The sequence below is a fragment of the Chitinophaga sp. genome, assembly GCF_039596455.1.
Taxonomy (GTDB): domain Bacteria; phylum Bacteroidota; class Bacteroidia; order Chitinophagales; family Chitinophagaceae; genus Chitinophaga.
Map to the genome: position 1 here is coordinate 2306684 of NZ_JBCNJR010000001.1, position 88617 is coordinate 2395300.

At 51.9% G+C, this 88617-nt stretch carries 81 protein-coding genes, 1 tRNA gene and 2 riboswitches (1 of these 84 running past the window's edge); of the genes, 53 read left to right on the forward strand and 29 right to left on the reverse strand.

From position 1 onward, the window contains the following. Both ABDW36_RS09300 and ABDW36_RS09305 read right to left on the reverse strand, forming a co-directional pair. Positions 1 to 311, reverse strand: the beginning of a protein-coding gene (locus ABDW36_RS09300; protein WP_343701613.1) for an ROK family protein. 655 nt of this gene lie to the left of the window's left edge; only the first 311 of its 966 coding nucleotides appear in the window; its start codon is at positions 309 to 311; the stop codon falls past the left edge of the window. Beyond that, a complete protein-coding gene (locus ABDW36_RS09305; RefSeq protein WP_343701614.1) occupies positions 283 to 1914 on the reverse strand; it encodes an MFS transporter in 1632 nt (543 codons plus the stop codon). The genes ABDW36_RS09300 and ABDW36_RS09305 overlap by 29 nt, the downstream gene beginning before the upstream one ends. Before the next feature lie 189 nt (positions 1915 to 2103). On the opposite strand from ABDW36_RS09305, the gene ABDW36_RS09310 reads away from it, so the two are divergent. Together ABDW36_RS09310 and galK are read left to right on the forward strand one after the other, a co-directional pair. Continuing rightward, positions 2104 to 3396, forward strand: coding sequence for a sugar MFS transporter (locus tag ABDW36_RS09310; RefSeq protein ID WP_343701615.1), 1293 nt, complete (start codon positions 2104 to 2106; stop codon positions 3394 to 3396). Between the two features lie 210 nt (positions 3397 to 3606). Further along, positions 3607 to 4758, forward strand: coding sequence for a galactokinase (galK, locus tag ABDW36_RS09315; RefSeq protein WP_343701616.1), 1152 nt, complete (start codon positions 3607 to 3609; stop codon positions 4756 to 4758). 75 nt (positions 4759 to 4833) lie between these two features. Here galK and ABDW36_RS09320 read toward each other — a convergent pair whose 3' ends face one another. Beyond that, positions 4834 to 6225: a Gfo/Idh/MocA family oxidoreductase gene (locus ABDW36_RS09320; RefSeq protein WP_343701617.1), complete on the reverse strand. Its 1392-nt coding sequence runs from the start codon at positions 6223 to 6225 to the stop codon at positions 4834 to 4836. A 231-nt stretch (positions 6226 to 6456) separates the two neighbouring features. Between ABDW36_RS09320 and ABDW36_RS09325 the strand changes: the two genes are divergently transcribed. The 9 genes from ABDW36_RS09325 (at position 6457) to argH (ending at position 17221) form a co-directional block, all read left to right on the forward strand. Continuing rightward, positions 6457 to 8493 (forward strand): alpha-L-fucosidase, encoded by a 2037-nt coding sequence (locus ABDW36_RS09325; protein WP_343701618.1) that lies wholly within the window; start codon positions 6457 to 6459, stop codon positions 8491 to 8493. A gap of 397 nt (positions 8494 to 8890) precedes the next feature. Continuing rightward, positions 8891 to 9688 (forward strand): GNAT family N-acetyltransferase, encoded by a 798-nt coding sequence (locus ABDW36_RS09330; protein ID WP_343701619.1) that lies wholly within the window; start codon positions 8891 to 8893, stop codon positions 9686 to 9688. Between the two features lie 37 nt (positions 9689 to 9725). Further along, entirely contained in the window at positions 9726 to 10922 is a 1197-nt protein-coding gene (gene argG / locus ABDW36_RS09335) for an argininosuccinate synthase (RefSeq protein WP_343701620.1), read from the forward strand. Then, positions 10922 to 11905: an N-acetyl-gamma-glutamyl-phosphate reductase gene (gene argC, locus ABDW36_RS09340; RefSeq protein ID WP_343701621.1), complete on the forward strand. Its 984-nt coding sequence runs from the start codon at positions 10922 to 10924 to the stop codon at positions 11903 to 11905. The genes argG and argC overlap by 1 nt, the downstream gene beginning before the upstream one ends. Positions 11906 to 11932: 27 nt before the next feature. Continuing rightward, a complete protein-coding gene (locus tag ABDW36_RS09345) occupies positions 11933 to 13057 on the forward strand; it encodes an aminotransferase class III-fold pyridoxal phosphate-dependent enzyme (RefSeq protein ID WP_343701622.1) in 1125 nt (374 codons plus the stop codon). Between the two features lie 3 nt (positions 13058 to 13060). Next, positions 13061 to 14014 (forward strand): acetylornithine carbamoyltransferase, encoded by a 954-nt coding sequence (locus ABDW36_RS09350; RefSeq protein WP_343701623.1) that lies wholly within the window; start codon positions 13061 to 13063, stop codon positions 14012 to 14014. 9 nt (positions 14015 to 14023) lie between these two features. Further along, positions 14024 to 14806, forward strand: a complete 783-nt coding sequence (gene argB, locus ABDW36_RS09355) for an acetylglutamate kinase (RefSeq protein WP_343701624.1) — start codon at positions 14024 to 14026, stop codon at positions 14804 to 14806. Between the two features lie 4 nt (positions 14807 to 14810). Beyond that, a complete protein-coding gene (locus ABDW36_RS09360) occupies positions 14811 to 15887 on the forward strand; it encodes a M20 family metallo-hydrolase (RefSeq protein ID WP_343701625.1) in 1077 nt (358 codons plus the stop codon). 2 nt (positions 15888 to 15889) lie between these two features. Then, entirely contained in the window at positions 15890 to 17221 is a 1332-nt protein-coding gene (argH, locus tag ABDW36_RS09365) for an argininosuccinate lyase (protein WP_343701626.1), read from the forward strand. 66 nt (positions 17222 to 17287) lie between these two features. Here argH and ABDW36_RS09370 read toward each other — a convergent pair whose 3' ends face one another. The 3 genes from ABDW36_RS09370 to ABDW36_RS09380 form a co-directional block, all read right to left on the reverse strand. Beyond that, the gene (locus ABDW36_RS09370; RefSeq protein ID WP_343701627.1) at positions 17288 to 17473 is read right to left on the reverse strand and encodes a hypothetical protein; all 186 of its coding nucleotides are present in this window, start codon (positions 17471 to 17473) and stop codon (positions 17288 to 17290) included. A 107-nt stretch (positions 17474 to 17580) separates the two neighbouring features. Further along, positions 17581 to 17982: an SMI1/KNR4 family protein gene (locus tag ABDW36_RS09375; RefSeq protein WP_343701628.1), complete on the reverse strand. Its 402-nt coding sequence runs from the start codon at positions 17980 to 17982 to the stop codon at positions 17581 to 17583. Between the two features lie 79 nt (positions 17983 to 18061). Next, entirely contained in the window at positions 18062 to 18295 is a 234-nt protein-coding gene (locus ABDW36_RS09380; RefSeq protein WP_343701629.1) for a hypothetical protein, read from the reverse strand. A gap of 128 nt (positions 18296 to 18423) precedes the next feature. On the opposite strand from ABDW36_RS09380, the gene ABDW36_RS09385 reads away from it, so the two are divergent. Then, positions 18424 to 18654: a helix-turn-helix transcriptional regulator gene (locus tag ABDW36_RS09385; protein ID WP_343701630.1), complete on the forward strand. Its 231-nt coding sequence runs from the start codon at positions 18424 to 18426 to the stop codon at positions 18652 to 18654. On the opposite strand, the gene ABDW36_RS09390 is transcribed toward ABDW36_RS09385, so the two are convergent. Continuing rightward, entirely contained in the window at positions 18638 to 19903 is a 1266-nt protein-coding gene (locus ABDW36_RS09390) for a hypothetical protein (RefSeq protein WP_343701631.1), read from the reverse strand. The genes ABDW36_RS09385 and ABDW36_RS09390 overlap by 17 nt on opposite strands. 133 nt (positions 19904 to 20036) lie before the next feature. Between ABDW36_RS09390 and ABDW36_RS09395 the strand changes: the two genes are divergently transcribed. The 3 genes from ABDW36_RS09395 (at position 20037) to ABDW36_RS09405 (ending at position 24201) form a co-directional block, all read left to right on the forward strand. Then, on the forward strand, positions 20037 to 20894 hold the full coding sequence (locus ABDW36_RS09395) for a hypothetical protein (protein ID WP_343701632.1): 858 nt from the start codon (positions 20037 to 20039) through the stop codon (positions 20892 to 20894). A gap of 11 nt (positions 20895 to 20905) precedes the next feature. Further along, positions 20906 to 21601, forward strand: coding sequence for a DUF2461 domain-containing protein (locus tag ABDW36_RS09400; protein WP_343701633.1), 696 nt, complete (start codon positions 20906 to 20908; stop codon positions 21599 to 21601). 155 nt (positions 21602 to 21756) lie between these two features. Next, complete coding sequence (locus ABDW36_RS09405) at positions 21757 to 24201, forward strand: ABC transporter permease (protein WP_343701634.1); 2445 nt, start codon at positions 21757 to 21759, stop codon at positions 24199 to 24201. Between the two features lie 119 nt (positions 24202 to 24320). Here the strand turns inward: ABDW36_RS09405 and ABDW36_RS09410 are convergent, their stop codons facing one another. After that, a complete protein-coding gene (locus ABDW36_RS09410) occupies positions 24321 to 26687 on the reverse strand; it encodes a TonB-dependent receptor (RefSeq protein WP_343701635.1) in 2367 nt (788 codons plus the stop codon). A 95-nt stretch (positions 26688 to 26782) separates the two neighbouring features. After that, positions 26783 to 26876, reverse strand: a riboswitch (TPP riboswitch). Positions 26877 to 27035: 159 nt separating this feature from the next. On the opposite strand from ABDW36_RS09410, the gene ssb reads away from it, so the two are divergent. From ssb to ABDW36_RS09445, 7 genes are all read left to right on the forward strand, one after another. After that, complete coding sequence (gene ssb, locus ABDW36_RS09415; protein WP_343701636.1) at positions 27036 to 27422, forward strand: single-stranded DNA-binding protein; 387 nt, start codon at positions 27036 to 27038, stop codon at positions 27420 to 27422. Between the two features lie 168 nt (positions 27423 to 27590). After that, a tRNA-Met gene (locus tag ABDW36_RS09420) sits at positions 27591 to 27662 on the forward strand. A gap of 64 nt (positions 27663 to 27726) precedes the next feature. Then, a complete protein-coding gene (gene era / locus ABDW36_RS09425) occupies positions 27727 to 28599 on the forward strand; it encodes a GTPase Era (protein ID WP_343701637.1) in 873 nt (290 codons plus the stop codon). Positions 28600 to 28628: 29 nt separating this feature from the next. Further along, on the forward strand, positions 28629 to 29942 hold the full coding sequence (gene der / locus ABDW36_RS09430; RefSeq protein WP_343701638.1) for a ribosome biogenesis GTPase Der: 1314 nt from the start codon (positions 28629 to 28631) through the stop codon (positions 29940 to 29942). Between the two features lie 81 nt (positions 29943 to 30023). Further along, positions 30024 to 30239: a hypothetical protein gene (locus ABDW36_RS09435; protein ID WP_343701639.1), complete on the forward strand. Its 216-nt coding sequence runs from the start codon at positions 30024 to 30026 to the stop codon at positions 30237 to 30239. Positions 30240 to 30387: 148 nt separating this feature from the next. Continuing rightward, on the forward strand, positions 30388 to 30933 hold the full coding sequence (locus tag ABDW36_RS09440) for a hypothetical protein (RefSeq protein ID WP_343701640.1): 546 nt from the start codon (positions 30388 to 30390) through the stop codon (positions 30931 to 30933). A 99-nt stretch (positions 30934 to 31032) separates the two neighbouring features. Then, complete coding sequence (locus tag ABDW36_RS09445; RefSeq protein WP_343701641.1) at positions 31033 to 31461, forward strand: hypothetical protein; 429 nt, start codon at positions 31033 to 31035, stop codon at positions 31459 to 31461. An 85-nt stretch (positions 31462 to 31546) separates the two neighbouring features. Here the strand turns inward: ABDW36_RS09445 and ABDW36_RS09450 are convergent, their stop codons facing one another. Further along, entirely contained in the window at positions 31547 to 33121 is a 1575-nt protein-coding gene (locus tag ABDW36_RS09450; RefSeq protein ID WP_343701642.1) for a S41 family peptidase, read from the reverse strand. 144 nt (positions 33122 to 33265) lie between these two features. Between ABDW36_RS09450 and ABDW36_RS09455 the strand changes: the two genes are divergently transcribed. From ABDW36_RS09455 to ABDW36_RS09490, 8 genes are all read left to right on the forward strand, one after another. After that, positions 33266 to 34120, forward strand: coding sequence for an N-acetylglucosamine kinase (locus ABDW36_RS09455; RefSeq protein WP_343701643.1), 855 nt, complete (start codon positions 33266 to 33268; stop codon positions 34118 to 34120). Between the two features lie 3 nt (positions 34121 to 34123). Further along, on the forward strand, positions 34124 to 34936 hold the full coding sequence (gene murQ / locus ABDW36_RS09460) for an N-acetylmuramic acid 6-phosphate etherase (protein WP_343701644.1): 813 nt from the start codon (positions 34124 to 34126) through the stop codon (positions 34934 to 34936). Between the two features lie 22 nt (positions 34937 to 34958). Then, positions 34959 to 35522: a hypothetical protein gene (locus ABDW36_RS09465; protein WP_343701645.1), complete on the forward strand. Its 564-nt coding sequence runs from the start codon at positions 34959 to 34961 to the stop codon at positions 35520 to 35522. Positions 35523 to 35627: 105 nt separating this feature from the next. Continuing rightward, positions 35628 to 36314 carry a succinate dehydrogenase cytochrome b subunit gene (locus tag ABDW36_RS09470; protein WP_343701646.1) on the forward strand — a complete coding sequence of 229 codons (687 nt, stop codon included), beginning with the start codon at positions 35628 to 35630 and terminating at the stop codon, positions 36312 to 36314. Positions 36315 to 36328: 14 nt separating this feature from the next. Then, entirely contained in the window at positions 36329 to 38302 is a 1974-nt protein-coding gene (locus tag ABDW36_RS09475; RefSeq protein ID WP_343701647.1) for a fumarate reductase/succinate dehydrogenase flavoprotein subunit, read from the forward strand. A gap of 37 nt (positions 38303 to 38339) precedes the next feature. After that, the gene (locus tag ABDW36_RS09480; protein WP_343701648.1) at positions 38340 to 39089 is read left to right on the forward strand and encodes a succinate dehydrogenase/fumarate reductase iron-sulfur subunit; all 750 of its coding nucleotides are present in this window, start codon (positions 38340 to 38342) and stop codon (positions 39087 to 39089) included. A gap of 214 nt (positions 39090 to 39303) precedes the next feature. Beyond that, positions 39304 to 40692 carry a Gfo/Idh/MocA family oxidoreductase gene (locus tag ABDW36_RS09485; RefSeq protein ID WP_343701649.1) on the forward strand — a complete coding sequence of 463 codons (1389 nt, stop codon included), beginning with the start codon at positions 39304 to 39306 and terminating at the stop codon, positions 40690 to 40692. A 102-nt stretch (positions 40693 to 40794) separates the two neighbouring features. Continuing rightward, complete coding sequence (locus tag ABDW36_RS09490) at positions 40795 to 42924, forward strand: S9 family peptidase (protein WP_343701650.1); 2130 nt, start codon at positions 40795 to 40797, stop codon at positions 42922 to 42924. 59 nt (positions 42925 to 42983) lie between these two features. Here ABDW36_RS09490 and ABDW36_RS09495 read toward each other — a convergent pair whose 3' ends face one another. Then, positions 42984 to 43532, reverse strand: coding sequence for an HdeD family acid-resistance protein (locus ABDW36_RS09495; protein ID WP_343701651.1), 549 nt, complete (start codon positions 43530 to 43532; stop codon positions 42984 to 42986). 135 nt (positions 43533 to 43667) lie between these two features. On the opposite strand from ABDW36_RS09495, the gene ABDW36_RS09500 reads away from it, so the two are divergent. Beyond that, on the forward strand, positions 43668 to 45308 hold the full coding sequence (locus tag ABDW36_RS09500) for an ATP-binding cassette domain-containing protein (protein WP_343701652.1): 1641 nt from the start codon (positions 43668 to 43670) through the stop codon (positions 45306 to 45308). 148 nt (positions 45309 to 45456) lie between these two features. Here ABDW36_RS09500 and ABDW36_RS09505 read toward each other — a convergent pair whose 3' ends face one another. Continuing rightward, complete coding sequence (locus ABDW36_RS09505) at positions 45457 to 45852, reverse strand: response regulator (RefSeq protein WP_343701653.1); 396 nt, start codon at positions 45850 to 45852, stop codon at positions 45457 to 45459. Between the two features lie 267 nt (positions 45853 to 46119). Further along, on the reverse strand, positions 46120 to 47085 hold the full coding sequence (locus ABDW36_RS09510) for a hypothetical protein (RefSeq protein WP_343701654.1): 966 nt from the start codon (positions 47083 to 47085) through the stop codon (positions 46120 to 46122). A 103-nt stretch (positions 47086 to 47188) separates the two neighbouring features. On the opposite strand from ABDW36_RS09510, the gene ABDW36_RS09515 reads away from it, so the two are divergent. Continuing rightward, the gene (locus tag ABDW36_RS09515; RefSeq protein ID WP_343701655.1) at positions 47189 to 47911 is read left to right on the forward strand and encodes a 3'-5' exonuclease; all 723 of its coding nucleotides are present in this window, start codon (positions 47189 to 47191) and stop codon (positions 47909 to 47911) included. A 24-nt stretch (positions 47912 to 47935) separates the two neighbouring features. Further along, complete coding sequence (gene holA / locus ABDW36_RS09520; RefSeq protein WP_343701656.1) at positions 47936 to 48934, forward strand: DNA polymerase III subunit delta; 999 nt, start codon at positions 47936 to 47938, stop codon at positions 48932 to 48934. A gap of 2 nt (positions 48935 to 48936) precedes the next feature. On the opposite strand, the gene ABDW36_RS09525 is transcribed toward holA, so the two are convergent. Continuing rightward, entirely contained in the window at positions 48937 to 49863 is a 927-nt protein-coding gene (locus ABDW36_RS09525) for a bifunctional riboflavin kinase/FAD synthetase (protein ID WP_343701657.1), read from the reverse strand. Positions 49864 to 49984: 121 nt separating this feature from the next. Between ABDW36_RS09525 and ABDW36_RS09530 the strand changes: the two genes are divergently transcribed. Next, positions 49985 to 51163 (forward strand): AIR synthase related protein, encoded by a 1179-nt coding sequence (locus ABDW36_RS09530; protein WP_343701658.1) that lies wholly within the window; start codon positions 49985 to 49987, stop codon positions 51161 to 51163. Here the strand turns inward: ABDW36_RS09530 and ABDW36_RS09535 are convergent. The 3 genes from ABDW36_RS09535 to ABDW36_RS09545 all read right to left on the reverse strand — a co-directional run bounded on the left by ABDW36_RS09535 (position 51160) and on the right by ABDW36_RS09545 (position 54466). After that, positions 51160 to 51876 (reverse strand): energy transducer TonB, encoded by a 717-nt coding sequence (locus ABDW36_RS09535; RefSeq protein WP_343701659.1) that lies wholly within the window; start codon positions 51874 to 51876, stop codon positions 51160 to 51162. The genes ABDW36_RS09530 and ABDW36_RS09535 overlap by 4 nt on opposite strands. Positions 51877 to 52328: 452 nt before the next feature. After that, positions 52329 to 54107 carry a M56 family metallopeptidase gene (locus ABDW36_RS09540; protein ID WP_343701660.1) on the reverse strand — a complete coding sequence of 593 codons (1779 nt, stop codon included), beginning with the start codon at positions 54105 to 54107 and terminating at the stop codon, positions 52329 to 52331. Further along, positions 54104 to 54466, reverse strand: coding sequence for a BlaI/MecI/CopY family transcriptional regulator (locus tag ABDW36_RS09545; RefSeq protein ID WP_119075973.1), 363 nt, complete (start codon positions 54464 to 54466; stop codon positions 54104 to 54106). The genes ABDW36_RS09540 and ABDW36_RS09545 overlap by 4 nt, the downstream gene beginning before the upstream one ends. 157 nt (positions 54467 to 54623) lie before the next feature. On the opposite strand from ABDW36_RS09545, the gene ABDW36_RS09550 reads away from it, so the two are divergent. The 3 genes from ABDW36_RS09550 (at position 54624) to ABDW36_RS09560 (ending at position 58157) form a co-directional block, all read left to right on the forward strand. Further along, the gene (locus tag ABDW36_RS09550; protein WP_343701661.1) at positions 54624 to 55316 is read left to right on the forward strand and encodes an ATP-binding cassette domain-containing protein; all 693 of its coding nucleotides are present in this window, start codon (positions 54624 to 54626) and stop codon (positions 55314 to 55316) included. 125 nt (positions 55317 to 55441) lie between these two features. Beyond that, the gene (gene rpsO, locus ABDW36_RS09555; RefSeq protein ID WP_343701662.1) at positions 55442 to 55714 is read left to right on the forward strand and encodes a 30S ribosomal protein S15; all 273 of its coding nucleotides are present in this window, start codon (positions 55442 to 55444) and stop codon (positions 55712 to 55714) included. A gap of 85 nt (positions 55715 to 55799) precedes the next feature. Continuing rightward, a complete protein-coding gene (locus ABDW36_RS09560; RefSeq protein ID WP_343701663.1) occupies positions 55800 to 58157 on the forward strand; it encodes a polyribonucleotide nucleotidyltransferase in 2358 nt (785 codons plus the stop codon). Positions 58158 to 58232: 75 nt separating this feature from the next. Here ABDW36_RS09560 and ABDW36_RS09565 read toward each other — a convergent pair whose 3' ends face one another. After that, positions 58233 to 58808 (reverse strand): hypothetical protein, encoded by a 576-nt coding sequence (locus tag ABDW36_RS09565; RefSeq protein ID WP_343701664.1) that lies wholly within the window; start codon positions 58806 to 58808, stop codon positions 58233 to 58235. A gap of 119 nt (positions 58809 to 58927) precedes the next feature. Here ABDW36_RS09565 and prmA point away from each other — a divergent pair, with 119 nt between their 5' ends. The 4 genes from prmA to ABDW36_RS09585 all read left to right on the forward strand — a co-directional run bounded on the left by prmA (position 58928) and on the right by ABDW36_RS09585 (position 63421). Then, entirely contained in the window at positions 58928 to 59749 is an 822-nt protein-coding gene (prmA, locus tag ABDW36_RS09570) for a 50S ribosomal protein L11 methyltransferase (protein WP_343701665.1), read from the forward strand. Between the two features lie 117 nt (positions 59750 to 59866). Continuing rightward, the gene (plsY, locus tag ABDW36_RS09575; protein ID WP_343701666.1) at positions 59867 to 60505 is read left to right on the forward strand and encodes a glycerol-3-phosphate 1-O-acyltransferase PlsY; all 639 of its coding nucleotides are present in this window, start codon (positions 59867 to 59869) and stop codon (positions 60503 to 60505) included. A 345-nt stretch (positions 60506 to 60850) separates the two neighbouring features. After that, positions 60851 to 61540 (forward strand): M48 family metallopeptidase, encoded by a 690-nt coding sequence (locus tag ABDW36_RS09580; RefSeq protein WP_343701667.1) that lies wholly within the window; start codon positions 60851 to 60853, stop codon positions 61538 to 61540. Between the two features lie 735 nt (positions 61541 to 62275). Continuing rightward, a complete protein-coding gene (locus ABDW36_RS09585) occupies positions 62276 to 63421 on the forward strand; it encodes a hypothetical protein (RefSeq protein WP_343701668.1) in 1146 nt (381 codons plus the stop codon). Positions 63422 to 63508: 87 nt separating this feature from the next. On the opposite strand, the gene ABDW36_RS09590 is transcribed toward ABDW36_RS09585, so the two are convergent. Both ABDW36_RS09590 and topA read right to left on the reverse strand, forming a co-directional pair. Further along, complete coding sequence (locus ABDW36_RS09590; protein WP_343701669.1) at positions 63509 to 64378, reverse strand: transglutaminase-like domain-containing protein; 870 nt, start codon at positions 64376 to 64378, stop codon at positions 63509 to 63511. Between the two features lie 115 nt (positions 64379 to 64493). After that, a complete protein-coding gene (gene topA / locus ABDW36_RS09595; RefSeq protein ID WP_343701670.1) occupies positions 64494 to 66845 on the reverse strand; it encodes a type I DNA topoisomerase in 2352 nt (783 codons plus the stop codon). Between the two features lie 259 nt (positions 66846 to 67104). Here topA and ABDW36_RS09600 point away from each other — a divergent pair, with 259 nt between their 5' ends. The 5 genes from ABDW36_RS09600 to ABDW36_RS09620 all read left to right on the forward strand — a co-directional run bounded on the left by ABDW36_RS09600 (position 67105) and on the right by ABDW36_RS09620 (position 70889). After that, complete coding sequence (locus ABDW36_RS09600) at positions 67105 to 67875, forward strand: DUF2520 domain-containing protein (protein ID WP_343701671.1); 771 nt, start codon at positions 67105 to 67107, stop codon at positions 67873 to 67875. A 40-nt stretch (positions 67876 to 67915) separates the two neighbouring features. Continuing rightward, a complete protein-coding gene (locus ABDW36_RS09605; RefSeq protein WP_343701672.1) occupies positions 67916 to 68440 on the forward strand; it encodes a 3-deoxy-D-manno-octulosonate 8-phosphate phosphatase in 525 nt (174 codons plus the stop codon). Between the two features lie 44 nt (positions 68441 to 68484). Further along, entirely contained in the window at positions 68485 to 69429 is a 945-nt protein-coding gene (locus ABDW36_RS09610; RefSeq protein ID WP_343701673.1) for a geranylgeranylglycerol-phosphate geranylgeranyltransferase, read from the forward strand. A gap of 5 nt (positions 69430 to 69434) precedes the next feature. Beyond that, positions 69435 to 70004 carry a Maf family protein gene (locus ABDW36_RS09615; RefSeq protein WP_343701674.1) on the forward strand — a complete coding sequence of 190 codons (570 nt, stop codon included), beginning with the start codon at positions 69435 to 69437 and terminating at the stop codon, positions 70002 to 70004. A gap of 75 nt (positions 70005 to 70079) precedes the next feature. Beyond that, on the forward strand, positions 70080 to 70889 hold the full coding sequence (locus tag ABDW36_RS09620) for a hypothetical protein (RefSeq protein ID WP_343701675.1): 810 nt from the start codon (positions 70080 to 70082) through the stop codon (positions 70887 to 70889). Positions 70890 to 70948: 59 nt separating this feature from the next. Here the strand turns inward: ABDW36_RS09620 and ABDW36_RS09625 are convergent, their stop codons facing one another. From ABDW36_RS09625 to ABDW36_RS09650, 6 genes are all read right to left on the reverse strand, one after another. Next, positions 70949 to 72130 (reverse strand): homoserine dehydrogenase, encoded by a 1182-nt coding sequence (locus ABDW36_RS09625; protein WP_343701676.1) that lies wholly within the window; start codon positions 72128 to 72130, stop codon positions 70949 to 70951. Between the two features lie 3 nt (positions 72131 to 72133). Further along, a complete protein-coding gene (locus tag ABDW36_RS09630) occupies positions 72134 to 73312 on the reverse strand; it encodes a PLP-dependent aspartate aminotransferase family protein (RefSeq protein WP_343701677.1) in 1179 nt (392 codons plus the stop codon). 191 nt (positions 73313 to 73503) lie between these two features. Continuing rightward, positions 73504 to 73617: riboswitch (SAM riboswitch) on the reverse strand. A gap of 160 nt (positions 73618 to 73777) precedes the next feature. After that, entirely contained in the window at positions 73778 to 75244 is a 1467-nt protein-coding gene (locus ABDW36_RS09635) for an arylsulfatase (RefSeq protein WP_343701678.1), read from the reverse strand. Between the two features lie 10 nt (positions 75245 to 75254). After that, entirely contained in the window at positions 75255 to 77834 is a 2580-nt protein-coding gene (locus ABDW36_RS09640; protein ID WP_343701679.1) for an alkaline phosphatase D family protein, read from the reverse strand. A 5-nt stretch (positions 77835 to 77839) separates the two neighbouring features. Beyond that, positions 77840 to 79474: a RagB/SusD family nutrient uptake outer membrane protein gene (locus tag ABDW36_RS09645; protein WP_343701680.1), complete on the reverse strand. Its 1635-nt coding sequence runs from the start codon at positions 79472 to 79474 to the stop codon at positions 77840 to 77842. A gap of 10 nt (positions 79475 to 79484) precedes the next feature. Then, positions 79485 to 82598, reverse strand: coding sequence for a TonB-dependent receptor (locus tag ABDW36_RS09650; RefSeq protein ID WP_343701681.1), 3114 nt, complete (start codon positions 82596 to 82598; stop codon positions 79485 to 79487). A gap of 505 nt (positions 82599 to 83103) precedes the next feature. On the opposite strand from ABDW36_RS09650, the gene ABDW36_RS09655 reads away from it, so the two are divergent. Further along, a complete protein-coding gene (locus ABDW36_RS09655; protein ID WP_343701682.1) occupies positions 83104 to 84423 on the forward strand; it encodes a DUF2851 family protein in 1320 nt (439 codons plus the stop codon). 128 nt (positions 84424 to 84551) lie between these two features. Here ABDW36_RS09655 and ABDW36_RS09660 read toward each other — a convergent pair whose 3' ends face one another. From ABDW36_RS09660 to ABDW36_RS09675, 4 genes are all read right to left on the reverse strand, one after another. Next, positions 84552 to 84959 (reverse strand): OsmC family protein, encoded by a 408-nt coding sequence (locus tag ABDW36_RS09660; protein WP_343701683.1) that lies wholly within the window; start codon positions 84957 to 84959, stop codon positions 84552 to 84554. A 176-nt stretch (positions 84960 to 85135) separates the two neighbouring features. Then, on the reverse strand, positions 85136 to 85660 hold the full coding sequence (locus ABDW36_RS09665; protein ID WP_343701684.1) for a hypothetical protein: 525 nt from the start codon (positions 85658 to 85660) through the stop codon (positions 85136 to 85138). A 9-nt stretch (positions 85661 to 85669) separates the two neighbouring features. Then, positions 85670 to 86056 (reverse strand): hypothetical protein, encoded by a 387-nt coding sequence (locus tag ABDW36_RS09670; protein ID WP_343701685.1) that lies wholly within the window; start codon positions 86054 to 86056, stop codon positions 85670 to 85672. Between the two features lie 199 nt (positions 86057 to 86255). Then, on the reverse strand, positions 86256 to 86729 hold the full coding sequence (locus ABDW36_RS09675; RefSeq protein ID WP_343701686.1) for a helix-turn-helix transcriptional regulator: 474 nt from the start codon (positions 86727 to 86729) through the stop codon (positions 86256 to 86258). Between the two features lie 145 nt (positions 86730 to 86874). On the opposite strand from ABDW36_RS09675, the gene ABDW36_RS09680 reads away from it, so the two are divergent. The 6 genes from ABDW36_RS09680 to ABDW36_RS09705 all read left to right on the forward strand — a co-directional run. Further along, positions 86875 to 87081: a hypothetical protein gene (locus tag ABDW36_RS09680; RefSeq protein WP_343701687.1), complete on the forward strand. Its 207-nt coding sequence runs from the start codon at positions 86875 to 86877 to the stop codon at positions 87079 to 87081. 10 nt (positions 87082 to 87091) lie between these two features. Then, the gene (locus ABDW36_RS09685) at positions 87092 to 87295 is read left to right on the forward strand and encodes a hypothetical protein (protein WP_343701688.1); all 204 of its coding nucleotides are present in this window, start codon (positions 87092 to 87094) and stop codon (positions 87293 to 87295) included. Next, the gene (locus tag ABDW36_RS09690) at positions 87292 to 87468 is read left to right on the forward strand and encodes a hypothetical protein (protein ID WP_343701689.1); all 177 of its coding nucleotides are present in this window, start codon (positions 87292 to 87294) and stop codon (positions 87466 to 87468) included. The genes ABDW36_RS09685 and ABDW36_RS09690 overlap by 4 nt, the downstream gene beginning before the upstream one ends. Further along, on the forward strand, positions 87465 to 87767 hold the full coding sequence (locus ABDW36_RS09695) for a hypothetical protein (protein ID WP_343701690.1): 303 nt from the start codon (positions 87465 to 87467) through the stop codon (positions 87765 to 87767). Before ABDW36_RS09690 ends, ABDW36_RS09695 begins: the two co-directional genes overlap by 4 nt. Beyond that, positions 87760 to 87945: a hypothetical protein gene (locus ABDW36_RS09700; RefSeq protein ID WP_343701691.1), complete on the forward strand. Its 186-nt coding sequence runs from the start codon at positions 87760 to 87762 to the stop codon at positions 87943 to 87945. The genes ABDW36_RS09695 and ABDW36_RS09700 overlap by 8 nt, the downstream gene beginning before the upstream one ends. Positions 87946 to 87982: 37 nt before the next feature. Beyond that, positions 87983 to 88617 (forward strand): hypothetical protein (locus ABDW36_RS09705; RefSeq protein WP_343701692.1); only part of this gene is annotated, 635 nt, incomplete at its 3' end.

An 88617-nucleotide genomic window follows, 5' to 3' on the forward strand; every position in this document is an offset into this window, starting at 1 on the left:
AACAGGTCCTGCAGCATGTTGGCTAAAGGTACAATACCTTTCCAGCGCAGGTTAGGGGCATATTCAATATTACCGGTGTAATAGTTGCCATTAGGAGCGCCTACGCCTATTCCCTTAATGTTTTCGATTCCTCCAACCTGTTCTATCAGCTTAGACAAGCGCTGATGGAGTTCGGCCAGAAACATAGTAACTTCTTCGTGAGCTTTGGTTGACATCCTGTCCTGGCATAAAATATTACCACGACGATCTACAATTCCAAATTTTGTGTTGGTTCCCCCAATATCAATGCCCACCGCTAATTGCTGACTCATAGTCGATTCCCTGAGATTTTAAGATTGATTTAACGCGAATTGCAAAAAATGCTAAGTATGCAAAACAAATTACCGGTACAATATACGAATGATGAATGCCAATTGCAGGGATATCTGCAAAACCACCCTGCAGCGGCGGTATCAGCGAGCCGCCGAGGATCATCATTACGAGGAAAGAAGCGCCCTGGCCGGTGTATTTGCCCAGCCCGGCAATGGAGAGTGAAAAGATGCAGGGCCACATCACAGAGCAGAAAAGCCCGCCGCTGATGAAGGCGAAAGTAGCTACCTGCCCTTCTGTAAACAGGCCAATGATCATGGCGGCCACGCCCATAATGCCGAAGGTCATCAGCGTTTTGGCCGGTTTCTCCTGGCCGTAGAAGAAGCCCAGTATCTGTATCACAATGCAGATAGCAAAGGGATACAGTTCTTCAATATCATTTCCTTTCAGGTGGTTTACAACCAGTATCACGCCGTAGGCCACAAAGGGCACTACCACGGAAAGCAGCTGCCGCATGCCTTTGCTGAGGTTGAACACGCTGATGGCGCCCGTCCACCGGCCAATCATCAGGCCGCCCCAGAACACGGCAATGTAGGGGCTGAGCTGTGATTCGTTCAGCCCTTCCAGCGTGAGGAAGCCGGGTTTTTTCAGCAGCTCGCCAAGGTTGCTGCTCACACTTACTTCCACGCCCACGTATACAAAAATGGCTATCATGCCCATTACCAGCTGCGGGTACTTCATGGCGCCCCAGCCGTTGCCGTCATTACGCGAAGCGGCCTGCGCGTAAAAGAGAATGGAGAGGATGCCGATGATGCCTGCAATAAAAAAGGGCAGTGGATTTTCAAGAATGATGCCCAGCAATATGAGCACGAACATCACCGTGATGCCTACCAGCGTATAGGTGGCTTTGGTAGATGATTCGAAATGATCGTCTTCCGTGCCCTTCGGCATTTTGGTAGCGGCAAATATGCCGGCTGCCAGCAGGAAGAGGCCTACCAGTGTGATATATAATATGTTGATCTTGCTGATGTCTGTATCTCCGATGGGCCCTGCGTCTGCAGCGGTGCCAAAGAGCAGGATGCTCACCACCAGCGGGCCTATGGTGGTACCGAAAGAGTTGACGCCGCCGGCCAGGTTGAGGCGGTGAGAGCCGCCGGCCGGGTCACCCAGCAGTACGGCAAAGGGGTTGGCAGCTGTTTGCTGCAGGGAAAAACCGAGCGCTACAATGAAGTAGGCGCCCAATATCAGGTAAAAGGCGCTGGTCTTGTCTTCCATGCCCAGCCCCAGGTTCACCGCGCCAATGGTGGCGGCAGCGCCTACGCCTGAAATGAGCAGACCGTATATAATACCTTTCTTGAAGCCGATGCGGTTGAGGATGTCTACCCCCTTAAAAGCAGAGAGGAGATATAATATAAGAGAGCCTACAAAGTAAGCGCCATAAAAGGCAAAGTCTACCAGCTGCGACTGGATCTGTGTGAGGTCAAAATGGGCTTTGCAAAAGGGAATGAGGATACTGTTGGATGCGGCCACGAACCCCCAGAAGAAGAACACAAGAATCAATACAAAAAACGAGGGATGCGTACCTTGTTTACTTTGCGTGGACATATATACCTTTTATGGTTTTTGGTAAAATAGGCTTTAAATGTAGAATAATTTTTTTGAACAAACGGGCAAAAACACGGGGAAAAGCCCTAATTTTTTTAATTGCTCAAACGTTTTAGCTAATATATTTATGAAAATTGAGAATTGTTAATTAAGTTCGTGGCATTCTTGAACAATCAACCTAGGCAGCTCATGACTGACAAAACCGCTACAGTGGCCGCTCCTCGTGGTAACACCACGCAGGCAATGGCGATTATTGCCACGCTATTCTTTATTTTCGGCTTCGTAACCTGGCTGAATTCCGTATTGATTCCCTTTTTGAAACAGGCATGTGAATTGACCGACTTCGCGGCCTACCTGGTAGCTTTCGCTTTTTACATTTCCTATTTTGTGATGGCCATCCCGTCTTCATTGATATTGAAGAAAATTGGCTTCCCCAAGGGCATGTCCCTGGGCCTGCTCACCATTGCCGTTGGCTCGGTGATCTTCATTCCTGCTGCACAAATGCGCTCTTACCCTGTGTTCCTGTTCGGCCTGTTTGTACAGGGTACCGGCCTGGCATTGCTGCAAACGGCTTCCAACCCTTATGTAACCATTCTTGGCCCCATTGAAAGCGCGGCCAAGCGTATCAGCATCATGGGGATCTGTAACAAGGTGGCCGGTATGATCGGCATCTTTGTGCTGGTAAAACTGTTGTTCAGTGATACCCAGCATATATCAGACAAGATCAACTCCCTCACCGGCGCCGCCCGTGAAGCAGAGCTTGACCTGCTGGCTTCCCGTCTCATTGCGCCCTACGCTGTAATGGCGGTAGTGCTGTTGCTGCTGGCGTTCTTTGTACGTAAAGCCCACCTGCCTGAAATCAACCAGGAAGACGAAGTAGCAACGGAAGAGGGCGCTGCGGACCAGTACGGCAGAACATCCGTGTTCCAGATACCTTACCTGATGCTGGGCGTGCTCTGCATCTTCCTGTACGTAGGGGTGGAAGTGCTGGCCATTGACTCCCTGGCGCTGTATGGCGAATACACCGGCCTGGCAAAGGACGTGGCCAGCAACCTGAGCATCTGGTGCCTGATCGCATTTACCGTTGGTTATCTCATTGGCGTAGTAGCCATTCCGAAATACCTGCCGCAGAAAAACGCGCTCATCATCTGCGCCATATTGGGTGTTGTGTTTACCATTGGTGCATTGACCACCAGCGGCAACATCTCCATCCTCTTCATCATCCTCCTCAGCTTTGCCCACTCCCTGATGTGGCCCGGCATCTGGCCGCTGGCTATCAACAAGCTGGGCAAGTTCACCAAAACAGGCTCCGCGCTGCTTATCATGGGCATTGCCGGGGGCGCCATCCTGCCGCTTGTGTACGGCGCTATTGTTGACAGTGTAGGTGGTAACCGCCAGTTGCCCTACCTGCTGATGATACCCTGTTACCTGTATATCCTCTATTTTGCCGCTTCCGGGCATAAAAAAGGATTGCCTGCCTGATAAATTTAGACCGCATTATAAATAATGGTGCTTCTGCCTTTATGCAGAAGCACCATTATTTTGGGGCGTACCTGCCCGATTCTACGGGTAACAAAAGCCCCGGGAGACCAATTTGCCCGGTATTTATGGTGCCTTTTACAGAAATTCCCGCCATGGGTTTTTGAATAGTGATCTAATTTTATACTTTTAGGTGTAAAATGTACGCTTTAAATGATTGCAGCAGTAAAGGATAAATTCCACCAGCTTTTTGGAAAAGAACCGATAATGGTAAGCTCACCCGGCCGGATCAACCTCATTGGAGAGCACACGGACTATAACGAAGGTTTTGTGTTGCCGGCCGCCATCGATAAAAAGATCATCTACGCCATTGCCCTCAACGGCACAGACACTTGTAACGCCTACGCGCTGTTCAGCAATGAAATGGCCTCTTTTTCCCTGGAAAATATACAACCCGGCGGCGGCTGGGTCAATTACCTGAAAGGAGTAGTGTACCAGTTGCAGCAGCTGGGCCGGGAAGTGAAGGGTTTTGACTGTGTGGTACACGGAGATATTCCCATCGGCGCGGGCATGAGCAGCTCCGCCGCCGTGGAAGGGGGACTGTCTGTAGGGCTGGACCACCTGCTGGGCTTCGGCCTTGACCGTATGCAGATGGCGCGGGTAGGCCAATTGGCAGAGCACACCTTCCCGGGTGTGAAATGCGGCATTATGGACCAGTTTGCCAACCTTCATGGTAAAAAGGACCGGGTAATGCTGCTGGACTGCCGCAGCCTGGAGTACCAGTATTTCCCCTTCGAGTTCTCGAAAACTTACAAGATAGTGCTGGTGAACTCGATGGTTCACCACTCCCTGGCGTCTTCCGAATACAACGTGCGCCGGGCGCAGTGTGAGGAGGGCGTGGAAATACTCAGGCAATTTGTGCCCGGCATCAGCAGCCTGCGCGGCGTAACGGCGGCACAGGTAGAGCAATACAAAAGTTCGCTGCCGCCCAAGGTATATGACCGCTGCCGTTTTGTAACGCAGGAAAATGAACGGGTACAGCAGGCCTGCACGCGCCTGCAGAACAATGAACTGGCAGAGGCGGGCCGCCTCATGTACGCGTCTCATGACGGCCTTAGCCGCCTCTATGAAGTAAGCTGCCCTGAGCTTGATTTCCTGGCCGGCCTGGCCAAGAAACGCCCGGAAGTAGCGGGCGCCCGCATGATGGGCGGCGGGTTTGGCGGCTGCACTATCAATCTCGTGAAAATAGACCAGGTAGATGCTTTCGGTTCGTTTATGCAGGCCCGTTATAAAGACCAGTATGGTGTAGTGCCTGATGTGTACGTTACGTCTATTGAAGATGGCGCCAGGGTGGTAACGGCGTAGTGCATACGTAAAGATAAAATTAGAACGGCGGTACCATACCTGGTACCGCCGTTCTTTTATCATGATTTGCCGGGATCAATACTCGCCGTCTAGCGCAAAGTTGGGTTTGCGGCTCATCCAGCGGCCGCGCGTAAAATCAGGGATGTACTGTACGGAGCCGCCTTCCAGTATAGACTGTTCGCTGAGCGGCGTAATGGCGTACCAGGTAGCCAGGTCGTACACGTCCATCTGATAATCCGTACCGCGTTTGATGCTTTCAATAAAGGAATTGATCACGAACCAGTCCATGCCGCCATGGCCTGCGCCGGAAGCATCGTTCGCGTACTTTTTCCAGAGCGGGTGATCGTACTTGCCCATATAGCTGTCTGCATCGTTGGGCTCGCCGGCTTTTTCCCAGGTATGCGGTTTGCTTTTGCCTTCAATGTGAATGGAATCAAAATCGTCCATCCACAGCCCGTTGGTGCCCTGCACCCTGAAGTTGAGGGAATAGGGGCGGGGCAGGTTGGTATCATGAGAAAGCAGGATGGTTTCTCCGTTGTTGGTCTTGATGAGCGTGCTTACAATATCTCCCAGCTTGAATTCCACTTTGGCGTTGGGGTGGTTGGGGCCGCCCTGCGGCTGGTCAAGGATATACTTGTGCAGCCCGCGCGATTTGGTGGCCACACTGGTAAGAGACAGCAGCCGGTTGCCGCGGTTAACATTGATCATGTTGTTTACCGGGCCCAGGCCGTGTGTGGGGTAGAGGTCTCCGTTGCGGTGAACGGAGTGATTGGTGCGCCACTTCGCTTCAGACACACCTTTCTCGCCAAACTCCACGCCGCCGCCATAAAGCTGTTTGCCGTTGTTGAACTTCACGGCGCGGAGGTCGTGCTGGTAACCACCCTGCAGGTGTACCAGCTCTCCGAACAGGCCTTGCCTTACCATGTTGAGCACGGCCAGCACATCCCGGCGGTAGTTCACGTTTTCCATACCGAACAGGGGCACGCCGGTAGCTTCTGATGTGTTCACCAGCTCCCAGCATTCCTGGATGTCAGCCGCGCCGCATACTTCCACGGCCGGTGTTTTGCCGGCTTTCATGGCAGCCACGGCCTGCACGGTATGCCATTCCCAGGGAGTGGCAATGATCACCGCGTCTATATCTGTACGTTTAAGCAGGTTCTCGTAATCATGCGGGCCTTTGGTATATTCCGCTACCTTGCGCTTGGCGCCGTAGTGTTTTTGTATCATTTCGCGGGCCTGCGGCAGGGTGAAGGTTACATCAGGGTCTGCAATGGCTACCACGTCTACATCACTGCGGCGGAGGCAGAGGTCCAGGTGGTTGAGGCCACGTGCGCCCACACCAATGAGGCCCACTCTTACTTTGTCTTTTTTCTGCGCGGCAAACACCCGTGCCGGCGTGTTCATGAGAGAAAGGCCTACGCCTGCGGCCATGCTGTTCCTGATAAACTTCCTGCGATGCATGTTCATATAAATAAAGAGTATTGTGTGATTAAATGGCTTTAAATGTATGGCTTTCATGGCTTCTTCCGCAACGGGCTTACATAAATTGTGACATTTTTGTGATAGATGGCAGGCGCCTGTTCCTGCAACCGTTTGCGGGCCGTACTATTTTAGCTTTCTCTATTGTGATATTACCAATGTTCGGGAAATGAACGGCAGTATATTATTTTTAACAGCACACGTCTGCAATACAGCACTATGAAAAAAGTATTCTTATTATTCTTCGTTCTGTGCGCTACCCGCGCCTGGGCACAGCCGGAGATCAAACCTTACGGCGCCCTGCCCTCACCCGCGCAGGTGAAATGGCAGCAACTGGAGTATTACATGTTTATCCACTTCGGGCCCAACACCTTTACAGACAAGGAGTGGGGGCATGGGGACGAAGATCCGAAAGTGTTCAACCCGACGGAGCTTGACGCCCGCCAGTGGGCACGTACCGCCAAGCTGGCCGGTATGAAGGCCATCATCATTACCGCCAAGCACCACGATGGTTTTTGCCTCTGGCCCAGCGCCTACAGCAAACACACCGTGCGCGAAAGCGCGTGGAAGAACGGCAAGGGAGATGTGCTGGCCGAACTTTCCGCGGCCTGTAAAGAGTACGGGCTGCTGTTTGGCGTGTATCTCTCTCCCTGGGACCGCAACCACCCTGCTTACGGCACGCCTGAGTATAACCAGGTGTTTGCCAAACAGCTGGAAGAAGTGCATACCAAATACGGTTATGTATTCGAGCAGTGGTTTGACGGCGCCAACGGCGAAGGGCCCAACGGCAAAAAGCAGGAGTACGACTGGGACCTGTTTCACAACACGGTAAGAAAATACCATCCCAACGTGATCTTTTTCAGCGATAACGGCCCCGGCTGCCGCTGGATAGGCAATGAAAACGGCTTTGCCGGCACTACCAACTGGAGCACCCTCAACGCCAGCCAGTTCCGGCCCGGCATGCCCGGCATCAACAAGCCGCTGAACGAAGGCCAGGAAGACGGTACAGACTGGGTGCCCGGTGAGGCAGACGTGTCTATCCGCCCCGGATGGTTCTACAGCCCTTCTACGGACGACAAGGTGAAGACCCTTCCCTGGCTGCTGGACATCTACTACGGCTCCGTAGGCCGCAACGCCAACCTGCTGCTGAACGTACCGGTAGACCGCCGCGGCCGCATCCATAAAAACGACTCGCTGCGCCTGATGGAGCTGAAAAGAACGCTGGACGCCGATTTCAAGACCAACCTGGCCGTACGCGCCAGAACCTCTGCTGTCAACACCCGCAAAAACAGCACGCTCACCAGCGCCATCTACCTGACAGACAACAACTACAATACCTATTGGGCTACCGGCGAAGGGCAGCTCACCGGTACCATCAACCTCAGCTTTGAAAAGCCTGTTACTTTTAACCGCCTTGCCATACAGGAGTTCATTCCTCTGGGCCAGCGGGTGAAGGGCTTCACCGTAAGCGTGCTGGAAGGCAGGGTGTACAGGGAAATAGCCCGTGAAACCACCATCGGCTACAAGCGCATCCTGCGCCTGCCCAATACCACCACCAAAAGCGTGCGCATAGAGATACTGGATGCCAAAGCCAGCCCGGTGATCAGTGAAGTGAAGCTGTTCAAGGCCCCTGAGGTGCTGGCAGACCCGGTGATCAAACGCAGTAAAGACGGCATGGTAACCATCTCCGCCCTCTCCGCAGACCCGGCCATTCACTACACCATAGACGGCAGCGAGCCCACCACCGCCAGCCCCCGCTACACCGGCACCGCGTTCTCCTTCCCGAAAAGCGGTACCATCAAGGCCAAAAGCTTCATTGAGAACGGCAAAAAAAGCGGCGCCACCGTGGCTGTTACCTTTGACCTGGCGCCCGCCGGCTGGAAGGTGATGAACGCAGCAGATGCAGACCGGGCCATAGACGGAGACCCCGCCACTGCCTGGCAGGGCAGGGCCGGCAGCTTTCCCCAGGAGATACAGGTAGACATGGGGACGGCCGCCCCCATCAACGGCTTTACCTACACGCCGAGGCCCCGCGGAGGCATTATTTACAACTATGCCTTCTATGTGAGCCAGGATGGCCAGAACTGGGGCCAGCCTGTGGCCCAGGGCAGCTTTGCCAACATCCTCAATAACCCCGTGAAACAGACCGTAAAGCTCTCAAAATCAACACAGGCGCGCTACTTCAAGCTGGTAGCGCTGGCCCCCGCAGACGCCAAAGAAACGCGGGCGGGAGCCGCTGAAATAGGCGTGTTCTGATTTTCAGCCAATTCAGGCCCCGGAAAGGGAGGAAACGCAGGCCCGGCCGCGTTCCTCCCTTTCTTTTTGCGGCAAAAAAAATACCCACAGTATTTAAATATGTTATAACTTTGCGGATACTTTATTAACTAAAGACGTTTTTATAACAATTTAATGTCGAACTGAAGTTGAAATACATCGCAACCCATAACAACATTTTTGCTTATCACCCTTCTTTTGAAGAAGGTGTTTGCGCTATTGGGTTTCCTGTCTTTAGATATCTCTCCCGACGACCTCGTATTTGATAGCGCCGTCCTGCCCGGGGCACGCTGTCGCACCATGAACCCCTCATGGGTATTTCCGGAAACGGAACCTGTTTCATCATCATTATTGCATTACAATTTTCAATTTTAACAAGTTGGAAAATAAGGATATAATCGTAAGGGCAGCCACTGCCGACGATAAGCATTATGCAAAGACCATTACGGACGAAATGGAGGCTTCTGCAAAGGCCCGGGGAACCGGTATAGCCAAGCGCTCTCCTGAGTACGTACAGCTCAAAATGGAAGAAGGCAAGGCGGTGATCGCCCTTACCACCTCCGGCGAGTGGGTAGGTTTTTGTTATATCGAAGCCTGGGGGCACGAGAAGTTCGTGGCCAACTCCGGCCTCATTGTTAACCCGGCCTTTCGTGGCCACGGCGTTGCCAAAGCCATCAAGGAAAAAATATTCGAACTGTCCAGGAAAAAATATCCTGACGCTAAAATATTCGGTCTTACCACCGGCCTGGCCGTGATGAAGATCAACTCGGATTTGGGCTACGAACCCGTCACCTACTCCGAGCTGACAGACGATGAAGAATTCTGGAAAGGCTGCCGCAGCTGTGTGAACTTTGACGTGCTCACGGCCAAGAACCGGAAGAACTGCCTCTGCACCGCCATGCTGTATGACCCTGTGGAGAAAGAAAAAGAGGCCCGTGAAAAAGCCGCTGCCGCCGCTGCTACAGCCATAGCCGTTAACGGTACTGCCGCCGCTGTGGCAGTAAGTCCCGCTACGGACGAAGGGAAGAAGAAGCGGAAGTTCAAGGGCAATTTTTCCCTGTTCGAAAGGTGGATGCGGTATAAAAAATACGTGCTGCTCAAAGCCTCCCGCAAAATGGGCGGCGGCGGAGCACCCGGCGTCAGCAAAAAAAGGTTTTTCTTTTTCAGCTGGCTGTAAACTGTAACTTGAATTTTCAATCAGAATATAATTTACCATGAAGAAAGTAGTACTGGGATTCAGCGGAGGACTTGATACATCGTACTGTGTAAAATACCTGTCCGAAGAAAAAGGGTATGAAGTGCATTCCGTGATCGTAAATACGGGTGGTTTTACTGCGGAAGAGCTGCAGGAGATCGAGAAACGCGCCTACAGTCTGGGTGTGAAAAGTCACAAGACAGTAGATGCGGTTCGCTCCTATTACGACAAAGTGATCCGGTATCTTATTTTCGGGAACGTGCTGAAGAACAACACCTACCCCCTGAGCGTGAGCGCCGAGCGCATGAGCCAGGCGCTGGCCATTGCCGAATACGTGAAGGAAGTGGGCGCAGACGCCGTAGCACATGGCAGCACCGGCGCGGGAAATGACCAGGTGCGGTTTGACATGATCTTCCACATCATGATACCCGGCGTGGAGATCATCACCCCCATCCGTGACCTGAAGCTGAGCCGCGAAGAGGAGATCAGCTACCTCAAATCCAAAGGCGTGCAGATGAACTTCGACAAGGCCATGTACTCCATCAACAAAGGCATCTGGGGTACGTCAGTAGGCGGTAAGGAAACCCTTACCTCTCACGGCATGCTGCCGGAAGAAGCCTGGCCCACCCAGCTTACCAAACAACAGCCTGAGCAGGTAACCCTCACTTTTGAAAAGGGCGAGCTGCTGGGTGTGAACGATAAAAAATTCAGCCACCCCACAGAAGCCATCATCTACCTGCAGGGCATTGCCGGCGCCTTTGCCATAGGCCGTGATATTCACGTGGGAGATACCATCATCGGCATCAAGGGCCGGGTGGGCTTTGAAGCCGCCGCGCCCATGGTGATCCTGAAAGCGCACCACGCGCTGGAAAAACACGTGCTCACCAAATGGCAGCTGAGCTGGAAAGACCAGCTGGCGCAGTTCTACGGCAACTGGATGCACGAAGGCCAGATACTGGACCCCGTGATGCGCGATATTGAGGCCTTCCTCCAGCACAGCCAGCAGCAGGTAAGCGGCAAGGTATTTGTGACCCTGATGCCCTACCGCTTCCAGGTAACCGGCATTGAATCTGCCTATGACCTTATGAGCAGCAAATTCGGCAAGTACGGTGAAATGAACTCCGGCTGGAGCGGCGAAGATGTGAGAGGCTTCAGCAAAATATTCGGTAACCAGACCATGATCTGGCATCAGGTAAACGAAGACAACAACAAATAATGGGAACGACTACAAAAAAACGGGCAGGTATTATAGGCGGCGCAGGTTACACCGGTGGTGAAACCATCCGGCTGCTGCTGAACCATCCGGACGTGGAGCTGGCATTCGTGCACAGCCGCAGCAACGCCGGCAACCCGCTGTATGCCGTTCATGCAGACCTGCTGGGAGAAACAGACCTGACCTTTGCAGCAGATATAGCGGAAGATGTAGACGTACTGTTCCTTTGCCTGGGGCACGGGGAATCCCGCAAGTTCCTGGAAAGCACGCCCATTCCCGCCCATATACATGTGATAGACCTCAGCCAGGACTTTCGTTTAGGCGAAAGCGTGAACGGCCGGGAGTTTGTATACGGCCTGCCGGAATATGACCGGGAAGCCATCAAAAAAGCCGCCAACATTGCCAACCCCGGCTGCTTTGCTACCGGCATCCAGCTGGGCCTGCTGCCCCTGGCCAAAGCAGGGCTGCTGGGCGAAGTGCATACCACCGGCATCACCGGCTCTACCGGCGCCGGGCAGAAGCTGCAGGGCACTTCCCATTTCACCTGGAGAGCAAATAACATTTCTACTTATAAAGTACTGCAACACCAGCACCTGAAGGAGATACGACGAACGCTGCAGGCACTCCAGCCTGCTTATTCAGGAGCGCTCAACTTTGTGCCGGTGCGGGGAGACTATCCGCGCGGCATCTGGATCACTTCATACCTGGAAAGCAACCTGACCTTGGAAGAGGCCTATCAACTCTTTGAAGAGTTCTACAAAGGCCATCCCTTCACGCATGTCAGCAGAACGCAGATAGATCTCAAACAAGTGGTGAACACCAACAAATGCCTGGTGCAGATCGAAAAAGTGGAAGGCAAACTGGTGATCCATTCTATTGAAGACAACCTGCTGAAAGGTGCGTCAGGGCAAGCAGTACAGAACATGAACCTGTTACTGGGGCTGGATGAAACAGCCGGGTTGAAGCTCAAATCCATCGTATTCTAGTTCTATCACCAGCAACAACAGATTGTTATGAAATTATTTGACGTATACCCGGTTAACGATATTACCATTGTAAAAGCCAAGGGCTCCGCCGTTTGGGATGATAAAGGCCAGGAGTACCTGGACCTCTATGGCGGCCACGCCGTTATTTCTATTGGTCACACCCATCCGCACTACGTACAGCGGATCACAGACCAGCTGAACAAAGTAGGTTTTTACTCCAATTCCATACACATACCGCTGCAGCAGGAGCTGGCGCAGAAGCTGGGTAAAGTTTCCGGCAAGGAAGACTACCAGTTGTTTCTCGTCAACTCCGGTGCGGAAGCCAATGAGAATGCTCTCAAGCTGGCCTCTTTCCACAACGGTAAAAAGAAGATCATCGCTTTCAAAAAGGCCTTCCACGGCCGGACCTCACTGGCGGTAGCCGCTACGGACAACCCGAAGATAGTGGCCCCGGTGAATGAGACAGATAATGTGATCTTTCTGCCCTGGGAAGACCAGGAGGCGCTGGAAATAGCCTTCCAGCAAAACGCGGTTTCTTCCGTGATCATTGAAGGCATACAGGGCGTAGGCGGCATCAACGTAGCCTCCGCGGGTTTCCTGCAAAAGATCAGGAGCCTGTGTGACGAGCACAACGCCGTGTTCATTGCAGATTCCGTACAGTGCGGCTACGGCCGGAGCGGCCAGTTCTTCTCTCATGACCATGCCGGCGTGAACGCAGATATCTACACCATGGCCAAAGGCATGGGCAACGGTTTCCCCATTGGCGGCATTATTATCTCCCCCAAGTTCAAAGCCTCTTACGGCCTGCTGGGCACCACTTTTGGCGGTAACCACCTGGCCTGTGCCGCCGCGCTGGCAGTGCTGGAAGTGATTGAGCAGGAAAACCTGATTGCCAACGCCGAACAGGTGGGCAATTACCTGATGGAAGAGCTGAAGAACCTGCCGAAGATTAAAGAAGTAAGAGGGAAGGGGCTGATGATCGGTATAGACTTGCCGGAAGAACTGGGGCATGTTAAAAAAGAGCTGCTTTTTAAGCACAAGATATTCACCGGGGAAGCAAAGCCGAACGTAATACGGCTGCTGCCCTCCCTGGCGCTCACCAAAGCACAGGCAGACCAATTTTTAAACGCTATTAAACAAGAGCTAAATTAACCGATGAAGCAGTTTATTTCCGTAGAAGACGTCCCCAGCGTGCCACAATTGGTGGCAACAGCATTGGACTATAAAAAGAGCCCTTTTAAAGACAAAGGGCTGGGAGAGAACAAAACATTGGGAATGATTTTCCTGAACCCCAGTTTGCGTACGCGCCTGAGCACACAAGTGGCGGCCCGTAACCTGGGTATGGAAGTAGTGGTGTTTAATATCGATAAAGAAGGCTGGGCGCTGGAAATGAATGACGGGGTGGTGATGAGCGGCAATACCACGGAGCATGTGAAAGAAGCAGCGGCGGTAATGGGCCAGTATTTTGACATCATGGCCATCCGCACTTTCCCTGGTCTGAAAAACAAGGAGGAAGACTATACGGAGAAATACATCAACCAGTTCGTAAAATACGCCGGCCGGCCTATTGTAAGCCTGGAAAGCGCTACGCTACACCCGCTGCAGAGCCTCACGGACGTGATTACCATCAAGGAACGTTGGCAGCAGCCGCGCAAGCCCAAGGTGGTATTGACCTGGGCGCCGCACGTGAAAGCGCTGCCCCAGGCCGTGCCTAACTCTTTTGCGGAGTGGATGAACAACTGGGATGAGGTGGATTTTGTGATCACCCACCCCCAGGGCTATGAGCTGGACCCGAAGTTTGCCGGCCAGGCGCCGGTGATCTACAACCAGGAAGAAGCCCTGGAAGGCGCTGATTTTGTGTACGTGAAAAACTGGTCTTCTTACAAAGATTACGGCAAGATCACCTGCACGGACGAGCGCTGGATGATCACCAATGAACGCCTGAAAAACACCAACAACGCCTCCGTAATGCACTGCCTGCCCGTAAGGCGCAACGTGGTGATAGCAGACGAGGTGCTGGACGGGTCGCAGTCCATCGTAATCCCCCAGGCGGGCAACCGCGTGTGGGCGGCACAGGCTGTGTTAAGCGAAATTTTAAAGCATCAATAAGCAAGGTATATGGTATACGTGATCAAGGTAGGAGGGAACGTAATAGATAATGCGGCGCTGCTGGACCAGTTTTTGGCAGACTTTGCCGCCGTGCCCGGCAAGAAGGTGCTCATTCACGGCGGCGGCAAAATTGCTACCCGCGTGGGAGACAAGCTGGGCATTGAATCAAAGTACGTGAACGGCCGCCGCATCACGGATGCAGATACCATTGACGTGGTAACCATGGTGTACGGCGGGCTGGTGAACAAGCAGATAGTAGCAAAGCTGCAGGCCAAAGGCTGCAACGCCATCGGTCTCACCGGTGCAGACGCCAACATCATACCCGCGGTGAAACGCCCGGTGAAGGAGATAGACTACGGTTTTGTAGGAGACATACCCGCCGGTAATGTGCAGGCCGCACCCATCCAGTTATTGCTGGACGCGGGCCTCACACCCGTGTTCTCTCCCCTTACCCATAACGGGGAAGGGCAGATACTTAACACAAATGCAGATACCATTGCCTCATCGCTCGCCGTAGCGCTGGGCGCGCATTACCCCGTACGCCTGATCTATTGCTTCGAGAAGAAAGGCGTACTGCGGAATGTGGAAGACGATGATTCGGTGATCAACCTGATCAACCGTAACAATTATCAAACCCTGCTGGCCGAAGGCGCTCTTGCAGACGGCATTCTGCCGAAGCTGGAGAACGCCTTCGCCGCCATTGACAACGGTGTGAAGGAAGTGCTGATCGGCCATGCGGACGATGTGCGCCGGAACACCACAGACACGGTGGCGGGCACCCTAATATGCTAACTATATGTGGACAGAAGAACGCTATGAAGACGCCGTAAAGCTTTTAAAAGAACTCATTGCCACCCCTTCCTTCAGCAAAGAAGAGCAGGGCACGGCAGCCATACTGGCCAGGTTTCTTGAGCAGCGCGGCGTAGCGTACCATCAGCATCTGAACAACGTGTGGGCGGTCAACAAACACTTCGATCCCGCCAAACCCGGCATTCTGCTCAACTCCCATCACGATACCGTAAAACCTAACCCGCAATATACCCGCAACCCGTTTTCCCCTGATGTGGCAGACGGGAAACTGTACGGCCTTGGCAGCAACGATGCCGGTGGTTGCCTGGTGAGCCTGCTGGCCGCTTTTATGCATTTTTATGAACAGGAAGGCCTGCCGTATAATATCATCATAGCTGCTACGGCAGAAGAAGAGATCAGCGGGGTGAACGGCATCGAAAGTATTCTTGCCCAGCTGCCGCCATTTGAGTTCGCTATTGTTGGAGAGCCTACCAAAACAGATCTTGCCATTGCAGAGAAAGGCTTGATGGTGCTGGATTGTGTGGCGCACGGCAAAGCCGGCCACGCTGCCCGCGACGAAGGGGAGAACGCCCTCTACAAGGCTATGGACGCCATCAACTGGTTTCGCACTTACCGTTTCCCGAAAGAAAGTCCCACGCTGGGCCCTGTGAAAATGAGCGTAACGGTGGTGCAAACTTCCAACAAAGCGCATAACGTAGTGCCGGCCGAATGTTCATTTGTGGTAGACGTAAGGGCAACAGATCAATATACATTGGAACAAATGCTGGAAGTGATCCGCGCCAACGTGCAGTGTGACGTAACGCCCCGCTCCATGCGCATGCGCCCTTCCTTTATTCCGCAAGACCATGCGCTGGTGAAAGCAGGCATTAGCCTGGGCAAACAATTGTACGGCTCGCCCACTACTTCAGACCAGGCGCTGATACCCGCTATTTCCGTGAAAGTGGGGCCCGGAGATTCCGCCCGCTCCCACACGGCAGACGAATTTATTTACCTGGACGAAATACGCCAGGGTATAGACACGTATATAAAATTGCTTTCCATTGTGAATGGCATAAATTTGTAGATATGAAACTCTGGCAGAAAGATAAAGCAGCGCTGGCCGCGGTAGAACAGTTCACGGTAGGAAGAGACCGCGAAATGGACGCCTACCTGGCCGCGTTTGACGTGCAGGGCTCCCTGGCGCATATTGCCATGCTGGAATCTGTAGGCTTGCTGCCTAAAGAAGACCTGGCGGTACTACAAAAAGAACTGAAGCAGATCTACCTGGAAATACAGGAAGGGAAATTTGTGCTGGAAGATGGGGTGGAAGACATTCACTCCCAGGTAGAACTGCTGCTGACCCGCCGCCTTGGCGAAGCCGGCAAAAAGATACACAGCGGCCGGTCCCGTAACGACCAGGTACTGGTAGACCTCAAGCTCTTTCTGCGCAGCGAGCTGGAGAACATTGTACACGAAACCAAACAACTCTTTGACCTGCTGCAAACGCAGAGCGAAGCTTATAAAAATCACCTGCTGCCCGGCTATACCCATCTACAGATAGCTATGCCGTCTTCTTTCGGCCTCTGGTTTGGCGCATACGCGGAAAGCCTGGTAGATGACCTCATCATGCTGCAGGGCGCTTACAAGGTGGTGAACAAAAACCCGCTGGGTTCCGCCGCCGGCTATGGCTCCTCTTTCCCCCTCAACCGGGAAATGACCACGCGCCTGCTGGGTTTTGAAAGCCTGAACTACAATGTTGTGTATGCGCAAATGGGTCGCGGTAAAACGGAGAAACTGGTAGCCTTTGCCCTTTCCGGCATTGCCGCCACACTTTCCAAAATGGCTATGGACGCCTGTTTGTTCATGAACCAGAACTTCGGCTTCATCAGCTTCCCCGATGAACTGACCACCGGTTCTTCCATCATGCCGCATAAAAAGAACCCTGACGTTTGGGAGCTGATCCGTTCCCACTGCAACAAACTGCAGGCGCTGCCGAATGAAATAGCCATGATGACGGTGAACCTGCCTTCAGGCTACCACCGTGATCTGCAGCTGCTCAAGGAGAACCTGTTCCCGGCATTTGGTGTTCTTCGCAATTGCCTGCAAATGAGCCGGCTGATGCTGGAGAACATTCGCATCGGGGAAGATATTCTCAAAGACGATAAATATCAGTACCTCTTTAGCGTGGAAGTGGTGAACCGGCTGGTGCTGGAAGGAACGCCTTTCCGTGAAGCGTATAAGCAGGTGGGGCTGGATATTGAACAGGGGCGTTTCAAACCTGATACGTCGATTCATCATACGCATGAGGGGAGTATTGGCAATTTGCAGAATGATGCGGTGAAGGCGCAGATGGAAGCGGTGCTGGCGGGGTTTCCGTTTCAGCGGGTGAAGGAGGCGGTGGAGAAGCTGGTGAAATGAGTTGGAGAAAAATGATTAATAGCCCCGGTACGATGAGTGCCGGGGTTTTTTAATGCCTTGTATGATTTACTCAAACCAATCGAAGTTCTCGTAGTAAAACGAGATCTCATCGAGGATCCCGTAAAGCTGTGCGTCCAGCAGCATTGAGAATTTCTGTTGTTCAGTAAGCGTGATATTAGGCAACGGAGGACACGCTTGCCCGCCTGCTATACTGATCATTTCTGCGCTGGTCAATGCTTTGATGTTTTGCATCTGGGAAGTATTTATTGGTGATAAAGATTTGGTTTGTATAAAAATACGTTATTTATGAAGAAAAATGGCGTGACAGTAGAGCTTATTCGCTGAACAATGTTGCTCCATTATGAAGCCCCATCAGAAAGCCTGAAAAAGGAATTGCCCACTACTATGTAGTCTGCCTGGACGTCAGAAATGAAAGGAGTAGCTATGACTTTGTAGCGATTATTGTCTTCACACATTAGAGCTATAAGTTCACCTCCGCCGTTACTTCCTATTCCGATGGCATATTTCAGCCAGGACGAGAGTTCATACAATCTGTTTAGCTCAACGAGCTCGTATGCTCCCCACAGCTGTAGGTATTGTTTGCCGATATCGCCATCAAACGCAGAAAACCTATGAAGATAATTTAGATAGTCTCCCGGTAGTGGAAAACCAGCGAAGGCTTCCACTTCTTCAAACAAACTGGATGGCGGCGTTACCTGTGGAGAAAAGTATTTTAACTGTAGTTGCTCGTACGGGCTCATAATGACCTGTAATTACAATCAATATAAGAATATTCTTAGACGATTACCAGTTTATCTCTTTCCGCCAAACCGCGTGCGCTTACTTAATTGACTTATACACTTCTCCAATGAAATCTCCCAGTTGCTCATAAAAGAATAATTTTCGCGCCCGGTCGCTGCTATCCCACATATCAGCGTGATGACTTCCCATTGCAGCAATCAATAATTCCCATAGCTCTTTTTGTACGGCTTCTTTGGAGGGATATTCTTCCAGGAAATCTTGAATGATTTGCCGCTTGTCAAGTTCTGTTATTGAGTTTAAAGTAGTACTCATGGCTTAAGAAGTTTGTCTTGCGAATGTGTCTGCATCATTATCCCGAACCTACACGAAGATAGGACTTATTTTCTAAACTTATAGAATTCTATAATTTTTATACAGCGAATTTCTCCCATTTTTCCTCTGTGGAAGATTCCAAGGAAATATTAAAACAACTAGGGGCAAATATTAAAGCAATACGTGAAAAGAAAAACCTCACGCAGCTTGATATTGAAGTGAAGGCGGGCGTCTATGCTTCTGATTTGAGTAAAATTGAGAACGGAAATACAAATCCCTCCTTTACAAAGCTGGTCAGACTGGCCAAAGTGCTGGGTGTGCAGCTTAACGAATTATATACCCTTAAGACGACGGAATAATCAACCTCTGCGTTTCCAATACTTCCCCTTCACCATTCCTCACCACCACATCATATTCACCATTAGCAAGCATCAACCGCGCCTCATTCCCCTGCTCCAGCAGCAATTGGTCTGCAGGAAGCCTGCCCGGGTCTTTTTCGGTGGAAATATAGGCCTGCACTAATACGTGGCGGTATGCTTTTTTAAGCCGGAGAGTAATAGGTTTTCGAGCAGCATCCAGCCGGTAATAATCCGGCCTGCCCTGTACGGTGCCATACGGCGGGTGAAACACCAGCACATCACAACTCCTGTCCGCAGGCGCAAAGTTCCAAAGGCTATCAGCTTTCACAAATACAGAAGGCTCCAGCAACTTGAAAAGTTTCATGGCCGCGTTATAGGCCGGATGTTGAAGAGCCGGGTTGAAGGTTTCGCGCATGAACTCCTGGTTGATGGTAAGCGGGTCTATACCCGATAGTTTCCTAAACCGCGCTGCCATCCATTCAATCCCGTTCAGCGGCGCTTCCCGCAAATGAGAGTACCCCACATGCACCAGCATCTTTGCGGCGGGGTCTTTTTGCAGTACCTGGTGCAACTGCTCCGCCTGATGCTGTTCGCGTTTCATGATGCAGTCTTCCCGGCCGGTACATGTCCCGCTGAATTCATAATAAACCAGCCGGTACCCTATTTGTAACGCCGTTCTGACCATATCCGCATACAAGGGCTCAAGGGAGTAATAACCGTCTTGGGCCACAGGATATTTCCGGTTGTTGATTTCATCGTCAAAAGGGCCTAATGTTTCCAGCGCGAAGTAACGGTAGCCTGCATTGTACAACTCCTGCAGCAGCGATTTGGTGAATAGCCGGTAATAGGGCACGTGGTGGGCTTCGTTGATAATGGTTACCTGCCTTGAAGCTGCCATGCGGATGATGCTTTGCCGGGCGCTGGCAGGCCGGTATCCGGAAAAAGCGGCTGGGCCAGAAGGAGATGCCGGCACCTGTTCACGGAAACCGGCAGAATCGTAATAGCGCAGGGCATCGTGGTAGTTGCCAATGAATGAACTGTAGGTAGCCAATTCGTTGAAGAAGTGAGGGCGCATGCCGGCATCTTTAGCTATAGCGGCTTGGAGCGATAGCAGTGTATCCAGCGGTTTCAGGTAATTGGCAGGATGGCTGAGGAACCGCATGGTAACGGTGGAAAACAGATCGCCGTTTTGGGCGGTGGCAGAGCCGGCAAGGCAGGCCAGGAGGAGGAAGGGAATAAATCGTTTCATAGCGGTGATTCCTGAAAGTACAAAAAAAACGGAAGGGGGCAGGTATCTGATTCCGCCTGGTTAATCGTATATTCAGGCATCTTTTTTAGAAAGTGGCCGAAGGCCCTCAACGGATAACCATAAAACACCCTGAATGAGCTTCCTTAAAAAACTTTTCGGCAGTAAGTCTGACCCGCAAAGCTGGCGGGAGATTACCAAAAGCCTGGCCCACGCAATTTCAACAAGCCTGAATACCGCAACGGAAATAGAATGGGGATCGGAACCCGCGCAAACCCGTATTACCTGTAAAAGTCCCGGAGGCTCCACTATGACCACGTTTGCGGGTAACCTGGTTGTTCGCTGCCAGGCGCAGCCTGAAAACATGCAGGAGATATTTGAAGCGCATATTGAAACCCTTGCGGAAGATATGCGGATGATAGACAGCGGCCAGACCGTAACATTGACGGATGTGCTGCCAATGATCAAATCGCTGGAGTGGCTGGATGTGGCGCGCAAACAAATGCAGGCAACCGGGTTGACGGGGGAACAGCTGGAGAAACGGTTCATACACCGGCCTTTGCAAGGCGAGCTGATCGTGGTGTATGTTGCGGATTCGGAACATGGTATGGCCTATCTGAGCCATTCCCAGGTTGCTGAAATAGGCCTGGCCGATGGGGAGGAACTGCACCAAACAGCGCTCAACAACCTGCGTAGAAAACTTGGTGACATCACTTACGAAGGCGGCGGCGGGCGTTACGCCGTCCGGCTTGACAATAACTACGATGCTTCACTGGCGCTGCTGATAGAAGACATACTACCCAACATTGAGATCAACGGCAGGCCGGTAATGGCTATTCCGTCAAGGGACGAATTGCTGATATGCGGGGACCAGGATGCGGAAAGCGTACAAAGCCTCCGGGATGTGGCCGGGAAGATATTTGCCGTGAATCCTTACACCATCTCGAAGCAATTGTATGCCTGGCGGGATGGCGCTATTGTATTATTGAAGTAACAGATAACCATATGGCTAAACGACAGGCGCCAGGAGCAACTATTCAACCATCCTCTTTTGACTTCCTGCGCACGCTCAAACAGAACAATAACAGGGAGTGGTTTAACGAGCATAAACCAATATACCAGCAAGAGCTGCAGGCGGTGGCCGTTTTTGCGGAAGCGCTGCTGCAACTGCTTTCAGAAACTGATCTGATAGAAACGCCATCCGGCGAAAAGAGCCTTCACCGCATTTACCGGGATACCCGTTTCTCCAAAGACAAAACGCCCTACAAAGCCAACTGGAGCGGTCATTTCAGACGGGCCACGCGGCAGCGCAGGGGTGGGTATTATTTTCATCTTGAGCCAGGCAACAGTTTTGTAGCAGGCGGCTTTTGGGGGCCTGTTGCAGAGGACCTGAAGCTGATCAGGGACGATATTGCATTTGACCCCGCGCCGCTTCGCAAAATACTCAACGCAAGGTCTTTTAAAACTACCTTCGGTACGCTGCAGGGAGAGCAGTTAAAAACCACGCCAAAGGGATATGACGCAACGCATGAAGCAATAGACCTGTTGCGTTACAAACAGTTTCTGCTGATACGGAAGTTTACGGATGCGGAGGTTTTAAACGAATCTTTTCTGAACGAGGCGGCAGACACTTTCCGGAAAATGCGGCCTTTTTTTGATTACATGAGCGAAGTGCTGACGGCGGATGGCAACGGAGTATAATGCCAATCGTCCACTTCTGAACGCCGCTTGTTCGATAGCGAACAAGTTAGCAGTATGCATAATGAATAAACATTTGAGTAATAGCTGCCTGTAAATTGGAACAAGAATCTCTGTAGAACAGAAACCTCCTGTTTCCACATGATAATCTTTTCCCTATGAGTCTTCAGACCAGAACTGTATTCCGCCAGCTGTGGCGCCAGCGTTTATTTACGCTGCTAAATGTACTTGGCCTGGCTATCAGCATCAGCGCATGCTGGGTTATTTACCGTATTGTGAGCTATGAGTATAGTTTTGATGACCAGCTGCCGCAAAAAGCACACATCTACCGCATCGTAACCGGTCTTATTTTCGATGAAAAAGAAACTTATAACGGTGGTGTTTCAGCACCGCTTTACCAGGGCATCAGGGAGCAGGTGACGGGCGTTGACCGGGTGGTGCCGGTTTTCGGCCAATGGGTCAACTCCGTGGAAATTCCGGGGCCGAAGCCGGTAGTTATCGAAGAGTTCAAAGGCGTTGTTGCCACAGATGCCACGTACTTCGCCATGGTACCTTATACCTGGCTGGCGGGCAATGCAGCCACGGCGTTCAGCGCACCGGAAAACGTAGTGCTGACGGAGAGCCGCGCAAAAAGCTATTTCGGCTCCCTCAAGCCGGAGGCGCTCATTGGCAAGGTGCTGCTATATAACGGGAAAGATCAGAGAACAGTTGCCGGTGTGGTAAAAGACCTGGATTACCCTACGGAATTCACTGCCAGGGAATTTTTTGTGCTTTCGCCCAAAACCTACAAGCTGGCTGAGTGGACCAACACCAACGGTTCAGACAAGGTATATCTCCACATAGCCAACCCGGCGGATACGGCGCGCGTGCTGGCGCAGATCAGCAGCCTTGCCAAACAGAAATGGGATGAGAATACACGCCAAACTAACCTGCCTTCCATAGTAAAACGATGGTTCAAATTGCTGCCGCTGGAAGATTCCCACTTCTCCACCTATGTAGGGGAGCGGGAAGTGCGTAAGGCCAGTAAACCCGTTATGAAAGGCCTCATTGGTCTGGGCGCTTTACTGATCATACTGGCCTGTATCAACTACATCAACCTGAGCACCGCCCTCGTACCGCAACGGAGCAGGAGCATCGGCGTCCGGAAAATTCTTGGCAGCAACAGCGGCAGCCTTATCAGGCAAATACTGACAGAGACTTTCGTGATTGTGCTGCTGGCGGTTGGCTGTTCTTTCCTGCTTACCAAACTGGCTTATTCGTTCCTTGGCGATATTATCCCTGACGGCATGCATGAACATGCCGGCGGTTGGGGCATATTGTACTTCCTGGCGGCGTTGCTGGCGGGTATAACGCTACTGTCTGGCGGCTACCCGGCCTGGCTAATGTCTAAAATAAAACCCATTGGCCTCGTGCAGGGGCAGAGCGCTTTGCAGTTTAGCGGCGGCAGCCGGATAGGGCTTCGTAAGGTATTGATCGTATTCCAGTTTGTGATCGCTCAGGTGTTCATTGTGGGCGCGTTGATCATGGGCAGCCAGTTGAATTATACTTTAAAGAAGGACATGGGGTTTGATAAGGAGGCGGTGGTACTGGTGAACGTTCCCTGGAAATTGCAGCGGGATTCGCTGTACCGTAACAGGCATTTTGTACTGGCGGAGGAATTGAGAAAGGAAGCGGGAATACAAGGTGTTTCTGTAGGCTGGGAACCGATGTCTAGCCGCTATGCTTCCAGTATGTTCGAGTACAGGGGAGCAGAGGTAGAAGAACCCACCAGGCGGCAATTGTTTAAGAAATATGTAGATACGGCCTACATCCGCCTTTATAACATGCAATTAGTTGCGGGCAGGAACCTTCGCCCAGCGGATACTACCAATGAATATGTGATCAATGAAGCGGCCGTGCGCGCGCTGGGCTTTTCTTCACCACGGGAAGCGCTGGGCAAACTGATAGGGCAGCTGTCAGGCCAGCGGTTCCCGGTTGTAGGGGTGGTGAAAGATTTTCATCAGCAGGATTTTCATACGTCTATTGACCCGGTAGCTTTAATGGCGGAAAAGAGTGACGCTATAACCCTCAATATTAAATTGAATGGCACAGAGCCGGCTAAATGGCAGCAAATACTGAAAAAAGCAGAACAGAAGTGGTATGGCATTTATCCTCCCGGCAGTTTTACGTACAAGTTCTATGACGAAACGCTGAACACCATGTACAAACAGGAAAGGAACCAGTCCAAGCTGGTGAATCTTGCCATGATCATTGCTATTGTGATCAGCTGCCTTGGTTTGTTCGGGCTGGCGGTGCTGATCGCGTTTCAGCGTACCAGGGAGATCGGCATCCGGAAAGTATTGGGGGCAACAGTTGCGGGCATAGCGCAAATGCTGATGTCTGACTTCCTCAAACTGATCTTCATTGCGTTGATCATTGCATCACCCATTGCCTGGTGGGCTATGGACCACTGGCTGGAAGATTTTGTGTACAGGATCAGGATTGAGTGGTGGATGTTTGTATTGTCTGGCATGGTTGCCATGATAGTAGCCATGCTGACCGTAAGTTTCCAGGCAATCAGGGCGGCGCTGGCAAACCCGGTGAAATCGCTGAGGTCTGTGTGACAGACCTCTTTTACTTTGAGACATCGCAAAACAAAAGAGCTGATCCTGAAACAGGATCAGCTCTTTTGTTGGAAGAGGTATGGGCGGGATTTATTCCCAGCCGATGAAAAATATCAACATTAAAACCCGATTTTCACCCCTGCCATCACGTTAAACCCGGCCATGGGGAAATAGGCGTTGGATTGTCTTACTTCGCCGCCTTCCAGGTAGCCGTACGTATAACCGTTCGGCTCGTACATCTCGTTAAAAATATTGTTCAGCATCAGCTGCAGCCCCAGCTCGCGGAAGAACTGCTGCGGCACGGTGTAGTTGAACCGCAGGTCGTTTACCAGGAATGCGTCCAGTGAGCGCAGTTTGCTGCCTGTATTGTCGAGGTATTGGCGGCTTACGTACTTGCCCACCCAGTCTACCTGCAGGCCGGCCACGGGGCGGTAGGTAATAGTGTAACCGGCAATGAGGTTGGGGGAGAAAGAGATGTCTGTGTTTTTGTGCACTGCAGCTTTCTGCCCGCCGTTGTCCCAGTCGTCCAGATATTCTGTGAATTCCTGGATGCGGTTTTGGCTGAGGGCAACATTGCCCGCAAGGGTGAGCTGGGGAACTATGTGGTAGTGCCCTTCCAGCTCAAGGCCCATGCGGTAGCTTTTCGGGATATTTATTCTGGCATATGCGCCTACATCGTTGATGCGGCCCGTCAGTACCAGCTGGTTATGGTAGTTCATGTAGTACACGTTGGCGGAAACGCCGGCTTTGCTGCTGCGCCACACATAACCGGCCTCCAGGTTGCGGAGGGTTTCGTGTTTGGGCGCTTCGGCTATGCCGGCCTCAAAATCGTCCCGGTTGGGTTCCTTGTTGCCAATAGCGTAAGACGCGTATATATGCTGCTGGTCATTCAACTGGAAGGTGGCGCCGGCTTTCGGATTGAAGAAGTTGTACTGGTTGTCCTGCCGGATGTCCGGATTGTTGCGGAAGCCGTTCAGCTCATAGTCTACCCGGCGGTATTGCAGGTCTGCAAAGAGTTTCAGCCTTTCTGTAACGGCCAGTTCGCCTTTCCAGTAAATGTTCATGTCTGTTTTGAAAGCGGTAAGATCGTACCAGCGGTAGTCTTTGTCGAATCCGCCTTTTTCTGCCCAGATCACTTTGCCGTAGTGTTTGCCGTCATATTTATTCCAGGCGCCGCCTAGGCTCCAGTTAAGTTTGCCGGCCTGGTGGCTGAGGGAGAATATGCCGCCGTAGAAGTGATTGTCAAGCCATAACTGGCGGATGAGGTCTGTGGTCTCCACTCCGGGCGCCGGACCGCTGATGCCGTAGTCTGCATAGGCGTTGGCGTCACGGTAGTTCTCGTAGTAGCCGCGGCCGCGCGTGTAGTGCGCCGCTACATTGAACTGCAGGTTGGAGCGGAGGGCATGGTTGAAAAACAGCTGGTAATGATCTTGCTGGTAGTTGTCGGTTTCATTATCGTACGGTTCGCCGGGTTTGTTGGTGCCGCTGGGATTATAGGTACGGTCGGTCTTCAGCGTTTCTTCATCAATGCCATTCCAGGCCTGGTAGGTTTTTTCCTGGCCGGAGAACACATTCAGCCGCAGGGATGATTTTTTGCTGATGTAGGCGGCCGAAGTGTAGAAGGAGCGCAGGTTGGAAGAAGCACGGTCTACATACCCGTCAGACGTGATGCGGGAAAGGCGGGCATCTATGGTGAAGTGACCGTTGAGCAGGCCGGAGCCGGCTCTCACCGTGTTTTTCCAGGTGTTGAAAGAACCGAAGCTGTTATCTGTTTCGGCGTATGCTTTCTCATTGAACTGGTTGGTGGAGAGGTTGAGAGATGCGCCGAAGGCGCCGGCGCCGTTAGTGGAAGTGCCTACGCCGCGCTGCAGCTGAATGCTGCTGACAGATGACGCGAAGTCTGGCATGTTCACAAAAAAGGTGCCTTGAGATTCTGCATCGTTCACCGGGATGCCGTTCACGGTTACATTGATACGGGTAATATCGCTGCCGCGCACGCGCAGGCCAGTGTAGCCTACGCCCGCGCCCGCGTCCGAGCTGGTTACTACGGAGGGGAGCTGGTTCAGCAGCAGGGGCAGGTCTTGCCCCAGGTTCTGTCTGGCAATGTCTTCCCTGTTGAGCTCCGACTTGGTAAAGGGCGCATTCCTTCCTGCGCGGATGCTGGCAATTTCAACGGGTTTTACAAAGAGGGCCGTTTCCTGCAGGCGGAAGTTGAGCTCGGCAGCGCCGTTAACCTCAATAGTCTCACGCATGGCGGTATAGCCAATAAAACTGGCCTGCAGGGTGTAGCTGCCGGAGCGGTGCAACGGCAGGCGGTATCTGCCCTGGGTATTGGTAATGGTGCTGGGCCCGTTGGGAACAGATACGGTAGCGCCTTCCAGCGGGCGGCCGGTACCTTCGTCCGTTACTGTGCCGGTGACCACTGTTTGAGCCTGCAGCAATACAGGCAGGCATAGGAGCGCAAAAAGCATGAACTTTTTCATCATATTTCCTGTTTATTCAATTCGCTGTAAACGAACAGTTGGCAGCATGCGGCCATGCAGCAGCCTTGCTGTTCACTATCAAAAAATAACAGGTAAGGAGAATCGTCGCTTACCTTTCCTAACCAGCATTACCTGGTCCAGGTTCAACGGGTTTGATCTCAGCCTGATAGTAAGGCACCCCGAGGTGAAATTGGGAATAGTCCCGGTTTCTGCCGCAAAGGTAGACACATGGGAGGAATTTTGCGCAAATTATTTTTTTACCTACCTTCCATGCTGTTAACCAGGTAATACTACGCTTATATAGGCAAGGTCATTTTTAGAAATCTTATTGTTAACTCAAACAGCGTAAAAATGATCAAGCTGCAATTAGTTGGCCGTCTTGGCCAGAATGCCACAGAAGCATTTGCGAACGGGAAAAAAGTCATCAACTTCAGTGTGGCTCACAACGAGCGTTACAAGAACAAGCAGGGCGTGCCGCAGGAGCGTACCGTATGGGTCAACTGTGCCATGTGGGAACCGGGCGCCGTTATGTCTTACCTGGTGCAGGGCAAGGCGGTATACCTGGAAGGGGTACCCTGGGTAAACCAGTATCAAAGCCTTGCCGGAGAAACGAAGGCTGAATTGAGACTAAAGGTTACCTACCTGCAACTGCTGCCGGGGCCTAAACAGGAAGGAGGCGGCAGTGTGCATGAAATGCCGGAGGCAATAGTGCAGCCGGCAGATGATCTGCCGTTTTAACAGGAGCAGGAGAGGTTATTGCTGTTATCTGCAAAGCGGTATAAAAAAATATGTCTGACGAAATCCTTTGCTGGCAATGGTTTTCAGCATCATGCGATTTAATTTTTTTCTCAAGGAGCAAAAAAATATTTGGCCGGGTTGAAAATTCCCTTACCTTTGCACCCACATTGCGAGGTAGAGCAGAGGTAGCTCGTCGGGCTCATAACCCGAAGGTCAGAGGTTCGAATCCTCTCCTCGCTACAAAGAACTAAACTTAAAAAGCCGAAGCTAATTCGGCTTTTTTTATTTGTACTAAATTGCAACTATGCACCGTGCAGGATTTGTAAACATCTTTGGTAAACCGAATGCGGGAAAAAGCACCTTGCTCAACGCCCTGCTGGGTGAAAAGCTGGCTATTGTTTCCCCGAAGGTGCAAACCACCCGCCACCGCATTACCGGTATTCTGACGGAACCCGGCTACCAGGTGGTGTTTTCAGATACGCCCGGTATCATAGATCCCAAGTACAAATTGCATGAAAAAATGATGGGCGCCGTGAAGTCCGCGCTGGAAGACGCAGACGTGGCCCTGCTCATTATGGACGTGCGTGATAATACCGAAGAATGCCTTGCCCTGTTTGACTCCCTCAAACTGAAAGCGCAATGCGTACTGGTGCTGAATAAAATGGATAACCTGGAGAAGGCGGAGCTGGACGCGCTCATCGCCCGCTGCAAGGCCTGGGGCAAGGCAAAAGCCGTAGTGCCCATTTCCGCCCTGCAGAAAAAGAACCTGGACGGGCTGATGCAGGCCATTCTGCAGTTGCTGCCCGAAGGCGAGCCGTTTTATCCGGAAGATACGCTCACAGACCGTTCCACGCGTTTCTTTGTGGCAGAGCTGATCCGCGAAAAGATATTCATGCTCTTCGAAGAAGAGATACCGTACCATACCGCCGTGGTGGTTACACAATTCCAGGAGAAACACACGCTCACCAAAATATCCGCGGAGATCATTGTGACCCGTGAAACGCAGAAAGGCATCATCCTGGGAGAAAAAGGGAAGTCTATCCGCGAAATAGGCTCTCGCGCCAGGGTGGACATAGAAAAGTTCCTTGACAGGAAAGTGTTCCTGGAGCTGCATGTAAAGGTGCGTGACAAGTGGCGGGATAATGATAACTACCTGCGGGAGTACGGACTGATTTAAAAAACGAAAGACAACAAAAACAATATAACATGCCTGGTTTTACTGTAGCAATTGTAGGGCGCCCCAACGTAGGCAAATCCACCCTGTTCAACCGCCTGCTGGAGCAGCGGAAGGCCATTGTGGACGATGTGAGCGGCGTTACCCGCGACCGGCAGTATGGCATTGCCGACTGGAATGGCAAAACTTTCAACGTAATTGATACCGGCGGCTTTGTGGCCGGCAGTGATGACGTGTTTGAGCGCGAGATCCGCAAACAGGTGAAAATAGCCATGCAGGAAGCCAATGTGGTGATCTTCATGTGTGATGTAACCACCGGTATTACTGACCTGGACGCCGAGGTGGCAGACCTGCTGCGCCGCTCCAGCAAACCCGTGTACCTGGCCGTGAACAAGGTAGACAACCACGAGCGCCAGCTGGAAGCCACGGAGTTTTACAGCCTCGGATTCGATAACATTTTTTTCCTTTCCTCCATGTCTGGCAGCGGCACAGGTGAGCTGCTGGACGAAATTGCAGCCCTCATCCCGGAAGATGAACAGGCCACGCCCGGAGACGAAGGCATTCCCAAAATTGCCATCATCGGCCAGCCCAACGTAGGCAAATCATCCCTGCTGAACGCGCTGGTGGGGGAGGAAAGGAACATTGTGTCAGACATTGCCGGCACCACGAGAGACACTATTCATACCCGTTATAACCTCTTTCAGAAAGACTTTATACTGATAGACACCGCCGGTATCCGCCGCAAGAACAAGGTGCATGAAGACCTGGAATTCTACTCCGTGATCCGCGCCATCAAGGCGCTGGACGAAGCAGACATCTGCCTGCTGCTGCTGGATGCGGAGAAAGGGATTGCTGCGCAAGACCTCAGCATTTTCAGCCTCGCCGCCCGCAAAGGCAAGGGCGTGGTGATTATGGTGAACAAGTGGGACCTGATCGAAAAACAGACCAACACCGCCCGGGACTATGAAAAGCAGCTGAAAGAACGCCTGGCGCCGTTTACGGACGTGCCGATCATTTTCGGCTCCGTTACCGAAAAGCAACGCATTTTCAAAACCGTGGAAACAGCCCTGGAGGTGTATGAGAACCGCCAGCGAAAAATACCCACCTCACGACTTAACGAAGTGATGCTGAAGGCCATAGAGGCATTCCGTCCTCCTGTAGTAAGAGGTACGGCCATCAAGATCAAGTATGTAACGCAGCTGCCCACGCAAACACCCGCTTTTGCGTTCTTTGCCAACCTGCCTGATGATATTAAAACGCCCTACAGGAACTACCTGGAGAACAAACTCCGGGAAAACTTCAACTTCAAGGGGGTGCCGGTGCGGATCTTCTTTAGAAAGAAGTAAAAGACGGCTTTTTATATAAAAATATTTTTTGTATAAAATGATTTTTGCATACCTTTGCGGCGATTTAAAACACAAATCAACATGAAAAAATTATTTGTATTAGCTATCGCTACCGGTCTGTTCGTAGCTTGCAACAACAGTTCTTCTACTACTTCAGACTCTACTACCGTTTCTGCTGATTCTACTTCCCTGAACGCTGCTCCTGCAGTTGATTCTGCCGCTGCTGTAGTTGACTCTGCTGCTGTTGCAGTTGATTCTGCTGCTGCTGCCGTTGCTGACAGCGCTCACAAACACTAAGATAGTTTGTAATAGCAAAAAGTATATGGGACCTCCCGGCGCGCCGGGAGGCTCTTTTTTACCCCAAATCCCGTCAATTTAGCGGTTCGGCCGTTTCTGGCACAGCAATTGTAACCCCCTTAGGCGAACCGTGAATTTTTCAGCTGCCATGAGAAGATTATTCCTGACATTCCTGCTCCTGGGCGGTTTAGCAAGTGTTAGTAACGCCCAAACCATTCAAAGCAATGCCCTCCGTCTCCCCGGTGCAGATGTGCGCGCCGTGGCCCAGTTACCCCAGGCTCAGCGAGACAGCATTTTATTGAGCATCAATTATTTAGATCAGAATAACATAGAAGTACCTGCCAATGGGATGTCTGCAGAACACCAGCAGCAATTGAAAGAGATCATTGGAGATATGCTGCAGCTGGTGAAACAGGTGCTGAAAGAGCCTGCCACGGTAGATGAGGTGGAAAGGAAAATGACGGTACAGAACAAACGGCTGAGCTCTCTCCGGGAAGATATAGCCTATGAAGAGAACCTCCGCATCCTGAAGGCTGGTTATGAGGAAGATATGCGCCGCCGTACTAAAGAATATGAGGCCAAGAACTATAATACCGAAAAAGAGAAGCGTATTGCCAAACGGGAGCTGGAGCAGGAGCTGAGAGACATCCGCCGGGATTTTGAGGAAGAAAGGGCGCGGTTGAAAAGAGGGTGATCACCCGTTGGTGTCATATTTAGAAAATATAAAATACATACTTTTACAGGGCTGCTGCGGCAGCCCTTTTGTATATCCCTATGTTCTAAACCGACGCCTATGTTTACTTCCGGTACCCCTGCTTTTGCCGTGCGGGTATGGGGCAACAGCCTGGCCCTTTCACCTCTCCTGAGCATCTTTTTCATGCTGCTGGCAGACCTGACCAATCTCACCTTTTGCTGGTTCCTTTTCCTGGTAATGTTTTGCTGGGGCACAGTAGTGTCTATTCCGGGCTTTATATTATTTAACCTGGCGGTGCGGTGGGTTAACCGGCGCACAGTGGGGGAACGGGAAAGAAAATACTGGTACCTGGCCGCGGGTAACCTGCTGTGGGTCAGCACCTATGCGGTGGTGATTGCTTGGGGCGGGCTGGAGTATGCAGACCGGCTGGTAACCATTACGCTGGGAAGCTACCTGCTCACCCTGTCTGGCAGCATTCTGTATTGCAAGCTGGGGCCGGAAGAGGAGAAGCGGGCCGGTGTACAATGAAGTGGGGATACCGGAAAAAGAAAAGCCGGCCCTGAAGACCGGCTCTTATATAATTCATTTCCGCAGTTGCCAACGGCGGTGATCTTTATTTCATTTTCTTCAATTCCTCAATAGCCCGCAGCAGCACCGGGTCATTGGTATTCGTCACCATATAGAACCCTTCGCTCCGCCAGAGCTGCCGGGCCAGGAGGGCTTTCAACCGCAGCTTCACTTCCGCCTCGTCCTTGGCGCTCATGGCGTTCATATTGATCCTTTCGCCGCTGGCGTGGTTTTTAAAGGCGTTCATCAGGTCACTGCCAACGGTAAACTCCTGGTTAAAGGCAACGGCATCTTTATATTTTTTAAAGGCATCCGCATTGGCCGTGTAGTAGGCGTAAATGAAATCACCGAATATGTTGCGGGTGTACAACTGGGTGAGCAGCTGGGAGTAGCGGGTGGTGTCAAACGGTACAAACACGTCTGGCATAATGCCGCCGCCGCCGTACACGGTTTTGCCGCCGGCCGTTTCAAACTTCGCGGTGTCTATGGGGCGGATGCTGTCCCGGTTCAGGAACTCGCCGTGGCTGTAACGGTTGGCAATGTCTTCCTCATATGCTTCGCGGCCGTTCTGGTAGCTTTTCTGGATGCTTCTGCCGGAGGGCAGGTAGTAGCGGGCTACGGTGAGGCGCAGTGTGGCGCCGTTGCTGAGATCAAACGGTTCCTGCACCAGGCCTTTGCCAAAGCTGCGGCGGCCAATGATCTCGCCGCGGTCCCAGTCTTGCACGGCGCCGGCCAGCACTTCACTGGCGGAGGCGGAGCCTTCGTCAATCAGCACGGTGAGCGCACCTTTTTCGAATACGCCGGGGCGGGTACATTTATAATCTTGCCGGGGCGAGCTTTTGCCCTGTGTGTAAACGATCAGCTTGTTACCGTCCAGCAGCTCATCTGCCAGGCGGGTGGCGGCGTCCAGCAGCCCGCCGCCGTTCTGCCGGAGGTCTATCACCAGTTTTTCCATGCCCAGCTTCTGCAGCTTGCGGGCTGCTTCCATAAACTCGGTGTACGTGGTGGCGGCAAACTTGCTGATCTTGATATAGCCGGTGCCGGGGGCGGCCATGTAAGCGGCATCCACGCTGTACAGGGGAATAACACCGCGTTTAATGATCACGTCCAGTTTTTTGCTGCCCCGCAGCATGGTGGTTTTTACAGTAGAATTGCGGGGGCCGCGCAGCAGCTTCCTGATCTTTTCCGCCGTAATGCCTTTGCCCGCCACGTTCACGGAATCGTTCACTGTCAGTATCTTATCTCCTGTCAGTACGCCGGCCGCATCGGAAGGGCCGCCGGCAATGACGTTGAGGATATTTACCGTATCGCGGATGATGTTGAACTCCACGCCGATGCCTTCAAAATTGCCGTCCAGGTCTTCATTCACTTCCTGTACATTGGCCGGCGGGATATATACGGAATGCGGATCGAGATGGCTGAGAAGCCCTTCTATGGCCTCTTCCTGCGCCTCCCCAAGATCCAGCGTATCCACATATTTATATTTCAGCAGGTCCATCACTTCCTGTAAAGAGCCCCGTCTGTTGGTAAAAAAGATGGCGGAATCACTATTGCGCGCAGCCGGCATCTTATGCCCCAGAAACATGCCCAGCGCCAGCACCAGGGCAAATAGGAGGGGCAAGAATACTTTTAACTTCCTGTTGTCAGACATATAGATATTTAAAACGTTGACGGGTAAAACCCTTTTTGCTTAACTTGTGACAAAAATAACATATTCATAAGCAAAACATCTACATCCAATCTTTAATTTCATAAACGACCGGATATGCCTTCGAAAGTTAAGCTGGTAGCGGATAGCGGATCTACAAAAGCAGAATGGTGCCTGATGAACGGTAAGGAAAAGAGATCTTTTTTCACACAGGGCATCAGCCCTTATTTTCTTTCCGGCCCCCAGATAACGGAGCTGGTGAGGGCTGAGCTGTTACCCCAGCTGAACGGCACTATGCCGGAAGAGGTGTTTTACTACGGCACGGGTTGCGCCGCGCCGCAAAACGCGCAGCTGGTACAAGCCAGCCTGCAGGCAGTATGGCCCGGCGCCGGCGTAGCGGTAAACCATGACCTGATGGCCGCCGCCCGCAGCCTCTGCGGGCACGAAGCAGGCATTGCCAGCATACTGGGCACGGGCTCCAACTCCTGTTATTACGACGGCAAAAACATTGTCAAGAACAACCCCGGCCTGGGCTACGTGTTGGGAGACGAAGGCAGCGGCGCTTTCCTGGGGAAAAAAATATTGCAATATTATCTCTACCAGACCTTTGATGACGAAATGCGCTTCCGCTTCGAGCAGAAATACAACGTTACCAAAGAAGGCATACTGGAAAACGTATACCGTAAACCTTTGCCCAACCGCTACCTGGCCTCTTTCACGCCCTTCCTCTCCGAGAACCGGGGGCATTACATGATCGAGAACATCCTGGAAGACGGGCTGAACGAATTCTTTTTCAACCACATTTACAAGTATTCGGAAAGCTGGACGGTGCCGCTGCATTTCACCGGCAGCATTGCCTGGCATTTCCGCGACATACTGGAGGAGCTTTGCCATCTGTATGAACTGCAGCTGGGCAAGATCATCAAAAACCCGATGGAAGGGTTAGCTGTTTATCACGAAGACGAAAAATAGGATATGTCATTCATTAAAGTAACTGAGCAAACCAGCCACTACCGTCATCTTGAAACGATGACCATACAGGAAGTACTGACCAATATCAACAAGGAAGATAAAACCGTACCGGAGGCCGTAGAAAAGGCCATTCCCCAGATCACCCGGCTCACCGCCGCTATTGCAGACAAGATGCTGGCCGGTGGCCGCCTCTTTTACATGGGCGCCGGCACCAGCGGCCGCCTTGGCATATTGGACGCTTCAGAATGCCCGCCCACTTACGGCGTGCCCCAGGGCCTGGTGGTGGGCCTCATTGCCGGCGGAGATTCCGCCATACGCCGCGCGGTAGAAAACGCGGAAGATGACAGGGAACAGGGCTGGCGTGACCTGCAGCAGCACAACATCAGCGAGAAAGACGTGGTGGTGGGCATTGCCGCCAGCGGTACCACGCCTTATGTAATAGGCGCCCTCAAAGCCTGCAGGGAGCACGGTATCATTACCGGCAGCATTAGCTGTAACCCGGGGGCTCCCGTGTCTGAGCAGGCAGACTTCCCGGTAGAAGTGGTGGTAGGCCCGGAGTTTGTGACGGGCAGCACCCGCATGAAAAGCGGCACGGCGCAAAAGCTGGTGCTCAACATGATCTCTACCGCTGTGATGATACAGCTGGGCAGGGTGGAAGACAACAAGATGGTGAACATGCAGCTCAGCAATGAAAAGCTGGTAGACCGGGGCGTGAAAATGGTGATGGACCAGCTGCAGATCGCAGACTATGAAACAGCCAAAGAACTGCTGTTGGAGTTCGGCAGCGTGAAGCGCGCGGTAGAAAGCAGGCAATAGAAAAAAATCATAAATTGCCGCCATGCACACTATAGAACCATTTTACAACTGGCGGCACCTGTATACAGCTGAAGAAGACGAGCAGTCGCCGTTCTATGGGCGGGAGTATAGTGAATTTGAATTCATCAATACAATTTACAACTACTACATCCATCCGCAGTGGGACGAATTTGGCGCCCCCAATCTCTACATGAAGATCCTGTTTGCGGACTACCAGTTTAATTACGCCATTATTGAGCTGATAGGCGAGTGGAACGACGCCGTGGAAAACAACATCATGACCCTCAAGCGGGACGTGGTAGACCTCCTCATTTCCCGCGGCATACAGAAATTCATACTCATAGCCGAAAATGTGCTCAATTTCTACTCCTCAGACGATTGTTATTACGAAGAATGGTGGGACGATATCCGGGACGAAGGCGGCTGGGTGGTGGTGCTGAACATGCCGGAACAGACCCGGCAGGAGTTCGAAAAAGCCCGGCTGGACCACTATGTGCACCTGCTGGACGAGCCGAAATGGCGAACTTTTCTCCCCCAGCACTTGTTTAGCCTGGTAGATAACTGGATGATGCGCCGCCTGGAATAGGGCCTATTTCGTGATAATTATCATTTGATTTTAATTTTTCATGTTATACATTTGCCCGACATTTCACTTATTTATTCATACTAAAGGAAGCTTAGAACGTATCTTATGAAGTGGTCGCAATTCTTTAATACCTCTATTGGTAAAAAATTGCTGGTAGGCGCTACCGGATTCTTTTTGTGCTCGTTCGTGATCGTGCACCTGGCCGGTAACATCTCCCTGCTGAAGGAAGACAATGGAGAAGCCTTCAACACTTATGCGGCTTTCATGGGTCATAACGGTTTGATCCAGTTCATTGCCTGGGGCCTCAAAATTGTGATTTTGCTGCATGCCATTATTGCCATCCAGCTCACCATCAGGAACCGCGGCGCCCGCCCGGTGAAGTACGCCGTAAAGCCGGGGAACAAAACCTCCTCCTGGTTCAGCCGCCAGATGGCCATTATGGGCAGTATCCTCTTTATCTTCATCGTCATCCACCTCTCCCAGTTCTGGTGGGCCATGCACTATGGGGACATTGGCAAGGTAAGTTATGGTACCGTTACCGAAGTAGGCAACCTGTATGAAGTGGTATGGTTCGGGTTCAGCCAGTTGTGGATAGTGATATTCTACGTGATAGGTATGATAGCCCTCTCTTTCCACCTCATCCACGGCTTTAAAAGCGCCTGCCAGACCTTTGGCCTCAATCACAAAAAGTACAACGGCATTCTGCACTTCATCGGGGTATGGATATTCGGTATCCTCATTCCCGTTGGTTTTGCCGCGATCCCCGTTGTTATTTACTTAAAACAAATCTGATAAAGCAAGGATATATGTTGAACGCAAAAATTCCTGCAGGTCCGCTGGAAACCAAATGGAGCAAATATAAAAGCACCGTGAAGCTGGTGAACCCGGCCAATAAACGGAAGCTGGAAGTAATTGTAATTGGTACCGGTCTTGCCGGCGCCTCTGCAGCTGCTTCTCTGGCTGAATTGGGTTACAAGGTGAAAGCTTTCTGCTTCCAGGACAGCGCCCGCCGCGCGCACAGTATTGCTGCGCAGGGGGGGATCAATGCCGCCAAGAACTACCAGAACGACGGGGACTCTGTTTTCCGCCTGTTTTATGATACCGTAAAAGGGGGCGACTACCGCGCCCGTGAAGGCAACGTATACCGCCTGGCGGAAGTAAGCGCCGCCATTATTGACCAGTGCGTGGCCCAGGGTGTGCCCTTTGCCCGCGAGTACGGCGGCCTCCTCAGCAACCGCTCCTTTGGCGGTACCCAGGTACAGCGTACTTTCTACGCCGCCGGCCAAACCGGGCAGCAGCTGCTGCTGGGCGCCTATTCCGCCTTACAGCGCCAGGTAGCCCTCGGTAACGTGAAAATGTACAGCCGCCATGAAATGCTGGACGTAGTGAAAATAGACGGCAAGGCCCGCGGCATCATTGCGCGCGACCTGGTAACCGGCAAGCTGGAAAGGCACTTCGGCCATGCCGTGCTGATCTGCAGCGGCGGTTACGGTAACGTGTTCTTCCTGTCTACCAACGCCATGGGCTCTAACGTAACAGCCGCCTGGAAAGCCCACAAAGCCGGCGCTTTCTTCGGCAACCCCTGTTTCACCCAGATACACCCCACCTGCATCCCCGTTTCCGGAGACCACCAGAGCAAGCTCACGCTCATGTCTGAATCTCTCCGTAACGACGGCCGCATCTGGGTGCCCAAAAAACAGAACGACAACCGCAAACCCACAGATATACCTGAAGAAGAAAGGGACTATTACCTGGAAAGGAGATACCCCGCCTTCGGTAACCTGGTACCCAGGGACGTGGCTTCCCGCGCCGCCAAAGAAAGATGCGATGCAGGCTACGGCGTAGGTGCCTCCAAAATGGCCGTTTACCTGGACTATGCTGACGCTATTGTGCGCTACGGCACTATTGAGGCCAGCAAAAGAGGGCAGGAAAACGCTTCCAAAGACGAGATCATAGCCATGGGCAAAGGCGTGGTAGCGGAAAAATATGGCAACCTGTTTGACATGTATGCCAAGATCACCGGTGAGAACCCGTATGAAACCCCCATGCGCATTTACCCCGCGGTACACTATACCATGGGCGGCCTGTGGGTAGATTATGAGCTGATGACCACCGTGCCCGGCCTCTATGCCCTGGGTGAAGCCAACTTCTCAGACCACGGCGCCAACCGCCTGGGCGCCTCCGCACTGATGCAGGGGCTGGCAGACGGTTACTTCGTGATCCCCTACACCATTGGCAACTACCTCGCAGACGAGATCCATACCAAACCCATCCTGCTTGACCACCCTGCTTTTGTTGAAGCCGAAATAGCCGTGCAGAAACAGCTCGATACCCTCATGGGCATCCAGGGTAAACATTCCGTAGACCACTTCCACAAAGCCCTGGGCAAAATTATGTGGGACAAGTGCGGCATGGCCAGGAACGAGCAGGGCCTGAAAGAAGCCATCAACGAAATACGCGCGCTGAAAGAAGAATTCTGGAAAGACGTACGCATACCCGGCACCCAGTTCGAGCTCAACCCTGAGCTGGAAAAAGCAGGCCGCGTGGCAGACTTCCTGGAGCTGGGAGAACTGATGTGTATGGACGCGCTGATGAGGAGAGAATCCTGCGGCGGTCACTTCCGTGAAGAGTCTCAGACAGATGAAGGAGAGGCAAAACGTGACGATGAAAACTTTTCATTCGTAGCTGCCTGGGAATACAAAGGCCCCGGCAACTTCGACCTGCACAAGGAGGAGCTGAACTTTGAAATAGTTCACCCCACCCAACGCAGCTACAAATAAGGAACCGCTTTACCATTCACGATTAAGAATTATAATTATGAAGCTCACATTAAAAATTTGGCGCCAGCAGAACAACCAAGAAAAAGGCCGCTTTGAAACCTATCAGGTTTCAGATGTGTCTCAAGACATGTCTTTCCTGGAGATGTTCGACGTGCTGAATGAGCGTTTGATCAACGAAGGCAAAGAACCTATCGCATTTGACCATGACTGCCGCGAAGGCATCTGTGGCGCATGCTCCATGTATATCAACGGCCGCGCGCATGGCCCGTGGAACGAAACCACCACCTGCCAGCTCCACATGCGCGCCTATAACGATGGTGATACCATTGTGGTAGAACCCTGGCGTGCGGCGGCTTTCCCGGTGATCAAAGACCTGACGGTAGACCGCTCTGCGTTTGACCGCATCATTCAGGCCGGCGGCTATATTTCCGTAAACACGGGCAACGCGGTAGACGCCAACGCCATTCCCATAGACAAAACAGACGCAGACCATGCTTTCGCGGCGGCGGCCTGTATTGGTTGCGGCGCTTGCGTGGCGGCTTGTAAAAACTCTTCCGCCATGCTGTTCACCTCCGCAAAAGTATCCCAGCTGGCACTGCTGCCGCAGGGAGACCCTGAGCGGAAACAACGCGCCATGAACATGGTAGCGCAAATGGACAAAGAAGGCTTTGGCAGCTGCACCAACACCGGCGCCTGCGAGGCGGAATGCCCCAAAGGCATTTCCCTCACCAATATTGCCCGCCTCAACCGCGAGTTTATTGGAGCTGGGTTTTCTTCTGAAGCATAATACCAATCCCTCACGGGACGCAAATAACCGAAAGGCTGCCGGCAACGGCGGCCTTTTTTGTATGACGTCATATAAAGTGTACCGCATACACGCCACTGCATTGCTTTTGCGGGTATTTCCGCTGCTCCCGGTTTTGCGCCGCCCGCCCTGTTTTTCCCTTTTCCCCGGGCTCATTTTTTCTTATCTTGGTAAGCACATAAATTTTTGATACATCATGTCAGACAATTCCCGTCGTAAATTCCTCAAGCAGTTAAGCGGCACTGCTGCGTTCCTGGGCGCCGGCTCCCTGGGCGCATTTGCGGAAAACCCTGTTAAACAGCACTTGTTGCAACCCTCCAAACCCGTCAGCGCCAATGATAAAATTCGTATAGCCGGCATAGGCATGGGCATTATGGGCTTTGGCGATGTGAGCACCGCCCTGAAGGTGCCTGGTGTGGAACTGGTAGCCGTGGCAGACCTGTATGACGGCCACCTGGAGAAAGCGAAAACCGTGTACGGCAACCACCTCTTCACCACGCGTGATTACCGGGAAATACTGGAAAGAAAAGACATAGACGCCGTTATCATAGCCACGCCAGACCATTGGCATGACACACAGTCTATTGCCGCCATGGAAAAAGGCAAGGCCGTGTATTGTGAAAAGCCCATGGTACAGCAGATAGAAGAAGGGCATAAAGTAATTGCCACCCAGCAGCGCACTAAAGCCGTGCTGCAGGTAGGCAGCCAGCGCGTTAGCAGCGTGGCGCTGGCAGAAGCGCGGAAACGCTACCTGGCCGGAGACATTGGCCAGCTGAACCTGGTAGAAGCGAAAATAGACCGCCACAGTGCGCTGGGCGCCTGGCAATACTCCATACCACCGGATGCCAGCCCTAAAACCATAGACTGGGATACCTTCCTGAAAGATACCGCCAAAATGCCCTTTGACCCTGTGCGCTTCTTCCGCTGGAGAAACTACCGGGCCTATGGCACCGGCGTGCCCGGAGACCTGTTCGTTCACCTCATCACCGGCCTGCATTTCATTGTGGGTTCCAAAGGCCCGGCCAACATCTACGCCAGCGGCAACCTGGTGCAATGGAAAGACGGGCGGGACGTGCCGGATGTAATGGTGGCCATTTTTGACTATCCCGCTACCAAAGAGCATCCCGCTTTCCAGATGCAGCTGCGGGTAAACTTTGCAGACGGCGGCGGAGGTGGTGAATACACCCGCCTCATTGGCACTGAAGGCGTGATGGAAATGGGCTGGAACGATTTCAAGGTGAAGCAGCATAAACTGCCCGTAGCCCCCGGTTATGGCGGCTGGGATACCTACAACACCTTCACCAAGCAGCAACAGGAAGAATTCGTAAAAGAATACAAGGCCAAATACTCCGAAGCAGACCGCGCCACGGCCAAAATGGAAGAATCCGCCTACCGCGCGCCTGCCGGGTATGACGACCGTTTTGACCACTTCGTGAACTTCTTTGAGGCCATGCGCGGCAAAAAAGCCGTGGTGGAAGACGCCACCTTCGGGCTGCGCGCCGCAGGCCCCGCCCTGGCAGCCAACGAGAGCTATTTCTCCAAAAAGGTGATACACTGGGATAGTGAACGGATGAAAATAAAGTAGACATCAGGCCATATATCAGCGTCCCCTGCGGGTTCCCCTCACCGGTAACCGCAGGGGACGTTTTTTTTCCTTACATTTATTTATTGATCCTAAACCTGTATTATGAAAGCAACTATCATCCCCCTCATGGCCGCCATCACCCTGGCAGCCTGTAACACCGCAGCAAAAAAACAGGAGAAAATGAACGTGACACCACCCGTAGCCGAAAAGATCAGGCATGAATTTCCCGCCATCCATGGAGATGTGAGGGTAGACGAATATTACTGGCTCAAGGATAGAGACAATCCCAAAGTGATTGCCTACCTCCAGGCCGAGAACAAGTACACAGACACCATGCTTTCACCCGTGAAGGAATTCCGGGAAAAGCTGTACGAAGAGCTGAAAGGCCGCATCAAGGAAAAAGACGAATCCGTGCCCTACTTTCTCAACGGTTACGTGTATTACACCCGTTATGAAGAAGGGAAGGAGTACCCGCTGTACTGCCGCAAAAAAGGCAACGAGTCCGCGCCGGAAGAGGTGATGCTGAACGTGAACGATATGGCCAAAGGGTACGCCTATTACAACGTAGTGGGCCTGAACGTTAGTCCGGACAACAAAATGGTGGCCTACGGGGTAGATACCGTGAGCCGGCGTAAGTATACCATTCATATAAAGAACCTCGAAACAGGGGAGCTGCTCCCCGATGCCATTGCCAATACCACCGGCGGCAGCACCTGGGCCAATGACAACAAAACGCTGTTCTACACCCGCAAGAACGATTCTACGCTCCGCTCTGAAAGCATCTCCAAACACCTGCTGGGCGCAGACCCGAAGACAGATAAGATCGTTTTCTTTGAAAAGGACGATACCTACAGCACCTGGGTATACAAGTCCAAGTCACGCAAATACATCATCATAGGCAGCGGCAGCACGCTTTCTTCAGAATACCGCTACCTGGATGCAGACCAGCCTGACGGGGCGTTCAAAATATTCCATCCCCGCGAGAAAGACCTGCTGTATGATATTGACCACCGGGGAGACAAGTTTTATGTAGTGACCAACTACAACGCCAAGAATTTCCGCCTCATGGAAACCCCGCTTGACAAAACCGGCAAAGATAACTGGAAAGAAGTAGTGCCTCACCGTGCAGACGTGCTGCTGGAAGGTATTGAGCTCTTTGACAACTACATGGTGCTGAGCGAACGGAAAAACGGCCTTTCGCAGCTACGTATCATCAACAGCCTCAGCGGGCAGGAGCATTATCTCGATTTCGGGGAGCCGGCCTATGTAGCTTATGTATCCACCAACCCTGAAATGGACAGCAAGCAGCTCCGTTATGGTTATACCTCGCTCACCACGCCCAATTCCACCTTTGATTACAATATGGACACAAAGGAAAAGGAGCTGAAAAAACAGCAGGAGGTGCTGGGTGGGTATGACCCGAAGAACTACGTGACGGAGCGGTTGTTTGCTACCGCAAAGGACGGCACCAAGGTGCCCATCTCGCTCGTATACAAAAAAGGCTTTGAAAAGAACGGCAAACAACCCTTGCTGCTGTACGGCTACGGCTCTTACGGCAACTCCATAGAGCCCTTTTTCAGCTCCAACCGCGTGAGCCTGCTGGACAGGGGTTTTGCCTATGCTATTGCCCACATCCGCGGCGGGCAGGAGATGGGCCGGCAATGGTATGAAGACGGCAAGATGTTCAAAAAGAAAAACACCTTTACGGACTTTATTGATTGCGGGGAGTATCTTATTCAGCAAAAATATACCAGCAGGGAACACCTGTATGCCATGGGCGGCAGCGCCGGCGGCCTGCTGATGGGCGCCGTGATAAATATGCGGCCAGACCTCTGGAAAGGAGTGATTGCCGCTGTACCGTTCGTAGACGTGGTCACCACCATGCTGGACGAGTCCATTCCCCTCACCACCGGGGAGTACGACGAATGGGGCAACCCCAATAACAAAGACTCTTACGAGTACATGAAATCATACTCGCCCTATGACAATGTAGAGAAAAAGGCCTATCCCAACATGCTGGTCACCACCGGCCTGCATGACTCGCAGGTGCAGTACTTTGAACCGGCCAAGTGGGTGGCCAAACTGCGGGAGATGAAGACAGACAGCAACCTGCTGCTGCTGGAAACCAATATGGACGCCGGCCACGGCGGCGCTTCGGGCAGGTTCAAGGCCCTGAAAGACGTGGCGCTCCAGTATGCATTTCTTTTTTACCTGGAAGGGATCAGCAAATAACAGCCATAAAGAAGGGCGCCACATGCCGGGGCGCCCTTCGTTTTTATAATCCGCAACCTTCAGACGTGCTGGTGTTTGGCCAGTTTCTTCAGCCGTATGCCCACAGAAATGAGAAAAATGCCGAAAAACAGGGCATAAAACCCTATCCACCAGGAAATGACCACCACTCCGGTGATAGGCTGCATAAACAGCAGTATGCTGAAAAGGATAGACAGTACCCCGGCCAGTATCAGCATCCATTCATTGGTGATCTCTTTGCGCAGCCGGAAGGCCAGGATGATCTCCAAAATACCTGTTACCAAGCTCCAGACGGCTATCAGCACCACCAGGAACAGGGCTGTAACACCGGGGCTGAACAGCGCTATGAGGCCCGCCACAATGCTCACCAGCCCCTCCAGCAGCAGTACCCACCAGCGGGGCTCCGTTTTCATGACCCGGAAGCTGTGCACCAGCGTAAAAATGCCGTCCACAAAAAAGTAGGCGCCCAGGAAGATGACCAGTATGGACAGGGTGATGGCCGGCCACAGGAAAGCCAGCACCGCAAAAAGGATGGCCAGAACGCCCCTCAGCACGAACAGCCACCAGTATTTGGCAAATTCTTGGATCATAACATCGCTTTTAGTTGTAATTGTTAACACTATATATCGGAAAATTGTTCAATAGGGAAGGCCTGCGGGCTTTGGGGAGGAGGCGGAGATATCCCGTATATTTCGTAACTTTGCGGCTTCAAATTTCAGCCAGCAATGATTAGTGTAAAAAATGTAACGCTCTCTTTCGGTAAACGGGTATTGTTCGATGAAGTGAATATCAACTTTACGAAAGGCAACTGCTATGGAGTAATCGGCGCCAACGGCGCGGGCAAGTCTACCTTCCTCAAGATCCTGTCAGGGGAAATTGAGCCCAACAAGGGCACGGTAGAAATTACCCCCGGCGAGCGTATGTCCGTACTCAAACAGAACCACTACGAGTTTGACGAAGTGACCGTGCTCAACACGGTGCTGATGGGCAACAAAAAACTCTGGGAAATTGCCGCGGAAAGAGACGCCATTTACGCCAAGGAAGACTTTTCTGAAGAAGACGGCATGCGTGCCGGCGAGCTGGAGGCCGAATACGGCGAAATGGGCGGTTATACCGCCGAGAGCGACGCCGGGGTGCTGCTGGGAGACCTGGGCGTGAAAGAAGAGCTGCACAGTGTACTGATGAAAGACCTGAGCGGTGCGCTGAAAGTGCGTGTGCTGCTGGCGCAGGCCCTCTTCGGCAACCCTGACATCCTGCTGCTGGACGAGCCCACCAACCACCTTGACGTGGAAACCATCGGCTGGCTCGAAAACTTCCTGGCTGATTATGAGAATATTGTAATTGTAGTGAGCCACGACCGTCACTTCCTGGATGCCGTGTGCACCCACGTAGCAGACGTAGACCGTGCCAAGATCAAGATATTCACCGGTAACTATTCCTTCTGGTATGAATCCAGCCAGCTGATGGCCCGCCAGATCAATGACAAGAACAAGAAAATGGAGGAGAAGCGGAAAGACCTGCTGGACTTTATTGCCCGCTTTAGCGCCAACGCTTCCAAATCCAAACAGGCCACTTCCCGTAAAAAAGCCCTGGAAAAGCTGGTTATTGAGGATATTGAGCCTTCCAGCCGCAAATACCCCGGTATTATTTTCAAACAGCTCCGCGAAGTAGGCAACCAGATACTGAACGTAGAGAAGCTGGAGAAAAGCGTGGATGGCCGCAAACTGTTCAGCGACGTTACTTTTTCCGTAAACAAGGGAGACAAGATAGCTTTCCTGTCTAAAGACCACCTGGCCCTCAGCACCTTCTTCGACATTATCAACGGAGATCAGCAGGCAGACAGCGGCAAGCTGGAATGGGGCACCACTGTTACCAAGGCCTACCTGCCTGACGATAACGCCGAGTTCTTCAAGAGTGACCTGAACCTGATGGACTGGCTGCGCCAGTTTGTTCCGCCGCATGTAACTGATGTGGATGAGCCCTTCCTGCGCGGTTTCCTGGGCAGGATGCTTTTCAGCGGAGACGAGATCATGAAAAAAACGACCGTACTGAGCGGTGGGGAAAAAGTGCGCTGCATGGTGTCCCGCATGATGCTGCAAGACCCTAACGTGGTGATACTGGACGAGCCTACCAACCACCTTGACCTGGAGTCTATCCAGTCTTTCAACGAAAGCATGAAAGATTTCAAAGGCATTGTGCTCTTCACCACGCATGACCATACCTTCATGCAGTCTGTAGCCAACCGTATCATTGAAATTACGCCCTCCGGCATCATAGACCGCCTCAGCACGTTTGACGAGTACCTCGCAGACGAGCGGGTAAAAAACCTCCGTGCCGAAATGTATGGAGAGCCTGTTACAGCATAAAAAATGAAACCGGGCATGTGAATGCGAGGTTCCATTTGACCTATTTAGAAGACGTGTATTAACAGATGAATAATAAATAAAGTAAAAAGAGCGGAAACTGGTTCCGCTCTTTTTTTATGGGTTACTTTTTTGGGTATTAGCTCTCTTTTCAGAGATATTCTTCAATTACTTTCATTTTAGATTTGTCAAGCGGCTTGGTGATGTAAGCCATCAGCTCCGGCGTTTTTTTGACCTTTTCCATGTCTTGTATGTTCATGGAAGAAGAGCACATGATGATGGGCACATGCTGGCGCAACCTGTTTTTTAATCCCCGGAAGGCCTCAATAAAATCCCAACCGTTCATCCGCTGCATGTTCATGTCAAGAATGATCAGGCAAGGCAGGTTCTGCTCCGCAAAAGCGCTGAGGTCTTCAATGGCGTCTTCTGCAGACAGAAAGGAGTTTACAACCACGTTCCAACCCTGCAACCCGAACATCTTCTTTACAATAAAGTGGAAAATCTCGTCATCGTCAATTACATACACTACTTTATTTGTGTTTGCCATGTCATAAATATTATCGTATAGCTCCATAATTCAGTCTAACGAATCTTCGTCACAAGCACCGGGTTTGTGCAAAATACAGGTAAATACCGTTCCGGGAGGGCATTTTCCTGATTGCTCCGCAAAGAAAGTTAATTTTATTTTATTTTTATATATATTTTAAATTCAATAACCAATCTTTAACAATCCTGACAGGAATAAATAAAAGGTGCGGCCGTCAAGGCCGCACCTGTGCTTATGAATGTTGGATTGTCTATGTTATGGTCTTTTCTAGTTAAAAAGACCGCCTTTTTTAAGATTTACTTTACCGGAGCCTATCCTGAAGCCGTCCTGGTAGATTTCCACGGTGTAGTCACCGGGTTTGAAATCGGAGTTTTGTTTCCAGTCCATGCTTACCGGGGTGGTGCCGCCGGCCACGTAAGAAACGGTTTTCTTAACGGTGTACAGCTTTTCGGTACCGTCTTCCAGGGTGAACCGGCCGCTGCCCAGGGCTTCTACCGCCAGGGGAGAACCGTCAGGAGCGGTGATGGCCACGTACAATTCCTTGTCTCCGGTGGTGGCAATGCGGTTGTCTACGTCAAAGCTTACGCGCATCATGTCGGCCCTTTTGGCTTTGGAAGTCACTTCTTCCTTACCGTTACGGCGTACGTTGATGGGGCTCAGCTTGATGTTGGAGGCATGCAGTACGGACCCTACCTCTACGCGTTTGCCCAGGCTGTCTTTTACCACGGTCACGGAATCGCGCTCCTTGCGGGCCACGTCACGCTCGCCCGTGATCACGATCTTCTCGCCTTCCAGCCTTTCAATGGTCTGTACGTAAGACTCCGTGGTGGATTTCAGCTGCTCTATCAGCCTTCTGGCTTCAGCCAGTTCCGCAGCGGTAGCATTTTTGTTGCTCAGAATGCTGCTGATGCGGCCTTTCATGTCGGCAATTTCTTTATCCTTGCTTTTTACGAGGCTGTCCATGCGGCTGTTCTGGGAGATCAGGTCATCCAGGCGCGCCTGTGCAGCGTCATATTCAGATTGCAGTTCATTGCGGGAGTTGGTCAGTGTGTCCAGTTGGTTTTCCTTTACCACCAGCTCCTTGCTGGTTTGGCTCTTGTCATAAAACATGTACCCCCACGTACCCACCAGCGCGGCAATGAGAACCCCGTAAATAATCCCGTTTTTGTTGTTTCTTGGTTTTTCAGGTCCGGAAGTACCGGGCGTACCGGTATTAAAAGTGTTTTCCGCCATAGTGATGTTTGTTTTATTTTTTGATTGTTATATGGGTAAAATTTTTTCTGAAACCCTTAAACGCTAAATTTATTTTAATTTACACGTTTTAAACTTTTTGGCTGTGCTCAATACCGTTGCCCTCGATCAATTATTACTCCTTGACATAGAAACTGTTCCTCTTACAGCTACCTTTGATCATCTGCCTGACGAGCTGCAACGCCTCTGGCTGGAAAAAAATACAAAAACTGCGCCAGATTCTGTAAACGGGGAAGAGGCCTATGTGGAAAAGGCGGGGTTGCAGGCGGAGTTTGGCCGCATTGTATGTATTTCCGCAGGTTTCTTTTATACGGAAGCCGGTCATTATCAACTGCGTATAAAATCTTTTGCCAGCCAGAACGAAAAAGAAGTGCTGGAAGGTTTCCTTGACCTGGTGCAAAAATTTTTTTTAAAGTACCCGCGCTTCCAGTTTGCCGGGCACAATATCCGCGAATTTGATATTCCCTATATTTGCCGCCGTGCATTGATCAATGGCCTGGCTCTGCCGGCCCCTCTGCAGGCGCATAACTTCAAACCCTGGGAATCTCCCGTGCTGGACACGCTGCAGATATGGCGCTTCGGAGAGTTCAGGAACTACACCTCCCTCAAGCTGCTGGCCGCCGTGCTGGGTATACCCACCCCCAAGGACGATATAGACGGCAGCATGGTGGGCAAAGTGTTCTGGGAAGAAAGGAACCTGCCCCGCATCATGGAGTATTGCCAGAAAGATGTGCTCACCGTAGGCCAGTTGCTGCTGCGCTTCAAGGGAATGCCCCTGCTGGAAAAAGAACAGGTGCAGTTTGTGTAAAAAAGGCAAAACAGGAAACAGAACATGGAATACCAGGATATCATCAAAGATTGGAAAAGCAACAAGTTCAAGCCGTTGTACTGGCTGGAAGGGGAAGAAGACTTTTTTATAGACCAGGTGGTGGATTACGCGGAGCACAAGCTGCTCAGCGAGGCAGACCAGGGCTTTAACCTTACCGTGTTTTACGGCAAGGATACGGACTGGGCTACCGTGATCAACGCCTGCCGCCGCTACCCCATGTTCGCAGACCGCCAGGTGGTGATCCTGAAAGAGGCCCAGGCCATGAGAGACCTGCTCAAGCTGGAGGCTTATATTGCCCAGCCCCTGGAGTCTACCGTGTTTGTGGTGGCCCATAAGCAGGGCAAACTGGATGGGCGCAGCAAAATGTCCAAGCTCATCAAGGAAAAGGGCGTAGTGCTGTCCACCAAAAAACTGTATGACAACCAGCTGCCCTCCTGGGCGGAAGCCTATGTGCGCAGCCAGGGCCTGGCCATCTCCGAAAAGGCCTGCATACTGCTGGCAGACCATATCGGGAACGACCTCTCCCGCATTGCCAACGAAATAGACAAGCTGCTGGTAAACCTGCCCGAAGGCAAAAAGATAGACGAAAGCGACATTGAAAAATACGTAGGCATCAGCAAGGAATACAACGTGTTTGAGCTGCAGAACGCCCTGGGCCAGCAGGATATTGGCAAGGTGATGCGCATTGCCCGCTATTTTTCAGCCAACCCCAAAGCCGCCCCCATCCAGATGGTGATACCAGCCCTGTATAATTATTTTGCCAAGATCAACCTGCTGTTCGGCGTAAAAGGCGGGGAGAAGGAAATGGCTGCCGCCCTGGGCGTACATCCTTTTTTCCTGAAAGACTATACCGCCGCCGCCCGCAACTATGGCCCGGAAGGGGCGGAGCGCGCCATTCTGTTGCTGCACAAATACAACCTGCGCAGCATCGGCATCGGAGATAGCGGTAATGAAGATGGGGAACTGATGAAGGAACTGCTGTTCCGGCTGATGCGGCCCTGACCTTAACCGGCAATTACCCGCGCCCTGGCCACATCATCTTTCATCTGCAGCACCAGGGCCTCTACGGAATCAAACTTTTTATCTGAACGGATGTAGTCCAGGAAATTTACCCGGATGGGCCGGCCGTAAATCTCTTCGTCAAAATCGAGGATGAACACTTCAATTCTCAGCTCCCGGCCATTGAAGGTAGGCCGCGTGCCGATGTTGAGCGCGCCCTTGTGCGTATGCCCGCCTGTGGTGACGGTAACGGCATATACGCCTTCTGCGGGAATGAGCTTGCGGGCATCGTTCAGAGAAATGTTGGCGGTAGGGAAACCCAGCTGGCGGCCCATTTTATCTCCATGCACCACCGTGCCGTTAATGAAGTAAGGGTAACCCAGCAGCTCATTGGCCAGCTGAATGGCGCCTTCCTGGAGGCTTTTGCGGATCTTGGTGGAGCTGACGGTAAGGTTGTGCACTACCTGCTGCGGAATTTCCAGCAGCCGGAACCCGAATTTTTGCTGCTCCGCCTCCAGCAGCTCCAGCCCGCCTTCCCGGTTGTGGCCAAAACGGTGATCGTAGCCAATGATGATGGTATGCGGCTGAAAAGTGCTGATCAGGAAATCTTCCAGGTAAGCCTTGGCAGACAGTTCGGAAAAAGCTTTGGTGAACGGCACCACCACCAGGTGGTGGATGCCCTGCTTTTCCAGCAGCATGATCTTTTCTTCCAGCGTGGTGAGCAGGTGCACAGGCTGGTTGTGGGGCGCCAGCACTTCCCGCGGGTGCGGGTCAAACGTGATGATCACCGTTTCGCCGTTGCAGGCGGCGGCAGCCTCCTGCAGTTGCTGCAGGATGTACTGGTGGCCGGTATGTACGCCGTCAAAAGTGCCGATGGTGATCACAGCATTTCTGAAAACGGGCAATTGTTGTAAGTCTCTGTGAACCTGCATGGTGAAAAGGTCATATTTTCAAAAACGCCGTGCAAATCTAAATGTTTTGACCGGATTCCCATGCAGCCGTTGCCGGGTATGGGCAGAATCTTTTACTTTTGCACTTTCTAAACTTAACACTGTGGACCAAAACCTCTACGCCCAGCGGGGTGTTTCAGCCGGAAAGGAAGATGTGCACAACGCCATCCGCAATATTGATAAAGGACTTTTTCCCCGTGCCTTTTGCAAGATCATTCCAGACATCCTGGGCGGTGATGCAGAATGGTGCAACATCATGCATGCAGACGGCGCCGGCACCAAATCTTCACTGGCGTATGCCTACTGGAAAGAAACCGGAGACCTGGGCGTATGGCGCGGCATTGCGCAGGATGCCATCATCATGAATACGGACGATCTGCTGTGCGTAGGCGCCACAGACAACATACTGCTTTCCTCCACCATTGGCCGCAACAAGAACCGGGTACCGGGAGAAGTGATAGCCGCCATCATCAACGGCACGGAAGAAATACTGGAAGAGCTGCGCAGCTACGGCATGGGCATTTATTCTACCGGCGGCGAGACCGCGGATGTGGGGGACCTGGTGCGCACCATCATTGTAGATTCTACCGTTACCTGCCGCATGAAACGTGCAGACGTGATCTCCAATGACCGTATTACCGCCGGAGACGTAGTGGTAGGCCTGGCATCTTTCGGGCAGGCCAGCTATGAGCGGGAATACAACGGCGGCATGGGCAGCAATGGCCTTACCTCCGCCCGTCACGATGTGTTCAATAAAACCCTGGCGGAAAAATATCCGGAAAGCTACGATCCCGCTATTCCGAAAGAGCTGGTGTTCAGCGGTAAAAAAGGCCTGAAAGACCCGGTGGATATACCCGGTTACGGCAATGTGACCGCGGGCAAGCTGGTATTGTCACCTACCCGTACCTATGCACCGGTGATCAAACAGGTGCTGGAAAACTTCCGCCCGCAGGTGCACGGCATGGTGCATTGCAGCGGCGGCGCGCAAACCAAGGTGCTGCATTTTATAGACAAGCTGCATGTGATCAAGGATAACCTCTTCCCCATACCCCCGCTGTTTGCCCTCATCCAGGAGCAGTCAGGCACCAGCTGGAAAGAAATGTACCAGGTGTTCAATATGGGTCACCGCATGGAACTGTACGTACCTGAAAATATTGCGGAAGATATTATCCGCATCAGCCAGACCTATAATATTGATGCAAGGATAGTGGGCCGCGTTACAGACAGCCCTGCCAAAAAAGTGACCGTAAAAAGCGCACAGGGAGAGTTTGAATATGCCTAGGGCCGCGGAAGCGGCGCCCTGAAACGGATGGGCAGGTTAAAATGCACTTTTACCTTTTTGTTATGTTGAATGCCCGGCACCCAGCCGGGCATTTTGCTGACCACCCGTATGCCTTCTTCCTCCAGCCCGTATCCCAACTGGCGGCCGGGTACCGATATATTGACGGGCGTGCCGTCTGTATCCACGTCAAACGAAACTTTCACAATGCCGCTCACGCCGTTCCTGATGGCATCCCGCGGGTACCTTATGTTGGCGCTGAGATAATCCGCCAGCGCTTCCAATCCGCCCGGAAAACGGGGCGGCTGCTCCAGCTCGAAAGTCCGTACCGGCGCAACAGAGTCTGCGGCCTTTTTAACGAAAAACCTGCCCTTGAGGGAATATTCCACGTCTGATTTTTTACCGTGTATAACGCCTGGTGTGAAATCAGGCAAACCTTCCACCACTTCAACCAGTGCATCCAGGAAAGGGCTGGCCGTTGTGCCGCGCGGTGTTCTTACCTGGGTTATTTTGCCTTTGTCTGTAACGGTGAACTCTACGGTTACAAACGTGCCTTTTTCAGTAAGCGGCGCTTCATCCGGCACTTTTACGCGGCTCTGCACGTATTGTATCATGGAATCCAGTCCACCGGGGAAAATAGCGTCGCGGTAAACTTGTGCGGTGGTGGGGAGGATAAATAGCAGGAGGAAGGGGAGGATGATAAAATACCGGGTCATAAGTGGCGGAAAATTTTTGCTGGTGAAGATAGGGGGAAATTATGCACGAAAGCATTGGCCTCAAAAAAATAACAATGGGTTGATGCCTGCCCGCTTTGAGCTGGAAGGCAGGCTGCTGCCAGGCAGGCTGCAGGATCTCCCGGGGTTTATTTAAGGTGCTGCCAGGGATAAGGCATGGATAACTTACCCCTATATAGCGGTGAGATATGGATGGGATATCCTTATGATATGGGTGGGATATGGGTAAGATATCCTACCTGAAACCCGCTGCCAGCAATGCTTTCAGTCCGGCGCCACTATACGGGGAACTGGCGTCCGGGTACCGTGGAAGCACTGATAACTCGATGATAATCAATAAGGAAGAGGTGCCGGGATGGCTGGTTAAAAAGAACTGCCCCAAAAGTAACCATGTACTTTTGGGGCAGCCGGGGAATGATTGTTTTTTGTATGCGTTATTGCAGCCTGAAGGCAATAGGCACCTGCACTTCTGCAGGAACAGCCTTGCCCTTGTCCATGGCAGGTTGCCATTTAGGCATTTTCTGGATGACGCGCATGGCCTCTTCTTCCAGGCCGCCGCCCAGCTGTTTGCTGATCACCGTTACCCGGTCTATGGAACCGTCTTCTTTCACTACAAAAGAGGCCAGTACGTTCCCTTGTATTTTACCGTTGCGGGCTGCAGCAGGGTACCGCAGGCTGGAAGACAGGTATCTGGCCAGCGCCGCTTCACCTCCTGCAAAGGATGGCATCTGGTCTGCGGTGCGGTAAATGCCGCTGCTGGTCTTTGTGATCGGCGGGGCGTCTTTTTTCGCTTCTGTCAGCGCAAAGCGGATGGGCAGGTTGAATTGCACGGCCACTTGCCGCCCGTTCTGTTTGCCTGGCCGCCAGTTGGGCATTTCCTTCACTACACGCAGGGCTTCTTCTTCCAGTCCGCCGCCCTTTGGCGTGCCTACTGTTCTTGCATTTTTGATCTCGCCTTTCGAATTCACTATAAAGCTCACAAACACGGTACCTGAAATGCCTTTTTCTGTGGCCTCTTTCGGGTAGCGGATGTTTTTGTTCAGGTATTTGGCCAGCTCTTGCTCACCGCCAATGAAGGTAGGCGGTTGCTCTACAAAGGTGAAGACCTCATCGCCGGTGGTGTCTTGCCGGGCTTGCCCATCCGAAGGGGCGGGCCGTGGAGGAGGGGGAGGTGCAGGCCGCTGATAGCCTACTACCACTGTCTGTTTCACCGTGTAGCCGACAGTATCCCGGCCATTTCGGCTAACACGTGCTGCCGCTGCGGCATCAGCCTGGCGGAAGACTTCAACAATAGCAGGCCCTTTTCCTGATGCAGGGTTGAAATCAAGCCCCTCTTCATTGACCACAAAGGCCAGCGAGCAGAAAATGAGCACGGCCAAAGGCAGTATGAGCAGGCGGCGCAGGTAGCTGAACCGGAGGTTGCGGGATTGGGTGAGCATCAGTATTCTCCGTTTGATGGGCTGATGGGAAAAACTGTTGGCCATGGAAAAGGAATGGCGGGATTGCAGGGCCATTTGCAGAATGCTCTGCGCGTATTCCGTCACATCCCCGTTTACCACCGCTTTCCTGTCGGCAATAAACTCATGGATCATAGACAGTTCCCGTTTAATGAGGTGGAAGAAAGGATTGATCCAGCAAACGGCCGTTACCAGCTCCATAAAAAATTTGTCTGCACTGTGCCGCTCCTGCAAATGCACCATTTCATGCCGCAGTATCTGCCGGCCTTCCGTGGTTTCGGCGCTGAAGTGGCTGTTCCAGAAAATATAGCGGAAGAAGGAGAAGGGCGCGGTTATTTTTTCAGACAGCACCAGCCAGTAAGGTTTGAGGAACTCCACACGGCTGCCGCGTACCAGCCTGAATATTTTCCAGTAACCGGCGGCAATGCGCAGCAGCAAGGCCAGCAAAACAGCGGCGTACAGCCAGGTGCTCCAGTTGATGCTGGCCATCACGGATGTGCTGGAAGGCGTCAGTACCTGCTCCCGCAGGGTTACTACCTGGGTCGTATATACGTAAATTGTGTCGCTGCCGCCCGTACCGGTAAAGGGGAGGGGAATGCGCAGCAGCGGTACCACCAGGCTGAGCACGGTACACAGCAGCAGGTAATAACGGTTCCACTGGTGAAAACGGTTATTACGCAGGGCAAGGTGATAGTACCCGTACAGGATGCCTGAACAGATCACTACCTTGGCCAGGTAAACGAGTAAGGGCGTCATTTTTTTGCGTTTTTGATCTGTTGCAATAATTTTTCAAGGTCGGCCACGCTCATGTCTTTTTCTTTTACAAAGAAAGAGACCATGTTGCTGAAAGAACCTTCAAAATAGCCAGACACCAGGTTCTTCACCGTTTTGTGGCTGTATTCTTCCTTGCTGACAATGGCAAAGTACTGATGGCTTTTGCCGTATGCCTTGTAGTTCACAAAGCCCTTGTCTACCAGTATTTTCACCAGGGTGGAAACAGTATTGTAATGCGGGCGGGGCTCGGGCATGGCGTCTATCATGTCTTTCACAAAGGAAGGCCCCAGCTTCCATAACACCTGCATGATCTGTTCTTCTGCTTTAGTGAGCGTTTTCATTGTTGCTACTTTTTTATACGTTTGTAATGTGCGGGATTCCGGTCTCCATCCAAATGTAAAACTATTATTTTAGTTTTCAAACTATTTTTTTAGTTATTAACGGAATGCGAGCCACTTGCAACTAATTGGTTATTTTTGATTTTCAAAAAGGAAATAAATGGTGGATCAACCCATAGTTAAACTGACGAATGTTAATGTTTACCAGGGAAACTCTTTGATTTTGGCTGACGTGAATATTACCATTAACAGGGGAGAGTTTGTATACCTCATTGGCAAAACGGGCACGGGCAAATCAAGTTTGTTGAAAACCTTGTACGGGGACTTGCCGTTGAAGGAGGGCAGCGGCCAGGTGGTGGGCTTTGATCTGACCAAAATGGACTGGAAGAAGGTACCTTACCTGCGCCGGAACCTGGGCGTGGTGTTCCAGGACTTTCAGCTGCTGACCGACCGCAACGTGCATGATAACCTGAAATTTGCCCTGAAGGCCACCGGCTGGCAGGAGCCCAAGCAGATAGAAGACAAGATCAACGATGTGCTGGAAAAGGTGGGGCTGGCCACCAAGGGCTTCAAAATGCCTTATGAGCTGTCTGGCGGGGAGCAGCAGCGGGTAGACATTGCCCGGGCCCTGCTGAACTCACCCAAGCTGATACTGGCGGACGAGCCTACCGGCAACCTGGACCCGGAGACCTCGGACGGCATTATGCAGCTGTTGTTCCGCATCTGCCGGGAAGACGGAACGGCCCTGGTAATGGCTACGCACGACTATATTGTGCTTCAGAAGTTCCCCTCCAGGGTGCTGAGAACCGAGAACGGGCAGGTAACAGACAATGCAGCGATTAATTTTGTATAGATAACATGCTGGGTATCAGAGTATAACTTGAAAAATAGCAGTAGAATTTCAATTTGGAACTTGAAATATTACTTCTTACCTTTGCACCGGAAAAATAGCGAGTAAAAAATTTATTTATTATCAAGATGTCTTACTTAACTGTAGAAAAGAAAGCCAATATTTTCAAAGAATTCGGCGGTAGTGAAAAGAATACCGGTTCTGTGGAAGCACAAATTGCGTTGGTAACCGAAAGGATCAACAGCATTTCCGCTCACCTGAAAGAGAACAAAAAGGACTTTTCCACTCACCGTGGCCTGATGAAAATGGTAGGGCAAAGAAAGCGTTTGCTGTCTTACCTGGCTAAAACCAACCTCTCCGGCTACCGCGCACTCATTGAGAAGTTAGGTATCAGAAAATAATCTGAAATTTATTATAGCGCTATTCCCAACTGCATAGTTGGGAATAGTTTTTTTGTATGTGTACCTTAATAATCCTCACACAAGTATGAATCTCACACCTACTTCGGTTAAATTTGATATAGGCGGAGGCCGCGAGGTGACCATAGAAACCGGCAAACTGGCCCGTCAGGCTGATGGTTCGGTTACTGTGCGCCTGGGCAACTGCATCCTGCTGGCTACCGTGGTGGCCAGCCAAAAGCCCAAGGAAGGGCAATCCTTTTTCCCCCTCACGGTGGATTACCAGGAGAAATTTGCATCCGCCGGCCGCATACCCGGTTCTTTTTTCAAGCGTGAAGGCAAGCTCAGCGACTATGAAGTGCTGATTTCCCGCCTGATAGACCGCGCCCTGCGCCCCCTGTTCCCCGACGATTATTTTTGTGATGTACAGGTGCTGGTAACCCTCGTATCTTCCGATGCGGAGGTAATGCCTGACGCCCTGGCCGCCCTGGCCGCATCTGCGGCATTAGCCGTATCTGACGTGCCCATCCAGGAAATCATTTCCGAAGTGCGCATTGCCCGTATAAACGGCGAGTTTGTGATCAACCCCACCCGTACCCAGCTGGCAACGGCAGATATGGACTTCATTGTAGCCGCTACCGCCAAAAACATCATGATGGTGGAAGGCGAAAGCAAGGAATGCCAGGAAGAAGACCTGGTGAAAGCCATTGAACTGGCCCACGAAGCCATCAAGGTACAGGTGAAGGCACAGGAAGAATTACGCGCCCTGGTAGGCAACCCTGCCAAACGCGAATACGATAAGCCGCACCAGAACGAAGAGCTGAAGGCCAAAATAGTGGCCTTTGCGCAAAGCCGCATCCTGGAAGTGGCCAAATCTGCCCTGGGCAAGCACCAGCGCAGTGAAGCCTTCTCCAAAATTGAAGAAGAGCTGGTTGAATCACTGGGAGAGCTGCCCGAAGAAGATGCAGCCCTTGTTGGTGACTACTTCCACGACCTGGAGAAGGAAACGGTGCGCAACATGATCCTTGACCAGAGCATCCGCCTGGACGGCCGCGTGCTGGACCAGGTGCGCCCCCTGAGCATGGAAGCGGACTTCCTGCCCTCTCCGCATGGTTCCGCCCTGTTCACCCGCGGCGAAACACAGTCTCTTACCACCGTTACCCTGGGTACGCCTGATGATGAGCTGCTGATCGAGAGCGCCGCTACCTCCAACTACACAAAATTCATTCTGCACTATAATTTCCCTCCTTTCTCCACCGGCGAGGTGAAGATGATGCGCGGCCCCGGCCGCCGCGAGGTGGGCCACGGTAACCTGGCGCTCCGCTCCCTGAAGCAGATGATGCCCGGTAACGATTACGCCTATACCGTGCGCGTAGTGTCAGACATCCTGGAATCTAACGGCTCCTCTTCCATGGCTACCGTGTGCGCAGGCTCACTGGCCCTGATGGACGCAGGCGTTCCCATTCCCAAACACGTATCCGGCATTGCCATGGGCCTCATCTCCCGCGCCAGTGACGGTAAATGGGCCGTACTGAGCGACATTCTCGGAGATGAAGACCACCTGGGCGATATGGACTTTAAAGTAACCGGTACCCGCGATGGTATTTGCGGAGTACAGATGGACATTAAAGTAGACGGCCTCAGCATGGACGTAATGCGCGCCGCGCTGGCACAAGCCCGCAAAGGCCGCCTGCACATCCTGGACGCTATGTACAATTGCATCGGGGCCGCCCGTCCGGAACCGAAACCGCATGCTCCGCGCATGGAGAAAATGATCATTGACCGCGAATACATTGGCGCTGTGATAGGCCCCGGCGGTAAAGTGATACAGGAGATCCAGCGCGAGACCGGCACCACCATCAACATTGAAGAAGTGGGCCAGACCGGCGAAGTGAGCATCTTTGCTACGCAGAAAGAAAATCTCGATAAAGCCATTACCTGGATCAAAGGCATCGTAGCCGTTCCTGAAGTGGGCGAAGTATACGAATCTACCGTGAAGAGCGTAATGCCGTACGGTGCGTTCGTTGAGTTCCTGCCCGGCAAACAGGGGCTGCTGCACATTTCCGAAGTATCCTGGAAACGCCTGGAAAATATGGACGGCGTGCTGAGCGAAGGCGAAAAAGTGAAAGTGAAACTGGTAGGCACAGATCCTAAAACCGGCAAGTTCAAACTGAGCCGCAAGGTGCTGATGCCCAAACCGGAAGGTTATGTGGAAAGGCCTGAGCGCGAAGAACGTGGTGACAGGGGAGACCGCGGCGAACGCCGTGGAGACCGTGGAGATCGCGGAGACCGCAGGGGTGGTGACCGTGGAGACCGCAGAGGCGGCTTTGACCGTGGTGGCGACCGCGGAGAACGTGGTGACCGTGGCGGTCAGAACAGGCCCTCTCAGCCGGAATCCCAGGAACCCCTGGGTCCCATTGAAGGACCGGTGTTCGACGAACAATAAACTCACGAACGTGTAATATGAAGAGCGGTTGCCTGGTAAGGGCAACCGCTCTTTTTTTGTATGCGCAGGACGAAGTTATAGCCCCACAACGGACAGCTGTTCCACAAATACTTCGCTCTCCCGCCAGATGGTTTTGCCTTTTACAAACCGGAATATCTTGTACGTTTTCATGCCCACATCCTCATAATCAACCTGGAACTGCTGCACGCGTTTGCCCGTAGCCCGGTCTACCACCTGTACGCGCCCGCCCTCCATCAGCTCAGGCAATATCTCGTCTATGTAAGGCAGCAGCACCGTTTCGTTATCGTTCCAGAAAAGCGTGAGCTTGTCCGTACTGTAACGCAGCTCGCTGCCTTTGGAAGCAGCCCAGAATTTAGACGCCATGCCGTAATGCCGCTGTACTTCATCAGGCCGCAGGTGCGCAAACTGGATGTTGCGGAACACGTCTTTGGCATATTTGCGCTGGGGCAGAATGGTATCCAGCCCCTTGAAATAATCCTCCACATCCTGCTTGTCAATGATCAGCACGGCGGTCTGCAGCTGGTAAAAAATGGAATCTTTGTATGGATTGTCATACACCTTCACGATGTTCTGCGCCAGGCAGCAGAACGAGCCGGCCAGAACGGCCGCCAAAAGAATGAGCTTTTTCATAGGATAAGGTTATATTATTATAATTCAAATATAAATAAGGCAATGCTTCCCGCAAAGGAATTTTTGAAAAGAGCAATTGCGTATTGGCACTGAGGAATTTGTAATTATCTTGCGCTCATATGTCACACATTGCAGTCACCATTTCCGCGCCCGCGGAGCTGAAAGATATTTTGATAGCCCAACTGGCCGATACCGGCTATGAAGGTTTTGAAGAAACCGCAGACACGCTGGTAGCCTACATTCCTGAAGAGGCGTTTGACGAGCAGGTGGTCCTCGGCATAACAGGCTCTCACGGTTTGGACTATACGAAAGAACGGATTGAACAGGCCAACTGGAACGCCGTGTGGGAAAGCAATTTCCAGCCCGTGCTGGTAGACCGTTTTTGCGGCATCCGCGCGGCTTTTCATGAGCCGCTGGGGGCGCAGGTGGAGCATGAGATCGTGATCACGCCGAAAATGTCTTTCGGCACCGGGCATCACGCCACCACTTATTCCGTGATAAAGCTGATGGAGCACATTGACTTCCAGGGAAAAAAGGTATTCGATTTCGGTACCGGCACCGGTATACTGGCTATACTGGCAGACAGACTGGGAGCAACGGAAACAGACGCAATAGACAATGATGACTGGGCCGTTGAAAATGCGCTGGAGAACGCCGCAGGCAATCACGCCCGCGCGCTGCGCATCTGGCAGGCAGACCGGCTGGACGAAGTAAAAAGCGGGGAATACGATGTGGTGCTGGCCAATATTAACCGTAACATATTGCTGGCCAACATGGCTCACATGAAAAGAATCCTGAAAAATCATGGATTATTGATTTTGAGTGGTATATTGCAGGAAGACGAGACTACAATTGTTCAGGCGGCTGCAGCGGAAGGGCTGCACATGGAAAGAAAGGCAGAAAGAGAGCACTGGCTGGCACTTTCCTTCTCCAATAGCTAATGTGGAAAAATTTACATATCTTAATTGCTGATTTTGGAGTAATTGTCTTAATATTGCTGTTAAGTTTGTATTCTTTTTAACATATAATTTACTATCTTAGCACTCTAACTTGTTGTGATGACAGAATTATTGCTACTTATCGGCGCCTACATGATAGGCTCTTTTGCCACTGCTGTATGGGTTAGTAAAGGAGTTTTCGGTATAGATATACGCGAACATGGTTCCGGTAATGCCGGGGCTACCAATACTTTCCGGGTGCTGGGCCCCAAGGCCGGTACCTTTGTGATGCTGGTGGACATGCTGAAAGGCATACTGGCAGTAAGGCTGTCTTACCTCATTCCCCCCTACGATACACCGGAGCAGCTGATCAACCTGCAGGTAGGCCTGGGCCTGGCTGCGGTGGTAGGTCATATTTTCCCGATATGGGCCGGTTTCCGGGGCGGCAAGGGCATTGCTACCCTTTTCGGCATGGTGCTGGCCATTCAGCCGCTGGTAGCGCTTTGCTGTGTAGGCGTGTTTCTTATGATATTGTTTTTGACACGTTATGTATCCTTAAGTTCCATTATTGCCAGCATTGCTTTCCCTGTGCTCATCCTCTTCATTTTCAGGGAGCAGGAGGTGTTTTACCGCATTTTTGCCATTGCCGTGGCCCTCATGGTGGTATTGACGCACCAGAAGAACATCATGCGCCTGCTCACCGGTAACGAATCCAAAGTGCCGTTGTTCAAGAACCGCAAGAACAAGGACGACGAGTAATTTCCCTCTTTTTTAATTTCCCTGCGCGAACAAAACAGCAGCATGGTCTGTTTCCGTGATACGTACAGATGTATTTCGGCATAGCGATTGCTTTATATGAAACAGTTGATTGCGAATGCAGTCAAAATTGTAAATTCGCCGCAGGCATCCGGTGGCTGGATGTGAGTTAGTGATGTGAATGTACCCCTCCGGTTTGCTGCGGACCATCTATCTTCAAAACATTGACCGATGAAAAAAATTGCGTTGTTACTTGTAGCCGGTACAGGGTTTATGTACGCCTGTACGCGGGTGCCCATCACCGGTAGAAGCCAGTTAAACCTCATTCCAGAAGCTACAATGCAATCAATGGCGCTACAGGAGTACCAGAGCTTTCTTTCCCAGAACAAAACCGTTTCTCCCACCGCCAGCAAAGACGCCGAAATGGTTCGCCGTGTAGGCAACCGTATTGCGGGCGCGGTAACGGCTTATATGAACCAGAACAATATGGGCAACCAGATTGCCGGGTACAAATGGGAATTTAACCTGGTAGATGACAAGCAGGTGAATGCCTGGTGCATGCCCGGCGGAAAGGTGGTGGTATACACCGGTCTGCTGCCTGTTACACAGAATGAAAGCGCTCTTGCCTGCGTAATGGGGCACGAGGTGGCGCATGCCATTGCACGCCATGGTAACGAGAGAATGAGCCAGGGCCTGGTAGCGCAGGGGATACAGATTGCCGGCGCTGTGGCCCTTAATAAAAACCCGCAGGCGCAAAACATTTTTATGCAGGCAGTGGGCGTGGGCGGCCCCCTCGGGTTAATGGCCTACGGCCGTCAGAACGAGCTGGAGGCAGACCATCTGGGCCTTATTTTCATGGCCATGGCAGGGTATAACCCTAATGAGGCCGTGCCTTTCTGGACGCGCATGGCCAACGCCGGCGGCGGGCAGAAACCGCCTGAGCTGCTGAGCACTCACCCTAGTGATGACAGGCGTATAGCGCAGTTGCAGAAACTGATGCCGGAAGCTATGAAATATTACAAGCCGCAAGGCAGATAAGCAGATATAGAAAATTTTGTTCCGGGTTTACATCAGGCACGCTGCCTGTTGTGAGCCCGGAATTTTTATGTTTGGAAACCTTCCGGAGCTTCGGCATATATTGGCTGAATGCTTATGAAACCTTATAAAATGTAGGATGCGTTCTTCTCTAAAAATAATGTTTTGGAAATTATTTTGTTTTTAATTTGTTTTTGTTATTTTTATAACCTTATTAGATGTGCTAATAAAATAACGCAGTAAAAGATTCAGCCAAAATTAATAGACCAAAGACAGGTACTGCGTATTCCAGCGTTTTGATCGTAGAAGACCTTGTTTCGGAAGCGGAAGGGTCCCGTACGGGTAGTCAGCCCCTTAAAAGGATATGAACCCGCGCAATATTGTGGAGAAATGGCCAGCTGACTACAGATTACAACTTTAAATGAGGATGTCCCTTCCCGGCGGGAGGGATATGGAATGGGTGGCCGGATGCAACCGTCTCGTTGTACCGGGCGGGAGTGTTATGCCACCAGTTGAAGCTTGTCTCCGCGGCAGGTTGGGTCGTTGTGTGCCTACACCATCAATTATTAAATAAAACTACATGCAAAAAATGCCTACCGCTTTTGCAGCAGGGTTCGTATTGCCCGTGCCTGCCCGTGGAAGTCCTTGTAACCATTCTTCACAACGGGATTTCAATAGGTATACGCGGAACTTTCCCTTCGCATCTGTACAAAACCAATATTTTAAACCACTTTAACTATGAACAGTACATTTAAACTTTTCCTTGTTGTTTCCTCCCTGACTGTTGCCAGCTGTGACAAGGCCCAGATATTCCATCCCGGCGGCCCCGGTAAAGGTCCCGGTAAAGACCCGGCAACCTCTACTACAACGCCGGCGCACGGAGATCTCAAATCGATCACAGTAACAGGTTCCGGCAGTAAAACAGACTACAACGCCGGTAACTACAGCTTTGCCGGTCACAGGCACATGCATCTCCGTTCAACGGATTTCGACTCTGTTACCACTGCCACACCCTCCACCAATACAAAGGCTGCATGGCAAGCTCATCTGGATGGCATTTACCCCATCCTGACCTCCAACGACTTTAATAACCAGGCTACGGCTTCCGGCGCCACGCTTGAGCTGACCGGCGGCCCGACGCATTCCGGCAAATGGTTGAAACGTCAGGCCAGTGAGGCCATCAGGGCATTGTTTCCCTCCAACTGGCGGCTGCGCAACTGGAACCTGCTGGATAACACTGGTTACAAGCCTTGCCTCTATGTTTCATTCTACCTGCAAACATTTGACAATGATGAAACCGGCAAATGGTTCCGCATGTACTGGAAACGGGACCTGCCCACTACGGATGCAAAATATTCCAGCAGCTTCTGGGGCGCCAAAATGCTAAATGGACCATACACCTGGCGCGTAGAATGGTCTGGCAACGGTGAGCTGGGCGGATATGCAGACCAGGCCTTCTCCAGCACCGGAAAATGGAACCGTATTGAATTGCTGTTTGATTTTGACAATGACACCTATCAGACCATCATTAATGGTGTTGTTCTCACAGATTCCTCCAGGAATTATTTCGGCCCAGTATCGGGTCAGTTAGGCCTGAACAGTGTTATCAACTATGCGTTGCTGGGTAATACACTGGAGCCCATGGCGGAAGACGGACATCATGTAGGCTGGGCGCTGCCTTATGCGGATTACAGCTCCAAGCGTATTGAACTGGCAGATAATGCTTCCTGGGCTTCCCGTACAAAATCTGTGGTACAGCCTGTTAAATCCTGGACTTCCGGCAATGTGGAATTCATTGTTAACCAGGGCGACTTTGCTGACCTGAACAACAAGCATATTTTTTACCTCGACGGTACAACGGCCACCTATATCGGTCCGCTGTAAGTCATATACCTTAACAAGAATGGACCGCTTCTAAATGCCGATGCCCACAGTCATTGTGGGCATCGGCATTTATTATTTTCTGTGTTGTTAATCCAGTATCTGCGAAAGGTTCTGCAGCTCGTCAGACTTGTACTGCTCCTTGTCGTTCCGGAAACATTTGGCCATTTCTTCCAGCAGGAACTGGATGATGCGCTGGTTGCTCTGCGGTTTGTAATAGGCCGGCAGGGCGGGCACGTTCACCCGTTTGAAATAGGTTTCTACATCCTGTTGGGTGTAGATCTGCCCCTGGATGGGGTCAATGAAGAAAAGTATGCGGTAGTCACCGGGGTCTGCCGGTTCCGTAAAATCATAAAACGTATCGAAGTAGGCGAGGATGAACTGGCGGGGAATGTTTACGGCATACACCGGCAGGTCTAACATGGCGCAGAGCGCCTGGTAAATGATGCCGTTGGTGATGGGATTGCCTTTTTTGGTCTCTATCACCTGGTTAATGAAAAACTGGTTCTTGCGCTGGTAAGATACTTCTTCACCCTTCAGCCCAAAATAGTTATAGATCATGCTGTTCAGCACATTGATCTGCTCCAGCGGGGTGAGGTAGTTATTCAGCTCCAGCCATATGTTGCGTTTGATGCGCTCTATTTCCGTGTTGATCTGTGTGGCCTGGAGGTCCGGATACTGGTACCGGGCGGCCAGTATGGCGCCCTGCAGCAGCTCCTGCGCACCGGCGTTGCCCCAGAGGCGCACGGCCTCCTGCAGGTCCTGGTAATGCACCCGGTGTATGAGCAGCTCTATCCTTTCCTGGATGGATTCGTCGTAAGTGGTTTCCCAGAGATGTTCCAGGTTCGGGATAATATCTTTCCCGAACAGGAGGATCTTGTTGGCCACGGTGTCAAATACCTCCTGGTCAGGATCATCCAGCAGATGGAACAATGCGTTTATTTCCCTGGTTTCGTTCACTGGTTATCTAATTGTTTTCCCTGATGAATTTACGAATAACCCCTTGTAAATGAAAGTTTGAAAATCCAGGATTATTTCGTTATATTAATTATACTCACCCTGAGCCCTATACGATCTATTCCGCTTTTTTCTTGCGGGGCGGCGCTTTCTTTTTGGGCGGGTTGGCCTTCGCTTCTTCAATAATAGCCTTCGCTTCTTCTACGGTAAGATCTGCCGCCGTATCTATCTTCTCCTTAGGTATCTTGAAGTTTTTCAGCCCTACTTTCAGGTAAGGGCCATAGGGGCCTCTCAGCACCTGTATCTTTTCCTTTTCAAATACCTTGATAGTACGTTCATTTTTGGCCTGGCGTTTCTCCACTATCAGCGGCGCCACTTCTTCCAGCTCTACCGTATAGGGGTCCATTTCCTTTTTGAGGGAATAGAATTTTTTGTCGTGCTGCGCATACGGCCCAAAGCGGCCGATGTTCACCGTAACGTCCGTTCCTTCAAAGAGGCCCAGGTTACGGGGCAGGCGGAACAGGTCCATGGCCTCTTCCATGGAAATGGTCTCAATGCTCTGCGTTTGTTTCAGCTTGGCAAAGCGCGGTTTTTCCTCATCTTCCACGGAGCCTATCTGCACCATGGGGCCAAACCGGCCCATGCGGGCCACCACGGGTTTGCCGGTTTCGGCATCTGTACCCAGCAGGCGTTCGCCCTTCACACGTTCCGCTTTTTCCAGCGTTTCTTCCACGTTTTCGTGGAAGGGGTCATAGAAGTCGCGGAGCATTTTGTTCCACTTCTTTTTGCCGTTGGCTATTTCGTCAAACTCTTCTTCGATCTGGGCGGTAAAACCGTAATCCATCACGCGGTCAAAGTACTGTTTCAGGAAGTCTGTCACCAGCATGCCCAGGTCTGTAGGGAACAGCTTGGCCTTTTCGGCGCCGGTGTTCTCCTGCTCAGTGAGCTGGCTGATCTTGTCGTTTTTCAGGCTGAGGATGCGGAAATCTCTTTTCACGCCTTCTTTATCCCGTTTTTCCACGTACCCGCGTTTCTGAACGGTGGTAATGGTGGGGGCGTAAGTAGAGGGGCGGCCAATGCCCAGCTCTTCCAGCTTTTTCACGAGGCTGGCCTCCGTGTAGCGGGGCGCAGGGCGGCTAAAGCGTTCTGTTGCCTTCATTTCCCTCAGCTCCAGCACCTGTTTTACGGTCAGGGGCGGCAGTACGCCCTCCTGGTCTTCTTCTCCTTCATCCTCATCGTCACGGCCCTCCATATATACTTTCAGGAAGCCGTCAAACTTGAGCACTTCACCGCTGGCCGTCAGCTCTTCATTATTAGTGGAGATGCCTATTTTGGCGATGGTCTTTTCCAGTTCCGCATCTGCCATCTGGCTGGCAATGGTACGTTTCCAGATCAGTTCGTACAGCCGTTTCTGATCAGAATCATCAACGGTAGGGTTCTCCATGTAAGTAGGGCGGATGGCCTCATGCGCTTCCTGGGCGCTTTCGTTCTTGTTCTTATACTTGCGGCTCTGGAAGTACCGCTCGCCGTAATTGGTATGAATAGCTTTGCTGATATCTGCCATGGCGGTTTCAGACAGGTTCACGGAGTCTGTACGCATGTAGGTGATCTTACCGCTTTCATACAGCTTTTGCGCCAGCAGCATGGTTTTGGAAACGCTGTAACCCAGCTTGCGGCTGGCTTCCTGCTGCAGGGTGGAGGTGGTGAACGGCGCGGCGGGCGATTTTTTGCCCGGCTTCACCTGTATGTCTTTCACCGTATAGGCGGCGCCGATACACTGCTGCAGGAATTTCTCCGCGTCTTCCACCGTTTTGAAGCGGGTAGGGCCTTCCGCCTTGAAGGTGATGGTTTTCCCCTGGATGTCCTTAGCCAGGAAAAAGGCTTCTACCTTGAAGGTGCTGGTAACGGCAAAACTGTTGATCTCGCGCTCGCGCTCTACAATGAGGCGAACAGCTACGGATTGTACCCTGCCGGCAGAGAGGGAATTGCGCATGCTCATTTTGCGCCAGAGCACCGGGGAGAGCTCAAAGCCCACTATCCTGTCAAGGATGCGGCGGGCTTGTTGCGCGTTCACCAGGTTCATGTCCAGCAGGCGGGGGGCTTGTACGGCTTTTTCAATGGCGGGCTTCGTAATCTCGTGAAAAACAATGCGTTTGGTGCTTTCCGGGTCAAGGCCCAGCACCTCGCAAAGATGCCAGGATATGGCTTCCCCTTCCCGGTCCTCATCCGTTGCCAGCCAAACCTCGTCAGAGTCTTTCGCCATTTTTTTCAGCTCTTTTACAACCTTTTCCTTGTCATCCGGTATTATATACTTGGGCTTGAAGTTGTTCTTGATGTCAATACCCATGTCGTCCTTTTCCAGGTCGCGGATATGACCGAAACAAGATTTCACCTCAAAGTCTTTACCTAGAATTTTTTCAATAGTCTTTGCCTTTGCCGGGGACTCAACAATCACGAGATTTTTTGCCATGAACGCCTGCTTTATTTTCTTGATTACGCAAAAATTTGCACAAAAGTTACAAATCCGATTTGTGCAAGTATATAAAAGTAGGTTGATATAAAAAATAGTATCTGGTAAATAGTTGATTTAGAGAGAACAATGGAAAAGGCGATACTTGCATATATTTATTTGCCTTCCTTTTAGCCGAAAGACAGTAATATTACATTAGGAAATAAAACCATGCGTGCTGTTGTGGCACAGATTTGGGGCAATCAATAAAAATTCACTGATGGACATAGTTATAATAGGAGCGGGGAATGTGGCACATTGTTTCGGTCATTTCATGAAGCTGCACGGCCACCAGGTAAAACAGGTGATCAGCCGGCGGCAGGAGCACGCAAAGGAGCTGGCTGAATTATTGGGGGCCGGTTACACAACAGATTTGCTGGATATAGATATGGAGGCAGACGTGTACCTGCTGGCGGTAGGAGACACGGTGCTGGAGGAGCTGAATGACCAGTTGCGCCTGGGCCGCCGTATAGTGGTGCACACCGCCGGGGCTGTGCCCATAGATGCCATTGCCCGCATATCTGTCAACACCGGGGTGATGTACCCCCTGCAAAGCATCCGTAAGGAAACCAAGAGTTACCCCGCTATTCCCCTGCTGCTGGAAGCGGGTAACGACGAAGTGCAGCGGCGGCTATTCCCCCTGGCCCAGAGCATCAGCTCCACCATTTCATGGATGAGCTCCGCCGAAAGGCTGCAAATGCACCTGGCGGCTGTTTTCTGCAACAACTTCACCAACCACCTGCTGGCGCTCGCCAAGTTCTATTGTGAGCAGGAGGGCCGGGATTTTTCATTGCTCAACCCCATTATCAGGGAAACCTTCCAGCGGCTGGACAAATACCCCCCGGAAACCGTTCAGACCGGGCCAGCCGTACGGCACGATGAAAAGACCATGGCCCTGCACGAGTCTATTCTCCGGAATTACCCCTCCATGCAGCAGATTTACCCGCTGCTGTCTGAAAGTATTTACCAGTTTCACCGGAATGAGGGGTAAATGATTATTTTTGCGCACTGACCACAGCCAGCATATAATAATGATAAACGTTCTGGAGAAATTCACACATATCCGCACTTTTGTATTCGATGTAGACGGCGTTCTGACAGACGGCACGGTGCAACTGCTGCCCAATGGCGAACAGAGCCGGAGAATGAGCATAAAAGACGGGTATGCCCTTCAATTGGCCGTTAAACAGGGATACCGGGTGGCCGTTATTTCCGGCGGCCGTTCTGAAAGCGTGGTGGCCCGCCTCAACGGGCTGGGCATTACCGATGTGTTCACCGGAGTGCTCAACAAGGCTGAAAAGCTGGAAGACTATGCCCTTGAACATGACTTGCTTTGGGACCAGGTGCTGTTCATGGGAGACGATATACCTGATTACCGGGCCATGCAGCTGTGCGGGCTGGCTACCTGCCCGGCAGACGCCGCCCCGGAGATCAGGAGCATTTCCATGTACGTGTCTCCCGTTACCGGTGGCCAGGGCTGTGTGAGAGATGTGATCGAAAAAGTGCTGAAGCTGAACGGCCATTGGGTGCTGGACGAGACGGTTGCGTCCAAATGAGCGCCCGCACACACAATTTATCATTCGTAATTCCTAACTGACTCATGACTTTACTGGCGGCTTTTTTCAGAATGGTGCGGTACCCGAACCTCATCTACATAGCGTTGACCCAGTTTCTGCTGCAGTATTGCGTGGTGGCGCCCGTATTACAGAACAGCGGGGCGGAGCCTTCCCTGTCTTTCCCCCATTTCCTGATGCTCTGTTTTTCTACCGTACTGGTGGCAGCTGGCGGGTATATAATAAATGATTATTTCGATATTAATATAGACCTGGTGAACAAGCCGGAGAAAATGGTGGTGGAAAAGATCATCAACCGGCGCTGGGCCATGGCGTGGCACACCATATTAAATATGGCCGGCGTTTCCCTCGGCTTTGTGGTAGCCTTCCAGATAGGGCAGTTTTACCTGGGTTTTGTACAGGTATTCTGCACCCTGCTGCTCTGGTTTTATTCTACGTCCTTCAAGCGGCAGGTGCTGATAGGGAACGTGGCAATATCTCTGCTCACAGCGTTGAGCGTGGTAGTGGTGGGTTTTTATGAAAGGCAGATATATGAAAGTTTTGAGGCCATTATGAGCCTCACCGGCCGCAAGCTCATCAAGATCATTGGCATATACGCCCTGTTTGCTTTTGTGCTTTCCATGATACGTGAAATAGTGAAGGACATGGAAGATATGATCGGAGACAGTAAAGACGGCTGCCGCACCATTCCTATTGTATGGGGGTTAAAGAAGGCCAAAGCCTTTACCATGCTGCTGATGGTGATATTGCAGGTGTTGCTGGTGATTATTATGGTAGTAACGGCGCTCAAAGCCTGGTACGCGGCCGCCGGCTACATATTGCTGTTCGTACTGCTGCCCTTCACGCTGTTTGTTCAAAAGCCGTTCCTGCAGGCGTACCAGCCTGCTCATTTCCATAAGATCAGTACCTGGATAAAAATTGTGATGCTCACCGGCATTCTTTCCATGGTCTTCTTTAAAATCATGCTGTAAAAAATATGTACACCGGAAAACCAGTGGTACTGGCGTCACAGTCGCCCCGCCGCCGGCAGCTGCTTGAGCAGGCCGGCATTCCCTTTGAGGTCAAGGTTAGTGATGCGGAAGAAACCTTCCCGCCGGAGATGCCCATTCCGGACGTGCCCGTGCATATTGCCCGGCAAAAAGCAAAGGCGGTAGCCGCGCTATATAGTAATGGGGAGGTGATTGTGGCGGCAGACACCATTGTGGTGCTGAACGGTACTATCATCGGCAAACCGGCCAACCGGGCAGACGCCATCCGCATACTCACCGCGCTTAGTGGCCAGGTACATGAGGTGATTACCGGGGTGGTGATATTGCATAATGGCCGGGAAGATGCTTTCTCACAAACCACCGAAGTGCATTTCAAACCCCTTTTGGAGGAGCAGATCATCTATTATATAGATCATTATCAACCGTATGACAAGGCAGGCGCCTATGCCATACAGGAATGGATAGGGGCTGTGGGTATAGACCGCATCAACGGCTGCTTTTATAATGTAATGGGCCTGCCCATCAGCCAGGTGGCAGAACGCCTGGAGAGAATATAATTTATTATACATTATAAAAAATATTCCTATATTTGTCCCCGTCATATAATTTGTTAACGGAGGAGACCTTATACCATGAAAAACATCATTCCCTGCCTGCCGCTGGCATTGTGCCTGCTGGCCGCCTGTTCCAAAAAGAAAGACGTAACGCCTGACGAGCAGCAGGAAAAAAAGGTGATCAGCCGCCTGATGAATGATACGGACACCGTTGCTTTTACTTACCGGGCAGACGGTACGCTCCAGCAGTTCAAACAATACGGGCAGCTGCCGCCTTTCTCGCCAGATTCTACCCAGGTGATCTATACGGGCAGCCATATCTCCGCTTTCAAGATATGGGTGATGGGAGACCAGCAACCCCGTAATGACCGCAGTTTTCAGTACAATGCCGCACAGCAGCTGGTCAGGGTCAGCTATTATAACATGGTCAGTGAAACGGAGCTGGTCATTACAGACTATGATTCCCTGGTGTACGCGCAGGGCAAGCTGGCCGCGCTGCATGTGGTGAACGGCGCCCAGCGGAATGAAGTGTACCGCCTCAGCTGGGATAAAGACAATGTCAGCAAGGTAGAGCTGTTCCAGCTCATCAACGGGGAAGAAGTGCCCTACAAAACAACCACGCTTACCTATACAGACAAAACGGCCCTTGGCCGCAGTTTCCCGGCGCAGTTCCTCTTCCTCCATACTTCTGCCAGGGATTTTACCGCGCTCAGCGCCAACGCGCCGCTCAAGGCGGAAACCGTGGAGCAGCCCGGCGCCGTGAATGCGGAACTGGTTACCTATGAATATGTTTATAACACGGAGGGCCTGCCTGAAAAAATCATGTCGAGAACAGGTACGGCAGGTGCGGTAGTGGCTACCGGCGTAGAGTATATCAGCCTGCCATAACTCGTAAACTAATTCTAATAGAAAAAGAAAGGCCGCAACACAAGTTGCGGCCTTTCTTTTTATTGCTCCAGTACGAGCAGGTTCACATCTTTATTTTTTAGCCAGCTGGCGTCTTTGAGTTTTTGCAGGTTGATGGTGCCTACCACGTACCGGTACTCCGGCGATTCATATTTTTCCACAATGTTATAGAACTCTGCCAGGTCTACCTGGTCAGGCGTGCGGTAACGAACGTATACTTTCAGCTGCACGTCGTTGGTGAAGGCCGGCTGGTTGTTCTGTTTGATCTTCTTGTACTCATACCGGTAGTTGTAGAGGAGGGCAGAAATATCGCTCAGTACGGCGCTGCCGGTGGCGGTGCCGCCCGCGCCCTTGCCTACAAAGAACTGTTTGTCTGTGAAGGCGCTTTCCAGCAATACGCCGTTGTATTCGTTGTACACATCGTACAGCAGGTTGTGCTCGCGGATGAGGTGGGGCAGCACGTAAGCGTTCACGCTGCCGTTTTGCCTGCGGCAATTGCCAATGAGCTTGATGGTGCAGTTGCGCTGGCGGGCAAACTGTATGTCAAAATCATTGAGGTGGTTGATGCCGAAGTTGAACACTTCCTCCGGTTTCACAAAGGTGCCGAAGGCGTGCAGCAGCAATATCACAATTTTGAACTTGGGGTCGTAGCCCTCCACGTCGAGCGTAGGGTCTGTTTCCGCAAAGCCCAGCTCCTGCGCCTGTTTGAGGGCGGTTTCGAAGCTGAGGTTCTCTTCGAATATCTTGGTAAGAATGTAATTGGTAGAGCCGTTGCAGATACCTTCTACTGCATTCAGCAGGTCATTGTCATAATACTCTTCCAGGTTGCGGATAATGGGAATGCTGGCGCAGCTGGATGCTTCGTAGAGGAAGGGTACCTTGTTCTCCACCTGCAGCTGGTACAGGGCGGGCAGGTTTTCGGCAATCATCCTTTTGCTGGCGCTTACTACGGCCTTGCCGTTGCGCAGCGCGGTGCTTACTATATGATAGGCCGCGTCCGTATCGTTGATAAGCTCCACCACCACGTCTATGGTAGGATCGTCCAGTATCTCTTTCGGATCTGTGGTGAAATAGCTCATGTCTATCGGGCGGCTCTTGTTCGGGTCTTTAATGCAGATCTTCTTGATGCGGGCGTTGATGCCTTTAGTGCGGTTCAGTACTTCATAAAGGCCCTGGCCAACACAGCCAAAGCCGAAAATGCCAAGATTGATGTTCTTTTCCATAGATTATTGCAGTACGGTAATTTGTTTGCCTATCGGCTGGTTTAATTTATCCAAAGCTTGTTTCAGGTCATTAATAAGGTCTTCCGCATCTTCAATGCCCACGGAAAGACGGATGCATGATTCCTGCAGCCCCGCTTTGCGGCGGAACTCTTCCGGAATGGTGCGGTGCGTCATGGTGAAGGGGTGGTTGAGCATGCTTTTCACGCCGCCGAAGCTCTCCGCCAGCTTGAACAGCTTGGTGGAGTTCACAATGCGGATGGCATTCTTGATCTGGTCTTCCTTCAGGGAAAAGCTCACCATGCCGCCGTAAGCCTTTTGCTGTTTGCGGGCAATATGATGGTTTTTGTGCGTAGCCAGGCCGGGGTAAAATACCTTGTCTACCGCCGGGTGCGCTGCCAGCCAGGTGGCAATGGCCATGGCGTTGGCGCATTGTTTCTCCAGGCGCAGGCTGAGCGTTTCAATGCCGCGGATGGTGAGCCAGGCTTCAAACGGGCTGAGAATGCTGCCGGATATGTTCTGGTTGAACTTCATCTGGTCTGCCAGCGTTTTGGAGTTGACCACTACCAGCCCTGCAATTACGTCCGTATGCCCGGCCAGGTATTTGGAAGCGCTTTCTATCACAATGTCTGCCCCCAGGGGAATAGGCTTTTGCAGCAGGGGCGTGCAAAAGGTATTGTCTACCACCAGCAGTATGTTGTGCTGCCGGGCTATTTTGCTGACAGACTTAATGTCTGATATTTTCAGCATAGGGTTGGTGGGAGACTCCAGCCAGATGATGCGGGTTTTCTCCGTGATCTTTTCGAGCACTTTGTCAATGTCACTGGTATCTACAAAATTCACCTTTACCCCGAAGCGCTCAAACATATGGTGGAATATCTGGAAGATGCCGCCATACGTGTCTTCTACCGCCATGATCTCGTCACCGCTCTTCAGCAGCTTCAGCACGGAGTCAATAGCGGCCATGCCACTGGCAAAGGCAAAACCGGCATAACCTTCTTCCAGGCTGCAGATCAGGTCTTCCAGCACTTTCCGCGTGGGATTGTTGGCCCGCGAAAATTCAAATCCCTTGTTGATCCCCGGGCTTTCCTGCACAAACGTAGACGTTTGATAGATGGGCACGGAAATAGCCCCGGTCAGCTCATCTACCGGGATGCTATGGATCAGTTGTGTAGATGGTTTCATCTCCAAATGTTTTTTCAAGGGTCATATGCAGCCGCGCAACACACCCGGCTTCATGGTTGATCAATGTTTTACGAAACGAACTGTGAACGAGTCATTAAATGTCAGCTTACGAGAGGAGGAGGAATAAAAAAAGCCCTTCCGGGTTGGAAGAGCCTTTCGCAATATGATGGTGCTAGTGAAATATCTCTGCCAACTTATCTTTCCCCGTTTTACGGGGCCGGAATTAGCACCTTTTTCCCGCCAGCCGGCGGAATTGGTTGCTAAGGCTTCGCAGGGCCAGTACCCTCTGCCTTTCTGGATAAGTGATGTTTAAGAACTGTGCGCAAAGATAATGGTAGAACAGCCATTTTTCCAAATGTGGGGCGTGAATTTCGCGCCGGGGCTGTTATTGTTCCGCTGCAAACCGCTGCGGAAGGCGGTTTAAATTGTTGATAATTAATTATATAAGATGTTTTAAGGCTTGGTTCATCTGGCTATACCTGCCCGTTGCGGGTTGAAAAAATCCCATTCCGCCCGCACCGGTGGCCGGTGCTCTTGCTGTACAATGGCATTGAACTGCCGGACAAGCGTGGGTTGCTGCGCCGCAAGGTCCTTCGTTTCGGCCGGGTCTGCGGAGAGGTCATAAACTTGCCAGGGAGCGCCGGGGTCTTTTGCGAGGCCTGTTCTGACCCCTTTCCAGTTACCCATCCGTACCGCAACCTGCCCGCCCCGCGCGTGATATTCCCAGTAGAGATAAGGATGCTGCGGTGCGTTTTTTTCACCTGTCAATACCGGCAGCAGGTTGATGCCGTCATGCTCAGGCGCTTCTACGCCCAGCAGGGCGGCAAATGTAGCCATCAGGTCATACGTTGCCGCAATGTGGCCTGTTACCCCGCCGGCTTTGATTTTCCCCGGCCAGCGTACAATAAACGGCTCACGGATGCCGCCCTCATACAGGTCTTGCTTAAATCCCCTCAATCCCCCGGTGCTGTTAAAGAAAGACGCGTTGGTGCTTTTACCGGCAGCAGTACCATTGTCGCTGGTGAAAATGATGATGGTATTGTCATCCAGCCCCAGCTCTTTCACCAGCTTCCATATGATGCCGGTCTGCTCGTCGAGGTAAGACACCATTGCTGCATAAGTTGATTTGGGGTATTCCACAGGTACATAACCATCCTGTGTATATTGCGGGGTTTCGCCAAATGCCGCAATATAGTCCTTTACGCCGCGCTCCGGTACCTGCAGGGCAGCATGGGGCAACGTAAACGGAAGATAGAGGAAAAAGGGGGCATGCTGGTGCCGGCGGATGAAGGCGGAGGCTTTGGCGGTCATCTTGTCTATGGCGTAGTCTGCGCCCTTGTACAATTCAGGGCTGAGGGGAGCGCCCGGGCCGGGATGCACGTCAATGACCGGGTTCTGAAGGCTATCCTGCCGGCCATTCTCCCAGAGGTGGGTAGGGTAGTAGTTATGGGCATGCCGCTGGTCGTAATAGCCATAAAAATAATCGAACCCGTTCTTCAGCGGATCGCCGCTGTTATCGTAATTGCCCAAGCCCCACTTGCCGACAGCGCCGGTTGCATACCCTGCCTGTTTGAACAGGGATGCAATAGTGACGGTGTTTTCCGGCAGCGGGAACGAGCCGTTCTCCACTTCGTTTTCCTTGTAGCCGGGTAAGCCGTAGTTGCCGCGGATGTAGGCACGCCCGGCGTGCCTGCCTGTCATAAGGTTGCACCGTGAGGGCGCACATACCGGCGTGCCGGTGTAAAACTGCGTGAAGCGGATGCCTTCGGCAGCCAATTTATCCAACGTTGGTGTTTTGATTTTCTGCTGCCCGTAAGGGCCGGTTTCCCCATACCCCAGGTCATCTGCAAAAACGAGTATCACGTTGGGCCGTTGCTGGGAAAATGCTATCTGGCACGGCAACAGCAGCAAGATCGCTATGATCATTCTCATATGTACCAGTTTAAAGATTTACAATAAGCGGTTCCGCCGTTTGCCGGATGGTAAGGCCTTTCAGTACCTTTTCCTTACCCTCGTCAGGGCCGCTGATAATAACGGTGTAACTGCCTTCTTCAAAAACATGTGGCCGGAACTGCTGGCCGCGGATGCGCAGCGTATATTCAACCTGTCTCGTTCCTTCATGCACTAGCTGTATGACCGGATTTGAAAGGCCGTTAACATGCAGGGCCGGCAAGTGGCCCAATGCCTTCCGGCTGTAATTGTCCAGCTGACGAATGGTCCTGGGCCAGCCGGTATATTGCCCTTTGGGCTGCAGATGCGGATCTGCCTGGCGTGGCCAGCATTCAACAGTGATCTCCCTGCTTTTTTTGTGGAAGGTTGCCACGCCGTACCCGGTTGCCCGGTCATATACAACCGCTGGTTCAAGACCGGTTTTCACCGGGTTTGCAACTGCATGTACCGTGATCCTGTTCCCGAACCCGTCTTCAAAGTTCCCCGTGTACGCAGGCTGGCCGGGCAGATGCTGATGATCTTTGTCTACCGGCGGCCACCAGCGGCGTGGAAATACATTTCCCAAAGCAGGCGTAGTGAATACATACCCGCTATCTTCATGCGCAGCTGTACCGTATTGCACCAGCGAGGCAATATGCTGATCGCCCGCCAGGTGAAAGGCAAAACCTTTGCGCAGCAGGGCCACCACCTCATCCCGGCGGTGGTGCGGCCAGCCGTCTGTATCCATATCACGTGTGGGTTTATCTCCGGCTACATAGATGCCCGGTTCCGGTATTGTGAGGCTGCCGGTCACCTGGTCATTCAGCGATCCTTCCGGCAATGTTTGCAGGCACATGAAGGGCGTGGCTGACAGCAGCACTTTGAACTGTGTATGGTTAGACCAGTCTTGTGTCCATTCATCCAGGAATGCCATTTGCCGCTCTCCCAGCAGGCTGATGGTGGCGGGCTCCGTCCATTTTGTAATGTCGAATGCCGTGTTCTGGGCATACCCGTTAAAAACTTCCGCCTCGTCTGGCAACACATTCCTGGGCGCAGACTTGAATTTCCGGTCTTCAATAATACCGAAGCTGATGCCGGCATACTGCCAGTGGGTGTAATACACGGAAATTCCCTGCAACACCGGCGAAGGATCGTACGGATCGGGCATATGGCTGGTCTGGCAAAGCTGTATAAGGTTGACCCATTCCGGCGGCATCAGGTAGCCGCCGGTGTCCTGGCTTCGTGACTTGTTGCCGGTGATGTCTGCTGCTTTCCCGGAGGAGCCCCATAAGTTGCCGTGAAAAACGTCATGATCGTCAGGCAGGCAAACAGAAGGGATATGCCTGAACAATTCGCGGTAAGACCAGCCGAACTGTACCCACTTCCGCAATACGTCCAGGGCTGCCTTGTTCAGCGGCGCGGTTTGGGTGCGGAAATCACCATTCCTTTCGTAGAACTGGTCGCCGAGAAAAAGAATGAGGTCTGCTTTGTGTGCCGCCGCATGTTTAACGACATCATTGTCAGGGAAACCGAAATCTCCGTTACATGAAAAGACGAGTGCCTTCACATCGTCCCGGTTAAGCGGTTCTGCGGCAATGCTGCCTTCGTAGGAATACGCTTCATATTTCACCCGGTAGGGAACAGTTGTATTTTCCTTCCAGTTTTCCACGCGGAAAGCCGCCACCCGTGCCAGGGGGTGGATGGCAGCCTGCGCAACGGCCTGCCATTGCCCGTTCCGTTTTACTTCCAATATTGCTTTATTGTTCAGGGAGAGATTTACCGGTGCAAGCTGGGCGCTAAGCTTCAGTACGTTCCGGTGAAGTGTATACTGGGCAAAATAAATAGGGCCGAATGTGTGAGAAGCATCATAATCCAGCTTGTCACCGCTTGCTTTCCATTCCCGGAACCCGGTTACCCAGCCTTCATCTTCTGCATCTTCACCATCAAAATGGCTGATCAGTGCAATATTGCCGCTCAGGCTGTCTGCCGGTATATGTTCCGCTTTCAGCGTGGTCAGGGGGCTGCCCGTGCCGGCTGAATGCGCGGTAAGGGTGATGCTGTAATCACGCCCCGCCGGTACGGCGTTCAGCGCAAGGCGCACGCCACTGTGCAGCTCCTGCTGGGGAATTGCCTGCGCTACGGATTGCCCGAAGAAAATGCTCCCGTCTGTATGAATGCCGCAATGCAGGCCTTTACCGGTGATCACCGCTGAGCGGTAGTCTTTGATAATACCTTTTACGCCGATCTTGAAGCCGGCAAAGTGCCCTTTTTTCTGCACCAGGCCGGGTTTGAAGCGGATGATGGCGCTTGTCTGGAAGGGCAGGTGCCTGCCGGAGAGCTGGTGCGTTAGCAGATGTACAGTGCGGTTAGGGGCGCGGAGGTTGCACACCAGTGACCCGTCAAGGATATTCCAGTCCTGCAGGCGTTGCGCCCACAATTCCGCGCCCGTCCAGCTCATGTCTGGCAATTGCTCCCAGCCGGATGCATAATCTTTTGTAGTGTAAGCCGTTGCGCCTGCCGCCTGCCCCGCAAGGAGCAGGGAAGGCGCAAAAGGGCTGATGGATAGTGCTTTCAGCAAATTTCTTCTGTGCATGTTAACTATTTTGCAAGGTTCGGGTTCACGTTGATCTCGCTTTGAGGAATGGGCCAGGTGTAGTCAGCGGGCCTGAAAGCTTTTGAGGTAACATACCAGCGTTTGTACGGGTCTGTAATGTTGCCTTTTTTACGGGTCTTGACGGCGTTGGGAAATGGTGCTCCGTAAAAGTCGCCATTCAGCGTTGTGGTTGCTTCCTTCCAGCGGATGAGGTCCCAGTAGCGGATACCTTCAAATGCCAGCTCACTGCGCCTTTCCCGGCGGAGAACGGTGCGTAGCGCAGCGGGCGCTGTTTCCGTTACTTTGGGCAGGTTCACTGATGCGCGCCCTCTCACCTGGTTGATGGTGGCGTCCAGCAAAGCCTGGTCAATAGCCTGGCCGCTTTCCAGCTTTGCTTCCAGGTAAGAAAGCAGCACTTCCGCGTAGCGGATCACGGGGGTATTGCCTCCATAGTTCAGGAGGTTGGTGGATGCACTTTCGTCACATATCTTTTTCAGCCCGTAGCCGGTTTGTGTGGTTTGTTTGCCCGCGCCCAGCTGGTCAGGAGAATTGCTGGAATCGGGATGGGTGATATAGCGGAGGTTCTTGAAAGTATCTCCGTTGTAGATCACGCTGTAGCGCAGCCTGGGGTCCCGGCCCTTGCCAACGTCTTGCGGGTCATAGCGTGGATCGTTGTATGAAAACGGCGTTCCGTCACTGAACTCATAATTCTCCACAATGCTGCCAAGCGGGCAGAAGATATGCCAGCCGCCGGCTACCGCAGGGAAAAAATGCTGGTTCATGGCCACCGCCGCAAGGTTGTCGATATACTGCACGCTAAAGATGATCTCGTTGCTGTTTTCGTTAGAGGTCTGGAAAAGACCGGCATAGTCAGGGTCAATAATGTTGTCCCCGAAATCGATGATCGTTTTATAGGCATCAGCGGCTTCCCGGTATTTCCCTTCTGCCAGGTGAAGGCGCCCAAGGAAGGCCAGCACGGTCTGTTTGCTTACCCTGCCTCTCTCCGCAGGCGGAACATCACGGTGGCGCGGAAGGTCAGGAACAGCAGCATTGAATTCATCCGCCACAAATTGCACGATCTCCGCTTTGGGGGCCTTCAGTACGTTGTTGGCCTCATCCGGCGTGAGCGTTCTTTTTACCAGGGGCACGGAGCCCCAGAACTGTGCCATGTAAAAATACTGCACCGCGCGGAGAAAGCGCACTTCTGCAATGAACCGCTTTTTCGTTGCTTCGTTTATTTGTACTTTTTCCACGTTCTCCAGGAAATAGTTTGCACGGGCAATTTTGGCATAGCTGACAGACCAGTAGCTTTTCAGAATGTCGATGTTAGCCGTCAATGTGCCATTAGACAATTTGTTATAGGAAGAATTTTCCCCTCTGCGGTCATACGCATTGTCTGTGGAGAACTCCATAAAAAGTAAACCGGCATAAGACCACCAGTCACTGGGCACCACTTCCGTTCCGTTAAATTTGAGGTTGCCGCGGTAAACGCCTGTGAGCGCCAGCAAGGTGTTCGATTCACTTGTCCAGAAGTTGGCGCCATCGAATTTGTCCGTTGGCGATTTTTCCAGTTCTTTCGCGCATCCTGCCAGCAATGTTGAAAGCAAAGCTGCGCTTATTATTACATATTTCAGTTTCATGTTGCTGCAATTAAAAGGTAATGTTTAAACCAACCGTATAAGTGGCCAGGATGGGGTAGTAGCCGCCGCTTGAGTTGATCTCCGGGTCCCATCCCTGCCGGTACTTGTTCCAGGTAAGAAAGTTTTCCGCGTTGGCATAGATGCGCGCTTTTGCAATACCGGCCCTTGAAGAAACGTTTGCCGGCAGAGAGTAACCTATCTGCACATTCTTCAGGCGTACGTAGGAGGCGTCAAGCGTCCAGAAAGAAGACGTAAGGGTGTTGGGGGTACCGGAGTTGGAGATGATCTCCAGGCGCGGGTACTCAGCATCTCTCCTGGGGTTATCTGCCGTCCACCTTCCTTCCGCCTGCCAGCGCTGTATGGTGCCAAAGTTGTTGAACGCATATCCCGCATACGCGCTCAGCATACCTTTTACACCCGCCACGCCCTGTACCAGCACGTTCAGGTCAAACCCTTTGTACGCGCCGCCAAGGTTGAGGCCGAAGGTGTACTTTGGTATCTGGCTGCCCAGTATCACACGGTCATATGTAGCATCTACTTTTCCGTCGGGTACGCCATCAGGCCCGCTGATATCCCGGTAACGGACGTCTCCGGGCTGTGCGCCGGGGTTGATAGCCGTCATCGAAGGCCAGTTCTTTACATCTTCCGCATCTACAAACAGGCCGTCTGCCACGTAGCCGTAATACAGGTTCATAGGGTAACCGATGAAAAGGCTGCTGCCGTTCCCAACCAGGCCGTTCGGCTGTATCACGTTCCCTACGCCCAGGTCTTTTACCTTGTTGGTAGTGATGGTCAGGTTTGCACTGATATTGTAGCTGAAATTGCCCACGTTGTTCTGGTGGTCTGCGGTGAACTCCCATCCCCTGTTGGTCAGGCTGCCCGTGTTCTGCTGGGAAAGGTCAAAGCCCAGCACGGCGGAGACGCTGGCGGCAGGACTGTACAGGATGTCATATGTGTACCGGTCAAAGTAGGTTACGCCAATACCCAGTTTGCCATTGAAAAAGACGGCATCCAGGCCGGCATCGGCGGTACGGGTAGATTCCCAGTGCAGGTTGGGGTCTGTGAGCTGGGTGAGCGCAACGCCTGAAGTAATAATGCCGCCGAATGGGTAGTTGACCCCCGGGTTCAATGTGCTTTGATACGGGTAATAGTTCTGCACACCGTTGAGCTGCGTGTTCTGGTTGCCCAGAATGCCGTATGAAGCGCGGAGCTTAACGTCGTTCAGCCAGGGTACCCTGTTTTTCAGGAACTGCTCTTCCGTAATACGCCAGCCGGCGGCAACGGAAGGGAACAAGGCGTACTTCCTGCTGGAGGGGAAACGGGAGGAACCATCGTACCGCAGTGTTGCTTCCAGCAGGTATGTATGCTCATAAGCGTATTTGAAGCGGCCAAAGAGCGACTGGATAGCCCATTCTGTTGAGGTGCCGCTGTTTTTCTGATTGTCAAGCGCGCCTACGCCGATCTCTGTCAGGTCATTGCCCGGCAGCTTGTCACGCGAAGCGCCGAGCGCTTCGTTCAGGTTGTCTTCATAAGAAGCGCCTGCCAGCAAACCTATTTTGTGTTTATGGAAGGTTTTGTTGTAGTCTGCAAGCAGCTGGAGTGTTTTATAATAGTTGGTTTCCGTAGAGATGCTTAATGAATTAGGGCCCAGAGTCAGCGTAGGGTTCAGTGTTTGTGAGGCGCTGAAATCTTTTTGCCGGGCGTTCAGCTGACTGTAGCCGCCCAGTACAGACAAGCTGAGGTCTTTGATCACCTGCCAGTCTAGCCGCAGATTGGCATTGAGGTTCTGGCTTTTGTTCTTTGTGAACGATTCGGTTTCGAGAAAGGAAACGGGCGTGCCTTTTTGCACAACGCCAAGGCCGTAAGAACCGTCTGACAGTTTACCGGCATGAATGGCGGGATAACGTACTGCGGAACTGATAATGCCTGTCACGCCGTTCGCATCCAGTGTTGCCGGGGTGCCGGGCTCACGGGAATCTGCCAGGCTGGCTGCAATGCGTGTGGTGAGCTTCAGTTTGTCATTCAGTTCGTTGGTCAGGTTCAACCGGAAGTTGTAGCGGTTGTAGTTGTTTTTCACCACCAGCCCGTCCTGGAATAAATACCCGCCGGAGATATTAAACTGGTTCTTTTCATTACCGCCGCTGACAGCAATATTGTGGCCGGTCTGAACGCCATGCTTTGAAAACACGGCGCCAATAAAATCTGTGTTGGGATAGTTATCCGGGTCACTGCCATCTCTGAACTTCTGAATATCTGCTTCGGTATAGGATTGTGAGCTGGAAGCTTCATTGTACAGCGCTGCGTATTCCCATGAGTTCACCATATCCGGATAAGCTGTTGCGCGTTGAAAACCGGTATAGCCGTTGTAGTTGATCCGTACTTTCCCCGCTTTGCCGGATTTGGTGGTGACCAGCAATACACCGTTTGCTGCCCTTGCGCCATAAATAGCGGCTGAAGATGCGTCTTTGAGCACGGAAATGGATTCAATGTCGTTCGGGTCAATCTCGTTAAAAGAAGTGGTCTGAATACCGTCTACGATGATGAGAGGGGCGGTGCCTGCACCGAAAGAACCAACACCCCGAATGCTGATATTGCCGGAGCTGGCGCCGGGTTGGCCGGACCGTTGAATGACGGTAACCCCCGGCAGCTGTCCCGTGAGGGCGTTGGATACCTGCGGTGCCTGCCGGTTGTTCAGCCTTGAAGAAGACAGCTGCGAAACAGACCCGATAAGGTCTTGCCGCTTCTGCGTGCCGTAACCCACCACAATCACTTCGTTCAATTGCTGGTTGCTGCCCTGGAGCTGTACCAGCAATGTCCGTTGTTTGCCGGGCGCAACCTCCTGCTGTCTGAAGCCTACATAATTAAATACAAGAATACTGTTCTCATCTGGTACGCTGATCTCAAAGCGGCCATCTTCTCCGGTTGTTGTGCCGAGGCCGGTGCCTTTCACACGCACAACCACACCGGGAAGCACTTCCCCTTTTTCGTCCGTTACTTTTCCGGTAACCGTGAAATCGCGGTAGTTCCGGAAGTCTGCATACGCAGCTTTGCCGGGTATTATAACCGCCAGCAACAGCAAGAGGGCTGCTGCAAGGAATCCGGTACTGCTGAAATTTTGTTTCATAAATGTCTAATGTTTAAAAGAGAATAACTGGTGAGTATAGGCATAACAAGCCCCCGCGCTTGTAAGGCGCATCATAATAACAGGCAATACTTACCCGGCCCGGCGTTTCAGGTAATTATGCAGATCAATAAATAAAAGTTGTTAGCTACAGCACAGCATTGTTACAGCAGCATGCGTTCCTGTATCATTCGTTGGCTGGCCACAATTCACTCGGTTCATGGTTGTGCTTTTTAATTTGTTGGTTCGTACTTCCAAAGAAGGAGCTCCTGGAATTTCAAAATTAGAAATAAAATCCTAAAAGTCTACAATTTTAGTAGGGAATTAGAAAATTATTTTATCATTCTTTTGAAACAGGCCATAGTATTGTGTTTTAGTGCGAAGGGAAAATATTCACCATGATGTGAAAGACTACTTTGGGATGTATTGGCATCAGCTCTCATGTATGTTTATACATGTCGGTTCCTGAAAAAAGCGTATCTTAATTATACTTTAGTAATACTATTTTATGAATACTGTTAACCCGCTCTTCTCAGAGGAATTGCTGCAACATATCTGGCAATTCCGTCTTTTCAACCAGCATAACCTGGCTACCGTGAATGGCGAGCCTCTGTACGTGATTGATCCCGGGGAGCTGAACCGCCATGCAGGGCCAGACTTTACCGGCGCCCGCCTGCGTATAGGCGGCATGGAATGGGCCGGCAATGTGGAGCTGCATTACCGCACGTCAGACTGGCGGCGGCATGGCCACCACCGCAACCCGCGGTATGACAATGTGGTGCTGCATGTAGTGTTTGAGCATGATGTGCCTTTCCATACCGCGCCCTGCCTGGAGCTGCAGCCCCGTATTCCCAAGCTGATGCTGAAGCGCTACAAGGCACTGAAAGAAAGCGCTGCTTTTGTACCCTGCGCCCCGTTGCTGCACCGCGTGAGTGAAGATACCTGGCACCTTTGGAAGGCCCGGCTCCTGCACGCAAGGCTCCAACGCAAGGCGGATGTGCTGCGCGGCTGGTTGGAGCAAAGCCGCTGCAACTGGGAAGAAGTTTGTTTCCGGGCCATGGCGCAGGGGTTTGGCATGCCGGTCAATACAGCAGCCTTTCTGCAGCTTTCTTTTTCTATGCCTTTCATGGTACTGGCCCGGCAGCGTACCCACCTGCACCGGCTGGAAGCCTTGCTCTTTGGCCAGGCGGGCATGCTGGGCGGCGCCTTTACAGATGCTTACCCGCAGGAGCTGCAGCAGGAGTACAGGTTTCTGCAACATAAATACCGGCTGGAGGCTATTCCGGCTCACAGCTGGCAATGGCTGCGCATGCGGCCATCGTCCTTTCCCACCATCCGTCTTGCCTGCTTTGCGGCCCTGCTGCACAACAGTCCCCACCTGTTTTCACGCCTGCTGGAAACAGATAGCCTGGCGGAAGCAGAAAGCGTGTTTTTCGTAGAACCGTCTGCGTACTGGCGGCACCATTACCGCTTCGATATCCCGGCCGTGCGTACCAGCGGGCTGGGAAAAGGTACCGTACAGCACCTTTTTATCAATACCGTGGCGCCATTGCTGCATTTGTACGGGGACTATATGGGCCTGCCCCAGTACAAACAGCGCGCGCTGCGGTTTTTACAGGAGCTGCCGGCGGAAAATAACCGCGTGCTGCGGGGCTGGGCGGAAGAGCATGTAACGGCGGTCAACGCGGCAGACTCCCAGGCGTTGCTGCAGCTCAAACAGTATTACTGTGACACAAAAAACTGCCTGAACTGCGCCGTTGGCGAGCGTTTGCTGAGAGGAGAAGAAGTGTGGGCCTGCCGGGAAGGGGAGGAGGATGAGTGGATGTGAAAAGAAGAGGGGCTGACCAAAAAGGGTGGCGACGGCGCTGAGAATTGCGTAAACGAGCTTTTGCCTCCATCACCTACCCGAAAGAGGGGCATCCTTTTTAGTCAGCCCCTCCTGAACGTTGCTGATAACTACCAGTTAAAAGTTACGTTCTGTTTAATATCCGGGTGTACGCTTTCCGCTACGGGGCAGGTGTGGGCCACGTTTTCCAGTATTTTACGCTCTTTTTCCTCCAGCCCGTGGCCTGCGGGGAAATCAAATACGATGTTCACCCCGGTGATGCGGCGGGGTTCCGTGCCCATGATCTTTTCCACGCTCACTTTGGTGCCGTCTATATTCCAGCCCTTGTCACGCGCTTTGATGCCCATAATGGTCAGCATGCAGGAGCCCAGGGCGGTGGCTACCAGGTCACTGGGGGAAAAGCGTTCTCCTTTCCCGTTATTGTCTACCGGGGCGTCTGTTTCTATGACGGTGCCAGACCTCAGGTGGGTGGCGGTGGTCCTTAATTCTCCATTGTAGAGTATTGCTGATGTTTGCATGGCTGGTGTATTTTCTGTGCAAAATAAGCGTATTTACATCGAATGGGTAATCATAGATCATTTATTTGATATTCAGTTATTTCTAAGTGCTTATTCTTTTTAATTTGATTGTATTTTTATTTAAATGTTTGACTTTTTGTTTGACGCTTTAATTTGATGGAGGAGTATTATCACCCCTATCTCGCGTATGTAACGGACATGGGGTTTAAGCTATCAACAAATGATATTATTATATCAAATGCTTCTCTCGTCACGTATATTTTTGAGCTGTATTTTAAATCTTGGTAGGCTTGCTCAGTTTTCACATTACCAATTTGCAGTCCAATGGCACTAATGTATTCAGAGGAAAGCACCATAACGCTATCTTCCACTACGAGACGTAATTTGTAGTTAATCTGCTTTAAGGGCTTAGGTTCAGTAGTTATAAGCAGTAAATCTCGCTCTCTCTTGTCTATTGTATATCCAGCAGTTGTTAGTTTCTTGCTTATGAAATCAAAAAGTTCTTCGTTCGACTTGTCGAAGGTGGCCACTATTTTCGCGGCGCCTTTAAATGGTCTAATTGGCTTTTCGGTCGTTTTTTCTCGTTTATTTTTTGATAGCTTATCCAGTAGTCCTGGAGCATCATCATCAGGTGATGAGGACTGAGAGAAGGCAAAAAAAGGCACGAGTAAAATATACAGAATCAATGGTGCTTTCTTCATGTTTTACGTTTAAAAGGTCATTGCAATTGCGTTTCCGGTAATCTTAAACCTTGATTTAGATGTAGGTCGCCAGGCTGGTGCAGCCCTTGTTGCTGCATTTCCAAGCATAATAGCACCAACAAGCGTAAGAACGCCTCCGCTTGCGGTGACTATTTGGCCAATTGTGCGGCCACTATCGTCTTTTGTATTGGTTAATATAATTGTACCCCCGGCAAGCATTATGCCTCCCCCGCCAATCACGCTGGCCCCTGAGGCCATCTTTATGAAAGGGTTATTCCTTCTCTCTCTTAAAATTTCCATAGCCTTATTTTCATATTCTGTTGATTGCTTGCTCCGCTTTTGCGAAAAGCTAAGTAAGGGAAACAGGGCCAGTAGTGGGATTAAAAGTTTTTTCATAGTAGGAAATTGATAAAATTATTGTTAACAATATATTTGATACTGCAGTTTATCTGCGTAATGAACTTTATTTATCCACAGTGGGTAAAATGTTAACTACGCAGATACCCGGCGTAATGCAGGGATAAGTTTGTTTTTCCATTATACCTCAATTTTAAAGTGCAGATGATGAAAAGATTTACCGACAAACCAAAGCAACCTACAGCCCCAAAGATGATTGAATGTCTTTTATCCTATCTTCAACGCCCTGTTCGTATTGCTTCACCTCTTGGCTCACCTCGGCGCCCTTCTTCTTTGGGTCAATCAGTAAACGTACCTCAGCCAGACGGTACAACGTCTCAGATTGAAACGCCTCACTTCTTATCAACTGGGCTGTGACAAACTGCCTGAAATTCTTGATTATCTCCTTTTGAGCTTCCACCAGGTCTCGCAAGGCCTCTTTTTCAGGGTCTGCTGACAAATTCCTATTTACATTTTGTTTGTCAAATAGCTCGTTAGGGGAACTATCTAAAAGCGCTGCTGTTTTCTCCCGTACTTCCTCACCTATTCTGTCTTTTTTAAATAGGTAATTGAGGTTCTGCCGTGTCATTCCTAGCTTTTCGGCAAATTCCTGCACTTGCAAACCGCTCCCTTTTACAAGTTTTCTAAGCGTCTCCCCTTCGTTTTTTGACATTTTTCAAATAATTAGGTAAATATTTAGACAAATATTCTTTGTCAAATGACAAATATCATTTTACTTTGTACGTGTAATTGACAACAAAATTACGTCACGTGTACGAAAGTTGTACGCGTGAAAATACGCAAAATCCATAATACGTATGCTCACGGAAGATAAAAAGACTGAAATCAGGGCCCTGCTCTCCCAGGTCAACCTCTCCAAGATTTGCCGAGACAAAGGCCTGCGCCGGGCTACCGTGCTGGAGGCGCTTGCAGGGAAGAGCAAGAACGTGGAAGCGCTCAAGACGGCAGTGGATGAGGCCCGAAGGGTGGTAGAAGAGCGTAACGCTATCATTGAATCCCTTTAACCGCCTCAACATGACACCTAATCAAAAAATATCAATGGTATTGGCACTTCGGAAAATTGCCGATGAGATAGAGGCTGAGGCCCAGGCTGATATGAAAGGCCGGCCTCGCTCTTCTCGCAAGAGGAACAAGGTAGACCCGGTTGCCGACCTCAAAGCCCGCATCCTGGTTGGGGCATTGAAGCCTAAACAGATACGAAAAACAAAAATCGCATGAAACCAGATTTAACACCGATTGAACGCGAACTACTGCACGCCCTACTGCTCATGAAGGATGCCACAGAGTCATTGAAAGGCAAGCCGGAAGATTACATGCGGCTCGGCCGCGCGCAGCATGCGGCCCAGATTGCCGTGGACAAGGTACTCAAACCTGAAAACAAACAGCCATGATCGAGATCATTGACTACTCCCGCGAGGCCAACCCAGGCAGTGTATATGTGATATGGGACATGAACGGCGAGCCGCAGGAGGACTACGCACCCAGCGCAGCTGAACTACTGGAAACGCTGTACCTGCTGGGATACATCCACGACTATACTAGGCCAGATGGCGGCACCATAGACGTAGCCCTTATGATAGACGGCCGCAAACACTGGATAGAATGGGAGCGATGGCTGGCAGATGAGATAAGCGACACCCTCTGCAAAGATGTAATTAATCACCTATTAATACAGAAACACAATGCTTAATTGGCTCACTCTCTCCGACACCGCCTTACTCCGTGCGGCGGACTACATAGACCGCGCCGAGACTGCCCTGCAGGCTAATGACACCCTCGGTTACGAACGCCACAAGCTCAGCGCCATGCGCTACCAGCACCTCAGCAGGTATTGCATGCTCAGGATGCGGCGGATGTTCGGGATGTAAACACTCTCAGTATAAACCTTCAAATACCACTACTTACATGAAAAAGAAACTAGAAAAATTAACACCAGAGCAGGAAGCCAAGATGATTGAAGTCCGCGATTTCTGGCTCAACTACATTTTCTCCTGCTCTAACACCACCAACCGTGCCGCAGCCGCCAGGGCTATCTGCTGGTTGTACGAGTTCAGCAAGATGAAAGCACCGCAGCGCATTGTATTCGTGGACTCCCCTATGGGGGTGCAGTATGCAGTATCCCTATTCAAGGAGATGGCCAAGCTGAAGAAAGGCGAGCGTAGCGAGCCGGGGGCCAACGTGGGGGCCAACGTGGGGGCCAACGTGGGGGACAACGTGCGGGCCAACGTGGGGGCCAACGTGGGGGCCAACGTGCGGGCCAACGTGCGGGCCAACGTGGGGGACAACGTGTGGGACAACGTGGGGGCCAACGTGTGGGCCAACGTGCGGGACAACGTGCGGGACAACGTGCGGGACAACGTGCGGGACAACGTGGGGGCCAACGTGTGGGACAACGTGGGGGCCAACGTGGGGGACAACGTGCGGGCCAACGTGGGGGCCAACGTGGGGGACAACGTGCGGGCCAACGTGCGGGCCAACGTGCGGGACAACGTGCGGGACAACGTGGGGGCCAACGTGTGGGACAACGTGGGGGCCAACGT

Excerpts from the sequence above, each read along its gene's own strand:
- ABDW36_RS09505 (WP_343701653.1), bottom strand. The coding sequence starts at position 45,852 with ATGGCAAACACAAATAAAGTAGTGTATGTAATTGACGATGACGAGATT.
- ABDW36_RS09410 (WP_343701635.1), bottom strand. The coding sequence starts at position 26,687 with ATGATGAAAAAGTTCATGCTTTTTGCGCTCCTATGCCTGCCTGTATTG.
- ABDW36_RS09610 (WP_343701673.1), top strand. The coding sequence starts at position 68,485 with ATGACTTTACTGGCGGCTTTTTTCAGAATGGTGCGGTACCCGAACCTC.
- ABDW36_RS09350 (WP_343701623.1), top strand. The coding sequence starts at position 13,061 with ATGAAGCAGTTTATTTCCGTAGAAGACGTCCCCAGCGTGCCACAATTG.
- ssb (WP_343701636.1), top strand. The coding sequence starts at position 27,036 with ATGATCAAGCTGCAATTAGTTGGCCGTCTTGGCCAGAATGCCACAGAA.
- ABDW36_RS09485 (WP_343701649.1), top strand. The coding sequence starts at position 39,304 with ATGTCAGACAATTCCCGTCGTAAATTCCTCAAGCAGTTAAGCGGCACT.
- ABDW36_RS09360 (WP_343701625.1), top strand. The coding sequence starts at position 14,811 with ATGTGGACAGAAGAACGCTATGAAGACGCCGTAAAGCTTTTAAAAGAA.
- ABDW36_RS09470 (WP_343701646.1), top strand. The coding sequence starts at position 35,628 with ATGAAGTGGTCGCAATTCTTTAATACCTCTATTGGTAAAAAATTGCTG.
- ABDW36_RS09475 (WP_343701647.1), top strand. The coding sequence starts at position 36,329 with ATGTTGAACGCAAAAATTCCTGCAGGTCCGCTGGAAACCAAATGGAGC.
- ABDW36_RS09565 (WP_343701664.1), bottom strand. The coding sequence starts at position 58,808 with ATGAAAAAGCTCATTCTTTTGGCGGCCGTTCTGGCCGGCTCGTTCTGC.
- rpsO (WP_343701662.1), top strand. The coding sequence starts at position 55,442 with ATGTCTTACTTAACTGTAGAAAAGAAAGCCAATATTTTCAAAGAATTC.
- argG (WP_343701620.1), top strand. The coding sequence starts at position 9,726 with ATGAAGAAAGTAGTACTGGGATTCAGCGGAGGACTTGATACATCGTAC.
- ABDW36_RS09675 (WP_343701686.1), bottom strand. The coding sequence starts at position 86,729 with ATGTCAAAAAACGAAGGGGAGACGCTTAGAAAACTTGTAAAAGGGAGC.
- ABDW36_RS09635 (WP_343701678.1), bottom strand. The coding sequence starts at position 75,244 with ATGAGAATGATCATAGCGATCTTGCTGCTGTTGCCGTGCCAGATAGCA.
- plsY (WP_343701666.1), top strand. The coding sequence starts at position 59,867 with ATGACAGAATTATTGCTACTTATCGGCGCCTACATGATAGGCTCTTTT.
- argC (WP_343701621.1), top strand. The coding sequence starts at position 10,922 with ATGGGAACGACTACAAAAAAACGGGCAGGTATTATAGGCGGCGCAGGT.
- ABDW36_RS09615 (WP_343701674.1), top strand. The coding sequence starts at position 69,435 with ATGTACACCGGAAAACCAGTGGTACTGGCGTCACAGTCGCCCCGCCGC.
- ABDW36_RS09625 (WP_343701676.1), bottom strand. The coding sequence starts at position 72,130 with ATGGAAAAGAACATCAATCTTGGCATTTTCGGCTTTGGCTGTGTTGGC.
- topA (WP_343701670.1), bottom strand. The coding sequence starts at position 66,845 with ATGGCAAAAAATCTCGTGATTGTTGAGTCCCCGGCAAAGGCAAAGACT.
- ABDW36_RS09445 (WP_343701641.1), top strand. The coding sequence starts at position 31,033 with ATGTTTACTTCCGGTACCCCTGCTTTTGCCGTGCGGGTATGGGGCAAC.
- ABDW36_RS09390 (WP_343701631.1), bottom strand. The coding sequence starts at position 19,903 with ATGAAACGATTTATTCCCTTCCTCCTCCTGGCCTGCCTTGCCGGCTCT.
- ABDW36_RS09630 (WP_343701677.1), bottom strand. The coding sequence starts at position 73,312 with ATGAAACCATCTACACAACTGATCCATAGCATCCCGGTAGATGAGCTG.
- ABDW36_RS09395 (WP_343701632.1), top strand. The coding sequence starts at position 20,037 with ATGAGCTTCCTTAAAAAACTTTTCGGCAGTAAGTCTGACCCGCAAAGC.
- ABDW36_RS09435 (WP_343701639.1), top strand. The coding sequence starts at position 30,024 with ATGAAAAAATTATTTGTATTAGCTATCGCTACCGGTCTGTTCGTAGCT.
- ABDW36_RS09605 (WP_343701672.1), top strand. The coding sequence starts at position 67,916 with ATGATAAACGTTCTGGAGAAATTCACACATATCCGCACTTTTGTATTC.
- era (WP_343701637.1), top strand. The coding sequence starts at position 27,727 with ATGCACCGTGCAGGATTTGTAAACATCTTTGGTAAACCGAATGCGGGA.
- ABDW36_RS09405 (WP_343701634.1), top strand. The coding sequence starts at position 21,757 with ATGAGTCTTCAGACCAGAACTGTATTCCGCCAGCTGTGGCGCCAGCGT.
- galK (WP_343701616.1), top strand. The coding sequence starts at position 3,607 with ATGATTGCAGCAGTAAAGGATAAATTCCACCAGCTTTTTGGAAAAGAA.
- ABDW36_RS09380 (WP_343701629.1), bottom strand. The coding sequence starts at position 18,295 with ATGAGTACTACTTTAAACTCAATAACAGAACTTGACAAGCGGCAAATC.
- argB (WP_343701624.1), top strand. The coding sequence starts at position 14,024 with ATGGTATACGTGATCAAGGTAGGAGGGAACGTAATAGATAATGCGGCG.
- ABDW36_RS09480 (WP_343701648.1), top strand. The coding sequence starts at position 38,340 with ATGAAGCTCACATTAAAAATTTGGCGCCAGCAGAACAACCAAGAAAAA.
- ABDW36_RS09345 (WP_343701622.1), top strand. The coding sequence starts at position 11,933 with ATGAAATTATTTGACGTATACCCGGTTAACGATATTACCATTGTAAAA.
- der (WP_343701638.1), top strand. The coding sequence starts at position 28,629 with ATGCCTGGTTTTACTGTAGCAATTGTAGGGCGCCCCAACGTAGGCAAA.
- ABDW36_RS09455 (WP_343701643.1), top strand. The coding sequence starts at position 33,266 with ATGCCTTCGAAAGTTAAGCTGGTAGCGGATAGCGGATCTACAAAAGCA.
- ABDW36_RS09600 (WP_343701671.1), top strand. The coding sequence starts at position 67,105 with ATGGACATAGTTATAATAGGAGCGGGGAATGTGGCACATTGTTTCGGT.
- ABDW36_RS09500 (WP_343701652.1), top strand. The coding sequence starts at position 43,668 with ATGATTAGTGTAAAAAATGTAACGCTCTCTTTCGGTAAACGGGTATTG.
- ABDW36_RS09310 (WP_343701615.1), top strand. The coding sequence starts at position 2,104 with ATGACTGACAAAACCGCTACAGTGGCCGCTCCTCGTGGTAACACCACG.
- ABDW36_RS09680 (WP_343701687.1), top strand. The coding sequence starts at position 86,875 with ATGCTCACGGAAGATAAAAAGACTGAAATCAGGGCCCTGCTCTCCCAG.
- ABDW36_RS09670 (WP_343701685.1), bottom strand. The coding sequence starts at position 86,056 with ATGAAAAAACTTTTAATCCCACTACTGGCCCTGTTTCCCTTACTTAGC.
- ABDW36_RS09660 (WP_343701683.1), bottom strand. The coding sequence starts at position 84,959 with ATGCAAACATCAGCAATACTCTACAATGGAGAATTAAGGACCACCGCC.
- ABDW36_RS09375 (WP_343701628.1), bottom strand. The coding sequence starts at position 17,982 with ATGAGCCCGTACGAGCAACTACAGTTAAAATACTTTTCTCCACAGGTA.
- ABDW36_RS09665 (WP_343701684.1), bottom strand. The coding sequence starts at position 85,660 with ATGAAGAAAGCACCATTGATTCTGTATATTTTACTCGTGCCTTTTTTT.
- ABDW36_RS09690 (WP_343701689.1), top strand. The coding sequence starts at position 87,292 with ATGAAACCAGATTTAACACCGATTGAACGCGAACTACTGCACGCCCTA.
- ABDW36_RS09305 (WP_343701614.1), bottom strand. The coding sequence starts at position 1,914 with ATGTCCACGCAAAGTAAACAAGGTACGCATCCCTCGTTTTTTGTATTG.
- ABDW36_RS09525 (WP_343701657.1), bottom strand. The coding sequence starts at position 49,863 with ATGCAGGTTCACAGAGACTTACAACAATTGCCCGTTTTCAGAAATGCT.
- ABDW36_RS09685 (WP_343701688.1), top strand. The coding sequence starts at position 87,092 with ATGACACCTAATCAAAAAATATCAATGGTATTGGCACTTCGGAAAATT.
- ABDW36_RS09645 (WP_343701680.1), bottom strand. The coding sequence starts at position 79,474 with ATGAAACTGAAATATGTAATAATAAGCGCAGCTTTGCTTTCAACATTG.
- ABDW36_RS09695 (WP_343701690.1), top strand. The coding sequence starts at position 87,465 with ATGATCGAGATCATTGACTACTCCCGCGAGGCCAACCCAGGCAGTGTA.
- ABDW36_RS09465 (WP_343701645.1), top strand. The coding sequence starts at position 34,959 with ATGCACACTATAGAACCATTTTACAACTGGCGGCACCTGTATACAGCT.
- ABDW36_RS09560 (WP_343701663.1), top strand. The coding sequence starts at position 55,800 with ATGAATCTCACACCTACTTCGGTTAAATTTGATATAGGCGGAGGCCGC.
- ABDW36_RS09510 (WP_343701654.1), bottom strand. The coding sequence starts at position 47,085 with ATGGCGGAAAACACTTTTAATACCGGTACGCCCGGTACTTCCGGACCT.
- argH (WP_343701626.1), top strand. The coding sequence starts at position 15,890 with ATGAAACTCTGGCAGAAAGATAAAGCAGCGCTGGCCGCGGTAGAACAG.
- ABDW36_RS09325 (WP_343701618.1), top strand. The coding sequence starts at position 6,457 with ATGAAAAAAGTATTCTTATTATTCTTCGTTCTGTGCGCTACCCGCGCC.
- ABDW36_RS09550 (WP_343701661.1), top strand. The coding sequence starts at position 54,624 with ATGGTGGATCAACCCATAGTTAAACTGACGAATGTTAATGTTTACCAG.
- ABDW36_RS09320 (WP_343701617.1), bottom strand. The coding sequence starts at position 6,225 with ATGAACATGCATCGCAGGAAGTTTATCAGGAACAGCATGGCCGCAGGC.
- ABDW36_RS09700 (WP_343701691.1), top strand. The coding sequence starts at position 87,760 with ATGCTTAATTGGCTCACTCTCTCCGACACCGCCTTACTCCGTGCGGCG.
- ABDW36_RS09640 (WP_343701679.1), bottom strand. The coding sequence starts at position 77,834 with ATGCACAGAAGAAATTTGCTGAAAGCACTATCCATCAGCCCTTTTGCG.
- ABDW36_RS09580 (WP_343701667.1), top strand. The coding sequence starts at position 60,851 with ATGGCGCTACAGGAGTACCAGAGCTTTCTTTCCCAGAACAAAACCGTT.
- murQ (WP_343701644.1), top strand. The coding sequence starts at position 34,124 with ATGTCATTCATTAAAGTAACTGAGCAAACCAGCCACTACCGTCATCTT.
- ABDW36_RS09440 (WP_343701640.1), top strand. The coding sequence starts at position 30,388 with ATGAGAAGATTATTCCTGACATTCCTGCTCCTGGGCGGTTTAGCAAGT.
- ABDW36_RS09545 (WP_119075973.1), bottom strand. The coding sequence starts at position 54,466 with ATGAAAACGCTCACTAAAGCAGAAGAACAGATCATGCAGGTGTTATGG.
- ABDW36_RS09540 (WP_343701660.1), bottom strand. The coding sequence starts at position 54,107 with ATGACGCCCTTACTCGTTTACCTGGCCAAGGTAGTGATCTGTTCAGGC.
- ABDW36_RS09490 (WP_343701650.1), top strand. The coding sequence starts at position 40,795 with ATGAAAGCAACTATCATCCCCCTCATGGCCGCCATCACCCTGGCAGCC.
- ABDW36_RS09535 (WP_343701659.1), bottom strand. The coding sequence starts at position 51,876 with ATGACCCGGTATTTTATCATCCTCCCCTTCCTCCTGCTATTTATCCTC.
- ABDW36_RS09620 (WP_343701675.1), top strand. The coding sequence starts at position 70,080 with ATGAAAAACATCATTCCCTGCCTGCCGCTGGCATTGTGCCTGCTGGCC.
- ABDW36_RS09650 (WP_343701681.1), bottom strand. The coding sequence starts at position 82,598 with ATGAAACAAAATTTCAGCAGTACCGGATTCCTTGCAGCAGCCCTCTTG.
- ABDW36_RS09655 (WP_343701682.1), top strand. The coding sequence starts at position 83,104 with ATGAATACTGTTAACCCGCTCTTCTCAGAGGAATTGCTGCAACATATC.
- ABDW36_RS09370 (WP_343701627.1), bottom strand. The coding sequence starts at position 17,473 with ATGCAAAACATCAAAGCATTGACCAGCGCAGAAATGATCAGTATAGCA.
- prmA (WP_343701665.1), top strand. The coding sequence starts at position 58,928 with ATGTCACACATTGCAGTCACCATTTCCGCGCCCGCGGAGCTGAAAGAT.
- ABDW36_RS09495 (WP_343701651.1), bottom strand. The coding sequence starts at position 43,532 with ATGATCCAAGAATTTGCCAAATACTGGTGGCTGTTCGTGCTGAGGGGC.
- ABDW36_RS09400 (WP_343701633.1), top strand. The coding sequence starts at position 20,906 with ATGGCTAAACGACAGGCGCCAGGAGCAACTATTCAACCATCCTCTTTT.
- holA (WP_343701656.1), top strand. The coding sequence starts at position 47,936 with ATGGAATACCAGGATATCATCAAAGATTGGAAAAGCAACAAGTTCAAG.
- ABDW36_RS09585 (WP_343701668.1), top strand. The coding sequence starts at position 62,276 with ATGAACAGTACATTTAAACTTTTCCTTGTTGTTTCCTCCCTGACTGTT.